Source organism: Rhizobium sp. NZLR8, from assembly GCF_019685025.1.
In the GTDB taxonomy this organism is placed as follows: domain Bacteria; phylum Pseudomonadota; class Alphaproteobacteria; order Rhizobiales; family Rhizobiaceae; genus Rhizobium.
Genome location: NZ_JABDVY010000006.1, coordinates 113,275 through 228,086, shown reverse-complemented (window position 1 = coordinate 228,086; position 114,812 = coordinate 113,275). Strand labels below are relative to the sequence as shown.

General features: G+C 61.9%; 100 protein-coding genes, 1 tRNA gene and 1 pseudogene (2 of these 102 only partly in view). 45 read left to right on the top strand and 57 right to left on the bottom strand.

Going from position 1 to position 114,812, the window contains the following annotated elements; translation table 11 throughout:
* The 3 genes in view from HJB89_RS16140 to HJB89_RS16130 are tightly spaced (at most 47 nt apart) and all read left to right on the top strand, a layout consistent with a single transcriptional unit that may run on beyond the window.
* A protein-coding gene (locus HJB89_RS16140) for a sarcosine oxidase subunit alpha (protein ID WP_221150196.1) crosses the window boundary here: on the top strand, positions 1-2,012 show its 3' portion. It extends 982 nt beyond the left edge of the window; 2,012 of the gene's 2,994 nt are visible here — the last part of the coding sequence; its start codon lies off the left edge, out of view; its stop codon occupies positions 2,010-2,012.
* Positions 2,005-2,553 carry a sarcosine oxidase subunit gamma gene (locus HJB89_RS16135; protein WP_207581798.1) on the top strand — a complete coding sequence of 183 codons (549 nt, stop codon included), beginning with the start codon at positions 2,005-2,007 and terminating at the stop codon, positions 2,551-2,553. The genes HJB89_RS16140 and HJB89_RS16135 overlap by 8 nt, the downstream gene beginning before the upstream one ends.
* Positions 2,554-2,600: 47 nt before the next feature.
* Positions 2,601-2,999 (top strand): VOC family protein, encoded by a 399-nt coding sequence (locus tag HJB89_RS16130; protein ID WP_207581797.1) that lies wholly within the window; start codon positions 2,601-2,603, stop codon positions 2,997-2,999.
* A gap of 15 nt (positions 3,000-3,014) precedes the next feature.
* Here HJB89_RS16130 and HJB89_RS16125 read toward each other — a convergent pair whose 3' ends face one another.
* The 14 genes from HJB89_RS16125 to HJB89_RS16060 all read right to left on the bottom strand — a co-directional run bounded on the left by HJB89_RS16125 (position 3,015) and on the right by HJB89_RS16060 (position 27,250).
* Complete coding sequence (locus HJB89_RS16125; protein WP_207581796.1) at positions 3,015-3,503, bottom strand: MaoC family dehydratase; 489 nt, start codon at positions 3,501-3,503, stop codon at positions 3,015-3,017.
* Positions 3,504-3,592: 89 nt separating this feature from the next.
* The gene (gene glgX / locus HJB89_RS16120; RefSeq protein ID WP_221116625.1) at positions 3,593-5,572 is read right to left on the bottom strand and encodes a glycogen debranching protein GlgX; all 1,980 of its coding nucleotides are present in this window, start codon (positions 5,570-5,572) and stop codon (positions 3,593-3,595) included.
* A 12-nt stretch (positions 5,573-5,584) separates the two neighbouring features.
* The gene (locus HJB89_RS16115) at positions 5,585-7,216 is read right to left on the bottom strand and encodes an alpha-D-glucose phosphate-specific phosphoglucomutase (RefSeq protein WP_207581794.1); all 1,632 of its coding nucleotides are present in this window, start codon (positions 7,214-7,216) and stop codon (positions 5,585-5,587) included.
* A 6-nt stretch (positions 7,217-7,222) separates the two neighbouring features.
* A complete protein-coding gene (glgA, locus tag HJB89_RS16110) occupies positions 7,223-8,665 on the bottom strand; it encodes a glycogen synthase GlgA (protein ID WP_207581793.1) in 1,443 nt (480 codons plus the stop codon).
* Between the two features lie 3 nt (positions 8,666-8,668).
* Positions 8,669-9,931: a glucose-1-phosphate adenylyltransferase gene (gene glgC / locus HJB89_RS16105; RefSeq protein ID WP_207581792.1), complete on the bottom strand. Its 1,263-nt coding sequence runs from the start codon at positions 9,929-9,931 to the stop codon at positions 8,669-8,671.
* Positions 9,932-9,950: 19 nt separating this feature from the next.
* Positions 9,951-12,158, bottom strand: a complete 2,208-nt coding sequence (gene glgB / locus HJB89_RS16100; RefSeq protein ID WP_221150195.1) for a 1,4-alpha-glucan branching protein GlgB — start codon at positions 12,156-12,158, stop codon at positions 9,951-9,953.
* Positions 12,155-14,617, bottom strand: a complete 2,463-nt coding sequence (locus HJB89_RS16095) for a glycogen/starch/alpha-glucan phosphorylase (RefSeq protein ID WP_207581790.1) — start codon at positions 14,615-14,617, stop codon at positions 12,155-12,157. The genes glgB and HJB89_RS16095 overlap by 4 nt, the downstream gene beginning before the upstream one ends.
* 273 nt (positions 14,618-14,890) lie before the next feature.
* Positions 14,891-16,126, bottom strand: a complete 1,236-nt coding sequence (locus tag HJB89_RS16090; protein ID WP_221141008.1) for a TadE/TadG family type IV pilus assembly protein — start codon at positions 16,124-16,126, stop codon at positions 14,891-14,893.
* Positions 16,127-16,239: 113 nt separating this feature from the next.
* Positions 16,240-17,118: a transglutaminase family protein gene (locus tag HJB89_RS16085; protein WP_221131748.1), complete on the bottom strand. Its 879-nt coding sequence runs from the start codon at positions 17,116-17,118 to the stop codon at positions 16,240-16,242.
* Positions 17,119-17,123: 5 nt separating this feature from the next.
* Positions 17,124-19,541, bottom strand: a complete 2,418-nt coding sequence (locus tag HJB89_RS16080; RefSeq protein ID WP_207581787.1) for a circularly permuted type 2 ATP-grasp protein — start codon at positions 19,539-19,541, stop codon at positions 17,124-17,126.
* 53 nt (positions 19,542-19,594) lie between these two features.
* Positions 19,595-22,921, bottom strand: coding sequence for a DUF2126 domain-containing protein (locus HJB89_RS16075; RefSeq protein ID WP_221150194.1), 3,327 nt, complete (start codon positions 22,919-22,921; stop codon positions 19,595-19,597).
* A gap of 207 nt (positions 22,922-23,128) precedes the next feature.
* Entirely contained in the window at positions 23,129-24,511 is a 1,383-nt protein-coding gene (locus tag HJB89_RS16070) for a sensor histidine kinase (protein ID WP_207581785.1), read from the bottom strand.
* Positions 24,508-25,185, bottom strand: a complete 678-nt coding sequence (locus tag HJB89_RS16065) for a response regulator transcription factor (protein ID WP_207581784.1) — start codon at positions 25,183-25,185, stop codon at positions 24,508-24,510. Before HJB89_RS16065 ends, HJB89_RS16070 begins: the two co-directional genes overlap by 4 nt.
* A gap of 196 nt (positions 25,186-25,381) precedes the next feature.
* Positions 25,382-27,250, bottom strand: a complete 1,869-nt coding sequence (locus HJB89_RS16060; protein WP_221116630.1) for an adenylate/guanylate cyclase domain-containing protein — start codon at positions 27,248-27,250, stop codon at positions 25,382-25,384.
* Between the two features lie 431 nt (positions 27,251-27,681).
* On the opposite strand from HJB89_RS16060, the pseudogene HJB89_RS16055 reads away from it, so the two are divergent.
* The 7 genes and pseudogenes from HJB89_RS16055 (at position 27,682) to HJB89_RS16025 (ending at position 34,036) form a co-directional block, all read left to right on the top strand.
* Positions 27,682-28,541, top strand: a pseudogene (locus HJB89_RS16055) (ornithine carbamoyltransferase).
* 175 nt (positions 28,542-28,716) lie between these two features.
* A complete protein-coding gene (locus tag HJB89_RS16050; RefSeq protein ID WP_221131752.1) occupies positions 28,717-29,229 on the top strand; it encodes a GNAT family N-acetyltransferase in 513 nt (170 codons plus the stop codon).
* Between the two features lie 91 nt (positions 29,230-29,320).
* Positions 29,321-30,367, top strand: coding sequence for an ABC transporter substrate-binding protein (locus tag HJB89_RS16045; RefSeq protein WP_221131753.1), 1,047 nt, complete (start codon positions 29,321-29,323; stop codon positions 30,365-30,367).
* Between the two features lie 286 nt (positions 30,368-30,653).
* Complete coding sequence (locus HJB89_RS16040) at positions 30,654-31,598, top strand: tripartite tricarboxylate transporter substrate binding protein (RefSeq protein WP_221150192.1); 945 nt, start codon at positions 30,654-30,656, stop codon at positions 31,596-31,598.
* Complete coding sequence (locus tag HJB89_RS16035; protein ID WP_221131755.1) at positions 31,595-32,086, top strand: tripartite tricarboxylate transporter TctB family protein; 492 nt, start codon at positions 31,595-31,597, stop codon at positions 32,084-32,086. The genes HJB89_RS16040 and HJB89_RS16035 overlap by 4 nt, the downstream gene beginning before the upstream one ends.
* An 89-nt stretch (positions 32,087-32,175) precedes the next feature.
* Complete coding sequence (locus tag HJB89_RS16030) at positions 32,176-33,693, top strand: tripartite tricarboxylate transporter permease (RefSeq protein ID WP_221131756.1); 1,518 nt, start codon at positions 32,176-32,178, stop codon at positions 33,691-33,693.
* A 172-nt stretch (positions 33,694-33,865) separates the two neighbouring features.
* On the top strand, positions 33,866-34,036 hold the full coding sequence (locus HJB89_RS16025; protein ID WP_221131757.1) for a hypothetical protein: 171 nt from the start codon (positions 33,866-33,868) through the stop codon (positions 34,034-34,036).
* Positions 34,037-34,203: 167 nt separating this feature from the next.
* On the opposite strand, the gene HJB89_RS16020 is transcribed toward HJB89_RS16025, so the two are convergent.
* Positions 34,204-35,295 carry a DUF475 domain-containing protein gene (locus tag HJB89_RS16020; protein WP_221131758.1) on the bottom strand — a complete coding sequence of 364 codons (1,092 nt, stop codon included), beginning with the start codon at positions 35,293-35,295 and terminating at the stop codon, positions 34,204-34,206.
* A 353-nt stretch (positions 35,296-35,648) separates the two neighbouring features.
* Between HJB89_RS16020 and HJB89_RS16015 the strand changes: the two genes are divergently transcribed.
* The 3 genes from HJB89_RS16015 (at position 35,649) to HJB89_RS16005 (ending at position 37,203) form a co-directional block, all read left to right on the top strand.
* Positions 35,649-35,879, top strand: a complete 231-nt coding sequence (locus HJB89_RS16015) for a hypothetical protein (RefSeq protein WP_221116432.1) — start codon at positions 35,649-35,651, stop codon at positions 35,877-35,879.
* A 61-nt stretch (positions 35,880-35,940) separates the two neighbouring features.
* Entirely contained in the window at positions 35,941-36,120 is a 180-nt protein-coding gene (locus tag HJB89_RS16010; RefSeq protein ID WP_221150191.1) for a hypothetical protein, read from the top strand.
* 360 nt (positions 36,121-36,480) lie between these two features.
* Positions 36,481-37,203 carry a hypothetical protein gene (locus HJB89_RS16005; protein WP_207581774.1) on the top strand — a complete coding sequence of 241 codons (723 nt, stop codon included), beginning with the start codon at positions 36,481-36,483 and terminating at the stop codon, positions 37,201-37,203.
* Between the two features lie 122 nt (positions 37,204-37,325).
* Here HJB89_RS16005 and HJB89_RS16000 read toward each other — a convergent pair whose 3' ends face one another.
* From HJB89_RS16000 to cpdR1, 4 genes are all read right to left on the bottom strand, one after another.
* Positions 37,326-37,835, bottom strand: coding sequence for a hypothetical protein (locus tag HJB89_RS16000; RefSeq protein ID WP_221131810.1), 510 nt, complete (start codon positions 37,833-37,835; stop codon positions 37,326-37,328).
* A 389-nt stretch (positions 37,836-38,224) separates the two neighbouring features.
* Complete coding sequence (locus tag HJB89_RS15995; protein WP_207581773.1) at positions 38,225-39,268, bottom strand: porin; 1,044 nt, start codon at positions 39,266-39,268, stop codon at positions 38,225-38,227.
* Between the two features lie 514 nt (positions 39,269-39,782).
* Positions 39,783-39,857, bottom strand: a tRNA-Val gene (locus HJB89_RS15990).
* Positions 39,858-39,941: 84 nt separating this feature from the next.
* Positions 39,942-40,304 (bottom strand): response regulator CpdR1, encoded by a 363-nt coding sequence (cpdR1, locus tag HJB89_RS15985; RefSeq protein WP_003542883.1) that lies wholly within the window; start codon positions 40,302-40,304, stop codon positions 39,942-39,944.
* Positions 40,305-40,492: 188 nt separating this feature from the next.
* Here cpdR1 and HJB89_RS15980 point away from each other — a divergent pair, with 188 nt between their 5' ends.
* Positions 40,493-41,374 (top strand): N-formylglutamate amidohydrolase, encoded by an 882-nt coding sequence (locus tag HJB89_RS15980; protein ID WP_207581772.1) that lies wholly within the window; start codon positions 40,493-40,495, stop codon positions 41,372-41,374.
* A gap of 312 nt (positions 41,375-41,686) precedes the next feature.
* Positions 41,687-42,460, top strand: a complete 774-nt coding sequence (gene hisN / locus HJB89_RS15975) for a histidinol-phosphatase (RefSeq protein WP_221150189.1) — start codon at positions 41,687-41,689, stop codon at positions 42,458-42,460.
* 28 nt (positions 42,461-42,488) lie between these two features.
* On the opposite strand, the gene HJB89_RS15970 is transcribed toward hisN, so the two are convergent.
* Positions 42,489-43,463 (bottom strand): alpha/beta fold hydrolase, encoded by a 975-nt coding sequence (locus HJB89_RS15970; protein WP_221150187.1) that lies wholly within the window; start codon positions 43,461-43,463, stop codon positions 42,489-42,491.
* Positions 43,464-43,885: 422 nt separating this feature from the next.
* Here HJB89_RS15970 and HJB89_RS15965 point away from each other — a divergent pair, with 422 nt between their 5' ends.
* Positions 43,886-44,356, top strand: a complete 471-nt coding sequence (locus tag HJB89_RS15965; protein WP_207581769.1) for an Hsp20 family protein — start codon at positions 43,886-43,888, stop codon at positions 44,354-44,356.
* A gap of 68 nt (positions 44,357-44,424) precedes the next feature.
* Here HJB89_RS15965 and HJB89_RS15960 read toward each other — a convergent pair whose 3' ends face one another.
* Complete coding sequence (locus HJB89_RS15960) at positions 44,425-45,474, bottom strand: bile acid:sodium symporter family protein (RefSeq protein ID WP_221150185.1); 1,050 nt, start codon at positions 45,472-45,474, stop codon at positions 44,425-44,427.
* Positions 45,475-45,522: 48 nt separating this feature from the next.
* Between HJB89_RS15960 and HJB89_RS15955 the strand changes: the two genes are divergently transcribed.
* Entirely contained in the window at positions 45,523-46,377 is an 855-nt protein-coding gene (locus HJB89_RS15955) for a LysR family transcriptional regulator (protein ID WP_221150183.1), read from the top strand.
* Between the two features lie 23 nt (positions 46,378-46,400).
* On the opposite strand, the gene HJB89_RS15950 is transcribed toward HJB89_RS15955, so the two are convergent.
* Complete coding sequence (locus HJB89_RS15950) at positions 46,401-47,453, bottom strand: low specificity L-threonine aldolase (protein WP_207581766.1); 1,053 nt, start codon at positions 47,451-47,453, stop codon at positions 46,401-46,403.
* 537 nt (positions 47,454-47,990) lie between these two features.
* Between HJB89_RS15950 and gltB the strand changes: the two genes are divergently transcribed.
* The 3 genes from gltB (at position 47,991) to HJB89_RS15935 (ending at position 55,446) form a co-directional block, all read left to right on the top strand.
* Entirely contained in the window at positions 47,991-52,715 is a 4,725-nt protein-coding gene (gene gltB, locus HJB89_RS15945) for a glutamate synthase large subunit (RefSeq protein WP_207581765.1), read from the top strand.
* Positions 52,716-52,936: 221 nt separating this feature from the next.
* Complete coding sequence (locus HJB89_RS15940; protein WP_207581764.1) at positions 52,937-54,391, top strand: glutamate synthase subunit beta; 1,455 nt, start codon at positions 52,937-52,939, stop codon at positions 54,389-54,391.
* A gap of 422 nt (positions 54,392-54,813) precedes the next feature.
* A complete protein-coding gene (locus tag HJB89_RS15935; protein WP_207581763.1) occupies positions 54,814-55,446 on the top strand; it encodes a hypothetical protein in 633 nt (210 codons plus the stop codon).
* 36 nt (positions 55,447-55,482) lie between these two features.
* Here the strand turns inward: HJB89_RS15935 and HJB89_RS15930 are convergent, their stop codons facing one another.
* Together HJB89_RS15930 and HJB89_RS15925 are read right to left on the bottom strand one after the other, a co-directional pair.
* Positions 55,483-56,718, bottom strand: coding sequence for an SGNH family hydrolase (locus HJB89_RS15930; RefSeq protein WP_207581762.1), 1,236 nt, complete (start codon positions 56,716-56,718; stop codon positions 55,483-55,485).
* 171 nt (positions 56,719-56,889) lie between these two features.
* Positions 56,890-58,113 carry a lytic murein transglycosylase gene (locus HJB89_RS15925; protein ID WP_221131760.1) on the bottom strand — a complete coding sequence of 408 codons (1,224 nt, stop codon included), beginning with the start codon at positions 58,111-58,113 and terminating at the stop codon, positions 56,890-56,892.
* Between the two features lie 203 nt (positions 58,114-58,316).
* Here HJB89_RS15925 and galU point away from each other — a divergent pair, with 203 nt between their 5' ends.
* Positions 58,317-59,204 carry a UTP--glucose-1-phosphate uridylyltransferase GalU gene (gene galU, locus HJB89_RS15920; RefSeq protein ID WP_207581760.1) on the top strand — a complete coding sequence of 296 codons (888 nt, stop codon included), beginning with the start codon at positions 58,317-58,319 and terminating at the stop codon, positions 59,202-59,204.
* 177 nt (positions 59,205-59,381) lie between these two features.
* Here the strand turns inward: galU and HJB89_RS15915 are convergent, their stop codons facing one another.
* Positions 59,382-60,920: an outer membrane beta-barrel protein gene (locus HJB89_RS15915; protein WP_207581759.1), complete on the bottom strand. Its 1,539-nt coding sequence runs from the start codon at positions 60,918-60,920 to the stop codon at positions 59,382-59,384.
* A 143-nt stretch (positions 60,921-61,063) separates the two neighbouring features.
* On the opposite strand from HJB89_RS15915, the gene HJB89_RS15910 reads away from it, so the two are divergent.
* Positions 61,064-62,059, top strand: a complete 996-nt coding sequence (locus HJB89_RS15910) for an SIS domain-containing protein (protein ID WP_207581758.1) — start codon at positions 61,064-61,066, stop codon at positions 62,057-62,059.
* Between the two features lie 58 nt (positions 62,060-62,117).
* Here HJB89_RS15910 and HJB89_RS15905 read toward each other — a convergent pair whose 3' ends face one another.
* The 11 genes from HJB89_RS15905 to HJB89_RS15855 form a co-directional block, all read right to left on the bottom strand.
* Positions 62,118-62,573: an NfeD family protein gene (locus HJB89_RS15905; protein WP_207581757.1), complete on the bottom strand. Its 456-nt coding sequence runs from the start codon at positions 62,571-62,573 to the stop codon at positions 62,118-62,120.
* A gap of 3 nt (positions 62,574-62,576) precedes the next feature.
* Positions 62,577-63,614, bottom strand: a complete 1,038-nt coding sequence (locus HJB89_RS15900) for an SPFH domain-containing protein (RefSeq protein WP_207581756.1) — start codon at positions 63,612-63,614, stop codon at positions 62,577-62,579.
* A gap of 192 nt (positions 63,615-63,806) precedes the next feature.
* Positions 63,807-64,841 (bottom strand): ferrochelatase, encoded by a 1,035-nt coding sequence (gene hemH, locus HJB89_RS15895; protein ID WP_221116423.1) that lies wholly within the window; start codon positions 64,839-64,841, stop codon positions 63,807-63,809.
* Between the two features lie 127 nt (positions 64,842-64,968).
* Positions 64,969-66,903: a bifunctional UDP-sugar hydrolase/5'-nucleotidase gene (locus HJB89_RS15890; RefSeq protein WP_207581754.1), complete on the bottom strand. Its 1,935-nt coding sequence runs from the start codon at positions 66,901-66,903 to the stop codon at positions 64,969-64,971.
* A gap of 169 nt (positions 66,904-67,072) precedes the next feature.
* Complete coding sequence (locus HJB89_RS15885; RefSeq protein ID WP_207581753.1) at positions 67,073-67,393, bottom strand: hypothetical protein; 321 nt, start codon at positions 67,391-67,393, stop codon at positions 67,073-67,075.
* A 20-nt stretch (positions 67,394-67,413) separates the two neighbouring features.
* Positions 67,414-67,782, bottom strand: a complete 369-nt coding sequence (gene omp10 / locus HJB89_RS15880) for an outer membrane lipoprotein Omp10 (RefSeq protein ID WP_207581752.1) — start codon at positions 67,780-67,782, stop codon at positions 67,414-67,416.
* A gap of 172 nt (positions 67,783-67,954) precedes the next feature.
* Complete coding sequence (locus HJB89_RS15875) at positions 67,955-69,406, bottom strand: homospermidine synthase (RefSeq protein ID WP_007631624.1); 1,452 nt, start codon at positions 69,404-69,406, stop codon at positions 67,955-67,957.
* A 183-nt stretch (positions 69,407-69,589) separates the two neighbouring features.
* Positions 69,590-69,874, bottom strand: coding sequence for a YciI family protein (locus HJB89_RS15870; RefSeq protein ID WP_207581751.1), 285 nt, complete (start codon positions 69,872-69,874; stop codon positions 69,590-69,592).
* Positions 69,875-69,876: 2 nt separating this feature from the next.
* A complete protein-coding gene (locus HJB89_RS15865; protein ID WP_207581750.1) occupies positions 69,877-70,506 on the bottom strand; it encodes an aminotransferase class IV family protein in 630 nt (209 codons plus the stop codon).
* On the bottom strand, positions 70,503-71,663 hold the full coding sequence (locus HJB89_RS15860) for an aminodeoxychorismate synthase component I (RefSeq protein WP_207584374.1): 1,161 nt from the start codon (positions 71,661-71,663) through the stop codon (positions 70,503-70,505). The genes HJB89_RS15865 and HJB89_RS15860 overlap by 4 nt, the downstream gene beginning before the upstream one ends.
* A 90-nt stretch (positions 71,664-71,753) precedes the next feature.
* A complete protein-coding gene (locus HJB89_RS15855; RefSeq protein WP_221131762.1) occupies positions 71,754-73,610 on the bottom strand; it encodes a M3 family oligoendopeptidase in 1,857 nt (618 codons plus the stop codon).
* 207 nt (positions 73,611-73,817) lie between these two features.
* On the opposite strand from HJB89_RS15855, the gene HJB89_RS15850 reads away from it, so the two are divergent.
* Together HJB89_RS15850 and HJB89_RS15845 are read left to right on the top strand one after the other, a co-directional pair.
* Entirely contained in the window at positions 73,818-75,362 is a 1,545-nt protein-coding gene (locus HJB89_RS15850; RefSeq protein WP_207581748.1) for a sigma-54 dependent transcriptional regulator, read from the top strand.
* Positions 75,363-75,540: 178 nt separating this feature from the next.
* The gene (locus HJB89_RS15845) at positions 75,541-77,376 is read left to right on the top strand and encodes a DUF882 domain-containing protein (protein WP_221150181.1); all 1,836 of its coding nucleotides are present in this window, start codon (positions 75,541-75,543) and stop codon (positions 77,374-77,376) included.
* Between the two features lie 316 nt (positions 77,377-77,692).
* Here the strand turns inward: HJB89_RS15845 and HJB89_RS15840 are convergent, their stop codons facing one another.
* The 3 genes from HJB89_RS15840 to HJB89_RS15830 form a co-directional block, all read right to left on the bottom strand.
* Positions 77,693-77,956: a DUF2312 domain-containing protein gene (locus HJB89_RS15840; RefSeq protein ID WP_007631616.1), complete on the bottom strand. Its 264-nt coding sequence runs from the start codon at positions 77,954-77,956 to the stop codon at positions 77,693-77,695.
* Positions 77,957-78,047: 91 nt separating this feature from the next.
* Entirely contained in the window at positions 78,048-78,353 is a 306-nt protein-coding gene (locus tag HJB89_RS15835; RefSeq protein WP_207581746.1) for a DUF1244 domain-containing protein, read from the bottom strand.
* Positions 78,354-78,396: 43 nt separating this feature from the next.
* Positions 78,397-79,185: an N-formylglutamate amidohydrolase gene (locus HJB89_RS15830; protein WP_221150179.1), complete on the bottom strand. Its 789-nt coding sequence runs from the start codon at positions 79,183-79,185 to the stop codon at positions 78,397-78,399.
* Between the two features lie 201 nt (positions 79,186-79,386).
* Between HJB89_RS15830 and HJB89_RS15825 the strand changes: the two genes are divergently transcribed.
* From HJB89_RS15825 to HJB89_RS15815, 3 genes are all read left to right on the top strand, one after another.
* Positions 79,387-79,872, top strand: coding sequence for a DUF1036 domain-containing protein (locus tag HJB89_RS15825; RefSeq protein ID WP_089152718.1), 486 nt, complete (start codon positions 79,387-79,389; stop codon positions 79,870-79,872).
* Complete coding sequence (gene pyk, locus HJB89_RS15820) at positions 79,872-81,311, top strand: pyruvate kinase (RefSeq protein ID WP_207581744.1); 1,440 nt, start codon at positions 79,872-79,874, stop codon at positions 81,309-81,311. Before HJB89_RS15825 ends, pyk begins: the two co-directional genes overlap by 1 nt.
* 122 nt (positions 81,312-81,433) lie before the next feature.
* Entirely contained in the window at positions 81,434-82,069 is a 636-nt protein-coding gene (locus HJB89_RS15815; RefSeq protein ID WP_221116420.1) for a LysE family translocator, read from the top strand.
* A 2-nt stretch (positions 82,070-82,071) separates the two neighbouring features.
* Here HJB89_RS15815 and HJB89_RS15810 read toward each other — a convergent pair whose 3' ends face one another.
* From HJB89_RS15810 to HJB89_RS15800, 3 genes are read right to left on the bottom strand one after another with little or no spacing between them, the layout of a single operon-like run.
* Positions 82,072-82,629, bottom strand: coding sequence for a DUF4865 family protein (locus HJB89_RS15810; protein ID WP_221116419.1), 558 nt, complete (start codon positions 82,627-82,629; stop codon positions 82,072-82,074).
* Complete coding sequence (locus HJB89_RS15805; protein WP_221116416.1) at positions 82,626-83,030, bottom strand: cupin domain-containing protein; 405 nt, start codon at positions 83,028-83,030, stop codon at positions 82,626-82,628. The genes HJB89_RS15810 and HJB89_RS15805 overlap by 4 nt, the downstream gene beginning before the upstream one ends.
* A complete protein-coding gene (locus HJB89_RS15800; protein WP_221131767.1) occupies positions 83,027-83,446 on the bottom strand; it encodes a tautomerase family protein in 420 nt (139 codons plus the stop codon). The genes HJB89_RS15805 and HJB89_RS15800 overlap by 4 nt, the downstream gene beginning before the upstream one ends.
* A gap of 117 nt (positions 83,447-83,563) precedes the next feature.
* Between HJB89_RS15800 and HJB89_RS15795 the strand changes: the two genes are divergently transcribed.
* Positions 83,564-84,460, top strand: coding sequence for a LysR substrate-binding domain-containing protein (locus HJB89_RS15795; RefSeq protein ID WP_207581739.1), 897 nt, complete (start codon positions 83,564-83,566; stop codon positions 84,458-84,460).
* Positions 84,461-84,464: 4 nt separating this feature from the next.
* On the opposite strand, the gene HJB89_RS15790 is transcribed toward HJB89_RS15795, so the two are convergent.
* Positions 84,465-85,409 (bottom strand): GlxA family transcriptional regulator, encoded by a 945-nt coding sequence (locus tag HJB89_RS15790; RefSeq protein WP_405048983.1) that lies wholly within the window; start codon positions 85,407-85,409, stop codon positions 84,465-84,467.
* Positions 85,410-85,534: 125 nt separating this feature from the next.
* Between HJB89_RS15790 and HJB89_RS15785 the strand changes: the two genes are divergently transcribed.
* Positions 85,535-86,332: an SDR family oxidoreductase gene (locus HJB89_RS15785; protein WP_221150177.1), complete on the top strand. Its 798-nt coding sequence runs from the start codon at positions 85,535-85,537 to the stop codon at positions 86,330-86,332.
* Positions 86,333-86,430: 98 nt separating this feature from the next.
* Here HJB89_RS15785 and HJB89_RS15780 read toward each other — a convergent pair whose 3' ends face one another.
* The 3 genes from HJB89_RS15780 to HJB89_RS15770 form a co-directional block, all read right to left on the bottom strand.
* Positions 86,431-87,405, bottom strand: a complete 975-nt coding sequence (locus HJB89_RS15780; RefSeq protein WP_221116413.1) for a threonine/serine dehydratase — start codon at positions 87,403-87,405, stop codon at positions 86,431-86,433.
* 125 nt (positions 87,406-87,530) lie between these two features.
* A complete protein-coding gene (gene ggt, locus HJB89_RS15775) occupies positions 87,531-89,267 on the bottom strand; it encodes a gamma-glutamyltransferase (protein ID WP_221150176.1) in 1,737 nt (578 codons plus the stop codon).
* A 73-nt stretch (positions 89,268-89,340) separates the two neighbouring features.
* Complete coding sequence (locus HJB89_RS15770; protein WP_207581734.1) at positions 89,341-90,195, bottom strand: helix-turn-helix transcriptional regulator; 855 nt, start codon at positions 90,193-90,195, stop codon at positions 89,341-89,343.
* A gap of 115 nt (positions 90,196-90,310) precedes the next feature.
* Here HJB89_RS15770 and HJB89_RS15765 point away from each other — a divergent pair, with 115 nt between their 5' ends.
* On the top strand, positions 90,311-91,027 hold the full coding sequence (locus tag HJB89_RS15765; protein ID WP_221150175.1) for an SDR family oxidoreductase: 717 nt from the start codon (positions 90,311-90,313) through the stop codon (positions 91,025-91,027).
* A 108-nt stretch (positions 91,028-91,135) separates the two neighbouring features.
* Here the strand turns inward: HJB89_RS15765 and HJB89_RS15760 are convergent, their stop codons facing one another.
* The 6 genes from HJB89_RS15760 to HJB89_RS15735 all read right to left on the bottom strand — a co-directional run bounded on the left by HJB89_RS15760 (position 91,136) and on the right by HJB89_RS15735 (position 95,108).
* A complete protein-coding gene (locus tag HJB89_RS15760; RefSeq protein WP_221150174.1) occupies positions 91,136-92,191 on the bottom strand; it encodes an alpha/beta hydrolase in 1,056 nt (351 codons plus the stop codon).
* Between the two features lie 116 nt (positions 92,192-92,307).
* Positions 92,308-92,922 carry a hypothetical protein gene (locus HJB89_RS15755; RefSeq protein WP_221150173.1) on the bottom strand — a complete coding sequence of 205 codons (615 nt, stop codon included), beginning with the start codon at positions 92,920-92,922 and terminating at the stop codon, positions 92,308-92,310.
* Between the two features lie 109 nt (positions 92,923-93,031).
* A complete protein-coding gene (ykgO, locus tag HJB89_RS15750; RefSeq protein WP_003566454.1) occupies positions 93,032-93,157 on the bottom strand; it encodes a type B 50S ribosomal protein L36 in 126 nt (41 codons plus the stop codon).
* Between the two features lie 163 nt (positions 93,158-93,320).
* Positions 93,321-94,397 carry a 5-(carboxyamino)imidazole ribonucleotide synthase gene (locus HJB89_RS15745; protein WP_221150172.1) on the bottom strand — a complete coding sequence of 359 codons (1,077 nt, stop codon included), beginning with the start codon at positions 94,395-94,397 and terminating at the stop codon, positions 93,321-93,323.
* On the bottom strand, positions 94,394-94,888 hold the full coding sequence (gene purE / locus HJB89_RS15740) for a 5-(carboxyamino)imidazole ribonucleotide mutase (RefSeq protein WP_221150232.1): 495 nt from the start codon (positions 94,886-94,888) through the stop codon (positions 94,394-94,396). Before purE ends, HJB89_RS15745 begins: the two co-directional genes overlap by 4 nt.
* A 16-nt stretch (positions 94,889-94,904) precedes the next feature.
* Complete coding sequence (locus HJB89_RS15735; RefSeq protein WP_164008191.1) at positions 94,905-95,108, bottom strand: YdcH family protein; 204 nt, start codon at positions 95,106-95,108, stop codon at positions 94,905-94,907.
* Between the two features lie 228 nt (positions 95,109-95,336).
* On the opposite strand from HJB89_RS15735, the gene HJB89_RS15730 reads away from it, so the two are divergent.
* On the top strand, positions 95,337-95,510 hold the full coding sequence (locus tag HJB89_RS15730) for a YdcH family protein (RefSeq protein ID WP_007631579.1): 174 nt from the start codon (positions 95,337-95,339) through the stop codon (positions 95,508-95,510).
* Positions 95,511-95,715: 205 nt separating this feature from the next.
* On the opposite strand, the gene HJB89_RS15725 is transcribed toward HJB89_RS15730, so the two are convergent.
* Positions 95,716-95,976: a helix-turn-helix transcriptional regulator gene (locus tag HJB89_RS15725; RefSeq protein ID WP_164008189.1), complete on the bottom strand. Its 261-nt coding sequence runs from the start codon at positions 95,974-95,976 to the stop codon at positions 95,716-95,718.
* A gap of 93 nt (positions 95,977-96,069) precedes the next feature.
* A complete protein-coding gene (locus HJB89_RS15720; protein WP_207581729.1) occupies positions 96,070-96,834 on the bottom strand; it encodes a sulfite exporter TauE/SafE family protein in 765 nt (254 codons plus the stop codon).
* Between the two features lie 107 nt (positions 96,835-96,941).
* Here HJB89_RS15720 and HJB89_RS15715 point away from each other — a divergent pair, with 107 nt between their 5' ends.
* Both HJB89_RS15715 and HJB89_RS15710 read left to right on the top strand, forming a co-directional pair.
* Positions 96,942-97,595 (top strand): thiamine phosphate synthase, encoded by a 654-nt coding sequence (locus tag HJB89_RS15715; RefSeq protein WP_207581728.1) that lies wholly within the window; start codon positions 96,942-96,944, stop codon positions 97,593-97,595.
* Between the two features lie 10 nt (positions 97,596-97,605).
* Positions 97,606-98,688, top strand: coding sequence for a tetratricopeptide repeat protein (locus tag HJB89_RS15710; protein WP_207581727.1), 1,083 nt, complete (start codon positions 97,606-97,608; stop codon positions 98,686-98,688).
* A 118-nt stretch (positions 98,689-98,806) separates the two neighbouring features.
* Here the strand turns inward: HJB89_RS15710 and HJB89_RS15705 are convergent, their stop codons facing one another.
* On the bottom strand, positions 98,807-100,549 hold the full coding sequence (locus HJB89_RS15705; protein ID WP_221116409.1) for a chemotaxis protein: 1,743 nt from the start codon (positions 100,547-100,549) through the stop codon (positions 98,807-98,809).
* Between the two features lie 341 nt (positions 100,550-100,890).
* Here HJB89_RS15705 and HJB89_RS15700 point away from each other — a divergent pair, with 341 nt between their 5' ends.
* The 9 genes from HJB89_RS15700 (at position 100,891) to HJB89_RS15660 (ending at position 110,355) form a co-directional block, all read left to right on the top strand.
* Complete coding sequence (locus HJB89_RS15700) at positions 100,891-101,220, top strand: STAS domain-containing protein (RefSeq protein WP_221131812.1); 330 nt, start codon at positions 100,891-100,893, stop codon at positions 101,218-101,220.
* Positions 101,217-101,585, top strand: a complete 369-nt coding sequence (locus HJB89_RS15695; protein WP_003552634.1) for a response regulator — start codon at positions 101,217-101,219, stop codon at positions 101,583-101,585. The genes HJB89_RS15700 and HJB89_RS15695 overlap by 4 nt, the downstream gene beginning before the upstream one ends.
* On the top strand, positions 101,582-103,636 hold the full coding sequence (locus tag HJB89_RS15690) for a chemotaxis protein CheA (RefSeq protein WP_221150171.1): 2,055 nt from the start codon (positions 101,582-101,584) through the stop codon (positions 103,634-103,636). The genes HJB89_RS15695 and HJB89_RS15690 overlap by 4 nt, the downstream gene beginning before the upstream one ends.
* Complete coding sequence (locus tag HJB89_RS15685; protein ID WP_207581723.1) at positions 103,633-104,145, top strand: chemotaxis protein CheW; 513 nt, start codon at positions 103,633-103,635, stop codon at positions 104,143-104,145. The genes HJB89_RS15690 and HJB89_RS15685 overlap by 4 nt, the downstream gene beginning before the upstream one ends.
* Before the next feature lie 31 nt (positions 104,146-104,176).
* Positions 104,177-105,865, top strand: coding sequence for a methyl-accepting chemotaxis protein (locus HJB89_RS15680; protein ID WP_221150170.1), 1,689 nt, complete (start codon positions 104,177-104,179; stop codon positions 105,863-105,865).
* 209 nt (positions 105,866-106,074) lie between these two features.
* Positions 106,075-107,883, top strand: a complete 1,809-nt coding sequence (locus HJB89_RS15675) for a methyl-accepting chemotaxis protein (RefSeq protein WP_221141901.1) — start codon at positions 106,075-106,077, stop codon at positions 107,881-107,883.
* Positions 107,880-108,362: a chemotaxis protein CheW gene (locus HJB89_RS15670; protein ID WP_207581720.1), complete on the top strand. Its 483-nt coding sequence runs from the start codon at positions 107,880-107,882 to the stop codon at positions 108,360-108,362. Before HJB89_RS15675 ends, HJB89_RS15670 begins: the two co-directional genes overlap by 4 nt.
* Positions 108,363-108,392: 30 nt before the next feature.
* Positions 108,393-109,250 carry a protein-glutamate O-methyltransferase CheR gene (locus tag HJB89_RS15665; protein ID WP_207581719.1) on the top strand — a complete coding sequence of 286 codons (858 nt, stop codon included), beginning with the start codon at positions 108,393-108,395 and terminating at the stop codon, positions 109,248-109,250.
* A 7-nt stretch (positions 109,251-109,257) separates the two neighbouring features.
* The gene (locus HJB89_RS15660; RefSeq protein WP_221150169.1) at positions 109,258-110,355 is read left to right on the top strand and encodes a chemotaxis response regulator protein-glutamate methylesterase; all 1,098 of its coding nucleotides are present in this window, start codon (positions 109,258-109,260) and stop codon (positions 110,353-110,355) included.
* 72 nt (positions 110,356-110,427) lie between these two features.
* On the opposite strand, the gene HJB89_RS15655 is transcribed toward HJB89_RS15660, so the two are convergent.
* Both HJB89_RS15655 and HJB89_RS15650 read right to left on the bottom strand, forming a co-directional pair.
* The gene (locus tag HJB89_RS15655) at positions 110,428-111,168 is read right to left on the bottom strand and encodes a 3-oxoacyl-ACP reductase family protein (RefSeq protein WP_221150168.1); all 741 of its coding nucleotides are present in this window, start codon (positions 111,166-111,168) and stop codon (positions 110,428-110,430) included.
* 74 nt (positions 111,169-111,242) lie between these two features.
* A complete protein-coding gene (locus HJB89_RS15650; protein WP_207581716.1) occupies positions 111,243-111,821 on the bottom strand; it encodes a TetR/AcrR family transcriptional regulator in 579 nt (192 codons plus the stop codon).
* Between the two features lie 214 nt (positions 111,822-112,035).
* Between HJB89_RS15650 and HJB89_RS15645 the strand changes: the two genes are divergently transcribed.
* The 3 genes from HJB89_RS15645 to HJB89_RS15635 form a co-directional block, all read left to right on the top strand.
* Positions 112,036-112,836: an inositol monophosphatase family protein gene (locus tag HJB89_RS15645; RefSeq protein ID WP_221150166.1), complete on the top strand. Its 801-nt coding sequence runs from the start codon at positions 112,036-112,038 to the stop codon at positions 112,834-112,836.
* A gap of 112 nt (positions 112,837-112,948) precedes the next feature.
* The gene (locus tag HJB89_RS15640; RefSeq protein ID WP_207581714.1) at positions 112,949-114,046 is read left to right on the top strand and encodes a flagellar motor protein MotA; all 1,098 of its coding nucleotides are present in this window, start codon (positions 112,949-112,951) and stop codon (positions 114,044-114,046) included.
* 3 nt (positions 114,047-114,049) lie between these two features.
* On the top strand, positions 114,050-114,812 hold the 5' portion of the coding sequence (locus tag HJB89_RS15635) for a peptidoglycan -binding protein (RefSeq protein ID WP_207581713.1). It continues 269 nt past the right edge of the window; only the first 763 of its 1,032 coding nucleotides appear in the window; its start codon is at positions 114,050-114,052; the stop codon falls past the right edge of the window.

Sequence of the window (114,812 nt, the reverse complement as noted above, 5' to 3'; positions counted from 1 at the left end):
TCGGCATCTACACGGCGCATGATTCGGCCTATGAGGCCGCTTTCGATCTGAAACGATCCGGTGTGTCGATCGCCGCCATCGTCGATAGCAGGCAGGCGCCGGGAGCGGCGGTGCTGGAAGAGGCGCGAGCGCTCGGCATCGATGTTCTGGCCGGCCAGTCGGTCGTCAACACGTCGGGACGGCTGCGCATCTCATCGATGACGGTGGCGCGCAACGGCGGTGGTTCGCCGCGCAAGATCGCGGTCGATGCGCTGCTGGTTTCGGCCGGCTGGACGCCGTCGGTGCATATGTTTTCGCAGTCGCGCGGCAAAGTGGCCTTCGATGCCGAAAGCCAACGTTTCCTGCCCGGCTCCTATGCGCAGGACTGCCTCTCGGTCGGCGCCTGCAACGGCACCGACGACCTGCAGCGGACGATCGAAGAATCGCTTGCCGCCGGCGAGCTGATGGCGCAGGCCACCGGCGGAAGCAGCGGCGAGAAGATCGCAATTTCGGCCGAGCAGGCCTATGACTGGACAGGCGGCATGATCGGCGCTGCCGAAGGCGCCGGACCGAAGACCAATGCCAAGGCCTTCATCGATTTCCAGCACGACGTCTGCGCCAAGGATATCCGCCTTGCCGTGCGCGAGGGCATGCATTCGATCGAGCATATCAAGCGCTTCACGACCAACGGCATGGCCTCCGACCAGGGCAAGCTCTCCAACATGCACGGCCTGGCGATCGCCGCCGAAATGCTTGGCAAGGAAATCCCGCAAGTCGGGCTCACCACTTTCCGTGCGCCCTATACACCGGTCACCTACGGCACGCTGATCGGCCATTCGCGCGGAGAGCTGTTCGATCCGACGCGCAAGACGCCGCTGCACGACTGGGAAGAAGCCCACGGCGCGGTCTTCGAGGATGTCGGCAACTGGAAGCGCGCCTGGTTCTATCCGCGGGCGGGCGAGACCATGCATGAGGCGGTCGGCCGCGAATGCCGGACGGCACGCGAGGCGGCAGGCATCTTCGATGCCTCGACGCTCGGCAAGATCGAGGTGGTGGGGCCGGATGCGGCGAAGTTCCTCAACCTCATCTATACCAATGCCTGGGACACGCTGAAGCCCGGCAAGGCCCGCTACGGCATCATGACCCGCGAAGACGGCTTCGTTTATGACGACGGCGTCGTCGGACGGCTGGCAGACGACCGTTTCCATGTGACGACGACGACAGGCGGTGCGCCGCGCGTTCTCCATCACATGGAAGATTATCTGCAGACGGAATTCCCGGATCTGAAGGTATGGCTGACCTCGGTGACCGAGCAATGGGCTGTCATTGCCGTGCAGGGACCGAAGGCGCGCGACATCGTCGCGCCGCTGGTCGAGGGGCTCGATCTTTCGAACGAAGCCTTCCCGCATATGAGCGTTGCCGAGTGCACGGTCTGTGGCGTGCCAGCACGGCTTTTCCGCGTCTCCTTCACCGGTGAAACCGGCTTCGAAATCAACGTGCCGGCCGATTACGGCCAGTCGGTGCTCGAAGCGGTCTGGGCCAATGCCGAGCCGCTCGGCGTCTGCGTCTACGGCACCGAGACGATGCATGTGCTTCGCGCCGAGAAGGGTTACATCATCGTCGGCCAGGATACCGATGGGACCGTAACTCCCGATGACGCCGGACTTTCTTGGGCGGTCTCGAAGAAAAAGACGGATTTTGTCGGCATCCGCGGGCTGAAGCGGCCGGACCTCGTCAAGGATGGGCGCAAGCAGCTCGTCGGCCTTATCACCAACGACCCGAAGCTGGTGCTCGAAGAAGGCGCGCAGATTGTCGCAAGCCCGAACGAGCCGAAGCCGATGACCATGCTTGGTCACGTCACATCGGCCTACTGGTCGGATAATTGCGGCAGGTCGATCGCCTTCGCGCTCGTCGCCGGCGGCCGGGCGCGGATGGGCGAGACGCTCTATGTGCCGATGGCGGACCGGACGATCGCCGTCGAATTGACGGATATGGTGTTCTTTGACAAGGAAGGAGGCCGCATCCATGGCTGATGTTGCAATTCGCAAACCGGCGCTTGCCGGCCGTCTCGGCGGTTCCGCAACGGTGCGGCTGACGACCGCACCCACTGCAAGCCGGGTGGCGCTGCGCGCCCCGGCGGAATCGCTTGCCGCGCTTTCCTCGGCGCTCGGTCTATCCGTGCCGACCGCCCCGAAAACATCGGTCCGGGCCGGCGCCCGATCGGTGCTCTGGATCGGGCCAGACGAATGGCTGGTGATCGACGAGGACGGCGCCGATCTGATGACAGTGCTTTCGCGCGTGGGCGCCGTGCATTCGGCGACCGACGTTTCTCACCGCAATCTCGCGATCATCGTCTCGGGGCCGGGTGCGGAAAAGACGCTTGCCGCCGGCTGCCCGCAAGATCTGTCGTTGTCTTCTTTTCCGGTCGGAGCCGCGTCGCGCACGATCCTCGGCAAGGCGGAGATCGTGCTTCTGCGCACGGAAGAAGACACGTTCCGGGTGGAGTGCTGGCGGTCGTTTTCGGATTTCGTCTTCGGGCTGCTCAACGAGGCGGCTCATGACGCCGGCCATTGAGCCCGTACGGATCCCGGCTTCGTAAGTCTCATTCAAGGGATAGGTGAATGCTGCACCATGCCTCCCTCGGCGTTTCCGATATCGAGCGGTCAGCGGCATTTTACGATGCCGCCCTTGGTGCCCTCGGCTATGTCAGGGTCTGGGATGACATGAGGCCGGGGCAGACGGGACAGGCGGTCGGCTACGGCCTTCCCGGCGGCGGAGACAAACTGGCGATCAAACATCGGCCGGATGGCCAGCGTCCGGCCGGCCCGGGTTTTCATCTGGCCTTTGCCGCCCCGAGCCGCCAGGCGGTCGATCAGTTCCATGTCGCGGCAATCGCACATGGCGGCGGTGACAATGGTGGTCCAGGCTTGCGCGCCCACTACGGCGAACACTATTATGCGGCGTTCGTGATGGATCCGGACGGGCACGCACTCGAAGCCGTCTGCAATTCGGCCGAGTAACAAGCCGCGTTTCGCTCAAACGTCCTCGGGACGGTCCTTGGGGTCGAATTGGATAATGGTGATCCATTTTGCCGTCAGCGCCGGCTTCTTCTCGTTTTCGATTTCGATCGAAACGTCATAGGTGGTCATCAGCATGCCGGCGCCGCGGAAGCGGGCGTCGGAAAGCAGGAAGCGACCACGGACGCGGGCGCCGCTTTTCACCGGCGTCATGAAGCGGACGCGATCGAAACCGTAATTGATGCCCATGGTCTGCTCGCGCACTTTCGGCAGGCAATTGTAGTTCAGCGTCGACAGCAGAGATAGCGTCAGGAAACCGTGGGCGATGGTGCCGCCGAAAGGGCTCTCCGCCGCCGCGCGCTCAGGATCCACATGAATGAACTGATGGTCGTCGGTTGCCCCTGCAAAAGCGTCGATCATCGTCTGGTCGACGGTGATCCAATCCGAAAGGCCCGTTTCCATGCCGATCAATCCCCGCACGTCGGAGAGTGAAATTTCCGTGACCATAAATTCCTCGTGAAACAAGCCGCCGGCCCAAGCCTTATCGTGCATTTGTGACGATTGCGACAAGGATTTGCGCAAGCGAGAGGCGGCGGTCAATTTTCTACGAAAAAGGCGACGGACCGCGGCTCGACGGTTGCGCGGTCGCCGATTTTCTTCGCGCCCTCCGGTGTCAACTGGCGCCAGCCCGGCTCGGCCCCGGACGGCAGCGTGAAAAATTGGCGATCCCCCGAACGGTTGAAAAGCACGGCAAGCCGGGTCTGCCTGCCGCGCAAGGAGCGGTCGCCGGTCGACAGCAGCATGCCGAGCGTGGAAAGCGACGGCGTCTCCCATTCGACAACCGTCATCGGCTCGCCGGAGAGCGAAATCCATTCGACATCGCCGTTTCCTGACAGCAATCCCGTTTCGGAGAAGGCGGTGAAGCGGCGACGCAGGCCTGCGACGAAGGCGGTATGGGCGACCAGACCTTCGTCCAGCGCCTTCCAATCCAGCCAGGTGATCTCGTTGTCCTGGCAATAGGCGTTGTTGTTGCCGTGCTGGCTGCGGCCGCCCTCGTCGCCCGCCGTCAGCATGATGCTGCCGCGGGTGGCAAACAGCGTCGATATCAGCGCCGTCACATCGTCCCGGCGGCGCTTGCGGATCGTCGGATAGACGGTTTCTCCCTCGACGCCGCCATTCCACGAGTGGTTCTCGTTGTGGCCATCACGATTGTGTTCGCCATTGGCGTCATTGTGCTTTCCGGCGTAGGAGACGAGATCTGTCAGCGTGAAGCCGTCATGGGCGGCGAGGAAGTTGACGCTACGCGTCTGCCTGCCGTCGTTGCGGGAGAAGATGTCGGAGGAGCCGGCGAGTGCGGTCGCCAGCGCGCCGGTCTTCCAATCGTCGCCGCGCCAGTAGCAGCGCAGATCGTCACGAACACGATCGTTCCATTCGAGGAAGGAGCTGGGGAAATTGCCGAGCTGATAACCGCCCGGGCCGATATCCCAGGGTTCGGCAATCATGATGCGGTCGGCAAGCACTTTGTCGGCGAGGATCGCGGCAAGCGTTCCGCCGTCGCGCTCGAAGCCTGTCGCGGTGCGGCCGAGAACCGGGGCAAGATCGAAGCGAAAGCCATCGACGCCGGCGTTCAACACGAAATGGCGTAGGCTATCAATGATGAGACGCCGGACCTCTGGATGGTCGCAGGCGAGCGTATTGCCGGTACCGGTGTCGTTGACGAGCTCGTTAGGGCTGCTGTGGGCGTGGCGATAATAATGCAGGTTGTCGAGACCGCGCAGCGATAGCGTCGCGCCGTAACGGTCGCTCTCGCCGGTATGGTTGAAGACGAGATCGAGGATGACGGCGATGCCTTCGGCATGGAGGGCCGCGACCGTCTGGCGCAGCTCGGCCATGCCGCCGGGGGCGAGCCGCGGATCGAGCGCCATGAAGGCGACGGGATTGTAGCCCCAGCCATTGGTGAGGCCGAGCGGCGGCAGGTGGCGTTCGTCGATCCAGGCGGTTATCGGCATCAGCTCGACGGCATCGACACCGATCCGCTTCAGATGGGCGATGACGGAGGGATGGGCAAGGGCAGCGACCGTGCCGCGCTCGGCCTCCGGCACGTCGGGATGGAGAATGGTGAAGGGCCGTACCGCCACTTCATAAATAAAGCCGCCCGGTTTGAAGAGCGGCTTGCGGATTTCGGCAGGCGTATCGGTGGTGACGATCGCCTTCGGCATCAGATCCTGGCTATCCTCGCCATAGATGCCGAGGCGGGGATCGTAGCGGAACGGCCTATCGATTTCCTTGGCGTAGGGATCGATCAGCAGTTTGGAGGGATCGTACCAGAGGCCGTTGTCAGGGGCGTAGATACCGTCGGCACGATAGCCGTAGCGAGCCCCCGCCTTCAGCCCGTCGACAAAGAGACGGTGGGTGTAGTTGCTGTCGCGCGCCATCGGCAAGCGCGCGAACTCCCTGTTGCCGTCATCCTCGAAGAGGCAGAGTTCGATTTGTGCGGCATGATGCGACCACACGCCAAATTCGACGCCGGTCTCGAAGACGATCGCGCCGCTTTGCGCCGAACTGTTCCCCCGCATGTTCCCCCCGGATCAGGTGATCACGGTTGGCGCATCGCGTCCCGTGCGTTCACGAATGCTGGCAATGCTTTCGGCGGCCGCAATCAGATCGGCGAGCGCTTCCTGCGTTTCGATGTTGTGGCGAGTCGAATCCGGCTCGTAGCGCTCGATATAGACACGCAAGGTTGCGCCAGACGTGCCGGTGCCGGACAGGCGGAAGACGACGCGGGAGCCGCCTTCGAAGAGCACGCGGACACCCTGATGCTCGCTCACCGATTTGTCGATAGGGTCGTGATAGGCGAAGTCGTCAGCCTTTTCGACCTTCAGGCTGCCGAAGCTCTTGCCGGGCAGGGTGGAAAGCTGGCTGCGGAGATTGTCCACAAGGCCGTTCGCCGCATCGGTGTCGAGACCTTCGTAGTCATGGCGCGAATAATAATTGCGGCCGTAGGTCTGCCAGTGCTGGGTGACGATATCGGCGACGCTCTCGCCGCGCACGGCAAGAATGTTCAGCCACAGCAGCACGGCCCAGAGGCCGTCCTTTTCGCGGACGTGACTGGAGCCGGTGCCGGAGCTTTCCTCACCGCAGATCGTCGCCATGCCGGCGTCGAGCAGGTTGCCGAAGAACTTCCATCCGGTCGGCGTTTCGTACATGCCGATGCCGCGCTTTTCAGCGACACGATCGGCCGCGCCCGATGTCGGCATCGAGCGGGCGATGCCGGCAAGGCCGCCGGAATAGCCGGGAGCGAGATTGGCGTTGGCGGCCAGAATCGCCAGGCTGTCGGAGGGCGTGACGAAGATGCCGCGGCCGATAATCAGATTGCGGTCGCCGTCGCCATCGGACGCGGCGCCGAAATCGGGCGCGTCATCGCCCATCATCTCATCGAAGAGTTCTTTGCAGTGAACCGGGTTGGGGTCCGGATGATGGCCGCCGAAATCCGGCAGCGGCATGAAGTTGCGCACCGATCCCAAGGGAGCGCCAAGGCGATTTTCGAAGATTTCCTTGGCATAGGGGCCGGTGACGGCGCTCATCCCATCGAAGGCAATGCGGAAGCCGAGGCTGATCAGGTTGCGGATGGCGCCGAAATCGAACAGCTCTTCCATCAGCGCGGCATAGTCCTCGACCGGGTCGATGACCGACAGGATCGTGCCGCCGGGAAGCTCATCCTTGCCGATGCGGTCGAGATTGACGTCGGCGAAATCGGCGATCTTGTAGCTGTCGATCGTCTTGGAGCGTGCATAAATCGCGTCGGTGATCTTTTCCGGCGCCGGGCCGCCATTGTTGATGTTGTATTTGATCCCGAAATCTTCGGTCGGACCGCCGGGATTGTGGCTGGCGGAAAGAATGATGCCGCCGAAAGCCTTGTACTTGCGGATGATGTGGGAGGCGGCCGGCGTCGACAGAATGCCGCCTTTGCCGACCATGACCTTGCCGAAGCCGTTGGCGGCGGCCATCTTGATCGCCTTCTGGATGACTTCGCGATTGTAGTAGCGTCCGTCGCCGCCGATGACGAGGCACTTGCCCTGAAAGCCTTCCAGTGAATCGAAGATCGACTGGATGAAGTTCTCCGCATAGTTCGGCTGCTGGAACACCGGAACCTTCTTGCGCAGGCCCGACGTCCCGGGCTTCTGGTCCAGATAGGGCGTGGTGGGTACAGACTTGTTCATTTTAGTTCACATGCCTTTCGAGACGAGGCTTGAATAGAGGGCAGCGTAGCGTTCGGCGCTCTTCTCCCAGGAGACATCCGATTTCATGCCTTGCTTTTGCAATTGGGTCCAGAGTTTCCGGTCCGCGTAAAAATGCATTGCACGGCGGATTGCCTGTAGCATGCCCGTTTCCGTCACAGGTGAGAATTGTATGCCGGTTGCCACTTTCGCCGCAAGTGCGGCGTGATTGGCGTCGATCACCGTGTCATTCAGTCCGCCGGTGCGGGCGACGATCGGCACGCAGCCATAACGCAGGCCGTAAAGCTGGGTCAGGCCGCAGGGTTCGAAGCGCGAAGGGATGATGATCGCATCGCAGCCGGCCTGCATCAGATGCGACATCGGCTCGTTATAGCCGATCGAGACGCCGATGCGGCCGGGATGGCGGGCGGCGGCGGCCAGCAACGCGCCTTCAAGTGCCGCTTCGCCGGAGCCGAGCACAACGAGCTTGCCGCCCATGGCAACAATCTCGTCGGCGACGTTGGCGACGATATCCATGCCCTTCTGCCAGGTGAGACGGCTGATGACGCAGAAAATCGGGGCGTCGTCATTGTCGAGATGGAAGAATTCGGCGATCGAGCGACGGTTCTCCTCGCGGTTCTTCAGCGTCGTCGCGCCGTAATGGGTGTGGACGACGGGATCGGTCGCCGGGTTCCAGATATCGGTGTCGACGCCGTTGACGATGCCGTGCAGATTGTCGATGTGGCTGGCAATGACGCCCTCGAGCCCCATGCCGAATTCCGGCGTCAGAATCTCGTCGGCATAGGTCGGGCTGACCGTCGTAATCGCATGGGCGGTCTGCAGGCCACCCTTGAGGAAACCGACAGTTCCGTAATATTCGATGCTGTCGGTGGCGAAGGCATGGGCGGGCAGGCGCAGGCCGGGAAAGATCTCGGACCCGAACTGGCCCTGGAAGGCGATATTGTGGATGGTCAGCACGCTCGGCAGTTCCGGCGTCGGATAATAGCGCATGTAGACCGAGGTCAGCGCCGCCTGCCAGTCGTGGGTATGGACGAGATCCGGCCGCCAGCCGGGCAGCAGGCCGGCGGCGATCTCGGAGGCGGCGAGCGATAGAGCGGCGAAACGCCGCCAGTTGTCGGGATAGTCCTTGCCGAGCGGATCGACGTAGGGGCCGCCCGGCCTGTCGTAATAGGCCGGCGCATCGAGAATGAGCAGATCGAGGCCCTCGTGCTGGACCTCAAGTACGGTCGCCGGCTCACCGAGCAGGTCGGGGAGTTCGAGCATGACGACCGGGTCGCGAATGACCTTCATGACGGCGGGATAGCCGGGCAGAAGGGTCTTGGTCTCGACGCCGAAGGCTTGCAGAGCAATCGGCAGGGCGCCTGACACATCGGCCAGGCCCCCTGTCTTGATCAAAGGGAAGACTTCGGATGAAACCGAAAGAACTTTCATAAGTCAGATATCCAGCTTGTCGATCATCGGTTGGGTGATCAGGCAGATGCCGCTTTCCGTCCGCCGGAAGCGCTTGGCGTCGAGTTTCGGATCTTCACCGACGACCAGGCCTTCCGGAATGACGACACCATGGTCGATCACCACATCCTTGAGCTGCGCCCGCCGTCCGATCTTCACGTTCGGCAGGATGACCGCTCCTTCCAATTTGGAGAAGGAGTTGGCCCTGACACCGGTAAAGAGCAGGCTGTTGTTGAGGCTGGCGCCGGAGATGATGCAGTCGCCTGAGACAACGGAGGAGGTGGCCGAGCCGCGGCGATCCTCGTCGTCGTGGACGAATTTCGCCGGCGGGGTGATCTCGGCATAGGTCCAGATCGGCCAGGACTTGTCGTAGATATCAAGCTCCGGAACGATCGCCGTCAGGTCGATATTGGCCTGCCAATAGGCGTCGATCGTGCCGACGTCGCGCCAATAGGGCTCGTGCTCGAAATCGGAACGGACGCAGGACTTGGCGAAACGGTGGGCGACTGCCTTACCGTTGTTGACAATATAGGGGATGATGTCCTTGCCGAAGTCGCGGCTGGAGTTCGGGTCGGCGGCGTCGCGGCGCAGCGCATCGAGCAGGAACTTGGTGTGGAAGACATAGATGCCCATCGAGGCGAGGGCGAAATCCGGCTTGTCGGGAATGGGCGGCGGATCGGCCGGCTTCTCGACGAAGGCGATGATCTCGTCTTTCTCGTTGACATGCATGACGCCGAAGCCGGTCGCCTCCATGCGTGGCACTTCCAGGCAGCCGATGGTGACGTCGGCGCCGGAATCGACGTGCTGCTGCAGCATCCATTCATAGTCCATCTTGTAGACGTGGTCGCCGGCGAGAATGACCATGTATTCGACACCATAGTCCTCGATGATGTCGATGTTCTGATAGACGGCGTCGGCTGTGCCTTCATACCACTGCGTTTCCGAAACGCGCTGGCTGGCAGGCAGGATGTCGAAGCTCTCGTTGCGCTCAGGGCGGAAGAAGTTCCAGCCGCGCTGCATGTGGCGGATCAGCGAATGCGCTTTGTATTGCGTGGCAACCCCGATGCGGCGGATGCCGGAATTCAGGGCGTTCGACAGGGCGAAATCGATGATGCGGGCCTTACCGCCGAAATAGACGGCCGGCTTGGCACGCCGGTCGGTGAGTTCCTTAAGACGGCTCCCCCTGCCGCCGGCCAGAACATAAGCCATTGCATCGCGGGCAAGTGGCTGAACGCGCTTCTCTACCATTTTCTCCTCCCACCAGTCACTAATTTTCAGGTTCAAGCATGATTGTCGCCAAGGGCGGCAAGGTGATCGAGCAGGTGATGTCGCCGCCGGCATCGACGGCCTGCACGCGCCCGCCATTGCCCTTGCCGCTGCCGCCATAGATGTCGGCATCGGTGTTCAGGATTTCCCGCCAGCGGCCTGCGGAGGGCAGGCGGATCGTGTAGTTCTCGCGGTAGACGGGGGTAAAATTGGTGATGACGGCGACCGGCTTTTGGCCCGGCGACTTGCGCAGCCAGGCAAAGACCGAGTTCTGGTGGTCGTCGGCGACGAGCCATTCAAAACCTTCGCCCTCGCAATCGCGTTCATGCAACGCCGGCTTGCTGCGGTAGGTGAAATTGAGATCGCGCACCAGGCGCCGCATGCCCTCATGCATGCGATACTGCAGCAGGTTCCAATCGAGCGACTTCTCCTCGCTCCACTCGCTCCACTGGGCGAATTCCTGGCCCATGAACAGCAGCTTCTTGCCGGGATAGCCCCACATATAGGCGTAGTAGGCGCGCAGATTGGCGAATTTCTGCCAGTCATCGCCCGGCATCTTTGCGATCAGCGAGCCTTTGCCATGGACAACCTCGTCATGCGAGAGCGGCAGGACGAAATTTTCGGAATAGGCATAGAGCAGGCCGAAGGTAAGCTCGTTGTGATGGTGTCCGCGGTATATGGGATCGCGGCTCATGTAGCTCAGCGTGTCGTGCATGAAGCCCATATTCCACTTGAAGCCGAAGCCGAGGCCGCCTTCATGGACCGGCTGCGAGACCTTCGGCCAGGAGGTCGATTCCTCGGCGATGGTCATGACGTTGGAATGATTGCCGTAGATGTAGATGTTGAGGTCCTGCAGAAAGCGAACCGCTTCGAGGTTTTCGTTGCCGCCATATTCGTTCGGGATCCATTCGCCGTGTTTGCGCGAATAATCGAGATAGAGCATCGAGGCGACGGCATCGACGCGCAGACCGTCGAGATGGAATTTCTCGGCCCAGTAGAGCGCGTTGTTGACGAGATAGGAAACGACCTCGGTACGGCCGAAATTGTAGATCGCCGTGCTCCAGTCCGGGTGGAAGCCCTTGCGCGGGTCTTCGTGCTCGTAGAGTGCCGTGCCGTCGAACCAGCCGAGGCCGTGCTCGTCGGTCGGGAAATGCGCTGGCACCCAGTCGAGGATGACGCCGATGCCGACCTTGTGGCAGCCGTTGACGAAACGGGCGAAACCCTCCGGCTCGCCGAAACGAGCGGTCGGTGCGTAGAGACCTGTCGTCTGGTAACCCCAGGAGGGGTCGTAGGGGTGCTCGGTGATCGGCAGGAATTCGATATGGGTGAAGCCCATGTCGTCGCAATAAGGGATGAGGCTGGAGGCGAGCTCGTCCCAGGAAAGCATCGTGCCATCGTCCCGGCGCCGCCATGAGGCGGCATGCACCTCGTAGATCGAGATCGGCTGGCGGCGCTTGTCGGTCTCGCGCCAGTGCTTCAGATGAGCTTCGTCATCCCACTCCTGTTCCAGATCGGCAGCGGTGATAGAGGCGGTCTTCGGTCGGAGCTCGCTGCGGCGGGCGAAGGGATCGGCCTTCAGCGGCAGCAGCACGCCGTCCTGGCCGCGGATTTCGAACTTGTAGGCAACGCCGATCGGTACGTCTGGGGCGAAGATTTCCCAGATGCCGCTATCGGAGCGGAAGCGCATGACGTGGCGACGGCCATCCCAATTGTTGAAATCACCGACGACGGAGACGCGCTGCGCATTCGGAGCCCAGACGGCGAAATGGATGCCCTGGGCGCCATCATGCTTGATGAGGTGGGCGCCCATCTTGTCGAACAGGCGCAGGTGTGAGCCTTGGCGGGCAAAATAATCGTCCATCGGCCCGAGCACCGGACCGAAGCTGTAGGGATCGGTGACAGCCCATTCGGCATCGCCGCGCCGGGCGCGGTAACGCACCGGCTGGAGCTTGGTGAGGGAAACCAGGCCGGCGAAGACGCCGTCGGCATGGAGCTGTTTCAGTTCGCCGATGACGCCGCCGTCGAGCGTCATCGCGGTGACTTCCTCGGCACCCGGGATGAAGCACCGGGCGACGAAGGCATCGCCTGCCTGGTGTGCACCTAGGACGGCAAAGGGATTGGAATGCGAGCCGGCAAGGATCGCCGCGATTTCATCTGCCGAAATTTCCCAGGAAAGCTTTACCTCAGGGACGGTTTTCGGCGTTTTCATCCGGCTCTCCAGATTTCGTCTGCATATTGCCTGATCGTACGGTCGGAAGAGAACCAGCCCATCCGCGCCGTGTTGTTGATTGTCTTGGTGTACCAGGCGGACTGGTCGGTCCAAATCTGATCGACTTCGCGCTGCGCCTGGGCATAGGCGTCGAAATCGGCAGCGACCATGAACCAGTCGTGCGAATAGATGCCGTCGATCAGCGCCGTGTAACGGTTGCGGTCATCGGGCGAGAAGACGCCGGAGCTGATGGCAGCGAGCGCCTGGGCGAGTTCGCGCGAGCCCTCGATGATGGCGCGGGGATTGTGACCATCGCTGCGGACCTTTGAGACCTCGTCGGCCTTGAGGCCGAAGATAACGATGTTGTCCTCGCCGACATTGTCGCGCATCTCGACGTTGGCGCCATCGAGCGTGCCGATGGTCAGCGCACCGTTCAAGCCGAACTTCATGTTGCCGGTACCGGACGCTTCCATGCCGGCGGTCGATATCTGTTCGGAGAGGTCGGCGGCCGGAACCATGACTTCGGCGAGCGAGACATTGTAATTCGGCACGAAGACGATCTTCAGCAGGCCGCGCACCGACGGATCATTGTTGATCGTGCGGGAGACGTCGTTGATCAGTTTGATGATCAGCTTGGCGTTGTAATAACTCGGCGCCGCCTTGCCGGCGAAGAGTTTCACGCGCGGCACCCAGTCGAGCTCGGGATGCGAGCGGATCTGGTCGTAGAGCGCGACGGCTTCGATGATGTTCAGCAGCTGACGCTTGTATTCATGGATGCGCTTGATCTGGATGTCGAATATCGCCGACGGATCGAGCTTCACGCCCATGCGGCTGGCGACCAGGTTGGAGAGCGCCACCTTGTTCGCCCGCTTTACCGCTGCGAACTTCTCCTGGAAGCTCGGATCCGAAGCATGCGCCTCGAGCGGGCGCAGCTTCTCGGCGTCGTCGAGGAATTCGTCGCCGATCGCCTCGCGGATCAGGCCGGTGAGACCGGGATTGCACTGCTGCAGCCAGCGGCGCGGCGTGATGCCGTTGGTCTTGTTGTTGATGCGATTGGGATAGAGTTTATGCAGGTCGGCAAAGACCGTGACCTTCATCAGGTCGGTGTGCAGGGCAGAGACGCCGTTGATCGAATGCGAGCCGACGAAAGCAAGGTTACCCATGCGCACGCGGCGGTCGCCACTTTCATCGATCAGCGAGATCGAGCGGATTTCCCCGTCGGAGAAGTTTTTGCCTTTGCGCGCGTCGATCAGAATCTTGGCGTTGATCGCATAGATGATCTGCATGTGGCGCGGCAGCAGACGCTCGAACAGCGGCACCGCCCAGCTTTCCAGCGCTTCCGGCAGAAGCGTGTGGTTGGTGTAGGAGAAGGTCCGGCGGGTGATATCCCAGGCCTGGTCGAAATCCATCCCGTGTACATCACAGAGCAGACGCACGAGTTCGGCGACCGAGACGGCGGGATGGGTGTCGTTCAGCTGGATCGCTACCTTGTCCGGCAGCGAAGTGAAATCGTCATATTGTTGCAGATGACGGCGCAGGATGTCCTGCAGCGAGGCTGAGGAGAAGAAGAATTCCTGGCGCAGGCGCAGTTCCTGGCCGGCCGGGGTGGCGTCGGCAGGATAGAGGACCCGGGTCAGGCTTTCGGCCTTGTTGCTTTCGCGCAGCGCCCCGATGTGGTCGCCGGCATTGAAGGCATCGAGCAGGATCGGATCGATCGGCTGCGCCGACCAGAGGCGCAAGGTGTTGACGCGCTTGCCGCGCCAGCCGACGGCCGGCGTATCGAAGGCGGCGGCGATGACGCGCTCGGCCGGTTTCCAGACGTAACGCGGCTGGTCGTCATGGGTTGTGATGAACTCGACGGCACCGCCGAAGCCGATTTCATAGGCGCTCTCGCGGCGCTCGAACTCCCAGGGATTGCCGTGGGCGAGCCAGTTTTCCGGCAGTTCCACCTGCCAGCCGTCGGCCAGCTGCTGGCGGAAGAGGCCGTGGACATAGCGGATGCCGTAACCATAGGCGGGGACGTCGACCGTCGCCATGCTCTCCATGAAACAGGCTGCCAGACGGCCGAGACCGCCATTGCCGAGGGCGGCATCCGGCTCGAGGCCGGCAATGACGTTGACGTCGACGCCGAGCGAGGCGAGCGCATCGCGCACCTCCTCCATCAGGCCGAGGTTCGAGACAGCATCGCGCATCAGACGGCCGATCAGGAACTCGAGGGAAAGATAATAGACGCGCTTGGCGCCGGTCGCATAAACTTCGCGGGTGGAGGCCATCCATCTGTCGATGATGCGGTCGCGCACCACCAGGATCGTTGCCGTCAGCCAGTCATGCGGTTTTGCCACCTTGGCATCCTTGCCGATGCGGTAGGTCAGTCGTTCGATGATTTCTTCGGCGAGAATTTCCGGCTTTGAGCTGCGCGGGGCGGGGGAGGGGATAACCGGCTTGGAAACGGTGTTCATTGTTAGGTCTCGCCAATTTTAATTTGGTTTCAGGATGTTATGCCTGATCTAATCGATTTGTCGCTCGCATCGACGACAGTTTATGCATCGTTACTAAGCACTTGCAACAAAGGATTTGGACAAACGAAAAAATTGCGAAACCTTCATATTCACAGGGTTCAAGGGGGTTGATTTCAATCGCTTTTCCCGATCAGATGGATGGGATAGCGATAACGAAAAGCCGCCCCGGTTTGTTCCGGAGCGGCTTTTTGGTTCCCGTTTCTCGAGCGTTTATCAGTTCGTCAGGCGTGTCATCTGTGCAGAGGCCTTCGCTCCGATCGCCTTGAAGGCGGCAAGCAGATCTTCCATTTTTTCCGCCTGGAAATAATGGGCGTCATCGGAAGCGCAATAATGCAGCAGCGCCTGTCCGCCCGCGGGCGCCATGAAGGCGATCGTGTAAATTTCGATGCCCTTGGATTTCGCGGTGTCGCATGTTGCCTTGGTCAAGGTGTCGTATGAACGGCCGTAGCTGCTGTCGTCGTTGTTGTCGCCATCGGTCATGAAAACGATGTACTTCTTGGGTACTTGCCCGGTCTTGAGCTTGTGAGCTGCGTCCTCGGCGTCATTGCCCGCGGCGTTCTTGGCGGTCAGAGACGTGTAAGCCGTGTTCACTGCGCCGCTTGAATTCGTGCCGCCTCCCGATTGAAGCGCGTTAACGTAGCTCGTGACAGCGGTGATTCCCCAAGCGAGCTTACTCGGCGTGTACTCAACGAGATCGTAGGATACAGCGCCGGTGCGCACGTATTCGGCATTGGGATCGGCGCTGTTGAGCTGGCTAAAAAGATTGCCTGCAGCGATCTTCAGCGCCTCTATCTTGGTGTAATAGTGCGCACGGCTGCCGGTGCATTTGTCGTAAATCACCTGGTTGCCGCCATTATTCAGGTGAGGATTACATTTATAGGTGAATGGTTCCGTCGGATCATCCTCGTTGACGGTCGCGGTGGGATCTCCCATCGACCCCGATTTATCGAGCGCGAGATACATGGAAAGCGAGCCCTGGCTCTGCGAATGGCCGCCGACCGTCGTGCTTGATGTCGAAAGATGCTGCGTGCTGAAACCGACCGCCTGCATCAGCGGGTTGACGGTGAGGTCGTAACCTGGTGAAACCGTCACCTGATAGGATGTCGATTTGCCCGACGTCGTCGTCTTGATATCGACGCCTGTCGCGCTCTTAATATCGGCGCTGCTCTGCAGGTAATTCGCCATTTGTCCGGCGACGAAATTCCGCGCGAAGGCCTCGGCCTGCGAAGTCTGGATCGTGCCGTTCGCCAGCGCGGTCGCGGTTGCGAGCGCGGCGGAATCGGCGGCCTCCTGCAATTGCTGTTTGGAGAGCAGTATATCTCCCACCTGGATCGCCATGCCGGCTGCACCGAAAAGAACGGGCAGCAGGATCGCCGTCATCATACCGAAATTACCGCCACGGTCGCTGAACATGCGACGCAGGCAGGGATGCAAAAAAGAGGTGCTCATCATGTTCACCCGAAATAGACCCTGTGGGTGACATTAGGCACGCTCCTCCTTTCCGTTGTCCTTACGACGTCAATACAATTTTAACGAATCGGCGGATTCTTCCAGTTTTGGGATTATTTCAGCGGGATCACGTCGACCGCCTGGTCGGCGCGTTGGCCGCCATAGCTTTTCAACACGCCGATGACGGGGACGACGTCGGAATAGTCCCGGCCGTAGGCGACGACGATGTGGTCGGTGCCGGCGGCGATGTTGTTGGTCGGGTCGAGTTCGATCCAGCCGATCGTCTCGCCGCACCAGACCCGCACCCAGGCATGCATGGCATCTGCACCTTCCAGCCGTTCCTTGCCCGGTGGGGGGATGGTGCGCAGGAAACCGGAGACGTAGCCGGCCGGAATGCCGAGGCTCCGGAGCGCCAGGATCATGATGTGGGTGAAATCCTGGCAGACGCCGCGCTTCAGCGTGAATGCTTCGAGCGGCGTCGTGTCCACCGTCGTCGCCTCGGGGTCGTAGGTGAAATTCTTGTTGATGCGGGCACAGAGCGCATGGGCGATCTGCATCGCCGTCAGATCAGGCATGGCACAGCTTCGGGCAAAGTCGCTGATCTCGCGCGCTTGGGTCAGGCGCGGGCTATCGCCGAGGAAATGGTGCGGCGAATCCGGCGCCAGCGACCAGATGCCTGATATCTCCTCCGGCAAGTCGGCGAGCAATGGCGAGAAATCGGCGGCGATCGGCTGGCTTTCCACCTGCACGCGGGCCTGCATGCGAATGTCGAGCGTCTCGTGCGGCGCGCGCAGCATGAAGGAGGTGGCGGGATGATCGAAGAAATCGACGAAATGCGACTGCTCGTCCGGCGTCGGCGAGATGGTGATCGAGCCGGCGACCAGACGTTGCCGGTTGGTCAGTGACAGCGGCATCAGGCGCATGATGTGGCGGGCGCCGGAGGCCGGCACGTCGTAGCTGTAACCCATCCGAAGCGAAAGATCGTAGAGCATTGATGTCACCCGAGATAGGTCTGGGCGAGCAGCTCGGAAAGCTGCTCCAATTCGCGTTCGAGCCGTTGATAGACCTCGACCCCCATGCCCTCCGGCGTCATCACTGCCAGGCCGGAATGGAGCCGCATCGCCTCGCGGTAGAAGGGCGACATCTGGCCGTTGATCAGGGCGTTCGGCAGTTGCTCGACCTCGTGGTGGATCTCGTTCACCTGGAAGAGGACCGAGCGGGGGTTGAGGGGGTCGAGCGCCAAAAGGTCGGTGACGGTCAGCCGCGCCGTGTTGACGTTGTAGCGGCGGCGGTGGGTCATGACGCTGTCGCCGATCTCGAGCAGCATGTCGAGCGCGCCGTCGGGCGCTTCCGGGCCGGACATGTGGCCGAGCAGCCGCGTCATGTGCAGGCCGCGCTCGATATAACGGCCGAGCGAGAGGAAGCGCCAGCCCATGAAGCGGTACATGTTCTCGTGCACCAGGCCGGCGAAGCCCGCAAGCTTGCGCAGAAGGATGGTCATCGCGTGACTGGCGTCATCGCCTGCAGCGACGCTGACATGGAAACGGCGGGCGGTCTTGGCAAGATCGTTGAGGGCGAGCCAGCCATCCGGCGAGAAACGGTCGCGGATGTTGCTGGCGGAATAAACGGCGCTGTCGATGTGGCGTAAAAGCGTTTCCGGCACGGCCTCGGCGGTATCGATATCGACAGCTGTAAGATACTCGGAGACGTCGGCGAGCAGCGGCTGGCTCGGATCGGCAGCCTCGGCATAACGCGCATGCCAGGCGCGCAGGATGCGCAGCGCCCCTTCGGCGCGTTCGATGTAGCGGCCGAGCCAGAACAGATTGTCGGCCGCCCGGCTTGGGAGGCTACCCGGCATGTTGCGGGTGAAGCTGCCTTCGGCCGGCAGCAGAGTGTGGCGCTCGACCGGCTTGTCGCTGACGATCCAGACGTCGGCGGCCGCTCCGCCCGACTGCATGGCGATCGCCGCGACATCGGCACCGGAGCCGATGCGGGCAAAACCGCCGGGCATGATCTGCCAGCCGTTCGCTGTGCGGGCGGCGAAGACGCGCAGCGACATCGGCCGCGGCACGAGCTTGCCGTCCACCCAGGCGGGCGTCGTCGAGAGCGTGACGACCTCCTGTCCCACAAGTTTCGGTCCGTCCGAACTCAGCCAGTCGGTGATGGAATCCTTGGCGGCCGCACGCAGTGACGAGCCGAGCACGGATTCGCCGCTGTCGTCGAAGAAGGGGGCGCGGGAATAGGCCGGGCCGATCACCATCTTCTCGATATTCTTTGCGACGTGCTCGCGCTCTTCCTCCTGGCCGCACCACCAGGTGGCGATCGATGGAAGTTGCAGATCCTGCCCCAGTAGACGGTGACAGATGGTCGGCATGAAGGCCAGAAGCGCCCGGGTTTCGAGAACCCCCGTACCGAGCGCATTGACGATGGTGACGCTTTCGGCGCGCAGCGCTTCGACGAGGCCGGGCGTGCCGATATGCGAATTCTGGTTCAGCTCCAGCGGGTCGGCAAAGGCCGAATCGAGACGGCGCCAGAGCACGCCGATCGGCTTCAGGCCGGCGACGGTGCGCACCATGACGCGGCCCTTGACGACGGTGAGGTCCTCGCCCTCGAGCAGCATGAAGCCGAGATAGCGGGCGATGTAGGCGTGCTCGTAATAGGTCTCGTTGGCGGGGCCTGGCGTCAGCACGGCGATGCGGTCGTCGCCCGAATGTTTCATGCCCTGCAGCGCGTCGCGGAAGGCGCCGAAGAAGGAGGCGAGGCGGTGGACCGGGGTTTCGGCGTAGATATCCGAAAAGGCCCGGGTCGTCGCGACGCGGCTTTCCAGCGCGAAACCGGCGCCCGACGGCGCCTGCGTCCGGTCGGCCAGCACCCACCAGTTGCCGTCCGGTCCGCGGCCGATCTCGAAGGCGCAGAAATGCAGATAATGGCCGGAGGCCGGCCGGATGCCGGCGAGCGGGCGTTGGAATTCGGGATTAGCGGCCATCAGCGCCGGCGGCAGCACCCCTTCCTGCACCAGCCGGTTGTCGCCGTAGATATCGGCAACGATCGCCTCGAGCAGGTCGGCGCGCTGGACGAGGCCTGCCGACAGCGTCTGCCATTCGCGCTCGTCGATCAGCACCGGAATATGCGAGATCGGCCAGGCGCGTTCGCCGGTGCCCTTGCTGCCATAGGCACGGTAGAAGACGCCGGCATCCCGGAGATAGCGGTCGGCGCGGGCGAAACGCTCGGCGAGATCCTTTTCCGGCATTGCGCTCAGATGCGACAGGAAATTCTTCCAGACCGGGCGGACAACACCTTTATTGTCGACCATCTCGTCGGCGGTGCCAGGAAGCGGCTCATAGTCGAAGGCCGCATCCTTGCCGATGCGGTCCTCTGCTTCTCCCCTGCGCTCAACTGCCGGCCTCTTACCCATCAAAACCCAAGCCTTAAACCCCCGGCCTTAACCTCAGCCTCAATCCCCCGGCTTCAAATTCCGGCGGGCCGCCTCAGATCCAGCGTTAGCGGGAATTCAAGAGAACCCGTCTCGGCGCGCGGGATATAACCACCCGCCGTATGTCCCCACGGCTCGAAGCGGGCGAGCCGCCTTGCTTCCGCCTCGTTGCCGTTGACCGGGAAGGTGTCATAGGTCCGGCCGCCCGGATGGGCAACATGATAGATGCAGCCGCCGATCGAACGCTTCGACCATGTATCATAAATGTCAAAAGTCAAAGGCGTGTTGATCGGCAAGACGGGATGCAGGCCGGAGGACGGCTGCCACGCCTTGTAACGGACGCCGGCGACCGATACGCCGGAGGTGCCGGTCGGCGTCAGCGGCAGAGTGCGGCCATTGCAGGTGACGGTGTAGCGCGCCGCATTGCTGGTCTCGAGCCGCACTTGAAGGCGCTCGACGGAGCTGTCGACGTAACGGGCAGTGCCGCCCGGCGCACCTTCCTCGCCCATGACGTGCCAGGGTTCAAGCGCCTGGCGCAGCTCCAGTTTGGAGCCTTCGTATTCGACCTCGCCGCAGAAGGGGAAGCGGAATTCGAGCTGAGCCTTGAACCATTCCGAACTGACGTCGAAGCCGTTTTCGCGAAGGTCGGCAAGCACGTCGAGGAAATCGGCCCAGACGAAATGCGGCAGCATGAAACGGTCGTGCAGAGTTGTGCCCCAGCGGACGAATTTGCCATCGACCGGGTTGACCCAGAACCGGGCGATCAGCGCGCGGACCAGCAATTGCTGGGCGAGCGACATGCGGGCGTTCGGCGGCATTTCGAAGCCACGGAACTCGATGAGGCCGAGCCGTCCGGTCGGACCGTCCGGCGAAAACAGCTTGTCGATACAAATCTCGGCGCGGTGGGTGTTGCCGGTAACGTCGGTCAAAAGGTGGCGGAACAGGCGGTCGACGAGCCAGGGCAGCGGCTGCTGGCCGCGGCCGGGTGCAGCGATCTGCGCCATGGCGATCTCCAGCTCGTAGAGGCTGTCGTGACGAGCCTCATCGATGCGCGGCGCCTGGCTGGTCGGGCCGATGAACATGCCGGAGAAGAGGTAGGAGAGCGAGGGGTGCCGCTGCCAGTGCAGGACGACGCTCTTTAAGAGATCGGGACGGCGCAGGAACGGGCTGTTGTTCGGATTGGCGCTGCCGACGACGACATGATTGCCGCCGCCGGTGCCGGTATGACGGCCGTCGATCATGAACTTGTCGGCGCCAAGCCGGGTGTCACGCGCCTCCTCGTAGATCGCCGTAGTGATATCGACGCAGTCCTTCCAGTTCGAGGCCGGATGAATGTTGACCTCGATGACGCCGGGATCCGGGGCGACGCGGATGACATTGATGCGCTCGTCCTGCGGCGGCGGGTAACCTTCGATGTGGACAGGAAGCTTGAGCTCGGCGGCGGCGTTTTCGGCAGCGGCGATCAGCTCGAGATAATCTTCGATGCGCTCGACCGGCGGCATGAAGACGCAGAGCCTGCCGTCGCGCGGCTCGACCGACATGGCGGTGCGCACGGCCCCGCGGAGTTCACCGAGCGTCTGTTCGATCCGGCCGCGATTGCCCTCGTCGGCATTGAAAGAGGCTTCAGGCATGGCGCGGCCGGCCGGTACAAAGACATCAGGCAGCGGTTCACGTGGGATCGTCGGATCGGCGGGGTGGATATAGGGATAACGCGCCGGGGGAACATAGGGCAGTGTGCCGAGCGGCAGGCGGTAACCGATGGGACTGTCGCCCGGGACGAGAAAGATATTGCCGCGGCGGGTGCGCCATTTCTCGCTGACCCAGACGCGGCTTTCAGCCGCCTTGGCGTTCCATGCTTGAACCGGGAGGATGTAACCCGTGGGGACGGTAAGGCCACGGGCAAACACCCGGGCGATGCGGTTGCGTTCTTCGGGATCCTTCAGCTTCGAATTCGACGGATCGACGTTTTCGGGAAGGCTGCCTTCCTTGATGATCCAGTCGGCTGGATCCTCATAGGCCGGCTGCACCATGTCAGGCTTGATCGCCAGTTCCTTTGCGATCGCCATCAAAAACTTCTCGGCATCCTCGGCGGTGACGCCGGTATCTTTGCCTTCGACAGCCACCAGATCGAGGTTCTGCCAGACCGGCTTGCCGTCGCGGCGCCAGTAGAGCGAGAAGGTCCAGCGCGGCAGGCTTTCGCCCGGATACCATTTGCCCTGGCCATAATGCAGGAAACCGCCGGGGGCGAAGCGTTCGTGCAGCCGGCGGATCAGGCTGTCGGCCTTTTCGCGCTTGGTCGGGCCGACGGCGGCGGTGTTCCACTCCTCGGACTGGAAATCGTCGATCGAAACGAAGGTCGGTTCGCCGCCCATCGTCAGATGCACGTCCTCGGCTTCGAGGACACGATCGACCTTCTCGCCGAGTTCGTTGAGTTCGTCCCAGCTTTCATCGGAGAAAGGCTTGGTGATGCGCGGGTGTTCGGCGACGCGCGAGACCTTCATGTCGAAGGCGAATTCGGTTTCGGCCTCGCCGAAATAACCGCCCGAGATCGGCGCGGCGTTGCGATAATGCGGCGTGGCGGCAAGCGGGATGTGGCTTTCGCCGGTCAGCAGCCCAGACGTCGGATCAAGGCCGACCCAGCCGGCGCCGGGCAGATAGACCTCCGCCCAGGCATGCAGGTCGGTGAAATCGACTTTGGTGCCGGAGGGGCCGTCGAGTGCTTTCAGGTCCGGCGTCAGCTGGATGAGGTAGCCGGAGACGAAGCGGGCGGCAAGGCCGAGATGGCGAAGGATCTGGACGAGCAGCCAACTGGTGTCGCGGCAGGAGCCCTTGGCGCTTTCAAGCGTCTCCTCCGGCGTCTGCACGCCGGTTTCCATGCGGATGACATAGCCAATCTGCCGCTGCAGGCGGGCATTCAGGCCGACGATCATATCGACCGTCGGCTGGTCGGGCGACCAGTCGAGCGTCGGCAGCATTGCCTTCAGGCGGGGACCGGCCGGTTCCGGCGTCATATAGATCGAGAGATCTTCCTGGATCGTCTCAGGGTACCCGAAGGGCCACTTGGTTGCCTCTTCCTCGACGAAGAAGTCGAAGGGATTGTAGACCGTCATGTCGGCGACGAGATCGACCTCGATCTTGAACTCCGTCACCGGGTCCGGAAAGACGTAGCGGGCGAGGTAATTGCCGTAGGGATCCTGCTGCAGGTTGACGAAATGGTTGGAGGGCGTGACCTTCAGCGAGTGGCTGAGCACCCGTGTCTTCGCATGCGAGGCAGGTTTCAGTCGGATGATCTGTGGGCCGAGGCGGATCGGTTTATCATAAGTGTAATGGGTCAGATGATAGATGCTGGCTTTGATCGACATATTTCTCTTTTATCCGGCGCGCGTCGTCGTGCGGCTTGCTGTTCCCGAAATCAGTGTGTGCAATGCAGCGAAAGAAAGCAAGCTGGAAAGGTCACCGGCATAATTCCTTAAATCGGAATCGATTTAAGGAATTATGCCGCGATTCAAAATGCTACGGCGTCCTTAGCGCGTCCGAAAGACGCGCGGCGTTGTTGAGGCTGAAGGCTTTTATGCGGCCTTGGCGAAGGTGACGGCCGCCTTCAGGCCCCTGCCATCCGGGCCCGGCTCCAGCGTCAGGTTGGCATTGAAAAGATTGGCGATTTCCTCGACGATCGGCAGGCCGAGGCCGGCGCCCGGCGCACCTGTCTCATTGCCGCGCGAAAACCGCCCGCGCACCGCCTCCAGCTTGTTGCGTGGAATGCCGGGGCCGTTGTCCTCGACTTCGAGGCGGATCGTCTCTGCTGCTGCGATGATGCGGACGGTGACCTCAGCTCCCTTGCCGGCATAGGCGATGGCATTTCCGGCAAGGTTGCGCAGCATTTCGCCGATGAGCAGCGGCTCGGCGCGGATCATCGCCGGGCTTCCGCCCTCGAAACCGAGATCGATGCCGGCGACGGCAGCCGTCGGGATCTGCTCACCGGTAATTTCCTGGGCGATGGCGGCAAGATCGATGGCGGAGGCGGTCAGTGCTTCCTTCGCGGTGGCCGCGTCGATCTTTGCCATCAGGAGAAGCTGGGCGAGGATGCGCTCGGCATGCGCCACCGCCTGATCGCCCTTCAGAGCTGCCGCCTGCGCCTCCTCAAGCGAGCCGGCGCGGGCAGAGAGAGCAAGCTGGGTGCGGATGATCGCCAGCGGCGTGCGCAGCTGATGGCTGGCATTGCCGGTGAAGTGGCGGAGCGCATCGAGGGCCGATTGCAGGCGGACCATGAAGCTATTCACCGTATCGACCAGCGGCTGGACCTCGCTCGGCACCGTCTGCTCGATCGGATGCAGATCATCGGGGCTGCGTTCGCCGATGGCGTCGCCGAGTTTGTAGAGCGGACGCAGGGCCACCGTGACCGAGATCCAGACAATGACGGCGGCACCCGCGATCATGAAGGCGAGGCGGAGTGCCGAGCGAACGAGGATTGCTTGCGCCAGCTGCCGTCGGCCAATGGTGGTTTCGGCGACCGTCACCACGAAGGGCACGGAGCGGATGCCCGTCGAGGCGGAGCGTTCGAGTGTGGCGACGCGGATCGGCTCTCCGCGGAAGCTGTCGTCGGCGAAGGCGGCGGCATTGGCGGGTGTCTTCTTCAGGACCGGCAGCGACTGGTAACCGGTGATAAATTTGCCCGGCGGACCGTCGACGCGGTAGAAGACGCGGTCCTGCGCGGCCGAGGTCAGCATTTCAAGCGCAACATAGGGGATATCGACCTGCAGGGTGCCGTCTTCGGCAACGACGACGCGTTCGGCGATCGCCAGCGCGGAGCCGGCGAGCACACGGTCGGAGACGATGTTCGAGGTCTGGACCGCCTCGCGATAGGTATCGGCGAGCGCCAGCGTGCCGATGACCGCTGTGGACACAAGTAGCCAGAAGAGCAGCCGGCGCCTGAGGGAATAGGCGGCTTTCATGAGGCCTCGGGAAGCTTGTCGAGATAATAGCCGATGCCGCGGGCGGTCTTGACCGTCAGGCCGTGCGGTGAGAGACGTTTCCTCAGGCGGCTGACATATTGCTCGATGGCGTTTGCCGAAATGTCGTCGTCGAAGGCCGTCAGCGACTGGATGATCGCCTCCTTGGCGACGACCTTGCCGGCCCGCATGAAAAGAATTTCGAGCAGCCCAAGTTCGCGGGCGGGAATGTCCAGCGGCGTGGCGCCTGCCGAAAAGGCTCGGGAATTGAGATCGAACGAGATGCTGCCAAAACTGACAGTCGCCGAGCGCAGGCCTGCCTGGCGGCGCAGCAATACGCGCACGCGGGCCTCGAATTCGGCGATGTCGAAGGGTTTGATCAGATAATCGTCGGCACCGAGATCGAGACCCTTCACCCGTTCTTCCGGCGTACCGCGTGCGGTCAGGATGAGCACGGCTGCCTGGTTTTGCCGGGCGCGCATGGCGCGCAGCACGTCGAGCCCGTCCATCTCGGGCAGGTTGAGGTCGAGGATCACCAGATCGAAATTTTCAGCGGCGATGACCGCATTGGCGGATGCGCCGTCGTGAACGACATCGACGGCATGGCCCGTGCCGCGCAAGATCGCCGACAGGCCGTCGGCCAGCGCGATATTGTCTTCGGTGAGCAGGATGCGCACGGATCTCCCCCTGTTTTTCAAAGGAGATTACAGAGGTGGGGGAGCGATGTCACAGCGATTTTGGAGCTTACAGCGCCGCGCGCCTGTCAGACGCGCAAAGGACGCTGAAACACTTTCAATCCTCGCATCGTGCTTTCCGAAAATCGATGCTGATTTTCGGGCCGATGCGCCAGTGAACGGCGGGAAGGGCCTGGCTTCAGCTCCCGGTCCTTTCGACCCGTTCGCGCTGCATCATCGCGGCGGCCAGCAGCCTCTGGAAGCGAGGATCGTCGCGGATGTTGTCGAGATCGGAATCATTGTTGAACCATTTGATATGGTAGACGGAGCTGTGAGGCAGCAGCCTTTCAAGGAGATCGATCGCCTGGTCGACATCGCCGAGGACGGAATAGACGCAGGCGAGATTGTACTGCGCGACGATGTCATCAGGATCGATGGCGATCGCGCGCGCAGCCCAGTCGCGTGCCCTCATCGCGTCGCCCATATGGGCAAGCGCCAGCGCGCCGCGATGGGCCGGACCGGAATTTTCCGGATTGACGTTCAGCGCGCGTTCGGCGCGCAGCAGGCCGAGGCGCGCCCAGTTTTCCGTATCCGACACACGGCCGAGCGAGCGGTAGGCGGACATCAGGTGGATCGGCGAGACGTAGTCGTCAGGGCGGATCGCGGCGGCGCGGGTGAAATATTGAACCGATTCGGCAAAGTTGCCGTGCATGAAGAAGAACCGGGCATAATGAAAATTCGCCTCGAAAAGGTTCGGGTCCAGCGCCAATGCACGTTCGAAGGCCGCCGCCGCCCTCCCGTCAAAGCCGCTCTGATGCAGGGCCAGACCATGAGAAGCGTGGGCCTCGGGAAGGTCGGGATCAAGCGCAAGCGCGCGGGCGCTCATCTCGAGGATGCGCCTCAGCGGCACGTCATCAGGTGCCCAGTCGCGGATCGCCGCGTCGCAATCGGCGATGCCGGCATAAGCGCGGGCATAATCCGGGTCGAGTTCAACCGCCTTGCAGAACATGCGCCTTGCGAGTTCGAGATAGGATTTGGTCCAGGTATGGGAGAGCTGGCGGCCCCTGAGATAATAGGTATAGGCCTCGACATTGGCGGTCGGCTCATTGGCGATCGCCTTCTTTTCTTCCGGCAGCAGACGCACCTTCAACTGGCCGACGATCGCATGGGTGATCTCGTCCTGGATGGCGAAGATGTCGGTCAGGTCGCGGTCATAACGCTCGGCCCAGAGATGATCGCCATTGGCGGTGTCGATCAATTGGCCGGAAATGCGCACGCGATTGCCGAAGATGCGCACGCTTCCTTCGAGCACGTAGCGCACGCCAAGTTCCTGGGCGAGCCGCTTCACCTTCACCGAGATGCCCTTGTAGGTGAAGATGGTATTGCGCGGCACGACGTGCAGGCTGGAGATCTTGGAGAGATCGGTGATGATGTCTTCGGTGATGCCGTCGGAGAAATAGTCCTGATCGGCGTCGCCGCTCATATTGGTGAAGGGCAGCACTGCGATGAAGCAGGTATTGCGGTTCTGCGCGACCAATTTCGCCGAGGAGGGCGGCGCCAGGGTGACGGTATAGACCTGAACCGGCTGCCGGATGTTCTTCAGCATATGCTCGCCGATGAATTCGAAGCCGAGATTGAGGCGCGAGCCGACCTGATCGCGCACCGAGGCCGACACAGCGATGCCGCCCGGCGCTGCGATACGCTCAAGCCTGGCGGCGAGATTGACGCCATCTCCGAAGATATCGCCGTTCTCGACCACGACGTCGCCAAGATTGATGCCGATGCGGAATTCGACGCGTTCGTCCTTGGGCACGTTCTCGTTGCGGGCCGCCATGCTGCGCTGGATTTCGGCGGCGCAGGCGACCGCGTTTACCACGCTCTGGAATTCGGCAAGGATGCCGTCGCCGGTGAGTTTGACGATCCGGCCCTTGTAGTCTGAAATACGAATGTCGACCAGTTCGCAGCGATGGCGGTTCAGCGCCTGCAACGTGCCGGACTCATCGATGCCCATCAGTCGGCTGTAGCCAACGACATCCGCAGCGAGAATAGCGCTCAGTCGTCGTTCCATGACCCCTCCCATGGATCTTCCCAGTTTAGTCTAGCTTTTTATAGAGTTTTTGTCGCGCAGAGTCGTCCACCGAATAGAAATTCTGGCGGTTTCGACGTTTTAACACGGCTGCGCGACCATATAGCGTCGCCGATCTTCATCAATACTCTGAATGGGTGATGGATCGCGTTCAGCGCTAATCCTTTGGGATGAAAAGGCGATTCTAATCGACGAAGCGGAGTGATCTGCTTCAGCCGATGCTTTGGCGTCGGTATTATAAAAAGTGGCTGTCGGTCAGTTCGGGGCTTGAGCCGGACGTAGGCGCATGGCCTGGAAGACAATTGCGAGGGGTATCCGCCACGGAATGTGATTCGCGGTTGCTTCCGTGCGTGGTTGCTACGAGGCCGGCGCCCGTTATTGTGACGACGTTTCACGCGCGACGGAGATTTTGGATGACAGGTTCGACCCGGGATTTTCTGGAGTTTCAAGATATTCCGGAGGCCGGACTTCGATCGATTATCGCTCGCGCCGGGGAACTCGCCATAACTTGGGAAGAGCGCACCATGCCGCAGAACCTCGCGGGCAGGCGCGTCGCGCTGATTGCCGACGACGGCGGCTGGCGAAACACGAGTGCCTTCGATCTCGGCATCCAGGCGATGGGCGGTATCTGCGTGCATGTGCCGATCGGCTTCAACGGCCGAGAGGAAGCCGGCGATCTTGCGGGTTATCTCGGCAACTGGTTCGACATGCTGGTGATCCGCACGAAGGAGCTTTCTAGGTTGAAGGCGGTGGCGGCAGCCTCGCCGGTGCCTGTCATCAATGCGCGCACGCGCTCCAACCACCCCTGCGAGACGCTCGGCGACCTTGCCTATATCAAGAGCCGGCGCGGCTCGATCGATAGGTTGAAGGTCGTTGGCGTGGCGGCAGACGCGAATATTCTCCGTTCCTGGGCCGAAGCGTCGATCGCATTGCCGATCGACGTGGTGCAGGTCTATCCCGAGCGCTGGCACATCCATGACGTCGCACTGCTCAACGGGCGCTTCCGCATGAGCACCGATATGGGTGAGTTATCAGATACCCACGGCGTCATCACCGATTCATGGCCGGACGAAGCCGCCGCGGAGGTGCTTGCCGGTTACCGGATCGGCACCGATATTCTCGATCGTTTGCCCGGCGACGCGATCTTCCTGCCGTGCCCGCCGGTGACGCGCGGCCAGGAGGTGACTGCCGGGGCGATGGAGCATCCGCTCTGCCTGCCAAGGCCTTTTTGCTGCATGCGCAAAATGCTCTGATGGAATGGGTCGCCGCCTAGAACAGGATGATTTTAGGCCCGCTTGGCCTAAAGTCTGAATCCTGTTCTAAGTTCAATAGTTAGAGCACGACGTCCGCCGAAAACCGGACACACTTTTCGGCATCGTGCTCTAGTTCGATCTCCACGGCGCAGCTTGTTCATGATAAAAGCGATGAGGCATCGGGAGGTTTGGCAAATGGCGGAACTGACGGTCGAGTTCGCTCAGAGCCAGGCGGAAATGACCGCCGTGCAGGATCTCTGCCGATCGTTCCGGCAATGGCTCTATGACAATTACCCGCGGCATCGACCAGTCATCGATGCCTATTACAATCCGCAGAAATTCGAGGCGCTGCTCGTCGACCTGCCGCAGATTCACAAAAGGCCGAAGGGTGCTATCCTCTTGGCGCGGCTCGATGGAGAGCCTGTCGGCTGTGTCATGCATCACGAGCAAGGGCCAGGCATTGCAGAGATGAAAAGACTTTTCGTCTCGGCGGCGGCACGCGGCCGCGGCATCGCCGCAGCGCTCTGCGAGGCATCGATGGCCCGGGCAAAGGATGACGGCTACCACTCGATGCGGCTCGATACCGGCATTCTGCAGACGGCGGCGCAGGGGCTCTATCGCCGTCTCGGTTTCCGCGAACGGGATGCATATTATCCGGTCCCGCCAGCGCTTGAGCAGATCCTGCTGTTCTTCGAGCGCGAACTCTGACCCGCAAACGGGCGCCATCGACTGTCTGACCAGCGCCCTTGCTCCCCCCGGCATGCTCAGGCATTGTTGGGGCATGAGGAGAGTTTTCATCTTGCTGCTGGCGTGTTGGCCGGGCTTTGCGCTGGCCGATCAGGCCTTCTATCCGGCGAAGTCGGGCAGCGCCGATGCGCCGGTGCTGACGGTTTATTCCTCGCTCGACGAGCCGTTGGCGCAGCCGATGATCGGGGGTTTCCAGGAGGCCAATCCCGACGTTGCGGTCAGGTATGAGGACATGCTGACCGGCGACATCTACGACCGGATCGTCAGGGAGACAGATGCCGGCAAGAAGACAGCGGACTTTGCCTTTTCCTCGGCGATGGATCTGCAGGTGAAGCTCTCCAACGACGGATATGCGCAAGTCAGCAATCTGCCGATGAGTGCCGCCTGGCCGAAATGGGCGAACTGGCGCAACACCGCCTATGCGCTGACCTTCGAGCCGGCGGTGTTCGTCTATCACAAGCCGAGTTTTGCGCACGAGCCGGTGCCGAGCTCGCGGGCGGAATTCGTCGACTACTTGAACCGCAAGGGCAACGACGTCCATGGGCGGATCGGTACCTACGATATCGAGCGCTCCGGCGTCGGTTTTCTGTTCATGGCGCGCGACCAGGAGCAGTTCGGCGACATCTGGTCGGTCATCGGAGCGATGGGGGCTGCCGGCGTCAAGCTCTATTCAACGAGTTCGGCAATCCTCGAACGTGTGGCCGACGGGCGCTTCGTGCTCGGCTACAATATCCTCGGCTCCTATGCGGCCGACTGGGCCTCGCGCTATCCGGATGTCGGCATCGTGCTGCCGAAGGACTATACCGTGGTGATGTCGCGGATCGGGCTGGTGCCGCAGGCGGCCGCCGAGCCGGAGCTCGGCCGGCGCTATCTCACCTTCTTCATGTCGAGGGAGGGGCAGACGATCATGGCGCGCGAACTGCAGATCCCGGCGGTCAGCCCCGAGGTGGCGGGGGAAAATACCGCCAATACGCTGCAGGAACTGCTCGGCGCCCAACTTCGACCGGTGCCGGTCAGTCCCGGACTGATGGTCTATCTCGACCAAGTCAAACGGGCGCGGTTGATCGCGCACTGGAACGAGGTTTTGCGGGCGCAGTGACGAGCCTCACGTTTCGGCCGGTCCATATGGGACCCCGGGATTTAGACCCGCGTCTGGCAATTACGGCAAAAAAGTGTCCTCTTCGCCCAGTTTATCTCGCGGGTGTCAGCTAAATGACAGCTTGTTGTGGTGGCTTTGGCTACTTCTTCTCCGTGGAGGCGGAGAGCTGAAGCTTTGGGAGGTATTCTGCTCGTCATCAGGACACTTGCGTCCGCTGGCCGGCCATTCCTCCCGATTCCCTGGAGAATAACAGGCGGTTCGCTCAGCCGCCGACGGAGGAAACATCGTGAAGCATACGTTCATCGCAACCCTTTTTGCCGCGACCATAGCGCTGCCGGCCTTTGCGGCCGACTACACCATCATCGCACCGGCGGCTCCCGGCGGCGGCTGGGACCAAACGGCGCGTTCGCTGCAGACCGCGTTGCAGCAGGAGAAGATCTCCGGCAACGTGCAGGTCCAGAACGTTCCCGGCGCCGGCGGCACCATCGGCCTTGCGCAGTTCAGCAGCCAGGCTGCCGGCAATCCGAATTCGCTGATCGTCGGCGGCTATGTCATGGTCGGCGCGATTCTCACCAACAAGTCGCCGGTGACGCTCAAGGACGTTACGCCGATCGCCCGGCTGACCGGTGAATATGAAGCCGTCGTCGTTCCTGCTGCGTCCGACATCAAGACCATGGCCGATCTGGTTGCGGCGCTGAAGAAGGATCCGGGCGCGGTTTCCTGGGGCGGCGGTTCAGCCGGCGGTACCGACCACATCGCCGTCGGCCTGATCGCCAAGGCCTCCGGCGTCGATCCGACGAAGATCAACTACGTCGCCTTCTCCGGCGGCGGCGAAGCGCTCGCCGCCATTCTCGGCGGCCAGGTCACGGCCGGCGTCTCGAGCTACAGCGAGTTAGAATCGCAGGTGAAATCCGGCACGCTGCGTCTTCTCGCCGTATCGAGCGACAAGCGCATCGACGGCGTCGATGCGCCGACGCTGAAGGAAGCCGGCACCGACGTCGTCATCCAGAACTGGCGCATGGTTGCCGCAGCCCCCGGCCTGTCGGCAGAGCAGGTGGCAAGTGTCACCGCCGATTTCGAGAAGCTGCATAGCTCCGCCACCTGGCAGGAAACTCTGAAGACCAAGGGCTGGGCCGACACCTATCTGTCCGGCGACGCCTTCAAGGCGCAGCTCGAGAAGGACGTCTCCGCCACCGAAGGCATTCTCAAAGATATCGGGCTTGTTCAATGAGCGAGGATAACACCTCCTCGGCAACGACACGCCGCCCTGATTGGGCGGCGTTCATCATTGCCGTTTTCCTCTTCGTCGTCGCCGGCGTGATGGCCTGGGACGCCTCGCATCTGAAAACGATCGCGCAATACGACCGCATCGGTCCGGCGACAGTGCCTGAAGTGGTGGCGTTCGGCCTCTTCTGTCTCGGGATCTGGACCGTCGCCGAAGCCTGGCGCGGCGAGTTTCCGGAGCGCGAGCGGCAGGAGGTGGCGCCGGTCATCTGGATCGTCGCCGGTCTGGCCGGCCAAATGCTGCTTCTGCGGGTCGCCGGCTTCTCGATTGCGACCGGCATCCTCTTCGCGCTGACGGCACGCGGCTTCGGCAAACGCAAGCTGTGGATCTCGCTGCCGTTTGGCATCGTCCTCAGCTTCGTCGTCTGGGCGATCTTCTCGCAGATGCTGCAGCTGACGCTGCCGGCCGGGCCGCTCGAGCATCTGTTCTTCTGACCGCGCGGGACGCGCTGTCGGCTGTTTTGATTTTGCGCGGCGCCTGACCTCGAAATCGCATGGTCGGGAACGCCGCTTGGGACACCAAGATGAACACATTCGAATTCCTATGGCAGGGTATCCTGGTTGCGATGCAGCCGATGAACCTGGTTTATGCGTTGGTCGGCGTGACGCTCGGCACCGCCGTCGGCGTGCTTCCCGGCATCGGCCCGGCACTCACCGTGGCGCTGCTATTGCCCGTCACCTACAAGCTCGATCCCGGCGGCTCGCTGATCATGTTCGCCGGCATTTATTACGGCGGCATGTATGGCGGTTCGACCACCTCGATCCTGCTCAACACGCCGGGTGAAAGCGCCTCGATCGTCACCGCGCTCGAGGGCAACAAGATGGCGCGTGCCGGGCGCGGCGGGCCGGCGCTGGCGACGGCAGCGATCGGCTCCTTCGTCGCTGGTCTGATTGCCACGCTCGGGCTTGCCTTCATCGCTCCCTATATCGTCAAGCTGGCGCTGGTCTTCGGGCCGCGCGAATATTTCGCGCTCATGGTGCTTGCCTTCGTCACCGTCTCCTCGGCCTTCGGCGATTCGGCATTGAGAGGGCTGACGTCGCTGTTCATCGGGTTTGCGCTCGCCATGGTCGGCATCGACCAGCAGACGGGACAGGCGCGGCTTTCCTTCGGCATTCCCGACCTGCTCGACGGTGTCGAGGTGACGACGCTGGCAGTGGCGATGTTTGCGATCGGCGAGACGCTTTATATCGCCGCGCAGGGCAACCGGATCGCGGAGAAGGTCGAGGCGGTCAAGGGTTCGCTGTGGATGACGGCTGAGGACTGGGCGCGATCATGGAAGCCCTGGTTGCGCGGCACCTTGATCGGCTTTCCGATCGGCGCGATGCCGGCGGGCGGCGCCGAAATCGGCACCTTCCTGTCCTACGCGACCGAAAAGCGGCTGGCGAAGAACCCAGAGGAGTTCGGCCATGGCGCGATCGAGGGCGTGGCCGGTCCTGAGGCGGCAAACAACGCGTCGGCCGCCGGCACGCTGGTGCCGCTTCTGACACTCGGCTTGCCGACGACGGCAACGGCAGCAATCATGCTGGCCGGCTTCCAGCAATACGGCTTGCAGCCGGGGCCGCTGCTGTTTGCCACCAATCCGCAGCTCGTCTGGGGCCTGATCGCCAGTCTGCTCATCGCCAATGCAATGCTGCTGGTGCTGAACCTGCCGATGATCGGGCTCTGGGTAAAGCTGCTGACGATCCCGAAGCCGTGGCTCTATGCGGGCATCCTACTGTTTGCAACGCTCGGGACGATCGGCGCCAACCCGTCGGTGTTCGAGCTTAGCATGCTGCTCGCCTTCGGCGTGCTCGGCTATCTCATGCGGCTCTTCGGCTATCCGATCGCGCCTGCGGTCGTCGGCCTGATCCTTGGGCCTCTGGCCGAGCAGCAACTGCGCCGGGCGCTGGCGATCAGCCAGGGCGACGTCACGACGCTGGTGATGTCGCCGATCGCGGCGGGCCTGCTTATCGTGGCAGCGGCGGCCTTTCTCATCCCGCTGATTCTGCGGCTTCGCGGCCGCGGCCAGGTGCTGGCGCAGCTGGCGGCAAACGAAGACTAGAACAAAGAAGGCTAGAAGAAAAAGACGACATTACCCCCTCCCTCGAGGCCGGCCATGGAAATGTGTGCCGGCCTCCTGTTTCTGCATGGCTGAGGTGATTTTCTGAGCATTGTTGCAGCGGGTGCGGGTGCCCACCTATAACTGGTCAATCATAGAGCGAGAAGAAAAGACAATGTCCGCTATCCGTAATTCAGTCCATACCGGTTTCCTTGGCCGCGCATTTGCTGCGCTCGGTGCCGCAAACGCCGTCAGCGCCGCTGTTGAAGCCGGCCGCCGCCCGCGTGCCCGCGATCTGAGGGAACTCGGCATCGACCCGGTCTCCTTTGGTCAGGTCATCCGCTAAGACCTTCAAGGCATGAATGCATGAAATAGCCCGCAACCGGTTGGTCGCGGGCTTTATTTTTGTCCAATGGGGATGCCGCAACGCTGGGCGTCGCGGCTTTGGTCTTGTTTATGCATGTCGTCATCCCGGAACCGCTGCACACTTCCGGGCGACGTGCATTGTAATCGTCAGGCGTGAAGCTCGTCTTGCTTGGCGGTGTGATCCTCTATCCGCTCGCGCTTGTTGTGGCGGATGGACGACCAGAGCGACAGGCCGATGAGGGCTGCGCCGCCGAGACCGGTGATCACCTCGGGGATGTGCACCAGGGTCTGCGTATACATGATCACCGCGAGGATCAGGATGGCGTAGAAGGCGCCATGTTCGAGATAGCGGTATTCGGCAAGCGTTCCCTTCTCCACCAGCATGATCGTCATCGAACGCACGTACATGGCGCCGATGCCGAGGCCGATCGCAATGACGAAGAGGTTCTGCGTCAAAGCGAAGGCGCCGATAACGCCGTCGAAGGAGAAACTGGCATCCAGCACCTCCAGATAGATGAAGGCGCCGAGGCCGCCCTTGGCGGCAGCGCTCATCGTCTGCTGCGAGGCATCGAGCAGCCCGCCGACCACTTCGACCGCGAGGAAGGTGAGCAGGCCGTAGATGGCGCAATGGACGAAGACGGTGGCTTCCTCGCCGCCGATCAGCCAGGAGAAAACGAGCATCAGCGTCAGCACGAAAGCGATCTCGATGCCCTTGATGGTGGCCGAGCGGGCCATCATCCTTTCAAGGCTCGGAAGCCAGTGGATCTCCTTCTTGTGGTCGAAGAAGTAGTTGAGGCCGACCATCATCAGGAAGGTACCGCCGAAGGCTGCGATCGGCAGATGCGCGTCATTCATGATGCGGGCATATTCGGCAGGTTCGCGGGCGGCTAGCACCAGAGCATCCCAAGGGCCGATCTGTGCGGCGATCGCGACGATTGCCAGCGGGAAGACGATGCGCATGCCGAAGACGGCAATGATGATGCCCCAGGTCAGGAAGCGCTGCTGCCAGACCGGCGTCATCTCCTTCAGCTTATTGGCATTGACGATGGCATTGTCGAAGGACAGCGAGATCTCCAGCACCGCAAGCACCGTGCAGATGAAGAAGACGGTCGCCATGCCGCCGATCGTGCCGGTCGTCTGCCAGCCGAGCACGGCGCCGAGAACGAGGCCGAGGGCAGTGACGATGAAGGCCCAGCGGAAATAGCTGAGCGAGGATTTGTGGGTTACGGACTGGATCATCGCCGCACCTCGCGGCCGCAAATCCTGTTGGAAGGGGTGGCTATGTTGGAAAGAGGAGGCATGCCACCACGGGCATGCGGGTCAGGCATGGTGAGCTTGTTCATCGATGAAAAATCCGCCGGCTAAGCTGCAGGCGATACCGACATCACGAGAGCGCCGTTAAAAACTCTCGCCAGAGGGGCCCGGCACCAAAGTTCCCCGTCAGCCGATGTCTGGAAGGCTGCGGGATAGGCCCTAGGTAATGAACTTCCCCGGCCTGTCAAGGCCGGTGGCCGCATGGAGATCAGGTGTTTTTTTGGAACCATCCCGGTGCCCGACCGTTAGCCACTGGTTGAGCTTAAAAGAGGAGGCCGATGATGCACACTTCGACCCATGTCCCCGACAAACGCGCAGAGGCTGCCGACCGCATGAAGCGGGCAAAGCCAAATCGCATGCAGAAGGCGCAGGTGCTGCCGCCGCATCAGGTCGACCTGACACTGACACCCGGCGTCTATCACGACATTCACGTGCCGGCCCACGTTACCGGTGCAGATCTTTCCAAGGGTGGTCCCGACATCAAGAGCAATGCAGAGACCAAGAAATAACCAGCATTCCGGAAGGCTCTTTTGCGCACTGACGGCAGATTTGAAACAGGGTGAGAACAATATGACGATCAACTTTGTGCCCCGCGAGATCTTCATCCGGCACGAGAATGAATGGCAGGCCGTACGCGAGGCGGCGGACGAGCGCATCAATGTCGGCAAACGGGAAAAGCCGCTGGCCGCGTCCGTCGGTGGCACGACACCGGTTGCAAAAAACGATCCTGCAGCCGCACCCTCCGAATGAGCAACAGACAATCACGCAGATACAGGCGCCCGGTATGATGCCGGGCGTCTCGTTTTCGACTGGTCCTCATCCCGATCGACATGCCGTGCGGAATTGGAGCCGAGCCGTTGTTTGAGCTTTCAGAAGGCGAAGAGCACGCAGGCGGCGGCCAGCGTCGTGAGAAGGCAGTCGGCCGATACGGGATTTGTTCGGCTTTTTCCCCTCAGGCGTTTCGATTCCCCCACCGGCTTCTCCGATGCCGGCCGGTGCCTACATGTCATTTGAGGTAAAGATCGGCGAACAAGACATCATCCTGTCGCCGCGCCAACCTTTCAGAAAGGATTGGGCGGCGATAATCCCTGCCTCACGGGAATCGGACAGATGGCCAGGACAGCGACACGCGGCCGCCGCAAGGCGCCGGCGAGAGGAAAGAGCAAAGCGAGCAGCAGTGGCGGATTGCTGCCCTGGGCAGTGATCGGCATCGCCGCGATCGGCGGCATTGTCGCCCACGACCATTGGAAGAGCATTCAGCCGATGTTTGCAGGGCAATCGGCGTCGATGACGCGGGAAACGGCGGAACCGAGACCTGCCGTCAGGAAGGACGTGTCGCCGAAGCAGGTGGCGCTTGCCACACCCTTGCCGAAAGCCGTACCGCCGGCGCCGCAATCGCAGCTGCTGCCGCCGGCGACGATCCCGACGCCGGTCATCCAGCCGGTCAAGGCGGTGCCGTCCCCGCTTACCCCTGCCAATCCGGAAACCGGGACGGTCGCGTTCGGTTATTGCGGGCAGGGCGCCCATATCAATTGCGTCGGCGATGGCGGCGTCTTCTGGTACAAGGGCGAGAAGATCGTGATCGCCGATATGGCAAGCCCTGTCGTCGACCAGGCGCGCTGCGATGGCGAACGCAGGGTCGCCTTTGCCGCCAAGTCGCGGCTGCTGGCGCTTCTGAACGCCGGTCCCTTCACCATGAATGCCGCGGGCAAAGCCGAGCCCTCAGGCGCGCCGCGCGTCGTCTCGCGCGACGGGCGCTCTTTCGGCGCGCAGCTGATCAATGAAGGGCTGGCGCGCAAGCCGGGCGCTGCCGGCGGCGCCTGGTGTGCCTGACGGCCAGAGCATTTCCGTTTTTCTTCGAATCACGGAATGCTGTGCCTCTTTGTTTTCACGCAATCTCGGGTTTTCACTCAATCCCGGACGTAAAATCGCCGCGCACTTTTGCTGGAACTGCTCTACTTTCCCTTTCTCACCAGTTTGCCGCCGGTGCGGAAGCTGCCGGCAAACGAGGAATCCTTGCTTTCGGCAGTGCATTCGATCGCGATCGGCTTGCCAGCATAGGGATTGCCGAAAGTGCAGAAGCCGGCGACCTTGACCTCCCCGGTCATCTTGTTGCCGACACCCGTGGTGACGAGGCTGAGCGGCAGACGGGCATTACCGTTGGAAGCGGGCTTGATGCCGCTACCGTCGCCCTGGAACCCAAGCGCCTTGCCATCCGACGTGAAGATGAAGGTCACCACCCCATTGGCGAGGGTGACGCTGGCAAGTTCGTTCTTGCAGCCCTTGGTGGCATCGAACTTGGCGACAACAAGCTTGGCGCATTTGCCGGACAGCGTAATGACCCCCGGAGCCCCTGGAAACGTCTCTACAGGAGCTTGCGCGGCAGAAGCCGGCAGGGCCAGGGCGACGGAAAAAATGGCAGCGGCAACAAACGCGGATAACTTCATTTCGATCTCAAACCCCATGTCCTGGCGAGGCGAATCACACCTCTCAGCCTCGATTCGCCATGGCATGGCTCTGTGTCCGAATTTGGTTCCATTGTCCCCGCGGCACAAAGATACCATGGCCGCCGGGCCTGCCGGCGATCGATTGCAAGGTCAAGCAATGGGATTGGCGGCCGGACATCGAAAAAGGACCGATGTGACGCGACGATGGCAAGGCGCTCATCGAGCGCCTGCCGTCTTGGACGCACTTCTGGTCAAGGGGAATGGGCCCAGGCAGGGAAATCCAGGCCCATTCTTTCCCGATCGGAGGTCAGTCAGATCAGGAATTTGTAGCTGCCGGTTTACAGTGCCCCGCGTCTTTTAAGACGCACAGAGGACGCTGCAGCACTTTGAAGTGCTGCAGCCTTTTATTAGAACGCGCGCTGCAGGCGGAAGTAGCCCGAGGTCACGTCTTCAGCATTGTCCGGATCGAGGTACTGAACCGAAACCTTTGCCGAGAGGTTTTCAACGATCTGGTAGTCGATCGTTACGCCGGCCTTCCAGGCGCTGACGTCGTCGTTGAACTCGCCAGCAGTGACACCGTAGTTGTCGTAGTACTGAACAGCCGGGGTAATCTTCAGCTTGTCAGTCGCCTTGATGGCGTATTCGGCCGCGATCGCCCATTCAGCCTTGTTGTAATAGGCGTTCGGGTTCGTTGCGTAGACAACTGCGAGGCCGAGCGTGCCCGGACCGACAGCAACCGTACCCATAGCGCGGACGGCGCCTTCTTCGTTGTCGGTGTCGTAACCGGCAGTGATCTGGTAGCTGAATGCACCAGCCTTGCCGCCGAGACCGACTGCAACGCCGACGTTGTTGGCGGTTTCGCCATCATAGAACGGGCTGTCTTCCAGCTCGTCGACGCTGATGCCAGCGTAGAAAGCGTCGGTTTCGTACTGATAACGGATGGAGTTATGCAGCGTGACCGGCGAACCGATGTCGTCGGTTTCGCCTGAGAGGCCGTCATCCCACCAGCTGTAGAACAGACCGGCGCGGAAGCCGGCGATGTCGATATAAGCGGAGTCGAGCTGAGCCTTCTGAGCGGTTGCGTTGTCAGCATTGAACTGCATGACGATGACGCCGGTCAGCGGACCGTATTCGGTGTCGCTCTTGGCGGTGAACTGAACCTGGCCGCGCGTACGGGCGTCCCAATCCGAGTCGTTGGCGACGGAACCGCCGCCGCCGGCGCCGATCGAGCTGGCGTGCGGAGCAACGTCAACCTGGAAACGGATGTAGCCGTTGATCTTGAGGCAGGTTTCGGTGCCCGGGATGTAGAAGTAGCCGGTGCCGTAAGCGTCGCAGACGCGGACATATTCAACCGGTTCCGGTTCGGCAGCAACGATAGCGTCGGCAGCCTGAGCGCCGGATACTGCTGCAAGTGCAGCAGCGGAGCCGAGAAGAAGGCTCTTAATGTTCATGGAATAACCTCCAGTTCAGATGCAAGAGGATGAAGACCGTTGCCATCGGCAGTCCCTACGTATCTTCATCCCGTGTGACCGAAGCGGCACCCTTTAGCTTGGCGCCTGCCTCGCCGCGGAAATTACATAGGCGATGCTGCGCCGCAACGAGATTGTCGATCATGACAGTAGGCTCGGTCAGCTATGTTGCTGAAATAACACGCGTTTTGTCACAAACCCGTCACCTCTCCGTCACAAAACCGGACTTCCGGATGCTCGAGCAACGAGGGGCTGAATCCCAGCGAGTGATGTGCAATTGATGATCGTGTGAGCACGCCCTCATATGCGGCGCGTCATGACTGCCATCTGCACGGACCAGCCAAGGCCGACAACATGGTTTGCCGGGACAGGCCATGTCGATGTCGCCTCGAGAAGCGGCGAAGGTCCGGCATCGGCAAAAATAAATGGGATGGAGACCGAGAAAATTCACCAAACAGCGGCTTGGCGAAATCCCTTGTGGGGCAAGGGGATCGGATGGTGGGCGTGACAGGGATTGAACCTGTGACCCCTACGATGTCAACGTAGTGCTCTCCCGCTGAGCTACACGCCCATCCGATGGCGGCGGATAGATCACAAAACCTTTGGAGCCGTCAATAGGCTTTTTGCAGTTTTGTGACGTGCCGCCCGGCAAGCCTTACGCGGCAAGCATCTTGTTGACCTCGTCGACGAGATCGCGCAGGTGGAAAGGCTTGGAAAGGACCTTGGCATCCTTCGGCGCCTTCGAATCAGGGTTCAGCGCCACCGCCGCAAAACCGGTGATAAACATCACCTTCAGGTCGGGGTCGAGTTCGGTGGCGCGGCGCGCCAACTCGATGCCGTCCATTTCCGGCATGACGATATCGGTCAACAGCAGCGAAAACGGCTCCTCGCGCAGCCGGTCGTAGGCGCTGGCGCCATTGTCATAGGAAAGGACCTTGTAACCGGCCTTTTCGAGCGCTTTCACCAGGAAGCGGCGCATGTCGTTGTCGTCTTCTGCGAGAAGTATCTTCTGAGTCATCAATCCAGACCGCTGATCAATAAGTTTTTGGTGGGCTGCCAAGCGTTTACACTAGTCTTCACCCGGTAAACAACCGGTGAATTGCCCGTGCCCGACCGCCATCCCTGCTACATAGTATGGACTTGAGGCCGGGCAACTGGCAACATGGGCAAAGCAGTCAGTTCATGACATGGTAAAGAGGGCCGAAAGTGCCGGAAATACGCGAATACGAGCTTTTTGAGGTTCATGAGCCCGTGTCGCAGACCATCCCTTTCGTCTACAACTCCCCCCATAGCGGCCGTATTTATCCACCGGAATTTATCGCGCAGTCCAGGCTCGAGGGTATCGCCATCCGTCGTTCCGAGGATCACTATGTCGACGAGCTGTTCGGCTCGGCCGTCGCACTCGGCGCACCGCTGCTGGCGGCCAACTTTCCGCGCGCCTTTCTCGACGTCAATCGCGAGCCCTACGAACTCGATCCGCGGATGTTCGACGGGCTGTTGCCACCCTATGCCAATGTCAATTCGCTCCGCGTCGCCGGCGGGCTCGGCACCATCCCGCGTATCGTCGCCGAGAACATGGAGATCTATGCGCGGCGCCTGCCGGTGCAGGAGGGGCTCGACCGGGTCGAAGCGGTCTACAAGCCCTATCATGCGGCGCTGCGCCGGCTGATCGCGCGGACGCATGTGCAGTTCGGTTTCGGCGTGCTGATCGACTGCCACTCGATGCCCGGCAATGTGCGCGTCGCCGGCAGCACCGCACGGCCCGACTTCATCATCGGCGATCGTTATGGCACCAGCGCTTCGGCCGAGCTTTCGCGCGCGGCCATCGCCATCCTCGAGGAAATGGGCTTTGCGGCGATCCGCAACAAGCCTTATGCCGGCGGCTTCATCACCGAACATTACGGCCGGCCTTCGCGCGGACTGCACGCGCTGCAGATCGAAGTGAACCGGGCGATCTATGTCGACGAGGTGACGCTGGAGAAACGCGGCGATTTCGCCGTGGTCGCTGAGGCGGTCACGGCTTTCATGCAGCAGATGGCAGATTATGTCGAGAAGTTCGCCGGCGATCGGGCGCTGGCCGCCGAATAACCTCTGTCGATTATACCGACGTCTTTCCACTTGGTCTTCCCGGCCAAAAAAAACCGCGCTTGTAAGCGCGGCTAAGTCTAGGGAGGAAACACCCAAGGAGGGTATTTACAGTCAGAAGACTGTACAAACGACGCTACTATTGCATTGCACAAATGTCAAGCAATATATTGCGCTGCGACATCTTTGGGCAGTGGGCGCGTAATGGAAGCGATTGGAGGGTTCGTCGCAACCCTATCGAACTGCCTGCTGTGTTTGCATTCCCGCTGCTTTTCGTTATGAAAGCGTCACTCCCGCCAGCCAAACGGATCCCTCATGCTTCCTGACCGTTCGTTCTTCAACCGCCTGGCGGAAGCCGCCCGAGCCGAGACGCTGCCGCGCTTCCGCTCCGGTCTCGATGTCACGAACAAGCTTTCCTCCGGTTTCGATCCGGTGACGGAGGGCGACCGGGCGGCCGAACTCGCCATCCGGGCGCTGATCGAGGAGAATTTCCCCGGCCACGGCATTCTCGGCGAGGAACACGGCAATGTCGGGCTCGACCGCGAATATGTCTGGGTGATCGATCCGATCGACGGCACGCGTGCCTTCATCTCGGGCGTGCCGGTATGGGGAACCCTTATCGGCCTGCAGAAAGAGGGGCGGGCGATCATGGGCATGATCGAACAGCCGTTTACCGGCGAACGTTATTTCGCCGACCAGAACGGCTCGCTCTATACCGGGCCGGAGGGGGAGCGGCGGCTGGCGACCCGCCAGTGCGACACGCTTGCGAACGCCATCCTGTTCACCACCTCACCGCATCTCTTTAACGGCGAGGAGATGGAGAAATACCGCGAGATCGAGGGTCAGGTCCGGCTCTTCCGCTACGGCTGCGACTGCTATGCCTATGCGCTGCTTGCCGCCGGCCATATCGATCTCGTCATCGAAAACAGCCTGAAGCCCTATGACGTCGGCGGCATCATTCCCGTCATCGAGGGGGCGGGCGGCATCATCACCACCTGGGACGGCGGACGGCCGGAAAACGGCGGCTCGATCATCGCCGCCGGCAGCCGGGCGGTCTATGAGCAGGCGATCGCCGTCCTGCAGCGCTAATCCCAAGCTCGGTCGTGCCGATCGGGTGTCAGGTTCCGAGGGCGGCGACGTCCTGGTTTTCTTCGGCATCGCTGCCGGGAATGAAGGCGTGGAAGGCGGCAAGGGCTGCCGCGCGGTAGGTATCCCGTTCCTGGAAGATCTCGTGGCGGGCGCCGTTGATCGGCACCAGTTGACCGGCGCGGAAATAACGCGATAGCCGCTCCTGCGCCGTGTAGGGCACGACACCGTCACGGGTCGGGGCGATGACGATGGTCGGGATGGTGATCGAGAAGAGATGGTTGGGTGAGGTCACCCGGTCCATGGTGCGAAAAGCCTCGATCAACCAGCGGGCCGTCGGCGGCCCGAGCGTCAGCTCCGGATGGGCTTTCATCATCGCGACATTGCGCTCGAAACGGTGTTCGTCCGAGGTCAGCGGATTGTCGCGGAAATCCGGCTCCTTCAGTTTCGACGTCAGCGGCAGGAAGCCGAGGCCGAGGGCGGTCAACGTGCCGGCTAGCGTTCGGATAACGCGCGGTGATGCCGACTGGCCGGTCAGGCCGATGAAGGGCGCCGACAGCACCATGCGATCGATACGGGTGGTAAGATAGGGGGCGGCCGAGAGCGCGATCAGCCCGCCTGTGGAATGGGCGAGCAGGTAGAAGGGCAGGCGTGTATCCGGCAGCACCACCTTTTCGAGGAAGGTGTCCAGATCGCGCTCGTAATCGACGAAGCGGCGGATGTGGCCGTGATTGCGGCGCTTCAGCAGCCGCGGCGAACCGCCTTGGCCGCGCATGTCGAAGGTAGCGACCCAGAGGCCTTTGGCCGTCAGGTCGCGGATCGTCTCGAAATATTTTTCGATATATTCGTTGCGGCCATGCAGGATGACGACAGTGCCCTTGGCGACCTGGGCGCCGGAACGGAAAACGGCATAACGCAGCCGGTGGCCGTCATGGGTTTCGAAGAACCCCTCCGTGCGGTTTTCCGGGGCGGGATTGTCGGGCGTCGAATAGAGAACCTGATCCATGACTTTGCCAATGCGCCGCTGCTGACTGCTTCGTCTTCAGGGATAACGCATGGCATCCGGCTTGGAAAGCGTTGGGGCCGCCAAGCCGCGGCCCGAAAAGGGCCGGCAGGAGCATGAGGTGCTCACAGCCGGCCGAGTTTGAGGCTGAAGAAGAAGGGACGATGCACTTCAGCCGCCGGGACCAGATTCACCCGACGTTGCGATCTCTAGGCTCATGCGCCTGAATGCGCTCCGAACCGGCCGTTCATGCGCGGTTCACGGGCCGATCGAGGCGAATCCGAAAGGGTCTTGAACTCGTCAAATCCCATCACCATCTCCTCTTTGCGGGTGCCGAAGAGGGCCCGCGCAACCGTCCCGAGGCCGCCAAAGATGGGGTTTCAGGGGCATTTCATCGCAACACGTCGCTTCCACAGGAGGACATCATGCGTCACGTAGACTTCTCTCCCCTTTATCGCTCCACCGTCGGTTTCGACCGGCTGTTCACCATGCTCGACAGCCTTGCCCAGCCGGAGCAGGCCCAGACCTATCCGCCCTATAATATCGAGCGCACCGGTGAAAACACCTATCGCATCACCATGGCCGTTGCCGGTTTCGACGAGACCGAACTTTCGATCGAGGCCCATGCCCATGTGCTGTCGGTGAAAGGTGAAAAGAACGAGGAACCTGCCGAAAGCGGCGAATTCCTCTACCGCGGCATTGCCAAGCGCGCCTTCGAGCGGCGCTTCCAGCTTGCCGACCATGTTGAGGTGACGGCCGCTTCGCTGAAGAACGGGTTGCTGCACATCGACCTTCTGCGCAACATTCCCGAGGCCATGAAGCCCCGCAAGATTGCGATCGCCGCAGAACCGATCGAGGCTCCGAAGGCCATCGAAGCGCAGATTATCAACGGCTGATTGTTTCCCCTTCGGGTAAAAGAGACGGCGCTCTCATCGGGGCGCCGTTTTTATTATGGCATTCCGGTTCAAGCCGGGCTCGCGGCTTCGTCTATTTCCTTTTCCGTCGCCCGGCGGGCTGCGGCGGCCGCGTATTTCTGAGCGATAACGGCGCAGACCATCAACTGGATCTGGTGGAACAGCATCAGCGGCAACACGATCGCGCCGATCGACTGGCCGGCGAAGATGACGTTGGCCATCGGCACGCCGCTTGCGAGACTTTTCTTCGAGCCGCAAAAAGTGATGGTGATCTGGTCGGGCCTGTTGAAGCCCAGGCCGCGGCTGCCGAACATCGTCAAAACGAGGACAATTGCCAGCAGAACCATGTCGGCAACGATGACGACCGCGATATCGGCGATCGAGAAGGTATGCCACAGCCCCTCGACGACAGCTGTGCTGAAGGCGAGATAGACGACCATCAGGATCGAGCCGCGGTCGACCGGCATCAGGATCTTTTTCTTGGCGCGGATCCAGTCGCCGATCCAAGGCTGCAGGATCTGGCCGACAATGAAGGGGGCAAGCAGCTGCAGCAGGATCTGCTGCAGGGCGTCGAAGGAGAAGCCGCCATGGCCGCCGACCGAAAACAGCAGGCCGACGAGCAGCGGTGTCAGAAACATGCCGAAGATGTTGGATGCCGAGGCCGAGCAGATGGCGGCAGGCACGTTACCGCCGGCCATCGAGGTGAAGGCGATCGACGACTGTACGGTCGACGGCAGCACGCAGAGGAAGAGGATGCCGAGATAAAGCGGCTGCGGCAGGATGGTGTCGGGAATCAATCCGAGCGCCAGGCCAAGCAGCGGGAAGATGCCGAAGGTGGTCAGCAGGATGACGAGGTGCAGTCGCCAATGCAGCAGGCCGGCAATGACGACATCGCGCGAGAGGCGGGCGCCATGCAGGAAGAACAGCAGCGCGATGGCAAGATCGGTGGCGATGCCGAAATAACCCGCGAATGTGCCGTGTGCCGGAAGCAGCGAGGCGAGGATGACGGTGCAGACCAGCAGGATGGTGAATGTATCGGGCAGAAAGCGGCGCATGGCGATCTCGCGGCATGATAAAACAGTCATTGTTTTCTCGTCCATTGTGATCCAGGATGCAAGGAATAACAGTTATCGAGAAACTGGATATTCATGCTCGACCTTTCGCAATTGCGCAGTTTCGTCGCTGTCGAACAGATGGGCAGTTTCACGCTCGCCGCAGACAGGTTGGGCCTCGGGCAGTCGACGGTCAGCCAACATATCCAGCGGCTCGAGGCGGCGCTTGGGCGCAAGCTGCTCGTCCGTGACACACATAAGGTGATGCTGACCGGCGATGGCGAGGCGCTATTGTCGCACGCGCGCGCGATGCTTTCGGTCGCGGGGCAGGTGCAGTCGCTGTTTCAGAGCAACAGCCTGCGCGGCAGCCTGCGGCTCGGGGTGTCGGAGGATTTCGTCACCAGCCAGTTGCCGGCGGTGCTGGAGGATTTCGTTCGTTCGCATCCGTCGGTCGACCTGGAACTGACGGTCGCACTATCAGGCGTCCTCTACGAGATGCAGGACAATGGCGAGATCGACCTGGTGCTCGCCAAGCGCCGGCTCGGCGATGCCCGCGGAAAGCTCGTCTATCGCGAGCCGCTCGTCTGGCTGGCGCGTGATCCGGAGCGTGTGCTGGCCTCCGGCCCTTTGCCGCTGATCGCCTTTCCGCCGCCGAGCGTCACACGGGTAATCGCCTTGGAGGCGCTGGCGCGAAACGGCGTCGCCTGGCGGATCGTCTGCACCTGCGGGAGTCTCAGCGGATTGACGGCGGCGGCGCGGGCCGGGATGGGCGTGCTGGTGCAGCCGCGCAGCATGGCGCCCTCGGGCCTGAAAGAGATCGCTGCGGGTAAACTCCCGGTGCTGGAGGATGTGGAATTCGTGCTGGTGCCGCGCAAAGGGGCGGATCAGGCGCTGGTCTCGGCGCTGTCGGACGATATTCTGCAAAAGGTGAGGGGGCTGAGGTCGGGGTGAGGCACTGCCGTTTCGGCGGTCGATCAGGCGGCCAGGCACTTGAGGAAACCATCCACGTCCGCTTCCGTCGTCGCGAAGCTGGTGACCAGGCGGATCAGGGTTTCACTTTCGGAAACGAGCTCGGGCGTTGCCGCTGGGGTCGGCCATTCGTAGAATTTCGCGCCCTTTTCCTCGGCGGTTTTTGCCGCATGTTTGCTGACGACGGCAAAGACTTCGTTGGACGCGGTCGGCCAGGCGAGGCGCGCGGCGTTGCTTATGGCAATGCCGGCGCGCAGTCGATCGGCCATGCCGTTCGAGTGGCGGGCGAGATCGAGCCAGAGGCCATTTTCGAAATAGGCATCGAACTGAGCGGCGATGAAACGCGACTTGGAGAAAAGCTGGGCGGCGCGCTTGCGGATGAACGGCATTTCCCCGGCTTGATCCGGATTGAAAAAGACGATCGCTTCCGCGCACCAGCAGCCGTTTTTGGTGCCGCCGAAGGACAGCATGTCGACGCCGCGTTTCCAGGTCATTTCGGCAGGCGTAGCGCCGAGCGCGACCAGCGCGTTGGCGAAGCGGGCGCCATCCATGTGGAGCGGCAGGCTGCGCTTTCTGGCGATGGCGGCGATCTCGCCGATCTCCGGCAGGGAATAGACGGTGCCGATCTCGGTTGTCTGGGTGATGGTCACTGCGCTGGCGCGGCCTTGACGGACGGCATCTTCTGGAAAGCCTGCGATTTTGGCGACGAGCTTCGCTGGGTCGATCTTGCCGGCTTCGCCGTCGACGGCAACGAGGCGGGCGGAGCCGGAGAAGAATTCCGGAGCCCCGCATTCATCCTCGATCACATGAGCCTGCGAATGGCAGAAGGTGATGCCGCCGGGGCGCTGGACGCTTGCCAGCGACAGGGAGTTGGCGGCCGTGCCGGTGGCGACAAAGAAGACCGAAACGTCGCGCTCGAAGATCTCGGAAAAGCGGGCCGCGACCTTCTTGTCGAGATCGCCGGCGCCGTAGGCGGCGGCAAAACCGGTCGATTCCATCAGCAATCGTTCGGCAATGGATCGATGGGCGCCGGCCCAATTATCGGAAGCAAAGAACATGAGGGGAAACCGTTGGAAGGGAAAGCTTGGCAAGTCGCAGCGGAGATTACGCCAAAGCTTCACGGGATCAAGGTTGCCGCTCGCGACACATCACAGAAATCGAACTACGCAATCAATAAAAAGAATAATCACGAATATTGTAATTTTATGTCGCGACGACCATTTCTCGGGCAATCTTCCGTCGCAAATTGATGTTTTTTAGCGGCGCGCTCTTGCGGAGCGAAGTGCTTTCTGGCATAGAGCTGATGAATTAGGACAGTGTTGCTGTCCTATTTTGGCCTTCACGGCCGAGGAGGCGCTGAAAACCCTGGAACAGATGGGCTTTCACGCTATAGTTCTTCCGAGCGTCAAGCCTCAAGGGGCGGCGCGCGGAGGCGAATGGCAGGCGCGGAACGCGACGGTTTGCTTTCCTTCAAAGCAGATGTCTGCGGCCGATCTTCACCATGCAGCAGCGCTGTCATGCGCCGAACCTATCTTCGGGTTGCGGCGCGGGACGAAAAGCCGCCCGCAGCCCCGCGGGCTTCGACAGGAGGAAAGATGATGACGAAGACGCCATCCATGGAATTTGACCGGTTCGCTGCTGCCGAGGTGCGCGCCACGGCCAATACGTCCAAATCCGCCTCCGGCCTGCCGAAGAAGCAGGGCCTCTACGATCCCCGCAACGAACACGACGCCTGTGGCGTCGGCTTCGTCGCGCATATGAAGGGTCAGAAGTCGCACCAGATCGTCAAGGACGGCCTGTTCATGCTCGAAAACCTGACGCATCGCGGCGCCGTCGGCGCCGATCCGCTGATGGGCGACGGTGCCGGCATCCTGGTGCAAATTCCCGACCGTTTCTTCCGCGAGGAGATGGCCGCGCAAGGCATCACGCTGCCGCCGGCCGGCGAATATGGCGTCGGTCATATTTTCATGCCGCGCGATGAAAAGCAGATCGAGCACTTCAAGAAGGTGATCAAGGACGTCATCGCCGAGGAAGGTCAGGTCTGCATCGGTTTTCGCGACGTGCCGGTCGACAATTCCTCGCTCTCCAAGGCGCCGGCCATTGCCGCAACCGAGCCGCATCATGTGCAGGTCTTCATCGGCGCCGGCGAGGATGCCGAAAACAACGACGAGTTCGAGCGTCGGCTGTTCACACTGCGCAAGGTGATCTCCAACCGCATCTATGACGAGTTCGACGGCGAGGAGAGCAATTTCTATCCGGTGTCGCTGTCGTCGGCGACGGTGGTCTACAAGGGTATGTTCCTGGCCTATCAGGTCGGTGTCTATTACAAGGACCTGTCGGATCCGCGTTTCGAAAGCGCGGTCGCCCTCGTGCACCAGCGCTTCTCCACCAACACCTTCCCGTCGTGGAAGCTGGCGCATCCCTACCGCATGGTTGCCCATAACGGCGAGATCAACACGCTGCGCGGCAACGTCAACTGGATGGCGGCGCGCCAGGCGTCGGTGTCGTCGCCGCTGTTCGGTGAGGATATCTCCAAGCTCTGGCCGATCTCCTACGAAGGACAATCGGACACGGCCTGCTTCGACAATGCGCTCGAATTCCTGGTGCGCGGCGGTTATTCGATGGCGCATGCGGTGATGATGCTGATCCCGGAAGCCTGGGCCGGCAACCAGTCGATGGCCGCCGAACGCAAGGCCTTTTACGAATATCATGCCGCCTTGATGGAGCCCTGGGACGGGCCGGCGGCCGTCGCCTTCACCGACGGCAAGCAGATCGGTGCGACGCTCGACCGCAACGGCCTGCGACCGGCGCGCTACCTCGTCACCGATGACGATCGCGTCATCATGGCGTCGGAAGCCGGCGTGCTGCCGGTTCCGGAGGAGAGGATCATTCAGAAGTGGCGCCTGCAGCCGGGCAAGATGCTGCTGATCGATATGGAAGAAGGCCGCATCATCTCCGACGACGAGGTGAAGTCGCAGCTGGCGACGGCGCATCCCTATCGCAGCTGGCTCGGCCGCACCCAGCTTATCCTGGAAGAACTGAAGCCGGTGGAGCCGCGGGCGCTGCGCCGCGACGTGTCGCTGCTCGACCGTCAGCAGGCCTTCGGTTACACGCTCGAAGACACCCGCATCCTGATGTCGCCGATGGCGACGACGGGCCAGGAGGCGATCGGCTCGATGGGCACGGACACGCCGATCTCCGCGATGTCGGAAAAGCCGAAGCTGCTCTACACCTATTTCAAGCAGAACTTCGCGCAGGTGACGAACCCGCCGATCGACCCGATCCGCGAGGAACTGGTGATGAGCCTCGTCTCCTTCATCGGGCCGCGGCCGAACATTCTCGACCACGAGGGTGCGGCGAACGCCAAGCGGCTCGAGGTGCGTCAGCCGATCCTGACCAACGGCGATCTCGAGAAAATCCGCTCGATCGGTCATACGGAAGACCGTTTCGACACCAAGACGCTGGATTTCACCTATGATATCGAGCGCGGCGCGGCTGGCATGCCCGAGATGCTCGACCGGCTCTGCGAGCGCGCGGAAGCCGCCGTCAAGGGCGGCTACAACATCATCGTGCTCTCCGACCGCCAGATCGGGCCGGACCGGATCGCCATTCCTGCGTTGCTTGCCACAGCGGCGGTGCACCATCACCTGATCCGCAAGGGGCTTCGCACCTCGGTCGGTCTCGTCGTCGAGACCGGCGAACCACGCGAGGTCCATCATTTCTGCCTGCTTGCCGGCTATGGCGCGGAGGCGATCAATCCGTACCTCGCCTTCGACACGCTGCTCGACATGCATGCCAAGGGCGAATTCCCGAAGGAAGTGGATGCCACCGAAGTCGTCTACCGCTACATCAAGGCGGTCGGCAAAGGCATCCTCAAGGTCATGTCGAAGATGGGCATCTCGACCTATCAGTCCTATTGCGGCGCGCAGATCTTCGATGCGATCGGCCTGCAGTCGGAGTTCATCGACAAGTATTTCTTCGGCACCGCGACGATGATCGAAGGCGTCGGCCTCGAGGCGATCGCGGCGGAGACCGTCGACCGCCATACCGCGGCCTTCGGCGCGGATCCGCTGCTTGCCACGACGCTCGACATCGGCGGCGAATATGCCTACCGCATGCGCGGCGAAAGCCATGCCTGGACGCCCGATGCAGTCGCCGCCCTTCAGCATGCCGTGCGCGGCAATGCCGAGGACCGCTACCGCGAATTCGCCGATATGGTGAACAATTCGGCGCTGCGCATGAACACGATCCGCGGGCTCTTCAGCGTCAAGAGCGCCGAGGCGCTCGGACGCAAGCCGGTTTCGATCGACGAGGTCGAGCCGGCGGCCGATATCGTCAGGCGTTTCTCGACCGGGGCGATGTCCTTCGGCTCGATCTCCAGGGAGGCGCATACGACGCTGGCGATCGCCATGAACCGGATCGGCGGCAAGTCGAACACCGGCGAGGGCGGCGAGGAATCCGACCGCTACATGCCGCTGCCCGATGGTTCGATGAACCCGGAACGTTCGGCGATCAAGCAGATCGCGTCGGGCCGCTTCGGCGTCACCACCGAATATCTCGTCAATTCCGACATGCTGCAGATCAAGGTGGCGCAGGGCGCCAAGCCCGGCGAAGGCGGCCAGCTGCCGGGTCACAAGGTCGATGCGACGGTTGCCAAGACCCGCCATTCGACGCCGGGTGTCGGCCTGATCTCGCCGCCGCCGCATCACGACATCTACTCGATCGAAGATCTGGCGCAGCTGATCTACGATCTGAAGAACGTCAACCCGACCGCGGATGTCTCGGTCAAGCTCGTCTCGGAAGTCGGCGTCGGCACGGTTGCTGCCGGCGTTGCCAAGGCACGCGCTGACCACATCACGGTCGCGGGCTTCGACGGCGGCACGGGTGCGTCGCCGCTGACCTCGCTGAAACATGCCGGCAGCCCCTGGGAAATCGGCCTTGCCGAGACCCAGCAGACGCTGGTGCTGAATGGCTTGCGTTCGCGCGTCGCGCTGCAGGTGGATGGCGGCCTGAAGACCGGCCGCGACGTCATCATCGGGGCACTGCTCGGCGCTGATGAATTCGGCTTCGCCACCGCGCCGCTGATTGCGGCCGGCTGCATCATGATGCGCAAGTGCCATCTCAACACCTGTCCGGTTGGTGTGGCGACGCAGGATCCGGTGCTGCGCAAGCGCTTCAAGGGCGCTCCGGAGCACGTCATCAACTACTTTTTCTTCGTTGCCAACGAAGTGCGCGCAATCCTCGCCTCGCTCGGGTTTACCCGGCTCGACGATATCATCGGCGCCTCGGAGCTCCTTGAGAAGGACGAGATGCTGAACCACTGGAAGGCGAAGGGCCTCGATTTCAGCCGTATCTTCCACAAGGTTGATGCTGCCAAGGAGGAGACCTTCTGGACGACCCGGCAGAAGCACCCGATCGACGATATTCTCGACCGCGCGCTGATCGAGCAGGCACAGCCGGCACTGACCGCCAAGACACCCGTTGCCTTCGAGGTCGGCATCAAGAACGTCGACCGGTCGGTGGGCGCGATGCTTTCCGGCGAAGTCGCCAAGCGTTACCGCCACCGCGGGCTGAAGGAAGACACGATCAATGTGACGCTTCGCGGCACGGCCGGCCAGAGTTTCGGCGCCTTCCTGGCGCGCGGCGTCACCTTCAACCTGATCGGCGACGGCAACGACTATGTCGGCAAGGGGCTTTCGGGCGGAAAGATCATCATCCGGCCGCCGGAGAATTCGAGGATCGTGGCCGAGAACTCGATCATCGTCGGCAACACCGTGCTTTACGGTGCGACCGAGGGTGAATGCTACTTCCGCGGTGTGGCGGGCGAGCGGTTCGCCGTGCGCAATTCGGGCGCAATCGCGATCGTCGAGGGTGTCGGCGACCATGGCTGCGAATACATGACCGGCGGCGTCGTCGTCGTGCTCGGCGCCACGGGCCGCAACTTCGCGGCCGGCATGTCCGGCGGTGTCGCCTACGTGCTCGATGAGACCGGCGATTTCGCCAGCCGCTGCAACATGGCGATGGTCGAGCTCGAGCCGGTGCCCGAGGAGGACGACATGCTGGAGAAGCTGCATCATCACGGCGGCGATCTCATGCACAAGGGACGCGTCGACGTCTCCGGCGACATGACGCGCCATGACGAGGAGCGCCTTTACCAGCTGATCTCCAACCATCTGCACTATACGGGCTCGACCCGCGCCAAGCAGATCCTCGACAGCTGGGCCGACTACCGTCCGAAGTTCCGCAAGGTCATGCCGGTCGAATACCGTCGTGCGCTCGAGGAAATGGAACGCAGTCGGATGGGCATCGCCGCGGAATGATTTGTACTGGGGCATCCGTCACCTGCTGACTGAGGTGACGGATGACGAAATATCTCGACGACCCGTGTGGAGCCGACGGCGAAGGCTGTCTTGATCGCACGGATGTCTTGCAAGGGATATGATCCAATGACGGTCAAGACAAGCAACTCGCTCGGGCTACCGGGACTGACGATAGACAGATTGGCTGCGGTGAGGCGGTCATGAGGGTAAGGGACGAAAATATGGGTAAGGTAACAGGGTTTCTGGAAATCGACCGGCAAGTGGCGAAGTACCAGCCGGCGTCGGATCGTATCCGTCATTTCCGTGAGTTCACGATCCCGATGTCGGACCTGGAAGTGCAGAAACAGGCTGCGCGCTGCATGGACTGTGGCATCCCCTATTGCCACGGCCCCACCGGTTGCCCGGTTCATAACCAGATCCCCGACTGGAACGACCTCGTGTACAACAACAATTGGGAAGCGGCGATCCAGAACCTGCATTCGACCAACAACTTCCCTGAATTCACCGGGCGCGTCTGCCCGGCGCCTTGCGAGGAAGCCTGTACGTTGAATCTCGAGGATGCGCCGGTTGCCATCAAGACGGTCGAGCAGGCAATCGCCGACAAGGCCTACGAGCTCGGCTTCATCCGGCCGCAGCCGGCCACGGTGCATACGGGCAAGAAGGTCGCCGTGATCGGCTCCGGTCCTGCCGGCATGGCGGCCGCCCAGCAGCTCGGCCGCGCCGGCCACGAGGTGCACGTCTATGAGCGCGAGACCAAGCCGGGCGGCCTGCTGCGTTATGGCATCCCCGATTTCAAGATGGAGAAGAACTTCATCGATCGCCGTGTCGAGCAGATGAAGGGCGAGGGCGTCACCTTCCATTGCGGCGCCAATGTCGGCGTCGACGTCAAGGTGGAGCAGCTGTTGGCCGATCACGACGCCGTTCTCTACTGCGGCGGCTCCGAAACCCCGCGTGAGGCTGGCATTCCGGGCGCCGACCTTGCCGGCGTGCATGATGCGATGCCCTATCTCGTGCAGCAGAACCGCCGCGTCGGGCGCGAGAACATCGACAGCGTCGGCTGGCCGTCAGACCCGATCCTTGCCGGCGCCAAACACATCGTCGTCGTTGGTGGCGGCGATACGGCTTCGGACTGCGTCGGCACGGCGTTTCGCCAGGGAGCCGTCAAGGTCACCCAGCTCGACATTCGGCCGCAGCCGCCGGAGAAGGAAGACAAGCTTGCCGTCTGGCCCTTCTGGGCGACGAAAATGCGCACCTCCTCCTCGCAGGCCGAGGGCGCGGTGCGTGAATTCCAGGTGGCCACACTTGAATTCGTCGGCGAAGACGGCGTGCTGATCGGTGTCAAGTGCTGTGAGGTCGATGAACGCCGGCGGCCCGTTCCGGGCACCGAATTCGTCATCCGGGCCGATCTCGCCTTCATCGCCATCGGTTTCCGTGGCCCGTTCACCGGCAGCGTGCTGAAGGAGCTCGAGGGCAAGCTGACGCTCAACACCGACAAGCGCGGCTCGACCAACGTCGTCGCCAACGACCGCAACTACAAGACTTCGGTCGACAAGTTCTGGACGGCGGGCGACGTACGCCGCGGCCAATCGCTGGTGGTCTGGGCGATCCGCGAAGGCCGCCAGGCGGCGCGCGCTATCGACGAGGAATTGATGGGCTCGACCGTCCTGCCGAACTGACCGTCGGCGGCACAGACGCTCACAACACAAGAGCTCCGCCCTACGGCGGAGTTTTATAGTAAAGCGCTGCGTGTCCTGTCGACGCGCAAGGACGCTTTAAAGCGCGTCGGATCAAATTTGATTCATGCGACGCGCTTTAGCTCTTTGTTTTGATGCATGTCGTTATCCCGGAACCGCTGCACACTTCCGGGCGACATGCATTATCGCTTTGGACTATACCCGGGTGCGACCGCTTGACGCGCCGGCATTCGGCGCAAGCCTCAGGCAATACCGGGAAGCGAGATTTTCGCAGGACGCGGGCTCGGGAAGAGTCGGCGGCGACCGGAGCGGAGGTGCCATGCCGTTTCGGTGAAGGCATTTCACCATCGGCCGCGGGCGTTAGGGACATCGACCGCCGCGAATGTTCGACAAGGATTTTTCAAATGGTTTCTGCACTTGACAGCACGCGGCTGGTTTCTGCCCGATATGCGCTGAAAAACCTTCGCAGCTCCGATGACAGTTCGCAGGATACGCAGAGTTCGTCGGCTGCCGGTATCTTGAGCAGCTATGGGCTCGATCCGAGCTCCGCCTCGCTGCTTTCCAACCAGGCCCTGTCAGGGCTGCTCGACACGCTTTCATCCCAGAACGACACGTCCGATGCGACCGACACGACGGGCGGAAGCGCCGACGTGACCAGCGCCTCCTTCATGTCGATGCTGAAGAAGCAGCTGCAGGATGCGGCTGCGGCCGAAGGCGAGAGCGGCAAGGCCCACGACATGCTAGCCGCCCTCGAAGCGGGCACGCTGACCATCTCCGACCCGACGCAGGGCGTATCGATTGCTGCCTGGGACGTGGACGATGCCGATGAGGCGGAAACTCAGAGCAAGGACGGCAAGGAGATCGATGTCAGCGGCTGGAGCGACTTCCTCGATGCGCATCTGGAGCGCGGCGCCGACGGCGCTTTCGTCAAGGAAAACGGCAGCTATGTCGACCAGACGAACGACAGCAACGCCTTCTTCGGCCTGATCGGCTCGAACTACTATTATCTGAGCTGGCCGCAGGCGACGGCGACATAAACGGAACGACGAGCAAGGCTGGCGCACGCGGCCTTTTCATTTGACCGAGACTTCGGCCGCCGTCTTTGCCACCGGCAGGCGGTAATCATCGATGCGCCCAGGAGGCGCGGGCGTCATTTCGCCCTGCTCGACCAGCAGGTCGCGGGGCGACCGCGTCAAAGCCACAGGCGGCGGCCTTGCGCCGAGAAGCTCGGCGCCGCCGTCGAGATTGGGATCGGAGAGGCTGATCGGCACGGTGTGTTCGGCCGGATTGGCGGGAAGGCCGAGACCGGGCAGATTGCTGGAGTCGAGGCGAACCAGATCGGGGCTTGCCTGCGTGCCGAGAAGACGCCGTGCCGGTTTTTCCACATAGAAGGCGAGCTTGCGCCGACCGGCCTGGGTAAGGTTGATGCCATCGGATGTGCGCAGTCTGACCTGCTGGCCGTTCACATCCGAACCGGTGACGATGAAGTTGCTGTTTTCATCGACGAAACCATCCCAGATATCGACGAATTCACCACCGATGCTTTCGACCTGATTACGGTAGAGCTGGTTCATCTGGACGGCATCGGCCGTCATCTGATCGGATTCGAAGGCGGGAAGGCCGACCCAGAGCAGCGGGATCTTGCGGTCGGTAACTTGCCTGCCGAAGGAGAGAACACGGCGGCGGTATTCGGTAAACCAGCTATCGGTGCGGAATTTTTCCTTGGCCGTATCGGTCATCATCTGCTGGCGATCGTTGGCGCCGATCATCACGACGACCATTGCCGGCTTCAGCTCGTCGATCATCTTCGGCAGTTGTTCCGGCCAGTCGTAATAATCGTCGCGGACGAGACCCGATGAGACATTGCCGCGGGCTTCAACGACAACCCCCGGCGAGGTCTCGAAGGCGGCAGTGAGGCCGTCGCCAAGGCCGCTGGCCAGGAAATCGCCGACGATCAGGATCTTCTTGGCGTCGCCGAGCTTCTGCACCACCGGCTCCTCCTGCACGGGCGCGCGGAGCGGCGGCGCGGTGCGGGTGTTGACGACGGCTTTCTGCGACGGCGGTCGCTTGTGCTGCTGGCGCCTCGGCTGCGGGACGTCGGGGGCTTGCGGGCCGTCGTCGAGATAGCGCCGGCCGAGGAAGAAATCGAGGATCGAACGCCGCTGGTAGCGCTGCTCCTGCGCTTCCGCAATATGCACCGGCGCAAGGGCGCCGAGGCATAGCGAAGCGGCCGCCACGGCGAGCATGAGCCAACGGATTGGGGTTCGATCAGTTTTATTCGTCATGGGCAGTTCCGCATCTGCCGGCATCTTGCACGCAGGGTAGGCCAGCGTCCACTCCCGCTGCTATGTAGGTCACGGTTCTGCCAGTTGTAGGGCATATGCCGAAAAGTATGTGTGGTCTTCGGGCGGCATCATACCCTATTTCCTTGATTCAAAGGCGGATTCAGGTTCCGTTCGATCCGGTCGGGATCATCAGGTCTAGCGGCGTAGTGCGTTCAGAAGCGGCAGCGAGGGCTCGCCATCCGGCTGCATTCCGATGCGCGACTGCGCGGCTGAGATCGCCGCCTTCGAACCCGAGCCGAAATTGCCGTCGACCTCGCCATTGTAATAGCCGAGCGTCTTCAGGCGGGTCTGCAGCTCGAATTTCTCGGTGACGTCAAGGGCGCCGTCCGGGCGCGGCCAGCGCTGCTGCAGGCCGCCGTAGCCGGCGATCTGGTCGGCGAGCAGGCCGACGGCAAGCGCATAGCTGTCCGACGCATTGTAGTTCTTGATGGTGAAGAAGTTGGCGGTCATCAGGAAGCCTGGGCCGCCGGCGCCAGCCGGCATCTTCAGCATGGCCTTGGTGGTGCTCTCTCGGAAAGCCTTGCCGTTCGGGCGTGCCAGGCCGAGTGCCGCCCATTGGGCCAGTGTGTGGGTTTTGCCGGCCTGCTTGGCGGCTGCGGCGGGAACGACAACCTCGTAGCCCCAGGTCTTGCCGGTGTCCCAGCCGTTCTTCATCAGAAGATTGGCCGAGGTCGCCAGTGCATCGGGCACCGAGTTCCAGATGTCGCGATGGCCGTTGCCATCGGCATCGACAGCATAAAGCAGGTAGCTTGTCGGAATGAACTGGGTGTGGCCCATGGCGCCGGCCCAGGAGCCAGTCATCTCGCGTGCCGGCACATCGCCGTTCTGCAGGATCTTCAGCGCGGCGACCAGCTGCTTCTTGGCGAATTTGGCGCGGCTCGGATCGGCATAACCAAGCGTTGCGAGCGCCCGCGGCACGTAGTGCAGCCGGTCGTCCTTGTCGAGGATTGCGCCGTAATTCGATTCCATCGACCAGATGGCCAAGAGAATGGTCTTGTCGACGCCGAATCGCCGCTCGATCGCATCGAGCGTTCTTGCGTGCTTAACGGCCATCTCGCGGCCGATCTTGATCGTATAGGGATTGACACGGGAATCGACGTAGTCCCAGATTTTCGAAGTGAATTCCGGCTGGTAGGCCGCCTTTTCGAGCACGGTCGGATCGGGCTCGGTCACTCCGGAAAAGGCCTTTTGATAAGTTGCCTTACTGATGCCACTCTGAGCGGCAGTTTGGTAAAAATCCGCGATCCATTTCTGGAACCGGGAATCGGCTTTCGCGTTGTCAGGAACCAGCCCGACCTGGGCGGCGACAACGAGGGCGAGAGCAAGACCACGAAGGGAGTATTTGTGATTCTGGGCCATCGACAATCGTATCCGTCATCTTCAGTTTCCGGTGCAGCGGGGCATCATGTCCGCCCAAACCCGAGACTACAGGAACGGAGTCAACAAATTCTTTACCATGGCGATCCGCTGCGGTCACCATTTGCAAAACCGTAGCAATTCTATACTAGTTAAAGCTAAAAAGCTCCATTTCCAAGCGATATGATCGAACCAGGAGGCCGCGTGTGGCTCAACACAATAAAGTTCGTAAAGCAGTATTTCCGGTTGCGGGGTTAGGAACGCGATTCCTACCGGCAACCAAGGCTGTTCCGAAGGAAATGTTGACCGTCGTCGACAAGCCAATCATTCAATATGTCGTCGATGAGGCGATCGAGGCCGGGATCGAACATCTGGTTTTCGTCACCGGACGCAACAAGCACGTCATCGAAGATTATTTCGACATCCATTTCGAGTTGGAGCAGACGCTGCGCGAGCGCGCCAAGAAGGCCGAGATAACCCTTCTCGCCCAGCAATTGCCGAAGGCCGGCACGGTGAGCTTTACCCGCCAGCAGGAGCCGCTCGGCCTCGGCCACGCGGTTTGGTGCGCCCGCGAAATCGTCGGTGACGAGCCCTTCGCACTGTTGCTGCCCGATATGATCATGAAGGGCGACAAGGGCTGCATGAAGGGCATGATCGACCTCTACGGCCAGAGCGGCGGCAATATCATCGCCGTTGAGGAATGCGCGCCCGACCAGGCCCATAAATACGGCATCGTCGGCGTCGGCGAGGCGATCGGCGATGGCTTCCGAATCACCGGCATGGTGGAAAAGCCTGCCAAGGGGACAGCGCCTTCCAACTTCTTCATCAACGGTCGCTACATCCTGCAGCCGGAGATCTTCAAGATCCTCGAAACCCAGGAGCGTGGCGCCGGCAATGAGATCCAGCTTACCGACGGCATGCTGAAGCTGCTGAAGGAGCAGGATTTCGCCGGTTACCACTTCCGCGGCGCGACCTACGACTGCGGCGCCAAGGATGGCTTCATCCTGGCAAACGTCGCCTTCGCTCTCGAACGCGACGATATCCGCCCGACCGTCGAAGGCGGCTTCAAGGAATTGCTCGCCGGTCTGAAGTAACCTTCCCGCACAGCATATAAATGATAGAGCGCCGCGTATCCTCCCAGATGCGTGGCGTTTTTGCATCCCTAAATTAAAGCGCGTCGCACTTAGCTTGATTCATGCGACGCGCTTTAGCTCTTTGTTTTTGTGTATGTCGTTATCCGGGAACCGCCGCACACTTCCCGGCGACATGCATTAGCGCTTCAACTTGAGACCAACGCCGGCTCGCAATTGCTGCGAATCGGTGCCTTCCTTGCGCGTTGTCAGCTCGTAACCGAGCGTGCTGGTCAAATCGAGATAGCGGTTGATGTTCCAGGTCAGACCGGTCGCGGCGGTATAGACGAGTTCGTCATTGATGGTGCTATCTGTGGGATAATCGCGCCACGTTACCCCGCCGATCATCGTCCCGACCAGATTGTCGCGCAGCTGGTGGGTGACCGTCGTCGTCAGCGCGTGCGAGACGTAGCCGCTTTCGCCCGCCGTGGTCGAGGGCTGGATGCTCGTCTGCAGGTCGAGATTGACGTCGGTGCCGCGGATCGGCGACCAGAGCAGGCTCGCATCGAGCGTGGCGGTATCGATCGAGGACAGGCGGCTGTCTTCGAAATTCGCCATCTCGTAGCCGACACCGACTTCACCCTTCAGCTTTTCGCCGAGGTCGACCTCGACGCCTGCCTTGGCGCCATAGGCGTGGCCAGAACGCTCATAGCCGGCGGAATCGCGCGTCTCGTCATAGACACTCCGGCCGATCGTCGCCTCGATGAAGGGGATGAGCGCGGGGGACAGCTCGTAACCGACGCGGCCGCGCAGCGTGCCAGCCGTCTGGTTGCGGTCGCTCAGCTCAACGGTCGTGCCGTTCGCAAGCGTGGCATCCGAATAGATCGAGCGGGTCAGTGCCAGTGCCGTCGTGCCGCGCAGGATGCCGAAATCGCGTTGGACTGAGGCGCCCGCGCTAAACTCCTGCACATCAGACTGCTGTGCTGCGTTGGCGATGGCCTCGGGATCGTCCGTATCCTCGCGGTAGAAATTGTACCCGGCGGTGAGATGCGCGACCGTATCGTCGGAAAGATCCAGCCGGAGGTCGCCGTTGACTTTGAAGGACGGCTGCTCCTCGCCCTCGCCGCTGATATTCCTCTGCCAGGCGCCTTCCGAAGTTACGGTCAGCTGATGCCGGCCCCAGTCCGAGGTCAGGGTCGCGGCTGCGTCCGTTTCGAGGAAGGCGCGCCGTTGCCTGGTGTTGCCGTCCTTGGTGGTCTCGGTGTTGATGCTCTGGGTGACGCTCGGGCGGAGCACGAACGTGCCGATCGGAATGCCCGGCGTTTCGGCCGCCGAGGCACTTTCGGCAGTCCTACGGCGCGGCAGCGTCTCGTCGATCGGCGTTTCGCGTGTGTTCAGCCGGCGGATGTCGTCGTCGAGGATGGAGCCGGTAATGTCGTCGCTGGCTTGCGCATCCGGTATCGCCGGCCTCTGCTGGGCATCGTCCGCGTTCGCGGATGTGCCGTTTGTCGCGGGCGTGGCGGTATCGTCGGTCTCGTCATCAAAACCGGCAGCATTGTTCGTGGTGCGATAGTCCTGAGAGGCCGTGGAGCGCCTGTTTGCCGTGCCTGCCGGCTGCGGCGAGGCGGACTGTGCAAAGGCTGTCTGACCGAGCAGCAGACTGCAGAACGCGACAAACGAGACGGCACGGCTCATGGCGCGGAGCGGCGTCACACTGCTCGTCTGTTTTGGCTGGCCCATGCAATTCGCGCCTGACATGCTTTCGGTTCTTACCCAAAGGTAAAGCCTCGTGGTTAATCATTCGTTGCCGGCGGCGGGCGCTGTTCACATTTCGGAAAGAGTGCGGGGTGGACTTGGAAAGTGAAAAGGTCTAACGCAATTTCATGAACAGAAGAGCGATAAACCTCGTTGAAAACAGCGTGCTCGAATCGGCAAAACGCACGATAGAGACCGAAAGACGCGGTCTTGAAGCGCTTGAACAGGCCTTTGACAATGGATTGGCCGGTCCTTTCACGCGCGCCATTGAAGTGATCGGCGACATCTCGGGGCGGGTCATCGTCACCGGCGTCGGCAAAAGCGGACATATCGGCGCCAAGCTCGCGGCGACGTTCGCTTCAACGGGGACACCTGCCTTTTTCGTGCATGCGGCGGAGGCCAATCACGGCGACCTCGGCATGATCGCGCGCGACGACGTCGTGTTGGCGATTTCCAAAGGCGGCGAGAGTGCTGAGCTCAAGAGCATCATTTCCTTCACGCGGCGCTTCTCCATTCCGCTGATCGCGATCACTTGCAGCGACCGTTCCTCGCTTGCGACCGCCGCCGATATCGTCCTTCTCGTGCCGAATGAGCAGGAGGCCTGCCCGAATGGGCTGGCGCCGACGACCTCGACGCTGATGCAGCTTGCGATCGGTGATGCGCTGGCGGTGGCGCTGTTGGAGGCGCGCGGTTTTACCGCGACGGACTTCCACGTGTTCCATCCCGGCGGCAAGCTGGGGGCGAGCCTGATGCACGTCGCCGATATCATGCATACCGGCGAGCGGCTGCCGCTCGTTGCCAAGGGCACACCGATGCCGGAGGCGATCACGGTGCTGTCGCGCAAGCATTTCGGTTGCGTCGGCGTGCTTGACGAGGATGGGCGGCTCTGCGGGATCGTCACCGAAGGCGACATGGCGCGCAACCTGACCCGCAATCTCTCCGAACTTGCCGTCGACGACATCATGACGCGGACGCCGAAAACCGTGAAGTCGACGGTGCTGGCGACCGCCGCCCTGGCGTTGCTCAACCAGCATCACATCGGCGCGCTGATCGTCACCGACGACGACCGCAGGCCGGTCGGACTGGTGCATTTCCATGACCTACTGCGGATTGGCGTCGCCTGAGGCGCGCCGCGATCCAACGGGTTCACTTCCTGCGCTTTAGGTCTTTGTTTTTGCTCGATCAGACAGGTTCGACTGTGAGGTCGCGGCCGTTGCTCGAAACCACCTTCACCTGCGTTCCGACGGGCAGGTCCGGTCCCATCACCTGCCATAGCGTATCGTCGAGGCGGATGCGGCCGCGGCCCTCGCTGATCGGTTCGTGCAGCGTCGCGGTGCGGCCGACGAGGCTCGCGCCGCGCTGATTGAGGAAGGGCTCGTCGGTCGTGGAATTGCGCAGCGTCAGCCGACGGCCGGCGAACGTCGTGGCTACCGCGAGCAGCGCAAAAAGGATCGCCTGCAGCTCCCAGACCCAGAAGGCGCTGTCCCAGAAGAGCAGCGACAGCGCGCCGACGATCAAGGCGGCCAGGCCGATCCAGACCAGGAAGAAGCCGGGTACGATCATTTCCGCGGCGAGCAGCACGAGGCCTGCGACCCACCAACTCCACGGACCAAGTTCGGCGACGATCTTCGCCAGCATGGCTTATCGCTCCGGATCGGGATTGAAAGGATTGGGGGTCGACGGATTGATCGGCGGCGTCGAGCGCGCCGGCGCGGGGCGCGGACGCGACAAGGGTGGCAGCGTTGCCGGGTTGTTGCCGGCATCGCCGAAGACTTCGCGGGCAATGGCGCCGATGCCGCCGAGCGAGCTGAGGATGGACGAGGCTTCCATCGGCATCATCACGATCTTGGAATTGGATGCGGAGCCGATCGAGGTGAGCGCCTCGGTGTATTTCTGCGCAACGAAATAATTGATCGCCTGAATGTCGCCGGCGGCGATCGCTTCGGAGACCATCTTGGTCGCTTTGGCTTCAGCCTCGGCCAGGCGTTCGCGAGCTTCAGCATTGCGGAAGGCGGCCTCGCGCTGGCCTTCGGCCTGGAGAATGGCCGATTGCTTGGCGCCTTCGGCCCTGAGGATCTGCGCGTTGCGCGAGCCCTCGGCTTCCAGCACCTGGGCGCGCTTCTCGCGCTCGGCCTTCATCTGGCGAGCCATGGCATCGACGAGGTCGCGCGGCGGCTGGATGTCCTTGATCTCGACACGAGTGACCTTGATGCCCCAGGGATGCACGGCCTCGTCGACGACGCGCAGCAGCCGGTCGTTGATTGCATCGCGGTTGGAAAGCAGCTCGTCGAGATCCATCGAGCCCATGACCGAGCGGATGTTGGTCATGGTCAGATTGAGGATGGCATTTTCGAGATTGGCGACCTGATAGGCGGCCTGGGCGGCGTTCAGCACCTGATAGAAGGAGACGGCATCGGCCGAGACCGAGGCATTGTCCTTGGTAATCACCTCCTGGGTCGGCACGCTCAGCACCTGCTCCATCACGTTCAACCGGGCGCCGACACGCTCGATGAAGGGAGTGATCAGGTTAAGTCCGGGCTCCAGCGTGCGGGTATAACGCCCGAAGCGCTCGATCGTATAGCGGTAGCCCTGCGGCACGGTTTTGATCCCGGCAAAGAGCACCAGAATGACGAAAATGACCAGCACGATCACGACGATATCGAAGCCGCCGAACAGCATGAAAAATTCCTCTCATCCGCGCATGCGCGCGCGTGCACACCATAGATGTGGTGAGTTAGCATGTTCTTTGCGAGGAGGAAACGACACACGCATGCCCACCTCCCATCCAAGTGGAAAGAAGGTTTGGTCTTGCAATGCCCATTCGGGCTGTCGCCGGCTAACCGTGCAGTGCTGCCTTCTGAAAACGGTTTCTCAGACCCAGCCCTGCAATTCGCGGCGGACGACCTTTTCCAGCACAGTCATGCCGTCCTCTCCGTCGTTGAGGCAGGGGATATGCGCGAACGTCTCGCCGCCGTTCTCATGGAAGGAATGAGCAGCCTGTTCGGCGATCTCCTCCAGCGTCTCCAGACAGTCGGAGACGAAGCCGGGATTGATGACAGCGATGCGCTTGACGCCGTCCTTGGCAAGCTTCTCCACTGTCTTGTCTGTATAGGGCTGCAGCCATTCCTCCGGCCCGAATCGGGACTGGAAGGTGACCATGAAGTTTTCCTTGGTGAGCCCGAGCCGCTCGCGCAGCAGCCGGCCGGTCTTCTGGCATTGGCAGTAATAGGGATCGCCCTGCTTGAAATAGGATATCGGAATGCCGTGGAAGGAGGCGAGCAGCATTTCGGGCTTCCAGTCGAGCGTCGAAAGATGCCGTTCGACAGACTTCGCGAGCGCCTCGATATAGGTCTCGTCGTCGTGATAGGCGGGCACGGTGCGCAGCGCCGGCTGCCAACGCATCGAGAGCAGCTTCTGGAAGGCCTTGTCGTTGACCGTGGCGGTCGTTGCCGCCGCATATTGCGGATAGAGCGGGAAGAGCACGATGCGGTCGCAACCCTCTTGCTTCAGCGCCTCGATGCGCGAAGCGATCGACGGGGTGCCGTAGCGCATCGCCCAGTCGACCTTGACGTTATCAAGATCCCTCAGGCGCCCGGTCATCAACTCCGACTGGTTGCGCGTGTAGGTGCGGAGATAGCTTTCGTTCTTCTCCTTGTTCCAGATCAGCTCATAGGCCTTGCCGACTTTCTGCGGGCGGGTGTTGAGCACGATGCCGAACAGGATCGGATACCACTTCCAGGGCGACCATTCGATGACGCGGCGATCGGTCAGGAATTCCCTGAGATAGCTGCGCATCGAGGTATAATCGGTGCCGTCGGGCGTGCCGAGATTGACCAGAAGGACACCCACCTTGCCTGACTTGACGGCCGGATGGTCCGCCGGGCGGTGTGAAAGATCTGCTGTCATTTGGCCCCAACGCTCTCTTTTCTGTCTCGTCGGCTCATACGCAGCCTGGAGATCTTGGTTCACCCTATAGAAAGAAAAACCGGCCCGGGAAACCCCGGACCGGTCATGGCAATCGGGACAAATTGTCTTATTTTGCCGGAACTTCGATCTCTTTGCCGACCGTCAGGTGGCGTGGGTTCGGACTGCCGTTGGCCTCCGAAAGCTTCCGCCATAGCGTGCCGTCGCCATAGAAGGTCACGGCGAGATCCCAGAAGGTGTCGCCCGCGGCGATCACGTAGGTGGACGGCGCCGTTGCGGCGGGTGCCGACGCCGGTACCGGTTCCGCAGTAGGCGCGGGTGCGGCCGGCGTGGCCGGAGCTGGCGCTGCCGCAGGGGCGGGGGCAGGTTCGGTGGTTGGTGCAGGTGCTGCCGGCGTCGCCGGAGCAGCGGGTTCGGCGGCGGGGGCCTGCGCCACAACCGCGGCGATTTCGGTGACGCGGCCGTCGGTATAGGGTTTATACGGTGAGTGGGCTGCCAGATATTCGGCGGTCACGTCGGCGAGATCCGGGCCAAAATCATAGGCGTTCTTGCCGTCCTTAAAGATCGAATAGCCATCGCCGCCGGCCCGCATAAAATTGTTGGTGGCGACCTTGTAGGTCTTACCAGGGTCGATCGGGGCGGAGTTGTCGCCCTCCTTCACCTGGACATCGCTGACGCGGCTGCCGACAGGTTTGGACTGGTCGAAGGAGAATTTCAGGCCGGCGACCTGCGGGAAGCGGCCGGCGCCCTGATCGATCTGGCTGACGCCGTTTTCAAGCGCCTTGACGACATCTGCGCCGGTTGCCTCGAACGTGGCAAGCGTGTTCTGGAAAGGCAGGACGGTGATGACTTCGCCCTGGGTGACCTCGCCGCCGTCGATCGAAGCACGCAGACCGCCGCCATTCTGGACGGCGATGGTAACGCCTTGGTTTTTGGTGCGGTCGAGCATGGCGTCGGCCACCAGATTGCCCATCGAGCATTCCTTGACGCGACAGACCTTGCGGTCGCCCTCGATCGGGGCCTCGGAGGAACCGATGACCTTCTTGCGCAATTCTTCGATCGGTTTGGCCAGTTCGGTGATGCGGGCAACGACGGCCGGATCGGGCGTAAAGGTTGAATCGATCAGGATCGGATCGCCCTTGGCATCCTTGACGACGCCGCTATCGTCGAAATTGACGACGAGATCGCCGAGATATTTGCTGTAAGAGGCAGCCTGAACGACCGGCACCTTGTAGCCACCGGGATTGTCGACCATCGTCGGGTAGGGGCCTTCAGCCTTTGGATCGGTATTGGAGAGCAGGCTATGGGAGTGGCCGCCGACAACGACATCGACGTCTGGGATCTTGGCGATCAAAGCGAGATCGCGGGGGTAACCAACATGGGTCAACGCGATGATCTTGTTGACACCCTGGCCCTTCAGATCCTGAACGGCGGAGGTTATCGCCTGGACGTCATCGGCGATCGTGACATTCGGGCCGGGGGAGGAAAGTTCGGCCGTATCATTGGTGACGGCGCCGACAATACCGATCTTCTGGCCGCCGACATCGAGCACCAGCGACGGCTTGATGCGGTCGCCGAGCTTGGAGGCGGCTGTCGCCTTAACGTTCGCCGTCACGACAGGGAACTGCACCTTGTCGAGGAAGGTCGCAAGCCCGTCCTCGCTGTCGTCGAATTCATGGTTGCCGACGGTCATGGCGTCGAACTTCATCAGGTTCAGGAATTCGGCTTCGGCAGCGCCCTTATAGGTCGTGTAGAAGAGCGAGCCCTGGAAATTGTCCCCGGCATTCAGGAGGACGACGTTCTTGCCCGACAGCGCCTGACGCCGCTGGTCGATCGCGACCTTCAGGCGGGCAGCACCCCCGAAGCATTCGTTCTTGCCTTCTTCCTCGGCCGAGCAGGTGGAGTCGAACTTGTTGATCGATTCGATGCGCGAATGGAAATCGTTAATATGAAGAATATTGAGTTCGTAATCCGCAAAGGCAGCGCCCGCGCTCAGCGCCAGCATGGACGCGGTCAAAAGACCGAAGCTGAAAGACTTCGTCATCCCTGTTCTCCTGATTGGGCGAGAGATCCCCCTGATCCTCGCCGATCCCTTCATAGTCCGCCGGGGGCGGTCCCGGCCTGCGGATGTTCCATCAGAGGATGGGCGACCGCAAGAGAAAGCTGGGCTAGGCCTGACGCTTTCCAAGGGGGCAGGGCAAAAAAGCCGGTTGCTATCCCCGGCATTCGCCGGCGGCGGCATTTCGATAGAGTTCGTGCACGGCCTCCGCAATATTCGGAACCGTAGCGAGCGCGATGCTCAAACAGAGAAGGAAAATGAGGCGATTAAAGCGCCGGCCGGCTCGATAGGCAAAGAGTGCGCCGGCGCCGTAGATCAATATTGCCGGCACGGCCAACATCAGCACCTGGCCCGGTCTGTCGCAATCGGGAGCGGCGATGCCCTGGGCACGATAGACGTTGGCCGGAAAAACGACGGCAAGTGCTGCAAGCGGCAGCGCGAGCAGCAGGACGAGATAAACGGCGAGGGCGCGCATGGCGTGCTTAGCCTATCCCCTTAGCCTCGGCGGGAAAGCGTGAATTGTGCGCCGGAATCGGAGGTGCAATTGAGCTGGCTCTGATTGACAAGGGCGCAATTCACCTTGGACTGGGTCTTACGCACCAGCGAGGTCATGTTGATCTCCACCAAGGTCGGCGAAGTGTTGATATAGGTGCCCGAGGCAAGAAGCTGGTTGCTGTCGGTCGTGCGGGTGGTGAAACTACCGCCCTGGAAGGTGGAAACGATGCCGTTCGGATCGCTCCAGTTGCCTTCGACGCCGGTGGCTGACGGCGTCATTGCAACTGGCAGGCGGCGCGGCTCTGATGAAACGCAGGCGGCAAGAGCAGCCGCTGCACCGACAAGAACGAGACCAGTTCTGATTTTCATAAAGCTTCTCCCGGCGAATCGGCGCGGCGGAACACCCGCCAAGTTCGGGCAAAACATGGCGCGCGCCCGCCGTGAAGGCAAGCCTTGGCGGCGCGCCGGGCGGCATTTAGACAGCCGGCGTTACAAAAATGCCCGCCTTGCGGCGGGCATCTTCAGGGTCGCGCGAGCGATCTCAGCGAACGAGAATGTTCTTGAACTGCCACGGATCCTTGGTGTCGATATCTTCCGGGAAGAGGCCTGGGCGGCCATCGAGCGGGGTCCAGTCGGTGTAGTGTCCCTCGACCGGGCCGAGATAGGGCATCTGTACTTCGAGGCAGCGCTTGTAGTCGATCTCGTCGGCCTCGACGATGCCGGCATTCGGGTTTTCCAGCGCCCAGACCATGCCGGCGAGAACAGCGGAGGTCACCTGCAGGCCAGTGGCGTTCTGATAGGGCGCGATGCGGCGCGTTTCTTCCAGCGACAGGCGCGAGCCATACCAGTAGGCGTTCTTCTCATGGCCGTAGAGCAGGACGCCGAGTTCGTCGATGCCGTCCTCCAGTTCGTCCTCGTCGAGAACGTGGTGGACCGGCTGCGCCGTACCGCCATTGCCGAACATCTCATGCAGCGAGAGCACGGCGTCGTTGGCCGGGTGGTAGGCATAGTGGCAGGTCGGGCGGAAGGTCACTTCGCCGTCCTTGTCACGGACGGTGAAATAATCGGCGATCGAGATCGACTCGTTGTGGGTGACGAGGAAGCCGTATTGCGGGCCGGGCGTCGGGCACCAGGTGCGTACGCGGGTGTTGGCGCCCGGCTGCTCCAGGTAGATCGCCGCCTTGTTGCCCTTCTTGTGCTTCTTGGCGTTCTTCGGCATCCACTCTTCATGCGTGCCCCAGCCAAGTTCGGCCGGCTGCAGGCCTTCGGAGATGAAGCCTTCGACGGACCAGGTGTTCCAGAAGACGTTGAGCGGCTTCGGATGCTTGGTGCGCTGGGTGTCGCGCTCGGCGATGTGGACGCCCTTGACGCCGAGCTTCTTCATCAACTTTGCCCAGCCTTCGCGATCGTGCTGGTCCGGTTCCTCGAATTTGAGGCCGGTGTCGTTGGCGAGATTGACAAGCGCCTGCTTGACGAACCAGGAGACCATGCCCGGATTGGCGCCGCAGGTGGAGACGGCGGTGGCGCCACCCGGGTTCTTTGCCTTTTCCTTGCGCATGGTTTCGCGCAGCGCATAGTTGGTGCGGTCGGCATTGCTCATGCCCTTGTCGAAATAGAAGCCGAGCCAGGGTTCGACGACGGTGTCGACATAGGGCACGTCATGCTTGCGGCAGAGCTTGATAATGTCGAGCGAGGAGGTGTCGACCGAGAGGTTGACGCAGAAACCCTGGCCTTCGCCTTCGGTCAGCAGCGGCTTCAGCAGTTCCTTGTAATTTTCCTTGGTGACATATTCCTTGATGTGGCGAACGCCGTGCTTCTTCAGAATCTCCATGTCGGAGGGCTCTTCGCGCGGGTCGATGACGACCATCCGGCTCTTGTCGAATTTGAAGTGGCGCTCGATCAGGGGCAGGGTGCCGCGGCCGATGGAGCCAAAGCCGATCATCACGATCGGACCGGTGATTTCGGCATATACCGGATAGTTTTGTTCCGTCATTCTTTTCTCCTATGGAAGGGGACGAAGGCGTTCAGCCCGAAGAATTCTTTTGAAATTGCCGCAGAGATGCGAAGTGACCGGCTCTAACCATAAAACGGCGTCACAATAAAGAGCGTTGAGGGGGAAAGGGCAAATATCGGGTCGGCGAGGGACGACGGGATCATCCGACCGGCCTCTCTAAAATCAGCGCTTCAGGATTTCCAGCCCTTCGGCCGTCGTCGTCACCGCAAGCTCGGTGATGTCGTATTCGGCAACACCATGGATTGTAAAGGGATCGGCGGCGACATAGGCCTCGATTGTGGCGCAGTCGCCGACTGCCAGGATCGCGCCGCCGGTGCGCGGCACCTTGCGGCCGGAGGCGAGGAACCAGCCCTTCGCATAACCCTCCTTCACCCAGGCCAAGTGCGGCTCCATATGCCGGTCGGCTTCGTCATTGGATTTGATGTAGGTGAGGGAGAGAATGAACATGGTCAGTTCCTGACGAGGTTTGCGCGGATCAGGCCGCGCAGCGAGTTGCCGATATAAAGCGCGCCGGCATCGAGATCGGCAAGCGTGAGGCGGCCGACATGCGCCTTGCGGGCGCAGATCAGCTCCGTGCGCAGCACGCCGGCGAGCAGGCCGCAGGAGATCGGCGGGGTGCGCAGCATGCCGGTTCCGTCGTCCAGGAAGATCGAGGTGATGGTGCCCTCGCAGACTTCGCCGCGTTCGTTCAAAAGAATGACTTCGTCGGCCTCGTCGAGCCTGTATTCGGCGCGTGCGCTTTCGTAGACGGCGCGGCGGGTGGTTTTGACGCGCAGCAGCCTGTCGGTGGAGTTCAGACGTGTCTCGGCAAGGCGCACGGTCCAGGTGGTGTCGGGCGCCAGCGGCACGAACGCGGCGCTTGTCACCTCGATGTGGCCTTGGGCGTCGAAAGTCAGGCGGACACGCAGCCGACCGGCAGCACCGGCAACGGCTTCGTCAAGCCTTGCCATGGCGTCGATCGGTTGCGGGAAGCCAAGGCGACGGGCGGAGCGGGAAAGCCGGGCGAGATGCAGCCGCAGGCGGATAAAACCCTCACCAGGCTGCCAGCGCAGCGTCTCGACCAGCGAAAAATCGATCATCGTGCAATCCATTGGTCGCCGACGGCGAAGCGGGCCTTGAGCAGGCATTCCTCATATTCGGCCTCGGCTGTGGAATCAAAGACGATGCCGCCGCCGACATTGAAGACGGCTCTGCCGCCGTCAAAAAGCGTGATGGTGCGGATGGCGACGGAAAAGCGCATGGCGCCGCTCGGCGAAATCATGCCGATCGCGCCGCAATAGGCGTCGCGGGGCGTGTCTTCGAGCGCATGCAGAATTTCCATCGACCGCATCTTCGGCGCGCCGGTGATCGAGCCGCAGGGAAAGAGCGCGGAGAAGACGTCGCGGATCGAAAGATCCGGACGGAGCCTTGCCTGCACATGGCTCACCATCTGGTGGACGGTCGGATAGGTCTCGATGTCGAAGAGCTTCGGGACGTCGAGCGTGCCCACCTCGGTGATGCGGGAAATATCGTTGCGTAGCAGATCGACGATCATGCGGTTTTCCGCCTGCGTCTTGATATCGCGGCGCATGGCCTCGATGATTTCGGCATCTTCGGCCGCGGTAGCGCCGCGTTTCGCAGTGCCCTTCATCGGATGGGTCTCGATCCAGCCCTCTTCATCAATGCGGAAGAACAGTTCCGGCGAGCGCGAAAGGATAACCGGACCGCCGAGATCAACCAGCGCGCCGTATTTGACCGGCTGGCGTTCGATCAGCGACCAGAAGGCAGCACGGGGATCGCCGTTCCAGCGGGCCTCGACCGGCATGGTGAGGTTCGCCTGATAGGCGTCGCCAAGCCGCAGGTGCTGGTGCAGGCGGTCGAAGCGCTCTTTATAGAGAGGGAAATCCCAGGCAGCCTTGGGGGCCGTCAGGAATTCCTCGTTTTCGAGGCGCTGTTTTGGTTGGGCAAGCGGGTGTGTGTCCGGCTGCGGGGCGTCGAAGACGCCGAAACAGAGTAGCGGCGTTTCACGGTTTTCCCCGGCGAAGGGAGCGAGTTTTTCTTCGAAGAGATATCCGGCCTCGTAGGCCATGTACCCGGCGAGCCATTTGCCCTCGGCCTTGGCCTCTTCCATTCGGGCAAGGCCGGCAAAGAATTCGCCCCGCGTCCTGGCAATAATGATCTCTGCCGGCTCGGCGAAAAGCATCACCTGTCCTGATGTGTCGTCGCGGTAGAGAATAGAGGGTTGGGTTTCGGCCATCAGCGGCGTCTTTTCTTGGAGCACGATCCCTTATCCGCCTGCCGGCGCCTCTCCCCGCCTGCGGGAAGAGGTCGGCCGTGGGGAGGCAGATCAGGCAGCTCTATCCAAAGCTTCCAATTCGTCGATCAGCCCTTCGATCATCGACAGGCCCTGGCTCCAGAACGACGGATCGGTGGCGTCGAGGCCGAAAGGCTTCAAAAGTTCCGAGTGGTGCTTGGTGCCGCCAGCCTTCAGCAGTTCGAAATACTTTTCCTGAAAGCCCTTTTCGGCTTTCTGGTAGACGGCATAGAGCGAATTCACCAGGCAATCGCCGAAGGCATAGGCATAGACATAGAAGGGCGAATGGATGAAATGAGGGATATAGGCCCAATAGGTCTCGTATCCTTCAGAAATGTTGATCGCCGGCCCGAGGCTTTCCGACTGGACGGAGAGCCAAAGTTCGCCGATGTCGTCGGCGGTAAGTTCACCTGATTTGCGGGCGGTGTGGAGCTTGCGCTCGAATTCGTAAAAGGCGATCTGGCGCACGACCGTGTTGATCATGTCCTCGACCTTCTGGGCGAGCATCGCCTTGCGCTCGCGCATGTCGCTGGTTTTTTCCAGGAGCGCGCGGAAAGTCAGCATCTCGCCGAAGACCGAGGCGGTTTCGGCAAGCGTCAGCGGCGTCTGGCACATCAGCGCCCCTTGCGCGCCGGCCAGAACCTGGTGCACGCCGTGCCCGAGTTCATGGGCAAGCGTCATCACGTCGCGCGGCTTGCCCATGTAGTTGACCAGCACATAGGGGTGGGCCGAGGGAACCGTCGGATGGGCGAAGGCGCCGGGCGCCTTGCCGGGGCGGACCGGGGCATCGATCCACTGCTCGTCGAAGAACCGCCTGGCGATCGCCTCCATCTCGGGGGCGAAATTGCCGTAGGCCGAAAGTACCGTGTCCTTCGCCTCGGGCCAGGAGATGACGGCAGTGGAGGTTTCCGGAAGCGGCGCGTTGCGGTCCCAGAAATTCATCTGCTCCATGCCGAGCCATTTCGCCTTCATCTTGTAATAGCGGTGCGAAAGGCGGGGATAGGCTTCGCGGACGGCGGCGGCCAACGCATCGACGACCTCGCGCTCGACGCGGTTTGCCAAGTGGCGGCTGTCGGCAATGTCCTCGAAGCCGCGCCAGCGGTCGGCGATCTCCTTGTCCTTGGCAAGTGTATTGGTGATCAGCGTGAAGGTGCGGATATTCGCCTTGAATGTTTCGCCGAGCGCCATGGCGGCCTTGCGGCGGGCTTCGGGGTCCTTTTCCTGCAGCCTGTTCAGCGCCACTTCGAGCGGCACTTTCTCGCCATCGATATCGTAGCGAAGTTCCGCCATGGTTTCGTCGAAGAGGCGGTTGAAGGCAGCGGCCGATGTCATCGACTTTTCGAGGAAGAGCTGTTCCAGCCTGTCGTCGAGCTGGTAGGGCTTGTCCTTCCTGAGGTCGATCAGCCAGGGGCGATAGTGTCCGGCGGCGGTATCTCTAGCCATGCAGGCGTCGATCACCGCGTCGTCGATGCGGTTCAGTTCCAGCGCGAAGAACAGGAGATGGCCGGAGAATTCGGTGATCTTGGTCTGCACGTCGCCATAGAGCTTGCCGTTTGCCGGATTGGCGGTGTCGGAGAAATAGGTGAGGCCGGCAAAGGAGCCGAGGCGGCCGATGATGTCGTCCAGCGCCTCATATTCTTTCAGCGCCGCGCCGATGCCCTCAGTGCCGGCCTTGGTCGCCGCCGTGGCCAGTTTGCCCTTCCACTTTTCTTCAAAGGCGATCGCGGCCTTGCCGGCCTTTTCCATGTCGGCGACGAAGGCGGTCGAGGTGGCGGAGGGATAAAGATCCTGCAGCTTCCAGACCGGCAGTTCGCCGAGCGCCGGATCGGTCGCCCCAGCTGGCGCTGCTGCCGACAAAAGAAGGCTGGCGTGCGGGAGCTTGATTTTCATGGGGCAATTCCTCTCCACTTTCATAACAGGTCTGCTTGAATAAGCGCGAGAAGGCCCGGCATCAAGGGCCTTTCGGCGCAAGAAAGGCATCGGTTCGGCACGAAAATGACCCGTTCCAATCGTTAAAATGCAATTATTTCTCAAAACTGGATGTTCAAGCCTTCCTGTCAGAGTGCGCTCCATGGTTTCGCATGAAGTGAGGCGACAATGACCGGTTACAATGAGCTCAAGGGAGCAGGGCAAATCCTCGTGGTCGAGGACGACCCCGTGCAGCGCCGCCTGCTCAAGAATGCAATCGAGCGGCACGGCCATGTCGTGCACCAGGCGGAAAACGGTCGCATCGGCCTGGAAATGGTCAAACGCGACAGCGGCCTTTTCAGCGTCATCGTGCTCGATCTGATGATGCCGGAGATGACCGGCCTCGAGTTCCTCGACGCGCTTCACGAATTCGGCACGCAGATCCCGGTCATCGTTCAGACGGGGCAGGGCGGTATCGAAACGGTGGTGCAAGCGATGCGGGCCGGTGCCTTCGACTTCGTCGTCAAGCCGGTCTCGCCCGAGCGCATCGCCACCTCGATCTCGAACGCGATGAAGCTCGACCAGCGCGAGGTGAAGGCGCGGGCCGGCCGCCGGTCGCGCTCAGGCTCGGTCGGCTTCGACGACATCGTATCGGCAAGCCCGGCGATGATCCGCGTCATCGATCTCGCCCAGCGGGCGGCTCAGTCCAATATTCCCGTCGTGCTCGAAGGCGAATCCGGTGTCGGCAAGGAACTGGTGGCACGTGCCATCCAATCCGGCGGCGACCGCTCGAACAAGCCCTTCGTCACGGTCAATTGCGGGGCGATCCCGCATAATCTCGTCGAGAGCATTCTCTTCGGCCATGAGAAGGGTGCGTTTACCGGCGCGACCGAGCGCCATATCGGCAAATTCATGGAAGCCGACGGCGGCACCATTTTCCTGGACGAGATCGGCGACCTGCCGCTCGATGTGCAGGTGAAGCTGTTGCGCGCCGTGCAGCAGGGCGAGATCGAGACCGTCGGTGCGCGCACCGCCCATAAGGTCAATGTCCGGCTGATCTCGGCGACCAACAAGGATCTGATCGAGGAGGTCAAGAACGGCCATTTCCGCGAGGATCTCTACTATCGCCTCAACGTCTTCCCGATCACCATTCCGGCGCTGCGCAAACGCAAGGAGGACATTCCGAATCTGGTGCGTGTCTTTGCCGAGCGCTTCTCCAGCGAGCAGAAAAATGGTCGCCGCATGACGGTGAACTCGGGCACGCTGGCGTTGCTGACCGCCTATGACTGGCCAGGCAATATCCGCCAGCTCGAAAACGCAATCTTCCGCGCGGTCGTTCTCGCCGAAGGGCCGGAGCTGACCGAGGGGGACTTCCCGCAGATCGCCGCCCAGCTTCCGGAATACGAAGTCGTGGATCACCTGGCGCTCGTTGCCGACAATACCGGCCTCGATCCCGACGACACCTATGGTGAGGATTTCAGGGCGTCGATCTCGGGAGCGGTGCATCACCGTCTGTCCGAAGCCTCCGAAAACGCGATCGCCAGCGTCAATCCCGCCGGCGACGTACGCAGGCTTGCCGACGTCGAGGAAGAGCTCATTCGATTCGCGCTCAAATTCTATCGCGGGCAGATGAGTCAAGTGGCGCGCAAACTTGGCATTGGCCGGTCCACACTTTATCGCAAGCTCAAGGATTACGGTATAGACCCCGACAATCCCCAGAAAGATGCGGCTTAAGCGCTTTTTGTTAAGACTAAGGCAACCACGATTTGTTACTGGTCATAAACCACTTGTTAGTGGCTCGTTCACTATGTAAAGAAAAGGTTGATCATGTGTGGCATTTTTGCCATCGTGTGACCGCATTTGACAGTCATCTGAGACAGTACGGGACATTGTCTGTCTGACGGGGATCGAGTTGCCGAATCTGAATGGGAATTCCAAGCGTTCGCGCTTGAGCTGGCGTTTGTTGTGCGCCGACATTTGCGGAAAGGCAATAAGGACGGCAGCGGCCGCCCTTCTTGCGCTCGCGGTTTCCTCACCGGTATTCGTTGGTACACCTTCGCAGGCCGCGGGCGACACCCGCAGCCTCAAGCTCTATTTCATCCATACCGGCGAAAAAGCCGTCATCACCTACAAGCGCAACGGCAAGTTCGACCCGAAGGGTCTGGAGCAGCTGAACCGCTTCCTGCGCGACTGGCGCAAGAATCAGCCGACGAAGATGGATCCGCGCCTGTTCGACCTGATCTGGGACGTCTATCGCCAGAGCGGTTCGAGGGATTATATCAACGTCGTCTGCGGTTTCCGTTCGCCGGGAACTAACGAGATGCTGCGCGGCCGCTCGCGCAACTCAGGCGTCGCCGAAAAGAGCCAGCATATGCTCGGCAAGGCGATGGACTTCTTCATTCCGGACGTCAAACTCGCGACATTACGTGGGATCGGCATGAAGATGCAGGTCGGCGGCGTCGGCTTCTATCCGAAATCAGGATCGCCCTTCGTGCATATGGACGTCGGCGGCGTTCGCGCCTGGCCGCGCATGAGCCGTGACGAGCTTGTCCGGCTTTTCCCGAACGGCAACACCATTCATATTCCGGCTGACGGCAAGCCGCTGCCGGGCTACCAGCAGGCGATGGTCGACTACAAGCGCCGCGTCAGCGGCACGCAGATCGAGATCGCCAGCGCCTCCGAATCGGCGCCGAAGCACAAGACGCTGTTTGCCGCGCTGTTCGGCGGCGGAGCGGATGAGCAGGAAGACGATACGGACGATTCGACCCCTGTTGCCGTCGCCAAGGCGACGCCGCCGAAGGCCGAGCCAGCCCCTGCCGAGCCGCAACAGACCGAGGTCGCCGATCTGAACGCGCCGGTGCCGCAGGTTCGCCCGGCATTCAGCAACCAGCCGGCCGGCAGCGACGTGGCGAGCGCGCTCGTCGCACCGTCTTCGGGTAATGCGGCGCAACAGGCTCTTGCGGCGGCCCTTCCGGCCGATCAGGCCCAACCGCAGCAGTTTGCCGATCTCAGCGCCTATAGTATTCCGGTCCCCTCGCTTCTCGGCCCGCGCCGTGCGCCTGGCGACGCCGAGCTTGCGTCGCTGACGGGCGCCAATGCCCTGCCGGTTCCGACGCCGGTCGAACGCCCTGCCGTTGCCGAGAACCTTCTTGCCGCGGCCGATGCCGATCCCGAAGCGGAGGCCGACGAAGCTGATCAGGACGCGTTGTCTCCCGCCGTCGCCGATGCGCTCGACCAGCAGCGAAACGAGGGTGCGGAAAGTCAGATCGCGTCGAAGGCGCCGCCAATCACAGTAGAGCAGGCGATCAACGCCGCGATGACGCAAAAGGCGCCTGCCGCAAAGCCGCCGCTCGAACTCGCCGCCTTGGCGCCGATGTCCAAATCGGCAAGCTTTGGCGACGGCTTCGACGAACCGGCCGCCGAAAGCGCTGTGGCTCAAGGACTTCCTGCCAAGGGCGGCCGCCCGACGCACAAGGAAGCCGCCGCAGCCGATGCCAGCCGCGCGGCAGTGCGCACCGAGCCGAAGCTGACGGAAAAGATGATCTCGCAGTGGGCGCTGACCAATGCCCGCCTTGAAATGGCCTCCAAGCAGGTCAAGGCGCCGCGTTTCGTCAGCCAGACGATGCGTGCCCAACCGACCGCCGTCTATGCCGAGGGCTTCAATGTCAAGACCGCTTCGGTCGACCCCGCCCGCTTCAGCGGCACGGCGGTGAACTTCATGCAAGTGCGCAAGTTCAACACGAACTGAGCCGGCCGATCATGAAATATCGAAAACCGTCGGAGCGATTCCGGCGGTTTTTCTTTGTCCGCTTCCACCGAGGCGAGGTGACCGTTTAGCCAAGCGTGTTCCAGAGCATGATGCCGAAAAGTGTGAGCGGTTTTCTTATGACATCCTGTTCTAAAGCGCGTCGCATCAAGCTTGATTCATGCGACGCGCTTTAGTCCTTTGTTTTATGCATGTCGTTATCCCGGAACCGCTGCACACTTCCGGGCGACATGCATTGGGCAAAAGACAAGCCGCCGGAAGGCCCGGCGGCTTGTCGGCATCCGCGATGCGCGGCGGATCAGCCTTCCGGCGGCGACTCGATCATACCGAGCGCGAGCAGGTAGGTGTCGAGGATGGCTTCCTCCTCCATGCGCTCCTGCTCGTCCTTCTTGCGCAGCGCCACGACCTTCTTCAGGATCTTGGTATCGAAGCCGGTTCCCTTGGCTTCGCCATAGACGTCCTTGATATCGTCGGCGATGGTCTTCTTTTCTTCTTCCAGCCGTTCAATGCGCTCGATGAAAGCGCGAAGCTGATCGCGGGCGACGCCATGAGCATCAGACATCGTGTTCTCCTGATTTTTCGGGTGATCAATTTGGATGCACGTGACTGCCGCGAAGCGGCGTCACGGTCAAGCCTGTTGTCGGCAAGCCAAGCTATTTGTGTGGGTTGTTCAGTTCAAAAGCAGCCTTTTGCACAGGCGAGGCCTCGTTCTGGTGAAGATTCTTCCAGTCTTCATACGGCATGCCATAGACCATCTCGCGCGATTCGTCCCGGGTAATTGGGACACCCTCAGCCTCGGCGGCTTCGCGATACCAGTTCGACAGGCAGTTGCGGCAGAAGCCGGCCAGGTTCATCAGGTCGATGTTCTGAACGTCGTTGCGCTCGCGAAGATGTGCGAGGAGGCGGCGGAAGGCTGCGGCCTCGAATTCGGTCTGCTGTGTTTTGCTGAGCGCGGTCATCTCGCTTTCCTTTCTTCACCAGGGGCCTTCGGGGGCCTTTCACTCAATAGGGACCTGTGCGCGACAGGTGGACGTCGTATTCGTGCAGGGCCGGATCGGCATTCATCGCCGCAAAGATCGGCGCCAGGCGTTCGGCCCATGCTGATATTCCGGCCTCGTCTGCGATCAGGTCCTGGCGCACCTCGAGCAGCGCGTGCGGAATGCCGGTGATCATGCAGTGCTGGTACATGGTATCGCCCTTCAGCGCGCCGTCATAGGGTTCGTTATCGCCGACGACAAGATCGGGATCGGCGCGCAACCTTTGGAGCAGCGGCCCGACGGCGCGGTGGTCGCTATCCCAAAGCACGGCGGCGTGCCAGGGGCGGGAAATGCCCTTCCAGGCCGGGGTGAAGGAGTGCAGCGACAGCACCAGCGGCGCCCTGCCGGTGGCATTCGCCACCTTGTCGATCGTTACGGCCACGGCACCGTGATAGGGGCGATGAAAGGTTTCGATGCGGGCATTCCACTCCTGCGGCGTGATCGGATGATTGCCTGTTATGACGGCGCCGTCGGAGATCTTCATGATCAAGGTCGGATCGTCTTCGCCGCGGTTCGGGTCGATCAGCAGGCGCGAAAAGCCGCCGAGTACCGCGGGCACGCCGAGCCTCGCCGAAAGCTGCCGCGTCAGCCCCTCAATGCCGATGTCATAGGCGATGTGCCGGGCGAAGGCGGCGTCGGGCAGGCCGAGCCGGCCATATCGCGCCGGAAGGCGGTTCATCGCGTGATCTGCGAGGATCACCATGCCTTTGTCATGTTTGCCGGGTAGGATTTCGAAGGATTGGAAGTCGTCCATCAGGAATTGCCGTTTGTCATTGCGCAGTCGGTGGCAGTGATCGCATGCGTCTGCGCCACGTTCAAGCGCCGCAGGCGGACAGCGGTTGAGCCGGACCCTCGACGGGTGGTTTGTGAAAGGAAATATAATCGATTAGCATTGCGTTGACTTTCGCTTGACGGCGGCGCAAGAAGACACCGATACGAATAACCGTGGAGCTATTTGGGAGCCGTGTTGATCCAAGCCGCGCCAAGTTTCCTCACGCGGTCCGGACCGCTGGTCCGTCTCGCTCTGTTCGCTCTTGCAGCCATCATGCCGTTTTTCATCGCAGATGCCGCACGCGCCGATTTTCGCGTCTGCAACGGAACGCAAAATCTCGTCGGCGTCGCGATCGGCTACCGGGCCAAGGATGGCTGGATGACCGAGGGCTGGTGGCAGGTGCCGGCAACGACCTGCGCCACGTTGATCGAGGGAGAATTGCAGTCGCGTTATTATTACCTCTACGCAGAGGACGCCGCCCGGGGAGGACGATGGACGGGCGACGTGCAGATGTGCGTGGCGGAAAACGAGTTCAAGATTACGGGTGTGCAGGATTGTTATGCCCGCGGTTACCAGAAGATGGGATTCAAGGAATATGATACGGGCCGCCAGGGTAGCTGGATGGTCCAACTCTCCGACACCCCAGGGACGCAAGAAAGCCAGAATTGATGAAGCGTAATCGCAAAATTAAAATCCTCGCCACCCTCGGGCCTGCCTCCGCCGAGGAATCGATGATCGAGAAGCTGCACCAGGCCGGTGCCGATGTCTTCCGCATCAACATGAGCCATGCAAGCCACGACCTGATGCGTACGCTGATCCAGCGCATCCGCTCGGTTGAAGCGCGCTGCGGCCGGCCGATCGGCATTCTCGCTGACCTGCAGGGACCGAAACTGCGTGTCGGCAAGTTCGTCGACAGCAAGGTCGACCTGAAGCCCGGCCAAACCTTCACGCTCGACAACAACGAAGCGCTCGGTGATCAGAACCGCGTCTTTCTGCCGCATCCCGAGATCCTGGAATCGGTGCAGCCCGGCCACCGCCTGTTGATCGATGACGGCAAGCTCGCGCTCCGCGCCGAAAAATGCGACGGCAAGAGCATCGTCACCACTGTTATTTCGGGCACGCGCATCTCCGACCGCAAGGGCGTCAGCCTTCCCGACACGCTGCTCGGCGTCGGCGCACTGACAGACAAGGACCGCGCCGACCTCGACGCCGTGCTCGCCACCGACGATGTCGATTGGGTGGCGCTGTCCTTCGTCCAGCGTCCCGATGACCTTGCCGAAGTGCGCAAGATCGCCCGTGGCCGTGTCGGCCTGATGTCGAAGATCGAAAAGCCGCAGGCGCTCGAGCGTATCGAGGAAATCATCGAGCTTTCCGACGCGTTGATGGTCGCCCGCGGCGATCTCGGGGTCGAAATGCCGCTCGAATCGGTTCCCGGTATCCAGAAGCAGCTGATCCGCGCCTGCCGCCGTTCGGGTAAGCCGGTGGTCGTCGCCACGCAGATGCTGGAATCGATGATCTCCTCGCCGGTGCCGACGCGCGCCGAAGTTTCCGACGTCGCAACCGCCGTCTTCGAAGGTGCGGATGCCGTCATGCTCTCGGCCGAATCCGCTTCCGGCGATTATCCGGTCGAGGCCGTCTCTACCATGGCGTCGATTGCCACCGCCATCGAGCGCGAGCCGCATTATCCCGGCATCATCTACGCCCAGCGTGCCCAGCCCGAAGCGACCGGCGCCGATGCGATCTCGCTTGCTGCCCGTCAGATCGCCGAGACGCTGAAGCTGTCGGCGATTGTCTGTTACACCTCGTCGGGCACGACGGGCCTTCGCGCCTCGCGCGAGCGGCCGCAGGTGCCGATCCTGGCGCTGTCGCCGATCATCAAGACGGCACGCCGCCTTGCCGTCGTCTGGGGCCTGCATTGCGTCGTCACCCATGACGCGACCGATCTCGACGACATGGTCAACCGCGCCTGCCGCATCGTCGCCGACGAAGGCTTCGGCAAGCCGGGCGACCGCATCATCATCTCGGCCGGCGTGCCGCTCGGCACGCCCGGCGCCACCAATATGATCCGCATTGCCTATATCGGCTCCGACGGCCAAAGCGGCATCTGATCCGATCGGTCCGTTTGAAAGCCCGCTGCCTCAAGAGGCGGCGGGCTTTTTCTTTGACAGGACAGCATTGCTAAGCGCTGCTGTGCGTGCAAGTTTCGATCCCTGGATTGGGAGGGATCATCATGGATATCGTCACGCTTCTGGCTTTTGCAGCCGTTTCTTTTGTCGGTATCGCCACACCGGGGCCGACGGTGCTGCTGGCGCTGACCAATGGTTCGAGGCATGGCCTGCGCCGGGCGATTGCCGGCATGATCGGCGCGGTGCTTTCCGATTTCGTGTTGATCGGCGCCGTCGCGATCGGCCTCGGCGCCTTGCTGGCGGCATCGGAATTCTGGTTTTCAATGCTGAAATGGGCGGGTGCTGCCTATCTCGCCTTTCTCGGCATTATGCTGCTGCGCTCGAAGGGCACGATCGATGCGGCGCTGAAATCCGGGGCGTCTTCGAGGGCGATATCTCCCTTCTCGATCGGACTGAAGAGCTTCATGGTCGCGGCGACCAATCCGAAGGGCTATTTGTTCTTCTCGGCCTTCCTGCCGCAGTTCATTGATCCCACCCTGCCACAGGCAACGCAGTATGCGCTGCTCGCGCTCACCTTTGCCGCACTCGATTTTCTCATCATGTTCGGCTACGCCTTTTTCGGCTCGCGGGCGGTGCGTTTCCTGAAAACCTCGGGCGCCCTATGGTTGGAACGGGCTTGCGGCGGCGCGCTGTTGGCGCTTGCCGGCTCGCTCGCCTTTTATCGCCGGGCAATTGCTTGAGCTCAGGGTCGAGCCAGGGATAGATGGCCGACGCGATAGGCCTGCGTGTGCGCGTCAATTTCAGGAATTTCTCGCCACAGCCTGAAGCGCACCCGCGTCCATGTCGTCGGCTCGAAGCCGGAGGCCGAGGCGAGTGCGCCGCCGGTCGCGACGTCGGCCGCAGCCTCCGCGCTGTCGGCACGGCGGATTTCGGTGAGCGGCGCGTAGGGCTCGATACGCAGTACATCGCGCGTGGCAAATCTGGCCGCGGCGACGTCCGGCGAGATTTCTGCCTGCCAGACGATCCAGGTCCTCACCTGCGGCCAGCCGAAGGCGCCGGTGAGCGTTTGGAAAGCCGGGCCGCAGAGGAAGTCGCTTGCCCCTTCCGGCTCTTGCCAGAGATAGAAGGGCGCATAGAGATTGTCGCGGCTGCCGAATTCGCCCTTAAGGGCACTGAGATAGGCCTTGAAGCCGAGATTGGGAAAGCCGTCGAGCAGCGGACCTTTGTCGCGGATGCGGCGGTCGATGACCGACATGTCGTAATCGGCGGGCAGGGTAAAGCTGTACTGCATGGCGATCATGACCGGGCCTCCACCGGCTGCAGCCATTCGACGATGCTTCCGTTTTCGGCCGGCTGGATGCTGATATAGCTGAAAGGGCTGTCATCGGCTGCGCCATGCCAGTGGCGCTCGCCGGGGGCAAACCAGACGGCGTCGCCGGCGCGCAGTTTCTCGACGGGACCACCCTTGCTCTGTGCCAGCCCATGACCCGAAAGCACGTAGAGCAACTGGCCCCTGGGGTGCGTATGCCAGCGTGTGATAGTGCCGGGATCGAGTGTCGCGCGCATTGCGGTGTTCTCACCGTCGGCCCCGCCTTCGAGCAACATTTCGACCCAGAAAGGCGCCGTTGCAACGCCTTCCGGCGAGCGCACCGCCCTGCCGGGGCGCCTGATGGTCATCGTCTTCGGGTTCAACGTGGTCATTGCCGGCCTCCGACCGTCCGCAGCCGCCAGTCGGGATCGGTCATCTGGGCGATGCCGTTGCCGAAAGACCAATCATCCGGTGCGCTGGTGCTGATGACGATCATCACATCCTCGGGCCGGAGGCCCGGCGATTGCGCCAGAAGTTCGCCGAGCCGCCGATAGAGCGCAGCCTTCATCTCGGCTGTCCGGGGCCTGCCGATCGTGATCGAGATGTAGACGAAATCGTCGGAGCGGGGACCGGCGAGGTAGCTGCGGTCGAAGATCAGCTCGTTCTCATCATGCTGATGGATGGCCTGGAAGCGGTCGTTTTCGGGCACGTCGAAGGTCTCGACCAAGGCACGCTGGATGTTGTCGGCCAGTGCGGCGAGATAGTCCGACGACTTGCCTTTGCGAAGCGAAATTCGAACGAAGGGCATCTGGATCTCCATGGTTCAGGCCGTTCGTCGGCCTTGACAGCAGAACCATCGCACAGCACAATGATGCTGAAAATCAGAAAGTTATGGATCGATGATCCTGAAAAATGGGATTATAGAATGCGGCGGACAATTTTCGATCTCGATGTGCTCCGTACCTTTTCGACCGGTATGGAGCTCGGCAATTTCGCCAAGGCGGCCGAAAGGCTCGGGCGTTCCACCTCGGCGGTCAGCGCGCAGCTGAAGAAGCTGGAGGAGCAGGCCGGCACGCCGATCTTCCGCAAGGTGGGGCGCGGCCTGGCGCTGACCGACGCCGGCGAGACGATGCTCGGTTATGCCAGGCGGCTGCTGGAACTCAACGACGAGGCGGCTGCGGCCGTGCACAGCGTCGAGCTGGAGGGCTGGGTGCGGCTCGGCCTGCAGGAGGATTTTGGCGAAAACCTGCTGCCGGAGGTGCTCGGCCGCTTCGCGCGTGCCCATCCGAAGGTCCGCATCGAAGCGCGGGTGGTGCGCAATGCCGAACTGCTCGAGCGCGTCACCTCAGGCAAGCTCGATCTGGCGCTTGCCTGGAGCGATGGCACACGGACTTCGCATTGCGAGCAGATTGGCGAGGTGCCGATGCGTTGGATTGGACCTGTCGAGGGAGCCCCGGGCTGGCATGCGGCAAGCGGTGAGCCGATGCCGCTCGCTTCGCTGGAGGCGCCATGCCTATTGCGAAGTGCTGCGACCCGGGCACTTGACGAGGCGGGCATTTCCTGGCGTCTCGCCTTTGTCAGCCCCAGCCTCGGCGGTCTCTGGGCAGCGGCGGCGGCGGGCCTCGGCATCACCATCCGTACACCGATCGGCCTGCCGGCAAAGGTCCGACCGCTGGCGCCGGAGACGATTGGCCTGCCTGATTTGCCAAAGCTCGGTTTGGTCCTGCATCGGGCCGAAGCCGAACCGCAACCGGCTGCGGCCCGGCTTGCCGAACTCGTGCTGCAATCGGTGCATGGCGCCCTGCGCGGGACGGCGGCCTGACACATCACATCTGCCGTTGCTGTAGGGCGGTGCGCCGAATTGCCTGCGGCGGCTGGCCGAAAGCGCGCAGGAAGGCACGGCGCATGCGCTCGTGATCCCCAAAGCCGGTTTCGCGGGCAACGACGTCGATCGGGTGGCGGCCCTGCTCCATCATCAGGCGGGCGGCTTCCAACCGCAGGTTCTCAACTGCCTTGGCCGGTGATTGTCCGGTCTCGGCGCGAAAGGCGCGGCTAAACTGGCGGAGGCTAAGGTGGGCCGCTTCCGCCAGTTCCTCAACTGGCAGCGCCGATTTCAGATTGCTGCGGGCGTAGGCGAGTGCCTTCTGGATGCGGTCCGATTTGGGCTCCAGTTCCAGAAGGGCGGAAAATTGCGACTGGCCGCCGGCCCGGCGATGATAGACGACGAGCTTGCGGGAAATGGCACGGGCCACCTCGAAACCGTGATCCTTCTCAACCATCGCCAAAGCCAGATCGAGACCGGCCGTCATACCGGCCGAGGTCCAGACGGAACCGTCGATGATGAAGATCCGGTCTTCTTCCATTTTTATTTTTGGATATCGGCTTTGCAGTTGGCGCGAGACATACCAATGCGTCGTCGCCCGACGGCCGTCGAGAATGCCGGCTTCGGCAAGAAAGAAGGCGCCGGTGCAGATCGAGGCCAAGCGACGGGTAGCGGGCAGGGCGGCGCGGATGAAGTCGGCTTCTGCTGCGCTCGGCAGCCTGACGCCAGGCGCTCCCGCCACGATCAGCGTGTCGAGGGCCGGGTCGCCAAAGGCCTCCGTCTCCATCACCATGCCAAGCGAGTTGGCAATCGACCCACCATGTTCAGAGAGATAATGGATGTCGTAAGCCTTTTCCTCAAGTTCGATATTGGTGAACTCGAAGGCGGAAACGGCCGCCAAGCTCATAATCTGGAAGCCGGGATAGAGCAGAAAGCCAATTCGTTGCACGATCATCAGATCCCAAATGATGTCCTGAAAGGTGGTATATATGACATTCAGGACATGCGCAATCGGGCGTAAGACTCTCCTCAAGCGCAGGGCATCAGGCCAGGGCGTATTCAAGGAGACGGATCATGACACAGGAACTGAAGGGCACGGCGCTGGTGACCGGTGCATCCTCGGGCATCGGCGCAGTCTACGCCCATAGGCTGGCGAAGCAGGGTTACGACCTCATCATCGTCGCCCGCAACGGCGAACGGCTGAAGTCGCTGGCAAGCCGGTTGACGGCGGAAACCGGCCGGACGGTCGAGACTGTCGTGGCCGATCTCGGCGACAAGACAGGCCTCGCCCGCATCGAAGGCGTACTGAAGGAAGACCGGAGCATTACGCTTCTCGTCAACAACGCCGGCGTCGGCGGAACGGCGCCGCTGCTTTCCTCCGATGTCGACAAGATGCAGGCGATGATCGAGCTCAATGTGACGGCGCTGACACGGCTGACCTATGCCGTCGTGCCGGGTTTCGTCGCCCGCGGCGGCGGTACGATCATCAATATTTCTTCCATCGTCGCGATCTCCCCAGAGATGCTAAATGGCGTCTATGGCGGCACGAAAGCCTTCGTACTCGCCTTCAGCCAGTCGCTGAAGCATGAGCTGGCGGAAAAGAACATCCGCATTCAGGTCGTGCTGCCCGGCGCCACTGCGACGGAATTCTGGGGCATCGCCGGCACGCCGGTCGAGTATCTGCCGAATGAGATCGTGATGTCTGCAGAAAACATGGTCGATGCGTCGCTCTCGGGCCTCGGGCAGGGCGAGTTCGCAACGATCCGGTCACTCGAGGATGCAGGCCTGCTTGCCGCCTACGAGGAGGCGCGTCAGGCGTTGATGCCGAACCTGTCTCGCACCGTGCCGGCGGAACGCTACAAGATCGCATGACGGTCGCCGATGAAAGACCGTCCGCCGCTGCTGCTGCGGACGGGTCACGGGCGTTCCTGAAATCCGAGGCCGTTTACAGCCTGCGCCGACACGGTATCTCAGCCGAAGCGTCCCAGCGCCATGGCGAAGATATCGGCATCGACATTGCCGCCTGAGGTAACGGCGACGACGGTGTCGCTTTCCAGCGCCTCGCCATGGAAGAGGGCGGCAGCAAGCGCCACCGCCCCGCCGGGCTCGACGACGATCTTCAGCCTGACGAAGGCGAGCGCCATGGCGCGCAGCGCCTCATCGTCGGTGACGACGATGCCGGCGCCGGCGAGACGCTTGAGGATCGGGAAGGTGATATTGCCAGGCTGCGGCGTGAGGATCGCATCGCAGATCGAGCCTGCTGTCGACGCATTACGTTCGATCCTGCCGGAGGCGAGCGAGCGGGTGGTGTCGTCGAAATCCTTGGGCTCGCAGGGGCGGACGCGAAAGCCGGGGGCGCTGGCTTCGAGTGCGAGCGCGATGCCGGAGGTCAATCCGCCGCCGCCGCAGGGAACGAGGACTTCAGCTGACGTCACGCCTTCCTCTTCCGCCTGCTCTGAAATCTCCAGACCGGTCGTGCCCTGACCGGCGATTACCAGCGGTTCGTCGAAAGGCTTGATCAGTGTCAGGCCGCGCTCGGCCGAAAGCCTCGCGCCGATCTCGTCGCGATCCTCATTGACACGGTCGTAGAGGACGACGTCGGCGCCGAAGGCGCGGGTGTTGGCGATCTTCAGCTTCGGCGCATCGCTCGGCATGATGATGACCGAGGGCACATTGTGCAGCTTTGCGGCAAGCGCGACGCCCTGGGCATGGTTGCCGGAGGAGAAGGCGATGACGCCCTTGGCGCGCACGGCCGGATCGAGGCCGGAGACGGCCGACCAGCCGCCGCGAAACTTGAACGAGCCGGAATGCTGCAGGCATTCCGCCTTCACGAACAGGCGCCGGCCGGCGATTTCGTTGAGGAAGGGGGAGGAGAGAAGCGGCGTACGCCTGATGTGACCGCGCAGACGGGCGCGGGCGGCGACAATCATTTCAATGCTGACCATTCGGGAATCGTCCTGCTTGCGGGTTCGCTCTTGCTTAGGGTGCGGCAAGCGACTTGTGAACGGCGACTTTGTCACCGTGACATGAATGGTGCATCGCGTTTGCCGCTCGCTGCAAGCTGCCGACGTCAGTAGCCGTTGGCCGAACCCTCCGCCGCGCGGCTGTCCATGGCCCCATTATACCGCGCACCGCCGCCCTTTTTGATGGCGGCGAGGCTTTTGCCGCCGACGAGGATGCCGGCGGCCTGGCCCCAGAGCGGCGCGTCATTGCCGCCATCGAAGCTGTAGCCCATGGCGGCGAGGGTCTTTTCCGTATCGGGCGACAGCGCATAGGGTTCGAGATAGACCTTGTCGGGCTGCCATTGATGGTGGATACGCGGCGCGTTCACCGCCTGGCTGATATCCATGCCGAAATCGACGACGTTGAGGATCGCCTCCAGCGTAATGGTGATGATACGCGAGCCGCCGGGGCTGCCGATCACCATGAAGGGCTTGCCGTCCTTGGTGACGATCGTCGGGCTCATCGAGGAGAGCGGTGTCTTCTTCGGAGCGATGGCATTCGCTTCGCCCTGCACCAGGCCGTAGAGGTTCGGCACGCCGGGCTTGGAGGTGAAATCGTCCATCTCGTTGTTGAGCAGGACGCCGGTGCCCGGTGCCACGACGGCGGTGCCAAAGGAGCCGTTCAGCGTATAGGTGACGGCAACGGCATTGCCCTCGTCGTCGATGATCGAATAATGCGTCGTCTCGGTACTTTCCTTGCCGCCGAGCGGTTTGAGGTTGGCGGAAGTGCCAGCCTTGTAGGGATCGATCTTGGCGTCGATTTCCTTGGCATAGGCCTTGTCGATGAGTTTTTCGACCGGATTCTCGACGAAATCGGGGTCGCCGAGCGCAGCATTGCGATCGACATAAGCATAGCGCATGGCCTCGACCATGACATGGACGGTGTCGGCTGAACCGTAGCCCAGGTAGGAAAGTGGATAATTTTCGAGAACGTTGAGGATCTCGCAGATGATGACGCCGCCGGAGGAAGGCGGCGGTGAGGAGATGATGTCGTAGCCGCGATAATTGCACTCGACCGGCTTCAACTCGCGCACGGCATATTGCTCGAAATCCTCCTTGGCGAGGATGCCGCCCTTGGCCTGGCTTGCCTTGACGATCGCCTCGGCGGGTGCTGCCTTATAGAAGGCGTCCGGACCTTTTTGGGAGATGCCTGCCAGGACCGCGGCAAGGTCGGGCTGCTCGAGCTTTTCGCCCGATGCATAAGGTTTGCCGTCGGGTTTCAGGAAGATCTTCGCCGCCGCCTCGTCTTTGGCGAGCCGCTTGGCGCTGCCGGCGAGGCTCGCGGCGTCGCCCTGTTCCAGCGTGAAGCCCTCCGTGGCGAAGCGCAGTGCCGGTGCGATCAAATCCTGGCGCGACTTTGTACCGTATTTCTCGCGGGCGGTTTCGAAGCCCATGACGGAGCCTGGAACGCCAACGGCAAGATAACCGTCGAGGCTGGCGCGCGGCACGATATCGCCCTTGGCATCGAGATACATGGTCTTCGTGGCGGCGAGCGGCGCACGTTCGCGAAAATCGAGGAAGGTCTTCGTGCCGTCCTTCAGGCGGATGGTCATGAAGCCGCCGCCGCCGAGGTTGCCGGCCGAGGGATAGACGACCGCCAGCGCATAACCGACGGCGACGGCTGCATCGACGGCATTGCCGCCGCCCTTCAGCACCTCGACGCCGACATTGGTCGCCAGGTGCTGGGCAGTGACGACCATGCCGTGCTCGGCTTCGACAGGGGCAGGCGAGGCGGCGAGCGCCGGAGTCAGGCACAGCGACAGGGCTGATATGACGGAGATCGTCCCAATATGCAGGCGGCCCATGACTTCCCCTCTAGTGGACAATGATGGGAAGCATATGGGGCTGCGGCGGCCCGAGGCAATGCAAGGTTTGGCTTTAGGCGAGAAGCTCGGCGAGTTTCCGGTTGGTGTCCTCATCATCCAGCGGGGTATAGACAACGAGCTTCATCTCCGGCCGGCTCGTCAGCGTCAGCGCTGTATGCTCGAAGCACATGCGGCCTTTTACCGGATGGTCGATGCGCTTGATACCCGACAGCGGGCTGACGACTTCGTGGCGCTGCCACCAGTCACGAAATTCAGAGCTTGCCTGTTTCAGCAGGGCGATCAGTCGCTCGAAATCCGGATCACCGGCATAACGCGCGCTGTCGGCGCGAAACATCGCCAGCGAGACGCGGGCAACCGCCTCCCAATCGACGAGGAGCCGACAATGCGTCGGGTCGGCGAAGAGGCGATGCATGATGTTGCGCTCGTCACGGTCGAGCGTGTCATAACCGCCGAAGAGTACTTCGGCGGCGCGGTTCCAGGCGAGCACATCCCAGCGGCGGCCAAGCACATAGGCCGGTTGGTGCGTGAGGTTGGCGAGTATACGCTGCAGCGGTTCGTCGACGCATTCGGGTATGCTGGATACTGTCTGCGACGCCTGGCGGTCATTGAGGGTGAAGAGATGTTGGCGTTCGGCCTCGTCGAGACGCAGCGCATCGGCAAGGGCATTGAGCACCTGTGCGGAGGGGCGGACGTCGCGGCCCTGTTCCAGCCATGTGTACCAGGTAGTGCCGACGCCGGCGAGCATGGCGAGCTCCTCACGCCTCAAACCCGGCGTGCGTCGCCGAAAACCCTCTGGCAAGCCGACCTCGAACGGCGTCAGCCGCTCGCGACGAGAGCGCAGGAAGGCCGCGAATTCACGGCGGCGGGCTTCGAATGTGTCGGCTCTCTGGTCCATGCCAGGGATCATATCAGTATCGATACCAGGATAAAAACAGAACTGTTTGACGTTTCCAGGCGGCGCATGATGCAGGCGTCGCTGGTGGTCGAAGCGCCTGCGGCTCGATTAATTTAGGAGCAGCATCATGTCTTTACAGCATGTCGTCGTCATCGGCGGCTCTTCCGGCATCGGCCTCGCCACGGCGAAATTACTTTTGAAACAGGGATATACGGTCACCATTGCGGGCCGCGACGGCGAAAAGCTTGCCGCAGCAAAAGCATCGCTCGACGGCGATATGCGCAGCCTCGTGCTTGATGCGACGGATTTTTCCACACTCGGGCAGGCCTTCGCCGGAATTGGCGCGTTCGGTCATCTGGTGCTGGCGATGGGCAGTGGTCACGGCGCCGGACCTTTTGCGACGCTCGACATGGCGGATCTGCTTGCCGGGTTCCAGAGCAAGCTCATTCCGCATGCCGCGGCGGCGCAGGCGGCATTGCCAGTGCTTGAGCCGGGCGGCAGCATCACTTTCGTTTCGGCGGTCAGCGCGCAGGCCGCGATGCCCGGCACGGCTGGCCTTGCGGCCGTCAATGCCGGCATCGAGGCGATGGTGCCGGTGCTGGCCGCCGAATTGAAGCCGCTGCGCGTCAACGGCGTTTCACCTGGGGTCGTCGATACGCCGTGGTGGGGTTTCCTGCCGCCCGAGCAGCGTGGCGGCGTGTTTGCGGACTTTGCCAGCCGCACGCCGGTCGGCCGCGTCGGCAGGCCCGAGGACATCGCGGAGGCGATCGCCTTCCTGATCGGAAACGGCTTCATGAGCGGCCACGTCATCACCTGCGACGGCGGTGTGCGTCTCAGCGCCTGATGCAGGTTTAATGCATGTTGCCCGGAAGTGTGCAGCGGTTCCGGGATAACGACATGCATAAAAACAAAGGACTGCAGCGTTGCCGCCGAGAAACGCGAGCCGGAGAGGTCATACGCCCGTCTGGGCGCCAGGCCCCAACGAGGGTACGATTCCAAGCGTCTGATCGCGTGATGCGGCGGCGAGCCTCTCCTCGGCTCTGCGGGCGATTGCCTGCAGGTCGCGTGGCTTGCCGGCCATCTTCTCGATGGCGGCGATGGCGACGTCGGTTGCGAGATAATCCGGCTTGTGGCCGACACCGCGAACGGTGATGAGCTCGGAGCCTGTTATGTCGCGGGCCAGGCCGCGCGAATGCAGGTGCTCCCAGACGATCTCGTCGCTGTCGCCTGTTATGATGACGGTCGGCGCGGTGATCCGCGCATAGAGCGGCGACTGTTCCTTCACATAGGCAAGCAGTTTTTTGAAATCGGCGGCGTTGTTGTGGAAGGTGCTCGGCCGCAGCACCAAGGAAGGACCGGTCTTTTCGATGTAATCGACCGGGCGCGGATTGGGGCGGAAAATATTCAGGGTGCCGCGTTCCAGCCGGCTCAGCCCGAACGGCACGACGATCGCGTGGTTGAAGAGCCAGCCGACGATCGGCACAGTTGCCACGTGATAATACCAGTCGATGCCGCCGGGCCAAGGGTGGGTGGCGGGTGCGAGGAAGAGCAGGCCTGATGTCTTATCGGGATGGCGCAGACCGAAGGCGGCTACGATCGCACCGCCGAAGGAATGGCCGACGATAACAGCCCTTTCGATGCCGCGCTTTTCCATCAGCCTGGCGATCGCATCGGCCTGACCGGAGGGAACCGCGTTATCAGGACCGCCGCGTTCGGAATAACCGTGGCCGGGACGATCGACGAACAGCATTTCCGCCCTGCCTTCGAGCGCAGCGCGGAAGGCAACGATCTGGTCAAGCAAGTTGCCACTGGCGCCGTGAATGAAAACGAGGGCCGGCAGATCGGCATTTTCGGGACGCTCGATATGGACGGCATTCATGCGGTAACCGCCAACATCCGTCAGTTCGCCGATATTCGGATAGGCATATTCGAATTGCCGCGCCTTATAGGAGGAGTAACCGATGGCGGCGGCGAGCGGGGCGAGAAGAGCGGAAACTTCTGCAAACATGATCTTAACGGCCGATAGTTGCGGCGGCTTTGCCGAGAGCGGACGCGCTGCGTCGTTTCCCGTCTACAGTTCTAAATTGCGCGGCTTGGCTGGAGGTCAAGATCGGCGAGCCGAGATCAGGTGCGGTTGCCGGCGAGTTTTTCCGCAAGCGTGTTGACCTGTTCCTGGGCGGTGCGCTCGGCGGGATAGACATCGAGGAAACGCTCCCAAGCCTTCAAGGTCAGCTGGTCGTTGCCGGAGTTGCTGAGAATCGCCGCCATGCCGGAGAGCGCGCCGAAATGGCGCGGCTCGAGATCGAGCACGTGTTCGATGTCCGACATCGATTTGCGATAATTGCCCATGACGAAGTTCAGCGTGGCGCGACGGTTCCAGCTTTCGGCATAATCGGGCTTCAGCGCGATCGCCTCGTCGAGGAAATCGAGGGCGGCGGGATTGCGCTTTTCCTCGATTGCCTTGTCGGCCCACTGCATCAGCAGATTGACGGTGGCGCTGCCGGAATCGTTCCATTCCATGCGGATCTCATTGGCGATGCCGTTGGCCTTGTCGGGGTCGCGCTCGCGTTTCAGCTGGCTGAAGAGTTGGTCGAGGTGTTGCTTCGGCGAATTGGCGACATCCGTCTGCTCGACGATAACATCCTTTTCCGCCGCAGCAGCCGGAAAGGCGGAGGTTAGGAGGATGAGGGCGAGCGGCAACGCCGCTGACGTCAAAGCAAAAAAGCGCATGGCGGACATACTAGCCCGCCAACGCCGAAGATCAAACAAATTTGACGTGATCACCGCAGCGACCACCGGATATATCTGCTGGCGCAACTGCGCGGCAAGGCGATCCGGGCGCGCGAAATCAGCCCTGACGAGCCTTGAAGCGCGGGTTCAGCTTGTTGATGATATAGATGCGGCCCTTGCGGCGAACCAGACGGTTGTCACGGTGACGAGCCTTGAGCGACTTGAGCGAATTCTTGATCTTCATTTTTCTGATCCGCGATCTCTATGGGGGAATTCACATTCGCCCGTATCTTTAACAATCAAAAGCGCGCCATCGGGCGCGCTGTTTAGGTGGGGAGCAGATACCCCGTCACCTTTTCCGTGTCAACCGCATGACGGTGTTTTTCCAAAGGCGCAAAGGTGTTTTCTCAGGCTAAAACCGGCGATTTCGGCGTCAAGGTGGTGACATGACCCATCTTGCGGCCGGGGCGCCACTCGGTCTTGCCGTAGAGATGAACCAGCGTATCCGGACGCTGCAGCCAGTTGGGAACGGCCAGGATATCGTCGCCGATCAGGTTCTGCATGATGCAGTCGGAATGACGTCCAGCGTCTCCCAAAGGCATTCCGGCAACGGCGCGGATATGCTGCTCGAACTGGCTGACGACGCAGGCGGCCTCCGTCCAGTGACCGGAGTTGTGGACACGCGGCGCCATCTCGTTGGCAATCAGGCCGCCATCGGCAAGCACAAAGAATTCGATGCCAATGACGCCGACATAGTTCAATGCTGCGAGGATCTTTTCGGCCGATCGGCGCGCGGCGTCCGCCGTCGTCGGCGAGATCGTAGCGGGAACCGTCGAGGTGTAGAGAATGCCGCTGCGATGGACATTCTCGGCGGGATCGAAGCAGACGACCGTACCGTCCGTGGCGCGCGCAGCGATGATCGAGATCTCGCGCTCGAAGGCGACGAAGCTTTCCAGGATGAGCGGCACGGCCCCGAGCGCGGCATAGGCGCCATCCGGGCTGTCGGCCACTGAGCGAAAAACCTTCTGGCCCTTGCCGTCATAACCGAGACGGCGGGTCTTCAGCACGCCCTGGCCGCCGAAATCCTCAAGCGCCATTTCGAGATCGGTCTGGCTGTCGATCGCGTGGAAGCGGGCGGTGGTTATGCCGCAGCCGTTGAGAAAACGTTTTTCGACTAGGCGGTCCTGGGCGGCCTCCAGCGCCTTGGGCGGCGGATAGACGGCCACGCTGGCCGAGAGCGTTTCGGCGGCTTTAACGGGCACGTTCTCGAATTCGTAGGTAACGACATCGCAGACATCGGCGAGTTCGGCGAGTGCCGCCGGATCGTCATAGGCGGCGGTAATCTGCCGGTTGGCGAGTTGGGCGGCCGGGCAGTCCGTCTGCGGTTCGAGAATGACCGTGCGAAAATTCAACCGGGCGGCGGCAATGGCCAGCATGCGGCCGAGCTGGCCGCCGCCGATGATGCCGATCGTTCTTGCCGTCATAGGTCGTCCATCGGGTATTCGGCGACCGCAGCACTCTGGCGCTCGCGCCACTCGTCGAGCCGGTCGGCGATTTCTTCGTCGGAAAGGGCAAGTACGGCGGCGGCGAGAAGGGCAGCGTTGACCGCGCCGGCCTTGCCGATGGCGAGCGTTCCTACAGGAATGCCGGCCGGCATCTGCACGATGGAAAGAAGGCTGTCCTGGCCCGACATGGCTTTGGACTGGACCGGTACCCCGAAAACCGGCAGCGGCGTCATCGATGCGGCCATGCCCGGCAGGTGGGCGGCGCCGCCGGCGCCGGCGATGATGACCTTGAAGCCCTCCGTGCGGGCGCCCTTGGCAAAATTGAACAGCCGGTCGGGTGTGCGGTGCGCCGAAATGATGCGCGCGTCATAAGGGATTTCCAGCGCCTCCAGTGTGTCGGCGGCGTTTTTCATGGTCTCCCAGTCGGACTGGCTGCCCATGATGATGGCGACGGACGGTCTGTCTGTCATCATTGCTGCTATCCCCTCAGGCGATGATGTCAGGGATGATCTGATCTTCCAGCTTGGAGAGCCTGTCCTTGATGACAAGCTTCTTCTTCTTCATGCGCTGGACCCGCAGAGCATCGCATCCTATCTGGATCATGGCGTTGATCGCGGCGTCGAAATCCTCGTGCTCCTGGCGCAGACGCGCCACAATGAGCCTGATTTCCGCCTGTTCCTGATCGGCCATATGCATTCCCCGTTATCGTCCTCGGACCTTGTCCGATCTGCCGATGATTTCCGCAAGCTCCTATCACCAAATACAGGTAACGGCTAGTTAGTCTTGATCATGAAATTGCCATCCAGTCTCCATCTTTTGGCCTTCGACAAGCCTTCAAAAATATGTCACAGTCCGCCGCGTTGACACCTTGATCCCCGACGATGATGGCCGGGGAGGGTAAGAGGAAGGAAGGGTCAAATGACAGTTCAAGCTCATCTTGAATCACTCCAGAAAAAGCATGTCGCTCTTGAGGAGGAGTTGCATACGCTCAGAACAGCTCCCTCTATCTCCGATACGGAAATTGCCGAATGCAAGCGCCGCAAGTTGCGCATCAAGGACGAGATTATGCGTCTCAAGTCATCCGTCCACTGATCTTCCCAAGGGTCGCCGGTCGACCATCTTGCGAACGAAAAGGTAAATCCATCCATTCCGCCTGAAATCAGCAAGAACCGGTGATTTTACACCAGATTTGCGCCAGCCCGATGCCTGCAGCATCGCGGCTGGCGCTTTTGGGTCGTAGGCTTTGAGCAGCGGTGCATCATAAGCATCATGTCCCACAGTCTCGCGGGAGCAGGCATCAAGCCCAGAACTGATCGAGCCACAAATTAAGCTTGTCGAATCCGCGGTTATTGACAGTGTAAATGCGCTTCGTGCCTTCAGAGGTCACTGAGACGAGATTGCTTTCGAGCAGCGCCTTCAAATGTTGCGACACGGCCGGGCGGCTGATCGGCAGACCCTCGGCGAGCTCGTTGACTGTCCGTGGCGCGCGGCGCAGTTCCTCCAGCAGAAACCGCCGGTTCGGATCGGCAATCGCAGAGAAAGGGTCCGTGTTCGACATGGCGGGAACGCTACGGCAAACCGGCCGGTCCAGCAAGGAAATTGTGCATTGCAGCGTACTACAGCGCCGCTGTTACACTTAGAATTGCCGACTCTACCAGCCAAGACCCTCGCGCACGATCAGGAAGGCGGCGATCAGGGCCATCGCATACATGAACGGATAAAAGATCGCCGGCTTCATACGGCGCACGCACCAGGCGCCGGCAATGGTGGCGAGCGGAGCGAAGGGCAGAAGCGTCGCGGAGGTCGCAAGATTTTGGGTGTCGAGCTGGCCGAGCGCGAAATAGGGGATCAGCTTGATGGCGTTGAGGATCGCGAAGAAGCGCACGCTTGTGCCGGTATATTCGCGCGGCTGTAGCTTGAGCGGCAGGGCATAGATCTGGAAGGGCGCACCGCCGGCATGGGCGACAAAGCTGCCGTAACCAGAAAATGTGCCCCAGAGGCCGGCGGCCACCGGTCGCTGGCCGCGCGGCGGGATTATCTTGCCGGCGCCCGGGCCGTAATTGTTCCAGAAATAGCGCAGGCAGAAGAGAATGGTCACCGCGCCGATGACGATGCGCAGAATATTGCCCGGAACGAGCGCCGAAGTCGCCCAGCCGAGCGCGATGCCGAAGATTGCCCCCGGCAGCATGATCTTCAGCGTCGCCCAGTCGCCATGTCTGCGCCAGATGACGAGCGAGATCATGTCCATGAAGACCAGGATCGGCAGCAGGATCGCCGCCGCCTCGACCGGCGAGACGACGAGGGCGAGGAATGGCAGGCCGATCAGCGACAAAGCGTCGCCCATACCGCCCTTTGCGAGGCCTACCAGCAGAACGGCGGGCACGGCGGCGTAGTAGAATGACAAATCCTGCGGCATGCTTTCGACGTCCTCCTCTTGCAAGCCTCGTCTAACGGAACTACTCACACAAAACGAGTGCGGATCCCTCCTTTCGAAGGGGAATTCGCAGGAAACGGAAAGACCCCATGACCGAACCGGAAAACCGCTGCCGCCTTGTGCTCATCACACCTGATATCGCCGATGCCGATGAACAGGCAAGGATCGTTGCCGACGCGCTGAGGGGCGGCGATGTCGCCTCGGTGATCGTGCCGCAATACGGGCTTGACGATGGCACCTTCCAGAAACATGCGGAAAAACTGGTGCCGCTGATCCAGAGTGCCGGAGCGGCCGCGCTAATTTCAGGCGACAGCCGTGTGGCGGGACGGGCAAAGGCCGATGGCCTGCACCTTTCCGGCAATGCCGAGGCGCTTTCGGAAGCGATCGAAAAACATGCGCCGAAGCTGATCGTCGGCGGCGGTAACGCAGCCGACCGCCACAATGCACTGCAGATCGGCGAAGTCAGGCCCGACTATATCTTTTTTGGCAAGCTCGACGGCGATATCAAGCCGGAGGCCCATCCGAAGAACCTTGCGCTTGGCGAATGGTGGGCCTCGATGATCGAGATTCCTTGCATTGTCATGGGTGGCACCGATCCTGCTTCGGCGCTTGCCGTCGCCGAGACCGGAGCGGAGTTCGTGGCACTGCGGCTGGCAGTCTTCGGCGAACCCACCCGAGCGCCATCGATCGTCGCCGAAGTCAACGCGCTGCTTGACGAAAAAGCGCCACGGTTTGAGGATTGAAATCGCGCTCATGCCGATCCCGACCGCCCCCCTGTTGAAATTTATCCTTGCCAGCATGGCCGCCCTCGTTGCGGCCGGGCCGGATGTCGTCCTGGCGCAGGCCACCGACAGCGTCATCAGCCAGCCGGGCTCGGCGCCGGCTTCGACTTTCCGCACCGACCGGCCCTCCGGTCCGGTGGTGAGGCCTTCCGATGGTGTCGGCGTGTTCGACCGCATGGGTGCGAAGCTGCCTGACCTGCCGCCGGAGAAGGATTACAAGGGGCCGGTCGACGAGGCTTACGGCGCCTTCCAGCGCGGCTATTATCTGACGGCTATGGACAAGGCGCTGCCGCGCGCCCAGCTCGGCGATGCGGCGGCGCAGACGCTGATTGGCGAAATCCTCTCGCAGGGCCTCGGTGTCAAGAAGGACGTGAAGAATGCTGCCTTCTGGTACGGCAAGGCGGCCGAAGGCGGCGATGCGGCGGCAATGTTCAAGTATGCGCTGATCCTGATGGAAGGCGAAGGCGTGCCGCGCGACAAGGTCAAGGCCGACGACTACATGCGCAAGGCGGCCGAAGCCGGCAATCCTTCGGCGGAATTCAACTGGGCGCAGCTTCTCATCGCCGACAATCCCGGCGAGAAGGGGCTGAGGCTTGCGCTGCCGTTCTACGAGAAATCGGCCGAGCAGGGCATTGCCGATTCGCAATATGCCGTGGCGCAGATCTATTCGACGCTGAAGGACTTGCCGGAGGAAAAGAAACAGCTCGCCCGAGAGTGGATGGCACGTGCGGCGCGCGCCGGCTTTGACACGGCCCAGCTCGATCTCGGGATCTGGCTCGTCAACGGCGTCGGCGGACCGAAGGATTACGTCAAGGGCTTCGAATGGCTGAAACTTGCCGCCAATGGCGGCAACGTCGCCGCACAGAACAAGCTCGCCCACCTTTATATCAACGCCATCGGCACGGCGCCCGATCCGGTCGAGGCGGCGAAGTGGTACGTCCTGTCGCGCCGGGCTGGGCTCGCCGATCCGTCGCTTGAGGATTTCTATCTCGGCATCGAGGACGATCAGCAGAAAGCGGCGATCGAGGCGGCCAACAAGTTCCGGCGGCGATAGCAGGCGCACGTCCAACTGAAGCGCGTCGCGATCTTCAGATTCGCTTGTCGCGCTTTAGCTTATTGTTTTTACGGATGTCGTTATCCCAGAACCACCGGGCACTTTGTTTGAATTTGCTCTAGAAAAGCGCGTCGGCGAACAGATCCTCGTCGTTTTCGGCTTTGCCGATCTCGGCTGGAGCGGGGGTGCTGTCTTCGCTCGCCGGGATGATGTCGCGATGAATGTTTCGCTCCTGGGCCATCGTATAGTGCTTGAAGATTTTGCGATCGAGCGGCGCGATCACCTCAGCGAGGTCGGAGATATCGGCGATATCGGTGCCGGCAACGCCTTCGAGCAGATCGGCGCAGCGGGCAAGGACTTCGCCGAGATCATGCTGGAAATCGAGCTTGCCAATCAGCAGGCTGATTTTGGTGGCGACCTCGCGGCCGTTCTCGGCGAGTACCTTCAGCTCGTTTTCCATCGCGTTGGCCGCAGAGCGGATGTTGCCGACGGCCGACGTCAGGCTTTCTCCCAGGCCGCCAGGCTCGGCGTCCGTGGCGGGGGCGACCCGCCCGGCCGCGGCTTCGAGCGCCGGCAGGCCGTTGACGATGGCGTCGGCGGAATCATCGAGCTTGCCGGCAAAGATGCGTAGTTCGGCGGTGACAACGTTGATCGACTTGCCTTCCTCGCCGAGGCGGCTGCAGCGCAGGTTGGTATTCAAAGCCATATAGTGAATGTCGGTCTTGACGGCGCGGATGTTGCCGATCGCCTCGAAGAGCTTGGCGGCCGTGCCGATCGTCGACTGGCTCACCTGGTCGGCCTGGCGGCTTGCCGTATCGACCTGCTTGACGATTTCGTGGGCGGCCGAAACGCTGGATTCCAGCGCGCGCATGAAGTTGCCGCCGGCTTCGCCGCTCTCGCCGCTCATCTGATCGCGCAGCTTGAGGATCTCCCGCATATCGTGGTCGAAACTTGCTATCGTCTTGACGACGTTCTCCGAATCCCGCTGGAAATTTGCGCACATGTCGCTCATCTGCGCTGCGGTCAAATGGTGAATGATGTTCTGGAGGCGCTGGCGCGCGCCGGCGTCGAGGCTTGCGCCATCCTCGCCGGCAAAGAAATCGTCAAGCAGCGAAAAGGTGGCCTGCACATGCTCGATGCGCTGGCGGGTGATGTCGCCGATCTGCAGGGCCGATAGAGTCGAGGCGACTTTACTCTGGACGGCGCGTGCAATTGCGCCGACGTCGCGGGCGATGACGCCGAGATCTTTGCGGTGCCCGGCGATCTTGGCTGCATCATCGCGCAGGGCTCCGGCAACCGCCGGAACGGTATCGGCATATCCCTTGGAAACGCTGGCGCCGAAAGAGGCTGCGAGCTTCACCTCCTTGTCGAGGCTGTCGAGATGGGTGGCGAAGCGGTTGACCTCATCGGTGCCGGAATAAATGCGCTCCAGGATCTCCTGGGCGAAGCCGGCGAATTCGGCAAGGCCGGCACCGGTGATCTTCACGGTCACGGCGAAGGTTCTGAGATAACGCATCGTCTCCTGCATGTCGGAGACATGCTTGCGTAGCTCCCTGCCGGTATGCGCCAGCGAGACGAGCGCCTGCTGACGGTTTTCTTCGGTGACCGGCAGCGCTGTCAGGCTCTCCACGGTGGCGCTGAGATCGGCGCTGGTGTCGCTCGCTTCCTTGTTGTCGAGCGTCGTGGTGACGCTCTCGAGCGAATTCAGCAAGCGGTTGAGGACATCCATCACCGACAGCAGCACGGTGCCGCCTTCGAGGAAGCGTTCCTCGACCTGGCTGCGGGCGGATTCCAGGGTCTGGCTGATGTCCCGCCCTGACGTGTAGGTTGCAGCGTTCGATGTTACCAGGGCGTGTGCCACTTTTATACCTTTTCTTAGAACACAGGCGATTTGACTCTATTTTTACGGGCAGGATGGAAACGTCCGGTAAACGCGCCGGACTCGCCAGCGTTGTGATTAACGAAAGATGTGGATGGCGCTTCGGCACGAAGCGTCACGGCCGAGAGATCAATTCAACATGCTGTTTTTGCTTTATTTTTTTCTAAATTTTGAGAGAAAAATACAACTTTTCCCGGATGAGAATTGAGAGTCGCGCGGCGCGCTATACGGCGGTTTTCTACAACCGTTGTTTACCCTGCGTTAACGCTGCCATGAGAGTCCTTTTAGGGTCCTCAAGTATTTCCCTGGCCCAGGAGGCTGCATTGGATACTCCGAAACAATATTACGAATCTATAAATTTGCCGGGCGTGCTCAGCATTCGCAACGTGTCCGAACTACTCTCCAAGATTTTCAACGAATTTCATAGCCGCGATACAATCATCGTTAGCATTCCGGAAGGCGCTGAAGCAGATCTGAGCTTCGTTCAACTCATCGAATCCTCGCGGCGACAAGCAAAATCCCATGGAAAGACCTTCAGGCTTTCTTCCCCGGCTAGCGGCTCTGTCCTGAACGTACTTGAGCGCTCAGGTTTCATCGAATCCTTCGATCAAGAAGACGCAAATTTCTGGTTGCATAAAGAGGTGTCGTTATGAGTGCAAATATCCTGACTGTCGACGATTCCGCCAGCATTCGTCTGACGACCAAAGTCACGCTGACCAATGCCGGCTATAGCGTCACCGAGGCGGTCAATGGGGCCGAGGGCCTGGCGACGGCCAAGGGCAGCAGCTTCGATCTGATCGTCACCGATCTGAATATGCCTGTCATGGACGGGCTGACGATGATCGAGGAACTGCGCAAACTGCCGGCACAGGCCGGGGTTCCGATCATCTTCCTGACGACGGAATCGGACGCCGATCTCAAGGCGCGCGCCAAGGCTGCCGGCGCGACGGGCTGGCTGACCAAGCCGTTCGACCCGGAAAGTCTGGTGAAGATCGTGAAGAAGGTTCTCGGACGATGAGTACGCTCGATCCTGTCGCCGTCTTCCGCACAGAGGCCGCCGAATGCCTCGAAGCGATCGAGGCTGGTCTTCTCGACCTGACCCACCAGCTCGACAACAAGGATCTCGTCGACGCCGTCTTTCGCGGGCTGCACACGCTCAAGGGCTCCGGCGCGATGTTCGGCTTCGAGGCGCTCGCCGCCTTCACTCATCATTGCGAAACCGCCTTCGACCGCGTCCGCAAGGGCGAGGTCGCGGCGACCAGTGAACTCGTCGCCGCCGTTCTTGCCGCCCAGGACCATATGCGTGCCCTCGTCGACCAGCCGGACGCCGATCACGGCGATACCGGCAGCACGCTTCTGGCGCAGCTGCAGGCTGCCGTCGGCGGCAAGGAGACGCCGACTGCTGCAGCGCCGGCCGCTGCTGCTGTAGTCGCTGCCATCCGCGAGGCACCGGCGAAGAAGAAAAACAGCTGGCGCATCCACTTCAGCCTGCCCGCCAATTCGATGGCCAACGGCACCAACCCGCTCGGCCTGTTGGACGAGCTGCGCGATCTCGGCGAATGCACCGTGCGCGCCAACACCTCGGCCATTCCGCCGCTCGACGAGCTCACTCCGACGGAACTCCACATTTCCTGGGACGTGACGCTGACCAGTGAGCAGGACCGCTCGGCGATCGACGACGTCTTCATCTTCGTGCTCGACGATATGGAGCTCAGCGTCGAGGATATCGATGGCGCGGCAGCGGCAACCGCCGCCCCGGCCGCGGAAAAGGCAGCCGCACATGGCGCTGCAGCATCGGCGCCGGCCGTTCCTGCAGCACCCGTCCCGGAATTCCGTCCTGTCGAGGCGGTTTCGGCCAAGCGCGAGGCGCCCGCCGCCGTCAGCCAGGCGAAGGCGACCGAGAATGTCCGCGTTCCGGCCGAACGTCTCGACGAGTTGATGGATCGCGTCGGCGAGCTCGTCATCGCGCAATCGCGTCTCAGCCAGCTCGCCAGCGCCAGTAGCGATATCGCGCTGCGCTCCGTCTCGGAAGAAATCGAACGTCTCTCCGGTGAATTGCGCGACACGATGATGATGCTGCGCATGGTGCCCGTCGCCACCCTCTTCTCCCGTTTCCGCCGCCTCGTCCACGATCTCGCCCGCGAGACCGGCAAGGTGATCGAGCTGGTGACCGAGGGCGAGAGCACCGAGGTCGATAAAACGGTCATCGAACGTCTGGCCGATCCTTTGGTGCATCTTGTGCGCAACTCGATCGATCACGGCCTCGAAACGCCCGCCGATCGCCTTGCCGCCGGCAAGTCCGAAGCCGGCACGGTGACGCTTTTGGCCCGTCAGGCCGGCGGCGAAGTGATCATCTCGATTAAGGATGACGGTCGCGGCATCAATCGTGAAAGGGTTCGCGCCAAGGCGGAATCCTCCGGCCTCATCCAGCCCGGCCAACCGCTTTCCGACTCTGAGCTGTTGCAGCTGATCTTCGCTCCCGGCTTCTCGACGGCCGCGGCGATCACCAATCTGTCCGGCCGCGGGGTCGGCATGGACGTGGTCAAGAAGACGGTCGAAGCGCTTCGCGGCGCGATCGACATCGTCAGCGTGCCGGGGCAGGGTTCGGAAGTGTCGCTACGCATCCCGCTGACGCTCGCCATTATCGATGGCCTGTTGGTGCGCGTCGGTTCCGGCCGCTACGTCATCCCGCTCTCGGCGGTCGAGGAATGCCTCGAACTGTCGCTCGAGGAAGATCTCCGCTCGCGCGGCCGCAGCTTCATCTCGCTGCGGGACAGCCTGGTGCCGTTCTTGCGCCTGCGCGATCTCTTCCGCACTGGCACCAAGCCCGACGTACATCAAAAGGTCGTCGTCATCTCGACCGGCACGGAGCGTGTCGGCCTCGTCGTCGACCAGATCATCGGCGACCACCAGACGGTCATCAAGTCGATGTCGAAACTGCACAATAACGTCGCGACATTCTCGGGCGCCACCATTCTCGGCGACGGCAGCGTCGCCCTCATTCTCGACGTCGGGCACCTGGTTGCCGCGGGCCAGCAACAGGAGGCGCAATTGCGTGTAGCAGGATGAGCGCAACAGCAACGACAGCCGAACGATTTGACAATCACTGGAGCTATGCCGAGGAAGTCGAGGTTCTAACCTTCGATCTCAACGGCGAAACCTTCGCGCTGGAAGCGGTCATCGTCCAGGAGATCCTGGATCTGCTTCCCGAGACTGCGGTGCCAGGCAGCCAGCCCTTCGTTGCCAGCGTCATCAACTTTCGAGGCAAGGTCATTCCGCTCGCTGATCTGCGTCTCGCCTTCGGGATGGAAGCCGCAGAGGCGACGATCGACAGCCGCATCATCGTCATCGAGATCGATCTGCAAGGCGAGCACACGCTCGTCGGCCTCAGGACCGACAAGGTGAACGAGGTGACGACGCTTGCAAAGACCGCGAGCGAAGCGCCGCCGAGCATCGGCATGCGCTGGCGCGCCGACTATATCAACTGCCTGGTGAAGAGGGGCGGAGAATTCATCATTCTCCCGAATCTGCAGGCGATTTTTTCATCGAGGCGCAATGCGGCGGGAGCCGCCAGCTGATGTCGGCTGAGTTCAGGTTGGGGTTAAACCGATGCGATTGACCATCAAGACAAAACTGGTGACCGCGTTCACCTTCATCATCCTCATGCTGATGGGCACCGCTGCCTACGGCATCGTCAGCCTTGGATCGCTGAACGATACGATCGGCAATCTCATCGCCGGTCCGGCAGCCCGTCTCGACCTGGCGCAGCAAATCAACATCGCCCAGCTCGAGGCCATTCGTCAGCAGAAAAACTTGCTCACCGCCCGCACTGCCGACGAGACGGCCGGTGCGATCGCAAAGGGCAATCAGGCCCGCAAGGAATTCACCGATGCCTTCAGCCAGGTGCTGGCGCTGGCAACGGAAGAAGGCAAGGTTCGCTGGGCGCGCATCGCCGAACTTTCCAAGACATTCAATGCAGCCGACGACCAGATCCGCGACTATGTGAAGGCCGGTAACGCCGAAGGCGCAAATACCATCTCTGTCACGGCAGCCCGGGCCGCCGCCAACGATATCGACTCGACGCTCGGCGAAATCCTGGCACTCGAAAAGCAGCGCATGAAGGCTGCGGACGATAGCGCCGACGCGCAGTACGCGACCACACGCACGATGATGATGGCGGTGGCTGCCTTTGCCCTGTTGATTGCGGCCATTACCGCCTTCTGGATCGCCAGCACGATCAGCAAGGGCCTTAGCCGGGCCAATACCGTGGTTCGCGAAGTGTCGGAAGGCGATCTGACGAAGATGGCCGATATCACCAGCCGCGACGAAATCGGCGAGCTTCTCGGCAACGTCAACATTATGATCGAACGCCTGCGCGGCGTCGTTGCCGATGCCCTGTCGGCCGCCGACAACGTCTCTTCAGGCAGCCAGGAACTGTCTTCGAGCTCCGAGCAGGTGTCGCAGGGCGCCAGCGAACAGGCCGCTTCGGCCGAAGAGGCTTCCGCTTCGATGGAGCAGATGGCCGCCAACATCAAGCAGAACGCCGACAACGCCGCTCAGACCGAGAAGATTGCCCGTCAATCGGCCAAGGACGCGGAAGCCAGCGGCGAAGCCGTCTCCCGCGCCGTCGAAGCCATGCGCACGATCGCCCAGAAAATCGGCATCGTCCAGGAAATCGCCCGCCAGACCGACCTTCTCGCCCTTAATGCTGCTGTGGAAGCAGCACGCGCCGGCGAGCACGGCAAGGGGTTTGCGGTCGTCGCCTCCGAGGTGCGCAAGCTCGCCGAACGCAGCCAATCGGCCGCTGCCGAAATCAGCGCCATGTCGGGCAATACCGTGACGGCCGCTCAGGAAGCCGGCGACATGCTCGGCCGCCTGGTGCCCGACATCCGCAAGACGGCCGAGCTGGTTTCCGAGATCAGTGCCGCCTGCCGCGAACAGGATATCGGGGCTGCCCAGATCAACGAGGCGATTCAGCAGCTCGACAAGGTGACGCAGCAGAATGCCGGTGCCTCCGAGCAGATGTCGGCAACTTCCGAGGAACTAGCCTCGCAGGCCGAAGAGCTGCAGACGTCGATCGCCTTCTTCAAGGTCGATATGGTGGGCGGGCGCCGTGAGCGTGCGCCAGCTGCAAAAGCCGCGGTCCGCAGCCGGCCTCAGCCCGTACCGCGCAAGCCGGGCACCAAGTCACCCGCCAATACGGTCGCCGGTCAGCAGGCCCGCGTGAAGGGATTTGCCCTCGACATGTCGATGGGTGGTCCCGACACGGCCGATGACGAGTTCAGGGAGAGCGCATAGCTCCCTGGGGAAGCGCTATGCGCTCTCGTGCGAATTGTCGTGGGCCAGTCAGCTCGCCCGCGACACACGCTTCCGGCACGCGCATGCCGGCATGGAAGTCTGTCAACTTCCTTCCGTGGCATGTCTTCGCCTACCAGAATTTCTTTGCTGCATGATGCCGCGCCCCTTGGTCCATATTTATTGCCTCGCTCTCAGAGAGGAACATTGAGATGCGTATTACGATTAAACTTAAGCTCGCAGCCGCATTCGGCTTTGTCATACTGTTGCTGGTGGGCAGCGCGGTATATGGGATCATCAGTCTCAGTTCACTCAACGATGCCGTCGGCAACCTCATCTCGGGTCCCGCAAAGAACCTGGAACTGGCCCTGGAAGCAAAAGCCGCGGAGCTCAATGGCATTCGCTGGCAGAAGAATGCCCTTCTGGAAATGGATCCCGAGGTGGCCAGGAAGAATTATCAGAACTCGGCGAGGAGCATGGATGAAATGCTCGCCTTCGCGGCGAGCGGCCAACAGCTTGCAACTGCTGACGGCAAGCCCATGTGGGATAGGCTGATCGAACTGGCCAAGCGCTTCACCGAAGGCTCCCACCAGGTTGCCTCCATCCAGGAAAGTGGTGACAGAGCAGCGGCCAATGCCCTGTCGTCAGGAGAGGTTCGCGCCCTCGTCGCGGAACTGGAAGACGTCTTCGCGGCGCTCGTTACGCAGCAGCAGAAGGCGATGACGCAGGCCGATGACGACACCGAAAGCCTTTATGGCTCCACCAAGAACCTGCTGATCGGCATCGCTATCGCCGCTTCCGTCATCGCCTTTGCCGCCGCATTGTGGATCGCGCTCGGAATCAACAGCGGCCTGCGCAAGATCATGAACGTTGCCAACGCGGTCGCCATAGGCGACCTGAACCAGAAGGCCGAGATCAAGAGCAACGACGAGATCAAGGATCTCGTCAACACGATCAACGTCATGACGGGTAATCTTCGCAACACCGCAGAGATCGCCAACCAGATTTCGAACGGCGACCTGACGGTGTCGCCCAAACCGCTTTCCGACAAGGATATGCTCGGCATAGCGCTCGAGCAGATGGTCGAGCGCCTGCGCGGCGTGGTCTCCGATGCGGCCGCGGCCGCGGAAAATGTTTCGGCCGGCAGCCAGGAACTGTCTTCGAGCTCCGAGCAGGTTTCGCAGGGCGCGAGCGAACAGGCCGCTTCGGCCGAAGAGGCTTCCGCTTCGATGGAGGAGATGGCCGCCAACATCAAGCAGAACGCCGACAACGCGGCGCAGACCGAAAAGATCGCCCGCCAGTCGGCCAAGGATGCCGAGATGAGCGGCGAAGCGGTGACGCGTGCGGTCGACGCCATGCGCACCATCGCCCAGAAGATCGGCATCGTCCAGGAGATCGCCCGCCAGACCGATCTGCTGGCTCTGAATGCCGCCGTCGAAGCTGCCCGTGCCGGCGAACATGGCAAGGGTTTTGCGGTGGTCGCCTCGGAGGTGCGCAAGCTTGCCGAACGCAGCCAATCGGCGGCCGCCGAAATCAGCTCGATGTCGGGCGATACGGTCAAGGCCGCTCAGGAAGCCGGCGACATGCTCGGTCGGCTGGTCCCCGACATCCGCAAGACGGCCGAGCTGGTCTCCGAGATCAGTGCCGCCTGCCGCGAACAGGATATCGGCGCCTCGCAAATCAACGAAGCGATCCAGCAGCTCGACAAGGTCACGCAGCAGAATGCCGGCGCCTCAGAGCAGATGTCGGCAACCTCCGAGGAGCTCGCCTCCCAGGCCGAAGAACTGCAGGCGTCGATCGCCTTCTTCAAGGTCGATGCCGCTGGCAACCGTCCGTCCCGCATGCCGGCTGCCCGTATGACGGTCCGCAGCCCGGCTCCCGTCGCCGGCCGCAAGCCCAGCGCTAAGAAGTCGGCCGCCAACAGCATCTCTGGCCAGCAGGCGCGGCTGAAAGGTTTCGCTCTCGATCTCTCCATGGGCGGTCCCGATGATGGGGACGCCGAATTCAAGGAAAGCGCATGATCATGGCCACGACATCTCTGGAAGCGCAATTCGTGACCTTCAGCCTCGGCGAGGAGATCTTCGCCGTGCCGGTAGAGGTGGTACGGGAAATCCTCGACTATGCGGAAGCTTTCAAGATTCCGAATGGTCCCGACTATCTGCTCGGCCTGCGCGATGTGCGCGGGCAGGGCGTGCCGACGATCGATCTTCGATTGAAGCTCGGCATGGCCAAGACCGTGCCGACGCCGCACACACGGGTGCTCGTGCTCGACGTGCCAATGGAAAGCCGGCTGCTGACGCTCGGCCTTGTCGCCGACCGCGTCTTCGAGGTCACGCCGTTCCGGCGCGAGCAGATCGAGGCGGCCCCCGACATCGGCGTGCGCTGGCGCTCGGATTATATTGCCGGCGTCGTTCGCCGCGAAAACGGCTTCGTCGTCATCATCGATCTTGCCCGGTTGCTGTCGCGCGAGGACGCCTCGGCGCTGCAATCGGCCGCCTGACCGCGTTATCAACTTGGAGTACGGCGTTCTATGAGTATGGCAGCAGCGGTGGAAACCCAATTGCCGGGCGACCGGATCAGCAAGCGCAATTTCGACAAGCTTGCCCGGTTCATTTACGACTATAGCGGCATCAAGATGCCGCCGACCAAGCTGACGATGCTCGAAGGGCGGCTGAGGCGCCGCCTTCGTGCGACCAACCATTCGACCTTCGATGATTATTGCGACTTCCTGTTCGATCATGACGGCCTCGCCCAGGAAGCCGTCTACCTGATCGATGTGGTCACAACCAACAAGACCGACTTCTTCCGCGAAGCCAAGCATTTCAACTATCTGCAGACAGTGGCGTTGCCGGCGATCGCCAATAGCGGCGTGCGAACCATCCGCACCTGGAGTTCTGCCTGTTCGACGGGGGCGGAGCCCTATACGATGGCGATGGTGTTGGCCGAATTCGCCGAAAGCCGCAGCGACGTCTCCTACAACGTGCTTGCCACCGACCTTTCCACCGACGTGCTGCAGACGGCGCGCCGAGGCATTTATCCGGAGGATTTGATCGCGCCCGTGCCGCGCGACCTGCAGCGCAAATACGTGCTGACAGCCAAACAGCCGGGTCGGCGGGAGGTGCGCATCACGCCGAAACTGCGCAGCAGGGTGGGTTTTGCCCGCATGAACCTGATGGACGAGAAATACCCGATTGGCGAGGCGATGAACATTATCTTCTGCCGCAACGTGCTAATCTATTTCGACAAGCAGACCCAGGCCGGCGTGCTCAACCGCCTCTGCAACTGCCTGGCGAAGGGCGGCTACATGTTCATCGGTCATTCCGAATCGATCACCGGCTTCGACTTGCCGTTGAAGCAGGTCTCGAACACGGTGTTTCAGCGTATCTAGAGGCTTCATGGCTAAGAAAATCCGCGTACTGATTATCGACGATTCCGCCAGCATCCGCCAGACGCTGGCGCATGTGCTGGAGCAGGATCCCGATATCGAGATCATGGCGGTGGCATCCGACCCGTTCATGGCGGCGCGGAAGCTGCAGGAGGAGATCCCCGATGTCATCACGCTCGATGTGGAGATGCCGCGCATGGACGGCATCACTTTCCTGCGCAAACTGATGGCGCAGCGGCCGATCCCGGTCGTGATGTGCTCGTCGCTGACGGAAGCGGGCTCGGAAACCCTGATCCAGGCGCTGGAGGCCGGTGCCGTCGACGTCATTCTGAAATCGAAGATCGGGGCCGCCGACGGCCTCGCCGAAGATGCCATGCGTATTCGCGAAGTCGTCAAGAGCGCCTCGCATGCGCGGCTTTCCAACGCGCGGAGGGCCGCCGGAACCATCCGCTCGGCTGCCGCGGAGGGGCCGGCCAAGAAGCTGACGGCGGATGTGATGCTGCCGCCGCCGACGGGGCGGGCCATGGCGAAGACGACGGAGATGGTGGTCTGCGTCGGCGCTTCCACCGGCGGCACCGAAGCGCTGCGCGAGTTCCTGGAAGAACTGCCGGCAAATGCGCCTGGCATGGTAATCGTCCAGCATATGCCGGAGAAATTCACCGCGGCCTTCGCCAAACGGCTGAACGGTCTCTGCGAGGTCGAGGTCAAGGAAGCCGTCGATGGCGATCCGGTGCTGCGCGGCCATGTGCTGATCGCACCTGGTGACAAGCACATGCTGCTCGAACGCCAGGATGCGCGTTATTATGTGAGCGTGAAGACCGGGCCGCTGGTGTCGCGGCACCGGCCTTCCGTCGACGTGCTCTTCCGTTCGGCAGCGCGCTCGGCCGGTTCGAATGCCATGGGGATCATCATGACCGGTATGGGCGATGACGGTGCGCGCGGCATGCTGGAAATGCATCAGGCCGGCGCCTACACGGTGGCGCAGGACGAGGCGAGCTCCATTGTTTTCGGCATGCCGAAGGAGGCGATCGCCAAGGGCGGCGTCGACCGTATCCTGCCGCTCGATCAGATCGCTCGCGAAGTGCTGATGACGCAGCAGAAGTTCTGAGGTCCGTTTCGACCGAACGCGAAAAAGCCGGCGATATCGCCATGCCGCCGGCTTTTATGTGCTCCGTCCGGATCAGGCGAGATATCCTCCATCGATCGTCAGGCTAGCGCCAGTGACGAAGCCGGCTTCGGCGCTTGCGAGATAGGCGGCAAGACCGGCGATCTCGCGGTCTTCGCCCAGTCTGCCGAGCGCCATCAGCGGTTTGAGGCGCTCGTGATCATCCTCGTGGGGGTTCATATCGGTTGCGGTCGGGCCGGGCTGGATATTGTTGACGGTGATGCTGCGCGAGCCCAGATCGCGGGCAAGGCCGCGGGTCATCGAGGCGATCGCGCCCTTCGTCATGCTGTAGACCGAAGATGTCGGAAAGCCGCTGCGATCGGCGGTGACGCTGCCGATGGTGATGATGCGGCCGCCCTCCTTCATGTGCTTAGCCGCTGCCTGGATGCCGACGAAAGCGGCCCGGACATTGACGGCGAACATGCGGTCGAAATCCTCGAGCGAATATTGGTCGAGCGGGTTGAGGATGAGGATGCCGGCATTGCTGACGAAAATGTCGAGCCCGCCAAAATGCTCGGCTGTCAGTGCGACTGCGTCCTGCACGGCTTTCACATCGGCACTGTCGGCCCGGATCGACAGCGCCCTGCTGCCGGCAGCCTCCAGCTCGGCGACGATCGCCTTCGCCTTGTGCTCGGAACTCGAATAGGTGAAGGCGACGGCTGCGCCATCAGCGGCGAGCCTTCGGACGATGGCGGCACCGATGCCGCGTGCGCCGCCGGTAACGAGGGCGATCTTGGTTGAAAGAGATTGAGACATGCAGGTTTCCTTTGTTTTTAGATCGATCAGTCTAGAATTGATCATGGAAAAGTCACCTCGGTGGTGCCCTTTCGTCAGCGGAGGCTTCTGATTGCCATGCGTGCGATGCCGCGAAGTATATCGGGTGAGGCGCCGTTTCGGGCGCTGATTTTCATGCCCGACAGAGCAGAGCCGAGAAATTGAATGGCGTCGGCGATATCGATATCGGTTCCGAGTTCTCCGGCCCTTTGAGCCTCGTCGAGAAGGCTCTCGATCGCCGAGTGAAGCGCGTGGCCGGCGCTGTCGGTAAGAGCTGCAATCTTGGCATCGGTGCGGCCGAATTCGCAGATGGCGCTGACGCCGAGGCAGCCGCGCCGCGCCTCGGCGGCGGGGCGCGAGGCGAAGGCGACGAGCGCGCCTTCCAGTGCCTCGATTGGCCGGCCTTCGCGGTGAAGATCGGCCATGATCTTGCCGGTGCTTTCGGTATTGTAGCGTGTCAGCGCTTCCAGATAGAGACCGCGCTTGTCGCCGAATGTGTCGTACATGCTTTGCCGGCTGATCTTCATCGCCGTCAGCAGTTTCTCGGTTGAGGTGCCTTCATAGCCGTGCTCGGAAAATACGCCGATTGCGGCGTGAAGTGCGATGTTGCGATCGAATTCCTTGTGTCGTGCCATGTCAAAGCTTTTACCGTTATTGGACTGATCTGTCCAGAATAAAATTGATGGTTTCTGGCGCCGCAGGGCAGCCATGCGTGTGTCCCCTTGAAATTTCCCTGATTTTGTGGTCTTGAGGCCGCCAATCTTTGCAGCGCTGCCTGTCATGCATGTTCAGGGACACTTCCCGCCCCTGGCAGCGCGCACCCCGTATCAGTCCCAAGGAAATGCGCCAATGGCCCGTTCAGCTCTTCTCAATGTCATGGTTCAGGCTGCCCTCAAGGCAGGAAAATCGCTGGGACGTGATTTCGGCGAAGTGCAGAACCTGCAGGTTTCCGTGAAGGGACCGGGCGACTTTGTTTCCACCGCCGACCGCAAGGCCGAAAAGATCGTCAGAGAAGAGCTGCTCAAGGCGCGTCCGACCTATGGTTTCCTCGGTGAGGAAAGTGAGGAGATCAAGGGCACGGACGGGGCGCATCGCTGGATCGTCGACCCGCTCGACGGGACGACCAACTTCCTGCACGGCATCCCGGCCTTCGCTGTCTCGATTGCGCTCGAACGCAACGGCGAGATCGTTGCCGCCGTCGTCTTCAATCCGGCGACCGACGAGCTCTACACCGCCGAGCGCGGCGGCGGCGCCTTCCTCAACGACCGGCGCCTGCGCGTCGCCGCGCGCCGCGCGCTGTCGGATTGCGTCATCGGCTGCGGCGTGCCGGCGCTCGGCAAGCGCAATCACGGCAAGTTTCTGGTCGAGCTTCGCCACGTGATGGGCGAAGTGGCGGGCATCCGCCGCCTCGGTTCGCCGACGCTCGACCTCGCCTATGTCGCGGCGGGGCGTTTCGACGGTTTCTGGGAGGTGGAGCTTGCGCCCTGGGACGTGGCAGCCGGCATCCTGCTCATCCGCGAAGCCGGTGGGTTTGCCACCGATTGGGACGGTGGGACGGCCATTCTGGAGAGCGGAGCGATCGTCGCCGGCAACGAAGCTATCCACAAGGCGTTGATCGAAGTCGTCAAGCGACCAATTCCCGCCAGGTAGGCGAACGAAAATCTGGCTGTTGTAAAGTCACGGTTTTCGCCCCGGCATACTTCAATTCGGCACAATGTTGCTCTAGTCTCCGCCAGCAATGACTCCGGAGGCAGCGGACCCTATGGAAAATGTGAATGTGGCGGAGATCGGCTCCACCGAAAAGACGGCCGGCGGTTATGCCTACAGGCTTTCGAGCCCCATGCCGTTTCTCTGGACGATGCTGCTTTTCCTCGTCATCGTCGGCTTTATCGCCGCCATCCTTTTCCGCCAGACGCAGACCGCCTTCATGCACAATCCGGGCCTCAACGGCCTGATCGTCGGCGTTCTCGCGGTCGGAATCATTCTTGTTTTCAACCATGTACTGGCGCTTCGCCCCGAAGTGCGCTGGTTCAACTCGTTCCGCGCCGCCGGCAGCGCCGACAAGGTCAACCGCAATCCGCGGCTGCTTGCGCCGATGCGGGCGCTCATCGGCAGCCGCAAGTCTGCGCTGTCTACGACGACGCTGCGCTCGATCCTCGATTCGATCGCCACCCGCCTCGACGAATCGCGCGATGTCTCGCGCTACCTGATCGGCCTGCTTGTCTTCCTCGGCCTGCTCGGCACCTTCTGGGGCCTCATCGGCACGATCGGTTCGATCAGCATCGTCATTCAGTCGCTCGATGCCGGCTCGAACGGGACGGGGGACGTGCTCTCGGCGCTGAAGGAAGGGCTTTCCACGCCGCTTTCGGGCATGGGCCAGGCCTTCTCCTCCTCGCTGCTCGGCCTCTCCGGTTCTCTCATTCTCGGCTTCCTCGACCTGCAGGCCGGCCGCGCGCAGAATCGGTTCTACATGGAGCTGGAAAACTGGCTCTCATCGGTCACCGATGTCGGTTCCGATCTGGCACCCGCCCTCGAGGCCGTTTCCGGGGCTTCCTCGGAGGACATGCGTGAGCTCTCCGATTATCTGCGCAAGGTCTCCGAAGAGGGCGGCGCCGGCAGCCAGCGCTCCGTCGCTGCCATGGCGAGCCTTGCTGAAGGCATTCAGGGTCTCGTCAAGAACATGCGCAACGAGCAGCAGATGCTGCGCGACTGGATCGAGGCACAGCAGGACGAGGCGAAGGCGATGCGCCGCACGCTCGACCGACTGGCCGAACGCATTGGCGTGCAGGAGCGTGCGGGCGACCGGGGCGAGCGCATGCGCGACCGCGCCAGCCAGACAGAAAAGAGCGAGGGCAAGTAAGCCATGGCTCTTGCCCGCAACCGGCGCCGTGAACGCACGGTGGATTACTGGCCGGGCTTCGTCGACGCGCTGTCGACGCTGCTCATCTCAATCATGTTCCTGCTGACGGTGTTCGTCGTCGGACAGTTCATCCTCAGCCGCGAGATTACCGGACGCGATGAGGTGCTCAGTCGCCTCAACAGCCAGATCAACGAGCTGACGCAGCTTCTTGCGCTCGAAAAGGGCAGCAACCAGGACCTCCAGGATTCGGTCGCCAATCTGCAGGCCTCGCTTGCCAGTGCCGAGGGCGATCGTTCGCGGCTGCAAGCATTGCTGAGTGCCGGATCGGGTGGCCAAGATGCGGCGCAGAAGCGGATCGGCTCGATGACGCAGGAGCTCGACGAGCAGAAGCAGGTGAGCGAGCGGGCGCTCAGCCAGGTCGAACTGCTGAATCAGCAGATCGCCGCGCTTCGCAGCCAGATCGCCGCCGTCGAAGCCGCCCTTCAGGCGTCGGAGCAGAAAGACCGGGTGTCGCAGACCAAGATCGCTGATCTGGGCAGCCGCCTCAATGTTGCGCTCGCCGCGCGCGTCCAGGAGCTGAACCGCTACCGCTCCGACTTCTTCGGCCGTCTGCGCGAGATCCTTTCCGACCGCGAGAATATCCGCATCGTCGGCGATCGGTTCGTCTTCCAATCGGAAGTGCTGTTTCCCTCGGGCGGCGCCGATCTCAACCCGGAGGGGCAGGCCGAAATGGCAAAACTTGCCGCCGCCCTTCTCGACCTTGCCA

Excerpts from the sequence above, each read along its gene's own strand:
- HJB89_RS16050 (WP_221131752.1), top strand. The coding sequence starts at position 28,717 with ATGGCGGAACTGACGGTCGAGTTCGCTCAGAGCCAGGCGGAAATGACC.
- HJB89_RS15835 (WP_207581746.1), bottom strand. The coding sequence starts at position 78,353 with ATGACCGCGCTCAGCAAAACACAGCAGACCGAATTCGAGGCCGCAGCC.
- HJB89_RS15720 (WP_207581729.1), bottom strand. The coding sequence starts at position 96,834 with ATGCCGCAGGATTTGTCATTCTACTACGCCGCCGTGCCCGCCGTTCTG.
- purE (WP_221150232.1), bottom strand. The coding sequence starts at position 94,888 with ATGACAGACAGACCGTCCGTCGCCATCATCATGGGCAGCCAGTCCGAC.
- HJB89_RS15730 (WP_007631579.1), top strand. The coding sequence starts at position 95,337 with ATGACAGTTCAAGCTCATCTTGAATCACTCCAGAAAAAGCATGTCGCT.
- cpdR1 (WP_003542883.1), bottom strand. The coding sequence starts at position 40,304 with ATGACTCAGAAGATACTTCTCGCAGAAGACGACAACGACATGCGCCGC.
- HJB89_RS16075 (WP_221150194.1), bottom strand. The coding sequence starts at position 22,921 with ATGTCGATCAAAGCCAGCATCTATCATCTGACCCATTACACTTATGAT.
- HJB89_RS16060 (WP_221116630.1), bottom strand. The coding sequence starts at position 27,250 with ATGGAACGACGACTGAGCGCTATTCTCGCTGCGGATGTCGTTGGCTAC.
- HJB89_RS15785 (WP_221150177.1), top strand. The coding sequence starts at position 85,535 with ATGACACAGGAACTGAAGGGCACGGCGCTGGTGACCGGTGCATCCTCG.
- HJB89_RS15865 (WP_207581750.1), bottom strand. The coding sequence starts at position 70,506 with ATGATCGATTTTTCGCTGGTCGAGACGCTGCGCTGGCAGCCTGGTGAG.
- HJB89_RS15795 (WP_207581739.1), top strand. The coding sequence starts at position 83,564 with ATGCGGCGGACAATTTTCGATCTCGATGTGCTCCGTACCTTTTCGACC.
- gltB (WP_207581765.1), top strand. The coding sequence starts at position 47,991 with ATGATGACGAAGACGCCATCCATGGAATTTGACCGGTTCGCTGCTGCC.
- HJB89_RS15710 (WP_207581727.1), top strand. The coding sequence starts at position 97,606 with ATGCCGATCCCGACCGCCCCCCTGTTGAAATTTATCCTTGCCAGCATG.
- HJB89_RS15930 (WP_207581762.1), bottom strand. The coding sequence starts at position 56,718 with ATGCCGGCAGATGCGGAACTGCCCATGACGAATAAAACTGATCGAACC.
- HJB89_RS15900 (WP_207581756.1), bottom strand. The coding sequence starts at position 63,614 with ATGCTGTTCGGCGGCTTCGATATCGTCGTGATCGTGCTGGTCATTTTC.
- HJB89_RS16000 (WP_221131810.1), bottom strand. The coding sequence starts at position 37,835 with ATGGGGTTTGAGATCGAAATGAAGTTATCCGCGTTTGTTGCCGCTGCC.
- hemH (WP_221116423.1), bottom strand. The coding sequence starts at position 64,841 with ATGACAGCAGATCTTTCACACCGCCCGGCGGACCATCCGGCCGTCAAG.
- HJB89_RS16125 (WP_207581796.1), bottom strand. The coding sequence starts at position 3,503 with ATGGTCACGGAAATTTCACTCTCCGACGTGCGGGGATTGATCGGCATG.
- HJB89_RS15685 (WP_207581723.1), top strand. The coding sequence starts at position 103,633 with ATGAGCGCAACAGCAACGACAGCCGAACGATTTGACAATCACTGGAGC.
- HJB89_RS16005 (WP_207581774.1), top strand. The coding sequence starts at position 36,481 with ATGGCCAGGACAGCGACACGCGGCCGCCGCAAGGCGCCGGCGAGAGGA.
- HJB89_RS15860 (WP_207584374.1), bottom strand. The coding sequence starts at position 71,663 with ATGGCCGAAACCCAACCCTCTATTCTCTACCGCGACGACACATCAGGA.
- HJB89_RS15665 (WP_207581719.1), top strand. The coding sequence starts at position 108,393 with ATGAGTATGGCAGCAGCGGTGGAAACCCAATTGCCGGGCGACCGGATC.
- glgX (WP_221116625.1), bottom strand. The coding sequence starts at position 5,572 with ATGCGGGGGAACAGTTCGGCGCAAAGCGGCGCGATCGTCTTCGAGACC.
- HJB89_RS15885 (WP_207581753.1), bottom strand. The coding sequence starts at position 67,393 with ATGCGCGCCCTCGCCGTTTATCTCGTCCTGCTGCTCGCGCTGCCGCTT.
- HJB89_RS15660 (WP_221150169.1), top strand. The coding sequence starts at position 109,258 with ATGGCTAAGAAAATCCGCGTACTGATTATCGACGATTCCGCCAGCATC.
- HJB89_RS15645 (WP_221150166.1), top strand. The coding sequence starts at position 112,036 with ATGGCCCGTTCAGCTCTTCTCAATGTCATGGTTCAGGCTGCCCTCAAG.
- HJB89_RS15650 (WP_207581716.1), bottom strand. The coding sequence starts at position 111,821 with ATGGCACGACACAAGGAATTCGATCGCAACATCGCACTTCACGCCGCA.
- glgC (WP_207581792.1), bottom strand. The coding sequence starts at position 9,931 with ATGGTAGAGAAGCGCGTTCAGCCACTTGCCCGCGATGCAATGGCTTAT.
- HJB89_RS16035 (WP_221131755.1), top strand. The coding sequence starts at position 31,595 with ATGAGCGAGGATAACACCTCCTCGGCAACGACACGCCGCCCTGATTGG.
- HJB89_RS15840 (WP_007631616.1), bottom strand. The coding sequence starts at position 77,956 with ATGTCTGATGCTCATGGCGTCGCCCGCGATCAGCTTCGCGCTTTCATC.
- HJB89_RS16085 (WP_221131748.1), bottom strand. The coding sequence starts at position 17,118 with ATGCTCTACGATCTTTCGCTTCGGATGGGTTACAGCTACGACGTGCCG.
- HJB89_RS15875 (WP_007631624.1), bottom strand. The coding sequence starts at position 69,406 with ATGACGGAACAAAACTATCCGGTATATGCCGAAATCACCGGTCCGATC.
- HJB89_RS15745 (WP_221150172.1), bottom strand. The coding sequence starts at position 94,397 with ATGACGGCAAGAACGATCGGCATCATCGGCGGCGGCCAGCTCGGCCGC.
- HJB89_RS15850 (WP_207581748.1), top strand. The coding sequence starts at position 73,818 with ATGACCGGTTACAATGAGCTCAAGGGAGCAGGGCAAATCCTCGTGGTC.
- HJB89_RS15760 (WP_221150174.1), bottom strand. The coding sequence starts at position 92,191 with ATGTTTGCAGAAGTTTCCGCTCTTCTCGCCCCGCTCGCCGCCGCCATC.
- HJB89_RS16095 (WP_207581790.1), bottom strand. The coding sequence starts at position 14,617 with ATGAACACCGTTTCCAAGCCGGTTATCCCCTCCCCCGCCCCGCGCAGC.
- HJB89_RS15915 (WP_207581759.1), bottom strand. The coding sequence starts at position 60,920 with ATGGGCCAGCCAAAACAGACGAGCAGTGTGACGCCGCTCCGCGCCATG.
- HJB89_RS16070 (WP_207581785.1), bottom strand. The coding sequence starts at position 24,511 with ATGAAAGCCGCCTATTCCCTCAGGCGCCGGCTGCTCTTCTGGCTACTT.
- HJB89_RS15675 (WP_221141901.1), top strand. The coding sequence starts at position 106,075 with ATGCGTATTACGATTAAACTTAAGCTCGCAGCCGCATTCGGCTTTGTC.
- HJB89_RS15715 (WP_207581728.1), top strand. The coding sequence starts at position 96,942 with ATGACCGAACCGGAAAACCGCTGCCGCCTTGTGCTCATCACACCTGAT.
- HJB89_RS16130 (WP_207581797.1), top strand. The coding sequence starts at position 2,601 with ATGCTGCACCATGCCTCCCTCGGCGTTTCCGATATCGAGCGGTCAGCG.
- HJB89_RS16090 (WP_221141008.1), bottom strand. The coding sequence starts at position 16,126 with ATGAGCACCTCTTTTTTGCATCCCTGCCTGCGTCGCATGTTCAGCGAC.
- pyk (WP_207581744.1), top strand. The coding sequence starts at position 79,872 with ATGAAGCGTAATCGCAAAATTAAAATCCTCGCCACCCTCGGGCCTGCC.
- HJB89_RS15770 (WP_207581734.1), bottom strand. The coding sequence starts at position 90,195 with ATGATCCCTGGCATGGACCAGAGAGCCGACACATTCGAAGCCCGCCGC.
- HJB89_RS15655 (WP_221150168.1), bottom strand. The coding sequence starts at position 111,168 with ATGTCTCAATCTCTTTCAACCAAGATCGCCCTCGTTACCGGCGGCGCA.
- HJB89_RS15955 (WP_221150183.1), top strand. The coding sequence starts at position 45,523 with ATGCTCGACCTTTCGCAATTGCGCAGTTTCGTCGCTGTCGAACAGATG.
- HJB89_RS15805 (WP_221116416.1), bottom strand. The coding sequence starts at position 83,030 with ATGACCACGTTGAACCCGAAGACGATGACCATCAGGCGCCCCGGCAGG.
- HJB89_RS15910 (WP_207581758.1), top strand. The coding sequence starts at position 61,064 with ATGAACAGAAGAGCGATAAACCTCGTTGAAAACAGCGTGCTCGAATCG.
- HJB89_RS15735 (WP_164008191.1), bottom strand. The coding sequence starts at position 95,108 with ATGGCCGATCAGGAACAGGCGGAAATCAGGCTCATTGTGGCGCGTCTG.
- HJB89_RS15950 (WP_207581766.1), bottom strand. The coding sequence starts at position 47,453 with ATGTTCTTTGCTTCCGATAATTGGGCCGGCGCCCATCGATCCATTGCC.
- glgA (WP_207581793.1), bottom strand. The coding sequence starts at position 8,665 with ATGAAAGTTCTTTCGGTTTCATCCGAAGTCTTCCCTTTGATCAAGACA.
- ykgO (WP_003566454.1), bottom strand. The coding sequence starts at position 93,157 with ATGAAGATCAAGAATTCGCTCAAGTCGCTCAAGGCTCGTCACCGTGAC.
- HJB89_RS15905 (WP_207581757.1), bottom strand. The coding sequence starts at position 62,573 with ATGCTGGCGAAGATCGTCGCCGAACTTGGTCCGTGGAGTTGGTGGGTC.
- HJB89_RS16135 (WP_207581798.1), top strand. The coding sequence starts at position 2,005 with ATGGCTGATGTTGCAATTCGCAAACCGGCGCTTGCCGGCCGTCTCGGC.
- HJB89_RS15940 (WP_207581764.1), top strand. The coding sequence starts at position 52,937 with ATGGGTAAGGTAACAGGGTTTCTGGAAATCGACCGGCAAGTGGCGAAG.
- HJB89_RS15780 (WP_221116413.1), bottom strand. The coding sequence starts at position 87,405 with ATGGTCAGCATTGAAATGATTGTCGCCGCCCGCGCCCGTCTGCGCGGT.
- HJB89_RS15870 (WP_207581751.1), bottom strand. The coding sequence starts at position 69,874 with ATGTTCATTCTCTCCCTCACCTACATCAAATCCAATGACGAAGCCGAC.
- HJB89_RS15800 (WP_221131767.1), bottom strand. The coding sequence starts at position 83,446 with ATGCCCTTCGTTCGAATTTCGCTTCGCAAAGGCAAGTCGTCGGACTAT.
- HJB89_RS15925 (WP_221131760.1), bottom strand. The coding sequence starts at position 58,113 with ATGGCCCAGAATCACAAATACTCCCTTCGTGGTCTTGCTCTCGCCCTC.
- HJB89_RS15995 (WP_207581773.1), bottom strand. The coding sequence starts at position 39,268 with ATGAACATTAAGAGCCTTCTTCTCGGCTCCGCTGCTGCACTTGCAGCA.
- omp10 (WP_207581752.1), bottom strand. The coding sequence starts at position 67,782 with ATGAAAATCAGAACTGGTCTCGTTCTTGTCGGTGCAGCGGCTGCTCTT.
- HJB89_RS15690 (WP_221150171.1), top strand. The coding sequence starts at position 101,582 with ATGAGTACGCTCGATCCTGTCGCCGTCTTCCGCACAGAGGCCGCCGAA.
- HJB89_RS15855 (WP_221131762.1), bottom strand. The coding sequence starts at position 73,610 with ATGAAAATCAAGCTCCCGCACGCCAGCCTTCTTTTGTCGGCAGCAGCG.
- hisN (WP_221150189.1), top strand. The coding sequence starts at position 41,687 with ATGCTTCCTGACCGTTCGTTCTTCAACCGCCTGGCGGAAGCCGCCCGA.
- HJB89_RS15640 (WP_207581714.1), top strand. The coding sequence starts at position 112,949 with ATGGAAAATGTGAATGTGGCGGAGATCGGCTCCACCGAAAAGACGGCC.
- HJB89_RS15670 (WP_207581720.1), top strand. The coding sequence starts at position 107,880 with ATGATCATGGCCACGACATCTCTGGAAGCGCAATTCGTGACCTTCAGC.
- HJB89_RS16115 (WP_207581794.1), bottom strand. The coding sequence starts at position 7,216 with ATGAACAAGTCTGTACCCACCACGCCCTATCTGGACCAGAAGCCCGGG.
- HJB89_RS15830 (WP_221150179.1), bottom strand. The coding sequence starts at position 79,185 with ATGGACGACTTCCAATCCTTCGAAATCCTACCCGGCAAACATGACAAA.
- HJB89_RS16015 (WP_221116432.1), top strand. The coding sequence starts at position 35,649 with ATGATGCACACTTCGACCCATGTCCCCGACAAACGCGCAGAGGCTGCC.
- HJB89_RS15755 (WP_221150173.1), bottom strand. The coding sequence starts at position 92,922 with ATGTCCGCCATGCGCTTTTTTGCTTTGACGTCAGCGGCGTTGCCGCTC.
- HJB89_RS15970 (WP_221150187.1), bottom strand. The coding sequence starts at position 43,463 with ATGGATCAGGTTCTCTATTCGACGCCCGACAATCCCGCCCCGGAAAAC.
- HJB89_RS15810 (WP_221116419.1), bottom strand. The coding sequence starts at position 82,629 with ATGATCGCCATGCAGTACAGCTTTACCCTGCCCGCCGATTACGACATG.
- HJB89_RS15960 (WP_221150185.1), bottom strand. The coding sequence starts at position 45,474 with ATGGACGAGAAAACAATGACTGTTTTATCATGCCGCGAGATCGCCATG.
- HJB89_RS15965 (WP_207581769.1), top strand. The coding sequence starts at position 43,886 with ATGCGTCACGTAGACTTCTCTCCCCTTTATCGCTCCACCGTCGGTTTC.
- HJB89_RS16020 (WP_221131758.1), bottom strand. The coding sequence starts at position 35,295 with ATGATCCAGTCCGTAACCCACAAATCCTCGCTCAGCTATTTCCGCTGG.
- HJB89_RS15695 (WP_003552634.1), top strand. The coding sequence starts at position 101,217 with ATGAGTGCAAATATCCTGACTGTCGACGATTCCGCCAGCATTCGTCTG.
- HJB89_RS15890 (WP_207581754.1), bottom strand. The coding sequence starts at position 66,903 with ATGACGAAGTCTTTCAGCTTCGGTCTTTTGACCGCGTCCATGCTGGCG.
- HJB89_RS15815 (WP_221116420.1), top strand. The coding sequence starts at position 81,434 with ATGGATATCGTCACGCTTCTGGCTTTTGCAGCCGTTTCTTTTGTCGGT.
- ggt (WP_221150176.1), bottom strand. The coding sequence starts at position 89,267 with ATGGGCCGCCTGCATATTGGGACGATCTCCGTCATATCAGCCCTGTCG.
- HJB89_RS15725 (WP_164008189.1), bottom strand. The coding sequence starts at position 95,976 with ATGTCGAACACGGACCCTTTCTCTGCGATTGCCGATCCGAACCGGCGG.
- glgB (WP_221150195.1), bottom strand. The coding sequence starts at position 12,158 with ATGAAAACGCCGAAAACCGTCCCTGAGGTAAAGCTTTCCTGGGAAATT.
- HJB89_RS16030 (WP_221131756.1), top strand. The coding sequence starts at position 32,176 with ATGAACACATTCGAATTCCTATGGCAGGGTATCCTGGTTGCGATGCAG.
- HJB89_RS15680 (WP_221150170.1), top strand. The coding sequence starts at position 104,177 with ATGCGATTGACCATCAAGACAAAACTGGTGACCGCGTTCACCTTCATC.
- HJB89_RS16010 (WP_221150191.1), top strand. The coding sequence starts at position 35,941 with ATGACGATCAACTTTGTGCCCCGCGAGATCTTCATCCGGCACGAGAAT.
- HJB89_RS15765 (WP_221150175.1), top strand. The coding sequence starts at position 90,311 with ATGTCTTTACAGCATGTCGTCGTCATCGGCGGCTCTTCCGGCATCGGC.
- HJB89_RS15935 (WP_207581763.1), top strand. The coding sequence starts at position 54,814 with ATGGTTTCTGCACTTGACAGCACGCGGCTGGTTTCTGCCCGATATGCG.
- HJB89_RS16080 (WP_207581787.1), bottom strand. The coding sequence starts at position 19,541 with ATGGGTAAGAGGCCGGCAGTTGAGCGCAGGGGAGAAGCAGAGGACCGC.
- HJB89_RS16025 (WP_221131757.1), top strand. The coding sequence starts at position 33,866 with ATGTCCGCTATCCGTAATTCAGTCCATACCGGTTTCCTTGGCCGCGCA.